The organism is Larkinella bovis, assembly GCF_042655385.1.
GTDB lineage: Bacteria > Bacteroidota > Bacteroidia > Cytophagales > Spirosomataceae > Larkinella > Larkinella bovis.
Genome location: NZ_JBHSMA010000001.1, coordinates 1,441,789 through 1,557,131, shown reverse-complemented (window position 1 = coordinate 1,557,131; position 115,343 = coordinate 1,441,789). Strand labels below are relative to the sequence as shown.

The 115,343-nt window shown below is 52.8% G+C and carries 87 protein-coding genes (2 of these 87 only partly in view); 28 read left to right on the top strand and 59 right to left on the bottom strand.

Annotated elements, in window-relative coordinates:
- From ACFPMF_RS06435 to ACFPMF_RS06385, 11 genes are all read right to left on the bottom strand, one after another.
- Positions 1-733 carry the 5' portion of a glycosyltransferase family protein gene (locus ACFPMF_RS06435; protein ID WP_379842301.1) on the bottom strand. It extends 257 nt beyond the left edge of the window, so only the first 733 of its 990 coding nucleotides appear in the window; its start codon is at positions 731-733; its stop codon lies beyond the left edge, outside the window.
- A complete protein-coding gene (locus ACFPMF_RS06430) occupies positions 730-1,824 on the bottom strand; it encodes an acyltransferase family protein (protein WP_379842298.1) in 1,095 nt (364 codons plus the stop codon). Before ACFPMF_RS06430 ends, ACFPMF_RS06435 begins: the two co-directional genes overlap by 4 nt.
- Before the next feature lies 1 nt (position 1,825).
- Positions 1,826-3,025: a glycosyltransferase gene (locus tag ACFPMF_RS06425; protein WP_379842296.1), complete on the bottom strand. Its 1,200-nt coding sequence runs from the start codon at positions 3,023-3,025 to the stop codon at positions 1,826-1,828.
- On the bottom strand, positions 3,022-3,675 hold the full coding sequence (locus ACFPMF_RS06420; RefSeq protein WP_379842294.1) for an acetyltransferase: 654 nt from the start codon (positions 3,673-3,675) through the stop codon (positions 3,022-3,024). Before ACFPMF_RS06420 ends, ACFPMF_RS06425 begins: the two co-directional genes overlap by 4 nt.
- 104 nt (positions 3,676-3,779) lie before the next feature.
- Positions 3,780-4,487, bottom strand: a complete 708-nt coding sequence (locus ACFPMF_RS06415) for a WbqC family protein (protein WP_379842291.1) — start codon at positions 4,485-4,487, stop codon at positions 3,780-3,782.
- A 9-nt stretch (positions 4,488-4,496) separates the two neighbouring features.
- Positions 4,497-6,524 carry an ArnT family glycosyltransferase gene (locus tag ACFPMF_RS06410; RefSeq protein ID WP_379842289.1) on the bottom strand — a complete coding sequence of 676 codons (2,028 nt, stop codon included), beginning with the start codon at positions 6,522-6,524 and terminating at the stop codon, positions 4,497-4,499.
- Between the two features lie 96 nt (positions 6,525-6,620).
- Positions 6,621-7,691: a DegT/DnrJ/EryC1/StrS family aminotransferase gene (locus ACFPMF_RS06405; RefSeq protein ID WP_379842287.1), complete on the bottom strand. Its 1,071-nt coding sequence runs from the start codon at positions 7,689-7,691 to the stop codon at positions 6,621-6,623.
- Positions 7,684-8,955, bottom strand: a complete 1,272-nt coding sequence (locus ACFPMF_RS06400; RefSeq protein WP_379842285.1) for an ABC transporter ATP-binding protein — start codon at positions 8,953-8,955, stop codon at positions 7,684-7,686. Before ACFPMF_RS06400 ends, ACFPMF_RS06405 begins: the two co-directional genes overlap by 8 nt.
- 96 nt (positions 8,956-9,051) lie before the next feature.
- Positions 9,052-9,891 (bottom strand): ABC transporter permease, encoded by an 840-nt coding sequence (locus ACFPMF_RS06395; RefSeq protein ID WP_379842283.1) that lies wholly within the window; start codon positions 9,889-9,891, stop codon positions 9,052-9,054.
- A gap of 140 nt (positions 9,892-10,031) precedes the next feature.
- Positions 10,032-11,141: a hypothetical protein gene (locus ACFPMF_RS06390; RefSeq protein WP_379842281.1), complete on the bottom strand. Its 1,110-nt coding sequence runs from the start codon at positions 11,139-11,141 to the stop codon at positions 10,032-10,034.
- A 27-nt stretch (positions 11,142-11,168) separates the two neighbouring features.
- Entirely contained in the window at positions 11,169-13,748 is a 2,580-nt protein-coding gene (locus ACFPMF_RS06385; RefSeq protein ID WP_379842279.1) for a polysaccharide biosynthesis/export family protein, read from the bottom strand.
- A 319-nt stretch (positions 13,749-14,067) separates the two neighbouring features.
- Between ACFPMF_RS06385 and ACFPMF_RS06380 the strand changes: the two genes are divergently transcribed.
- Positions 14,068-15,957 (top strand): DNA topoisomerase IV subunit B, encoded by a 1,890-nt coding sequence (locus ACFPMF_RS06380; RefSeq protein ID WP_379842277.1) that lies wholly within the window; start codon positions 14,068-14,070, stop codon positions 15,955-15,957.
- Positions 15,958-16,009: 52 nt separating this feature from the next.
- Here the strand turns inward: ACFPMF_RS06380 and ACFPMF_RS06375 are convergent, their stop codons facing one another.
- The gene (locus ACFPMF_RS06375; protein WP_379842275.1) at positions 16,010-16,741 is read right to left on the bottom strand and encodes a LytR/AlgR family response regulator transcription factor; all 732 of its coding nucleotides are present in this window, start codon (positions 16,739-16,741) and stop codon (positions 16,010-16,012) included.
- A 14-nt stretch (positions 16,742-16,755) separates the two neighbouring features.
- Positions 16,756-17,886, bottom strand: a complete 1,131-nt coding sequence (locus ACFPMF_RS06370; protein ID WP_379842273.1) for a sensor histidine kinase — start codon at positions 17,884-17,886, stop codon at positions 16,756-16,758.
- A 267-nt stretch (positions 17,887-18,153) separates the two neighbouring features.
- Between ACFPMF_RS06370 and ACFPMF_RS06365 the strand changes: the two genes are divergently transcribed.
- Positions 18,154-20,619, top strand: coding sequence for a TonB-dependent receptor (locus ACFPMF_RS06365; RefSeq protein ID WP_379842271.1), 2,466 nt, complete (start codon positions 18,154-18,156; stop codon positions 20,617-20,619).
- Positions 20,620-20,735: 116 nt separating this feature from the next.
- Positions 20,736-21,809, top strand: coding sequence for a prephenate dehydratase (gene pheA, locus ACFPMF_RS06360; RefSeq protein ID WP_379842269.1), 1,074 nt, complete (start codon positions 20,736-20,738; stop codon positions 21,807-21,809).
- A gap of 19 nt (positions 21,810-21,828) precedes the next feature.
- Here pheA and ACFPMF_RS06355 read toward each other — a convergent pair whose 3' ends face one another.
- The 8 genes from ACFPMF_RS06355 to ACFPMF_RS06320 form a co-directional block, all read right to left on the bottom strand.
- Positions 21,829-22,530, bottom strand: a complete 702-nt coding sequence (locus ACFPMF_RS06355; protein WP_379842267.1) for a porin family protein — start codon at positions 22,528-22,530, stop codon at positions 21,829-21,831.
- A 108-nt stretch (positions 22,531-22,638) separates the two neighbouring features.
- Positions 22,639-23,583 carry a bifunctional riboflavin kinase/FAD synthetase gene (locus ACFPMF_RS06350; RefSeq protein WP_379842265.1) on the bottom strand — a complete coding sequence of 315 codons (945 nt, stop codon included), beginning with the start codon at positions 23,581-23,583 and terminating at the stop codon, positions 22,639-22,641.
- The gene (gene truB / locus ACFPMF_RS06345; RefSeq protein ID WP_379842263.1) at positions 23,580-24,269 is read right to left on the bottom strand and encodes a tRNA pseudouridine(55) synthase TruB; all 690 of its coding nucleotides are present in this window, start codon (positions 24,267-24,269) and stop codon (positions 23,580-23,582) included. The genes ACFPMF_RS06350 and truB overlap by 4 nt, the downstream gene beginning before the upstream one ends.
- Positions 24,270-24,383: 114 nt before the next feature.
- A complete protein-coding gene (locus ACFPMF_RS06340; protein ID WP_379842261.1) occupies positions 24,384-25,163 on the bottom strand; it encodes an undecaprenyl-diphosphate phosphatase in 780 nt (259 codons plus the stop codon).
- Entirely contained in the window at positions 25,160-25,363 is a 204-nt protein-coding gene (locus tag ACFPMF_RS06335; RefSeq protein ID WP_379842259.1) for a DUF3098 domain-containing protein, read from the bottom strand. The genes ACFPMF_RS06340 and ACFPMF_RS06335 overlap by 4 nt, the downstream gene beginning before the upstream one ends.
- A gap of 49 nt (positions 25,364-25,412) precedes the next feature.
- Positions 25,413-26,291: a cell division protein FtsX gene (locus ACFPMF_RS06330; protein ID WP_379842257.1), complete on the bottom strand. Its 879-nt coding sequence runs from the start codon at positions 26,289-26,291 to the stop codon at positions 25,413-25,415.
- 338 nt (positions 26,292-26,629) lie between these two features.
- On the bottom strand, positions 26,630-27,013 hold the full coding sequence (locus ACFPMF_RS06325) for a DUF779 domain-containing protein (protein ID WP_379842255.1): 384 nt from the start codon (positions 27,011-27,013) through the stop codon (positions 26,630-26,632).
- 77 nt (positions 27,014-27,090) lie between these two features.
- Positions 27,091-28,629, bottom strand: coding sequence for an aldehyde dehydrogenase family protein (locus ACFPMF_RS06320; RefSeq protein WP_379842253.1), 1,539 nt, complete (start codon positions 28,627-28,629; stop codon positions 27,091-27,093).
- 194 nt (positions 28,630-28,823) lie between these two features.
- Between ACFPMF_RS06320 and ACFPMF_RS06315 the strand changes: the two genes are divergently transcribed.
- Positions 28,824-29,753, top strand: a complete 930-nt coding sequence (locus ACFPMF_RS06315) for an AraC family transcriptional regulator (protein WP_379842251.1) — start codon at positions 28,824-28,826, stop codon at positions 29,751-29,753.
- 6 nt (positions 29,754-29,759) lie between these two features.
- Here ACFPMF_RS06315 and ACFPMF_RS06310 read toward each other — a convergent pair whose 3' ends face one another.
- From ACFPMF_RS06310 to ACFPMF_RS06290, 5 genes are all read right to left on the bottom strand, one after another.
- Positions 29,760-30,194 (bottom strand): DoxX family protein, encoded by a 435-nt coding sequence (locus ACFPMF_RS06310; RefSeq protein ID WP_379842249.1) that lies wholly within the window; start codon positions 30,192-30,194, stop codon positions 29,760-29,762.
- A gap of 81 nt (positions 30,195-30,275) precedes the next feature.
- Positions 30,276-32,423, bottom strand: a complete 2,148-nt coding sequence (locus ACFPMF_RS06305; protein ID WP_379842247.1) for a tetratricopeptide repeat protein — start codon at positions 32,421-32,423, stop codon at positions 30,276-30,278.
- 282 nt (positions 32,424-32,705) lie between these two features.
- Complete coding sequence (locus tag ACFPMF_RS06300; RefSeq protein WP_379842245.1) at positions 32,706-35,399, bottom strand: MGH1-like glycoside hydrolase domain-containing protein; 2,694 nt, start codon at positions 35,397-35,399, stop codon at positions 32,706-32,708.
- Positions 35,400-35,744: 345 nt separating this feature from the next.
- The gene (locus tag ACFPMF_RS06295) at positions 35,745-37,070 is read right to left on the bottom strand and encodes a RagB/SusD family nutrient uptake outer membrane protein (protein WP_379842243.1); all 1,326 of its coding nucleotides are present in this window, start codon (positions 37,068-37,070) and stop codon (positions 35,745-35,747) included.
- 45 nt (positions 37,071-37,115) lie between these two features.
- The gene (locus ACFPMF_RS06290) at positions 37,116-40,277 is read right to left on the bottom strand and encodes a SusC/RagA family TonB-linked outer membrane protein (RefSeq protein ID WP_379842241.1); all 3,162 of its coding nucleotides are present in this window, start codon (positions 40,275-40,277) and stop codon (positions 37,116-37,118) included.
- A 279-nt stretch (positions 40,278-40,556) separates the two neighbouring features.
- Here ACFPMF_RS06290 and ACFPMF_RS06285 point away from each other — a divergent pair, with 279 nt between their 5' ends.
- Positions 40,557-42,002: an APC family permease gene (locus ACFPMF_RS06285; protein WP_379842239.1), complete on the top strand. Its 1,446-nt coding sequence runs from the start codon at positions 40,557-40,559 to the stop codon at positions 42,000-42,002.
- An 84-nt stretch (positions 42,003-42,086) separates the two neighbouring features.
- Here ACFPMF_RS06285 and ACFPMF_RS06280 read toward each other — a convergent pair whose 3' ends face one another.
- Positions 42,087-42,968 (bottom strand): AraC family transcriptional regulator, encoded by an 882-nt coding sequence (locus ACFPMF_RS06280; protein WP_379842237.1) that lies wholly within the window; start codon positions 42,966-42,968, stop codon positions 42,087-42,089.
- Positions 42,969-43,358: 390 nt separating this feature from the next.
- A complete protein-coding gene (locus tag ACFPMF_RS06275) occupies positions 43,359-44,573 on the bottom strand; it encodes a proline dehydrogenase family protein (protein ID WP_379842235.1) in 1,215 nt (404 codons plus the stop codon).
- Positions 44,574-44,725: 152 nt separating this feature from the next.
- Here ACFPMF_RS06275 and pruA point away from each other — a divergent pair, with 152 nt between their 5' ends.
- The 5 genes from pruA (at position 44,726) to ACFPMF_RS06250 (ending at position 54,346) form a co-directional block, all read left to right on the top strand.
- Entirely contained in the window at positions 44,726-46,354 is a 1,629-nt protein-coding gene (gene pruA / locus ACFPMF_RS06270; protein WP_379842233.1) for an L-glutamate gamma-semialdehyde dehydrogenase, read from the top strand.
- Positions 46,355-46,676: 322 nt separating this feature from the next.
- Complete coding sequence (locus ACFPMF_RS06265; protein ID WP_379842231.1) at positions 46,677-49,733, top strand: SusC/RagA family TonB-linked outer membrane protein; 3,057 nt, start codon at positions 46,677-46,679, stop codon at positions 49,731-49,733.
- A gap of 11 nt (positions 49,734-49,744) precedes the next feature.
- Complete coding sequence (locus ACFPMF_RS06260; protein ID WP_379842229.1) at positions 49,745-51,130, top strand: RagB/SusD family nutrient uptake outer membrane protein; 1,386 nt, start codon at positions 49,745-49,747, stop codon at positions 51,128-51,130.
- A gap of 54 nt (positions 51,131-51,184) precedes the next feature.
- Positions 51,185-52,705: a S10 family peptidase gene (locus tag ACFPMF_RS06255; RefSeq protein WP_379842227.1), complete on the top strand. Its 1,521-nt coding sequence runs from the start codon at positions 51,185-51,187 to the stop codon at positions 52,703-52,705.
- Positions 52,706-52,741: 36 nt separating this feature from the next.
- Entirely contained in the window at positions 52,742-54,346 is a 1,605-nt protein-coding gene (locus tag ACFPMF_RS06250) for a S10 family peptidase (protein ID WP_379842225.1), read from the top strand.
- 98 nt (positions 54,347-54,444) lie between these two features.
- On the opposite strand, the gene ACFPMF_RS06245 is transcribed toward ACFPMF_RS06250, so the two are convergent.
- Complete coding sequence (locus ACFPMF_RS06245; protein ID WP_379842223.1) at positions 54,445-55,170, bottom strand: DUF3891 family protein; 726 nt, start codon at positions 55,168-55,170, stop codon at positions 54,445-54,447.
- A gap of 282 nt (positions 55,171-55,452) precedes the next feature.
- Here ACFPMF_RS06245 and ACFPMF_RS06240 point away from each other — a divergent pair, with 282 nt between their 5' ends.
- Positions 55,453-55,896: a response regulator gene (locus ACFPMF_RS06240; protein WP_379842221.1), complete on the top strand. Its 444-nt coding sequence runs from the start codon at positions 55,453-55,455 to the stop codon at positions 55,894-55,896.
- 67 nt (positions 55,897-55,963) lie between these two features.
- On the opposite strand, the gene ACFPMF_RS06235 is transcribed toward ACFPMF_RS06240, so the two are convergent.
- Positions 55,964-59,404, bottom strand: a complete 3,441-nt coding sequence (locus ACFPMF_RS06235; RefSeq protein ID WP_379842219.1) for a methylmalonyl-CoA mutase family protein — start codon at positions 59,402-59,404, stop codon at positions 55,964-55,966.
- Between the two features lie 86 nt (positions 59,405-59,490).
- Between ACFPMF_RS06235 and ACFPMF_RS06230 the strand changes: the two genes are divergently transcribed.
- The gene (locus ACFPMF_RS06230) at positions 59,491-62,736 is read left to right on the top strand and encodes a cyclic nucleotide-binding domain-containing protein (RefSeq protein WP_379842217.1); all 3,246 of its coding nucleotides are present in this window, start codon (positions 59,491-59,493) and stop codon (positions 62,734-62,736) included.
- Here the strand turns inward: ACFPMF_RS06230 and ACFPMF_RS06225 are convergent.
- The 9 genes from ACFPMF_RS06225 to ACFPMF_RS06185 all read right to left on the bottom strand — a co-directional run bounded on the left by ACFPMF_RS06225 (position 62,717) and on the right by ACFPMF_RS06185 (position 70,260).
- Positions 62,717-63,310 (bottom strand): HD domain-containing protein, encoded by a 594-nt coding sequence (locus ACFPMF_RS06225; protein WP_379842215.1) that lies wholly within the window; start codon positions 63,308-63,310, stop codon positions 62,717-62,719. The two genes, ACFPMF_RS06230 and ACFPMF_RS06225, sit on opposite strands and share 20 nt — an antisense overlap.
- A gap of 176 nt (positions 63,311-63,486) precedes the next feature.
- Positions 63,487-63,897, bottom strand: coding sequence for a hypothetical protein (locus tag ACFPMF_RS06220; RefSeq protein ID WP_379842213.1), 411 nt, complete (start codon positions 63,895-63,897; stop codon positions 63,487-63,489).
- A 181-nt stretch (positions 63,898-64,078) separates the two neighbouring features.
- Positions 64,079-64,531: a hypothetical protein gene (locus tag ACFPMF_RS06215; RefSeq protein ID WP_379842211.1), complete on the bottom strand. Its 453-nt coding sequence runs from the start codon at positions 64,529-64,531 to the stop codon at positions 64,079-64,081.
- Between the two features lie 44 nt (positions 64,532-64,575).
- On the bottom strand, positions 64,576-65,136 hold the full coding sequence (locus ACFPMF_RS06210) for an RNA polymerase sigma factor (protein ID WP_379842209.1): 561 nt from the start codon (positions 65,134-65,136) through the stop codon (positions 64,576-64,578).
- Between the two features lie 94 nt (positions 65,137-65,230).
- Positions 65,231-66,187, bottom strand: coding sequence for a transketolase family protein (locus ACFPMF_RS06205; protein ID WP_379842207.1), 957 nt, complete (start codon positions 66,185-66,187; stop codon positions 65,231-65,233).
- A gap of 14 nt (positions 66,188-66,201) precedes the next feature.
- Positions 66,202-67,059, bottom strand: a complete 858-nt coding sequence (locus tag ACFPMF_RS06200; protein ID WP_379842205.1) for a transketolase — start codon at positions 67,057-67,059, stop codon at positions 66,202-66,204.
- Between the two features lie 69 nt (positions 67,060-67,128).
- Positions 67,129-67,578, bottom strand: coding sequence for a thioredoxin-dependent thiol peroxidase (gene bcp / locus ACFPMF_RS06195; RefSeq protein WP_379842203.1), 450 nt, complete (start codon positions 67,576-67,578; stop codon positions 67,129-67,131).
- Positions 67,579-67,644: 66 nt separating this feature from the next.
- On the bottom strand, positions 67,645-69,507 hold the full coding sequence (locus ACFPMF_RS06190) for a M23 family metallopeptidase (RefSeq protein ID WP_379842201.1): 1,863 nt from the start codon (positions 69,505-69,507) through the stop codon (positions 67,645-67,647).
- A gap of 141 nt (positions 69,508-69,648) precedes the next feature.
- Positions 69,649-70,260, bottom strand: coding sequence for a fumarylacetoacetate hydrolase family protein (locus tag ACFPMF_RS06185; RefSeq protein ID WP_379842199.1), 612 nt, complete (start codon positions 70,258-70,260; stop codon positions 69,649-69,651).
- Positions 70,261-70,412: 152 nt separating this feature from the next.
- Between ACFPMF_RS06185 and ACFPMF_RS06180 the strand changes: the two genes are divergently transcribed.
- Complete coding sequence (locus ACFPMF_RS06180) at positions 70,413-71,237, top strand: M48 family metallopeptidase (protein ID WP_379842197.1); 825 nt, start codon at positions 70,413-70,415, stop codon at positions 71,235-71,237.
- Positions 71,238-71,321: 84 nt separating this feature from the next.
- On the opposite strand, the gene sucC is transcribed toward ACFPMF_RS06180, so the two are convergent.
- Entirely contained in the window at positions 71,322-72,545 is a 1,224-nt protein-coding gene (gene sucC / locus ACFPMF_RS06175; protein WP_379842195.1) for an ADP-forming succinate--CoA ligase subunit beta, read from the bottom strand.
- A 274-nt stretch (positions 72,546-72,819) separates the two neighbouring features.
- Between sucC and ACFPMF_RS06170 the strand changes: the two genes are divergently transcribed.
- On the top strand, positions 72,820-73,494 hold the full coding sequence (locus ACFPMF_RS06170) for an ABC transporter ATP-binding protein (RefSeq protein ID WP_379842193.1): 675 nt from the start codon (positions 72,820-72,822) through the stop codon (positions 73,492-73,494).
- Positions 73,495-73,779: 285 nt separating this feature from the next.
- Here ACFPMF_RS06170 and ACFPMF_RS06165 read toward each other — a convergent pair whose 3' ends face one another.
- Positions 73,780-74,478, bottom strand: coding sequence for a hypothetical protein (locus ACFPMF_RS06165; protein ID WP_379842191.1), 699 nt, complete (start codon positions 74,476-74,478; stop codon positions 73,780-73,782).
- A gap of 174 nt (positions 74,479-74,652) precedes the next feature.
- Between ACFPMF_RS06165 and ACFPMF_RS06160 the strand changes: the two genes are divergently transcribed.
- The gene (locus ACFPMF_RS06160; RefSeq protein ID WP_379842189.1) at positions 74,653-75,720 is read left to right on the top strand and encodes a PA0069 family radical SAM protein; all 1,068 of its coding nucleotides are present in this window, start codon (positions 74,653-74,655) and stop codon (positions 75,718-75,720) included.
- Between the two features lie 107 nt (positions 75,721-75,827).
- Here the strand turns inward: ACFPMF_RS06160 and ACFPMF_RS06155 are convergent, their stop codons facing one another.
- A complete protein-coding gene (locus tag ACFPMF_RS06155) occupies positions 75,828-76,700 on the bottom strand; it encodes an AraC family transcriptional regulator (RefSeq protein ID WP_379842187.1) in 873 nt (290 codons plus the stop codon).
- A 323-nt stretch (positions 76,701-77,023) separates the two neighbouring features.
- Here ACFPMF_RS06155 and ACFPMF_RS06150 point away from each other — a divergent pair, with 323 nt between their 5' ends.
- Positions 77,024-78,142, top strand: coding sequence for a Gfo/Idh/MocA family protein (locus ACFPMF_RS06150; protein WP_379842185.1), 1,119 nt, complete (start codon positions 77,024-77,026; stop codon positions 78,140-78,142).
- A 99-nt stretch (positions 78,143-78,241) separates the two neighbouring features.
- Positions 78,242-82,033 carry a PVC-type heme-binding CxxCH protein gene (locus ACFPMF_RS06145; RefSeq protein WP_379842183.1) on the top strand — a complete coding sequence of 1,264 codons (3,792 nt, stop codon included), beginning with the start codon at positions 78,242-78,244 and terminating at the stop codon, positions 82,031-82,033.
- A gap of 81 nt (positions 82,034-82,114) precedes the next feature.
- Here the strand turns inward: ACFPMF_RS06145 and ACFPMF_RS06140 are convergent, their stop codons facing one another.
- The 3 genes from ACFPMF_RS06140 to ACFPMF_RS06130 form a co-directional block, all read right to left on the bottom strand.
- The gene (locus tag ACFPMF_RS06140; protein WP_379842181.1) at positions 82,115-83,410 is read right to left on the bottom strand and encodes a sensor histidine kinase; all 1,296 of its coding nucleotides are present in this window, start codon (positions 83,408-83,410) and stop codon (positions 82,115-82,117) included.
- Between the two features lie 431 nt (positions 83,411-83,841).
- Complete coding sequence (locus ACFPMF_RS06135; RefSeq protein WP_379842179.1) at positions 83,842-84,276, bottom strand: hypothetical protein; 435 nt, start codon at positions 84,274-84,276, stop codon at positions 83,842-83,844.
- Positions 84,277-84,355: 79 nt separating this feature from the next.
- Positions 84,356-84,898 (bottom strand): RNA methyltransferase, encoded by a 543-nt coding sequence (locus ACFPMF_RS06130; protein WP_379842177.1) that lies wholly within the window; start codon positions 84,896-84,898, stop codon positions 84,356-84,358.
- Positions 84,899-85,238: 340 nt separating this feature from the next.
- Between ACFPMF_RS06130 and mutS the strand changes: the two genes are divergently transcribed.
- Complete coding sequence (gene mutS, locus ACFPMF_RS06125; protein WP_379842175.1) at positions 85,239-87,920, top strand: DNA mismatch repair protein MutS; 2,682 nt, start codon at positions 85,239-85,241, stop codon at positions 87,918-87,920.
- Positions 87,921-87,931: 11 nt separating this feature from the next.
- On the opposite strand, the gene ACFPMF_RS06120 is transcribed toward mutS, so the two are convergent.
- Both ACFPMF_RS06120 and ACFPMF_RS06115 read right to left on the bottom strand, forming a co-directional pair.
- Positions 87,932-89,323 (bottom strand): sensor histidine kinase, encoded by a 1,392-nt coding sequence (locus ACFPMF_RS06120; RefSeq protein ID WP_379842174.1) that lies wholly within the window; start codon positions 89,321-89,323, stop codon positions 87,932-87,934.
- A 147-nt stretch (positions 89,324-89,470) separates the two neighbouring features.
- Positions 89,471-90,595, bottom strand: coding sequence for a hypothetical protein (locus ACFPMF_RS06115; protein WP_379842172.1), 1,125 nt, complete (start codon positions 90,593-90,595; stop codon positions 89,471-89,473).
- Between the two features lie 199 nt (positions 90,596-90,794).
- Between ACFPMF_RS06115 and ACFPMF_RS06110 the strand changes: the two genes are divergently transcribed.
- Complete coding sequence (locus tag ACFPMF_RS06110; protein ID WP_379842170.1) at positions 90,795-92,015, top strand: MFS transporter; 1,221 nt, start codon at positions 90,795-90,797, stop codon at positions 92,013-92,015.
- 154 nt (positions 92,016-92,169) lie between these two features.
- Here the strand turns inward: ACFPMF_RS06110 and ACFPMF_RS06105 are convergent, their stop codons facing one another.
- Both ACFPMF_RS06105 and ACFPMF_RS06100 read right to left on the bottom strand, forming a co-directional pair.
- A complete protein-coding gene (locus tag ACFPMF_RS06105) occupies positions 92,170-93,702 on the bottom strand; it encodes a malate:quinone oxidoreductase (protein ID WP_379842168.1) in 1,533 nt (510 codons plus the stop codon).
- Positions 93,703-93,858: 156 nt separating this feature from the next.
- Positions 93,859-95,571: a DUF6909 family protein gene (locus ACFPMF_RS06100; RefSeq protein WP_379842166.1), complete on the bottom strand. Its 1,713-nt coding sequence runs from the start codon at positions 95,569-95,571 to the stop codon at positions 93,859-93,861.
- Between the two features lie 457 nt (positions 95,572-96,028).
- Between ACFPMF_RS06100 and ACFPMF_RS06095 the strand changes: the two genes are divergently transcribed.
- Positions 96,029-98,065, top strand: coding sequence for a M3 family metallopeptidase (locus ACFPMF_RS06095; protein ID WP_379842749.1), 2,037 nt, complete (start codon positions 96,029-96,031; stop codon positions 98,063-98,065).
- Positions 98,066-98,137: 72 nt separating this feature from the next.
- On the opposite strand, the gene ACFPMF_RS06090 is transcribed toward ACFPMF_RS06095, so the two are convergent.
- Positions 98,138-98,419, bottom strand: coding sequence for a hypothetical protein (locus tag ACFPMF_RS06090; RefSeq protein WP_379842164.1), 282 nt, complete (start codon positions 98,417-98,419; stop codon positions 98,138-98,140).
- 273 nt (positions 98,420-98,692) lie between these two features.
- Between ACFPMF_RS06090 and ACFPMF_RS06085 the strand changes: the two genes are divergently transcribed.
- Together ACFPMF_RS06085 and ACFPMF_RS06080 are read left to right on the top strand one after the other, a co-directional pair.
- Complete coding sequence (locus ACFPMF_RS06085) at positions 98,693-101,725, top strand: glycosyltransferase family 117 protein (protein ID WP_379842162.1); 3,033 nt, start codon at positions 98,693-98,695, stop codon at positions 101,723-101,725.
- Between the two features lie 61 nt (positions 101,726-101,786).
- Positions 101,787-102,053, top strand: a complete 267-nt coding sequence (locus ACFPMF_RS06080; RefSeq protein WP_379842160.1) for a hypothetical protein — start codon at positions 101,787-101,789, stop codon at positions 102,051-102,053.
- A 54-nt stretch (positions 102,054-102,107) separates the two neighbouring features.
- Here the strand turns inward: ACFPMF_RS06080 and dnaJ are convergent, their stop codons facing one another.
- Complete coding sequence (dnaJ, locus tag ACFPMF_RS06075) at positions 102,108-103,250, bottom strand: molecular chaperone DnaJ (RefSeq protein ID WP_379842158.1); 1,143 nt, start codon at positions 103,248-103,250, stop codon at positions 102,108-102,110.
- Between the two features lie 89 nt (positions 103,251-103,339).
- Complete coding sequence (locus ACFPMF_RS06070) at positions 103,340-103,936, bottom strand: nucleotide exchange factor GrpE (RefSeq protein ID WP_379842156.1); 597 nt, start codon at positions 103,934-103,936, stop codon at positions 103,340-103,342.
- A 189-nt stretch (positions 103,937-104,125) separates the two neighbouring features.
- On the opposite strand from ACFPMF_RS06070, the gene queG reads away from it, so the two are divergent.
- Genes queG through ACFPMF_RS06055 form a run of 3 tightly spaced genes read left to right on the top strand, consistent with a single transcriptional unit; the run spans position 104,126 to position 106,099 of the window.
- Positions 104,126-105,064 (top strand): tRNA epoxyqueuosine(34) reductase QueG, encoded by a 939-nt coding sequence (queG, locus tag ACFPMF_RS06065; protein ID WP_379842154.1) that lies wholly within the window; start codon positions 104,126-104,128, stop codon positions 105,062-105,064.
- A 60-nt stretch (positions 105,065-105,124) separates the two neighbouring features.
- Positions 105,125-105,793 carry a ferredoxin reductase domain-containing protein gene (locus ACFPMF_RS06060; protein ID WP_379842152.1) on the top strand — a complete coding sequence of 223 codons (669 nt, stop codon included), beginning with the start codon at positions 105,125-105,127 and terminating at the stop codon, positions 105,791-105,793.
- A gap of 48 nt (positions 105,794-105,841) precedes the next feature.
- Positions 105,842-106,099 (top strand): hypothetical protein, encoded by a 258-nt coding sequence (locus ACFPMF_RS06055; RefSeq protein ID WP_379842150.1) that lies wholly within the window; start codon positions 105,842-105,844, stop codon positions 106,097-106,099.
- A gap of 72 nt (positions 106,100-106,171) precedes the next feature.
- On the opposite strand, the gene ACFPMF_RS06050 is transcribed toward ACFPMF_RS06055, so the two are convergent.
- The 4 genes from ACFPMF_RS06050 to ACFPMF_RS06035 form a co-directional block, all read right to left on the bottom strand.
- Positions 106,172-107,068 (bottom strand): sugar phosphate isomerase/epimerase family protein, encoded by an 897-nt coding sequence (locus ACFPMF_RS06050; protein WP_379842148.1) that lies wholly within the window; start codon positions 107,066-107,068, stop codon positions 106,172-106,174.
- A gap of 88 nt (positions 107,069-107,156) precedes the next feature.
- Positions 107,157-107,933 carry an SDR family NAD(P)-dependent oxidoreductase gene (locus tag ACFPMF_RS06045; RefSeq protein WP_379842146.1) on the bottom strand — a complete coding sequence of 259 codons (777 nt, stop codon included), beginning with the start codon at positions 107,931-107,933 and terminating at the stop codon, positions 107,157-107,159.
- 105 nt (positions 107,934-108,038) lie between these two features.
- Complete coding sequence (locus ACFPMF_RS06040) at positions 108,039-109,064, bottom strand: zinc-binding dehydrogenase (RefSeq protein ID WP_379842144.1); 1,026 nt, start codon at positions 109,062-109,064, stop codon at positions 108,039-108,041.
- A 53-nt stretch (positions 109,065-109,117) separates the two neighbouring features.
- Entirely contained in the window at positions 109,118-109,822 is a 705-nt protein-coding gene (locus ACFPMF_RS06035) for an orotidine 5'-phosphate decarboxylase / HUMPS family protein (RefSeq protein WP_379842142.1), read from the bottom strand.
- 11 nt (positions 109,823-109,833) lie between these two features.
- Here ACFPMF_RS06035 and ACFPMF_RS06030 point away from each other — a divergent pair, with 11 nt between their 5' ends.
- The 3 genes from ACFPMF_RS06030 (at position 109,834) to ACFPMF_RS06020 (ending at position 111,923) form a co-directional block, all read left to right on the top strand.
- Positions 109,834-110,067 carry a hypothetical protein gene (locus ACFPMF_RS06030; protein ID WP_379842140.1) on the top strand — a complete coding sequence of 78 codons (234 nt, stop codon included), beginning with the start codon at positions 109,834-109,836 and terminating at the stop codon, positions 110,065-110,067.
- Positions 110,036-110,860, top strand: a complete 825-nt coding sequence (locus ACFPMF_RS06025) for an HpcH/HpaI aldolase family protein (protein WP_379842138.1) — start codon at positions 110,036-110,038, stop codon at positions 110,858-110,860. Before ACFPMF_RS06030 ends, ACFPMF_RS06025 begins: the two co-directional genes overlap by 32 nt.
- Positions 110,861-110,939: 79 nt before the next feature.
- Complete coding sequence (locus tag ACFPMF_RS06020) at positions 110,940-111,923, top strand: Gfo/Idh/MocA family protein (RefSeq protein WP_379842748.1); 984 nt, start codon at positions 110,940-110,942, stop codon at positions 111,921-111,923.
- 71 nt (positions 111,924-111,994) lie between these two features.
- On the opposite strand, the gene ACFPMF_RS06015 is transcribed toward ACFPMF_RS06020, so the two are convergent.
- The 3 genes from ACFPMF_RS06015 to ACFPMF_RS06005 form a co-directional block, all read right to left on the bottom strand.
- Positions 111,995-113,440, bottom strand: coding sequence for an APC family permease (locus ACFPMF_RS06015; RefSeq protein ID WP_379842136.1), 1,446 nt, complete (start codon positions 113,438-113,440; stop codon positions 111,995-111,997).
- A 111-nt stretch (positions 113,441-113,551) separates the two neighbouring features.
- Positions 113,552-115,114, bottom strand: coding sequence for a calcineurin-like phosphoesterase C-terminal domain-containing protein (locus ACFPMF_RS06010; RefSeq protein ID WP_379842134.1), 1,563 nt, complete (start codon positions 115,112-115,114; stop codon positions 113,552-113,554).
- A 39-nt stretch (positions 115,115-115,153) separates the two neighbouring features.
- Positions 115,154-115,343 carry the final stretch of an alpha-glucuronidase family glycosyl hydrolase gene (locus ACFPMF_RS06005; protein ID WP_379842132.1) on the bottom strand. 2,192 nt of this gene lie beyond the right edge of the window, so 190 of the gene's 2,382 nt are visible here — the last part of the coding sequence; the start codon falls outside the window, past its right edge; it ends in the stop codon at positions 115,154-115,156.

The following is a 115,343-nucleotide window of genomic DNA, read 5'->3' as shown; positions in this document are numbered from 1 at the left end:
AGTGGAAAAACCGCAAATCGGCCGTTTCGTTGACTTTCCAGACGCCATTTTGCTCGGAAAAAAAGCGTTCGTGCAGGTTCCAGTAGGCCGCGTTGTAACCCGGATGCTTGTCGATGTAAACCCGATCGTAGTAAATCGGGGCGAAATTGACCCAGTGCTGATCGACGAACAGACCGTTGCACAGGTCGATCCGGCACTCGTTCACCAGCCGTTTTTTCCACCACTGCACAAACCGGTTCGACTCGTCGGTTTTCTGCAAGCCAATAAAGCCGAGGTTGAAGGTGCCGGTATTCAGGTGGTTCAACTCGTTGGGAATCAGCCAGTCGTTGATAGGCTGGCAAATGTGTGGAGTCAACACCAGGTTGTGGGTACCCAGCTTCTGCCGGAGTTCCGTCAGCGGCTGGAATACGATAATATCCGGGTCGAAATAAATGACTTCGGTGGCGTCGGGATAATGGCGGAAAAAATAATCGATGTAAAACGGTTTTACGGCGGTGTTCAGCTCCGTAATGTCGTACCGCTCGCACATGCCCGCAAAGTCCTCAATTTCAATCTGATCGACCTCCAGCATCGGGTAGTCGGGCAGGAGGGGAGCGGGCAGGTTCGCCTGATCCAGTTTATCGACCAGACCGATGATGTAGTGCCAGTCGGGATTGGTTTGCCGCAGCGAATCGCCCAGGGTGCGGGCCTGCGCCAGGTAATTAATTGAACAAATCGTGAAAGCGAGGGTCATGCGGCTGATTTTGAGTACGTAAAAAACCGCTTTAAATGATTGACGGGCTTTTCGATGAAAAACCACGAAAGCGAGGCCACGATCATCAGCAACACGAAACTGCTGACGAAGTGAATCCAGGGAGTATGCAGCGAAACGGGCGAAAACCGGCTTGCTTTGGTCAGGACCCACCCGGTGAGATATCCCGAAACCGCCATGTGATAGAGGTACATCCCGTAACTGATTTTTCCCATGTAAAGCAGCGCCGGATGGGTAAGAATCCGGCCGATGATGCCGCGAAAACCGATCGATGCGTGGACAATCACGTACAGGGACAGCACAGAAATCAGCGTGCGCTGGTAAATCCGGAAAAAACTGGTGTACGGTTGCGTCAGCATGAAGATAAACAGCGCCAGGGCCAGCAGCGTCGCCCACCGCAACTGTTTTTTGAAAACCGGGATGGCATCGGGCTGCTCGACCACGAAGTAACTCCACAGGGCTCCAATGCCGAACGAATCCAGGCAGGTGAGCGTCAGAACGCCTTCCCGGTTGCCATCCAGTGCCCACAAAATCCGGGAAGCGAGTCCCATGATGATCGTGAAAAGGATCATATTCCGCAGTTGTGAGCGCGGAGTCAGTAAAATGACCGTTGGCCAGACAATGTAAAATTGTTCCTCCACCGACAGCGACCATAAGGGCGAGAGCAGGTCGGGCCAGTTGCCGGTTTGGTGAAGCAGAATGTTATACCCGTAGAGATAATAATACGCCGGAAACTGGCGAATGTCCGAGGTATGGGGCAGAACGAAGTAAACAAAGGTGATAAACAGGTAGTAAATCGGGAAAATCCGCAACGCCCGGCGAACAATAAAATTTTTGTAAACCGCCGAATGCGTGGTTTTACCGGCCAGAATCTGGTTGCGGTTCTGGATCAGAATGCGGGTGATCAAAAAACCGCTCAGAACGAAAAACAGCGTGACGCCAATGGAACCGTTCGGCAAAAAATTAATCCATGCATCCTGCGGAAACCAGTGAAAGATCAGGACAAAGGTCACGGCAAAAGCCCGTAAGGCATCCAGTTGGGGCAAATGACCGGCTGGTTTACTCACACTCATATCAGGTTGTTAGGGCGGACAGTTGATTGACTATGGACAGAAACGAATCCATGCTCTGTTCGGACGAATGACGTTCAATGACTTTCCGCCGGAGCGTTTGTCCCATCGTCCGGCGTTGCGTTGGATCCTCGATCAGGGCACCGATCCGGTCGGCCATCGAAACCGTGTCGAGATACGGGACCACAAAACCGCCGTCGTTTTCAACGAGTTCCGGCGCACCTCCGGCCTTCTCAAAACACACGACCGGCGTTTCGCTCAGCGCAGCCTCCAGCACCACCAGCGGGTACGGATCTTCGCGGGAACAAAGTGCAAATATATCAAAACGCGTGGTATAGCGGAAAACCTCGGGCGTCGGCTCGATAAGTAGCACCCGGTCAGCCAGACCGGCTTTTTCCAGATCCAGCGCCAGGTCCTCGTACAGGGGGGTACGCGGCATCCCGACCCAGACGAAATATACCGGCAAATCCGGATACCGGCTGATGACCTGTCGGGCGATGACGTTGAAGAGGTCGTTGCCTTTGCGCCACTCCGCATTGCCACACCCGCCGATAACGAGCGCATTGGCCGGAATCCCGTGCTGGATTAGGACATCGGGCAACTGCCGGGCGTGATTAATTTTTTGCAGCAGGTTCGGAATATCGATGAGCTGAAACGTGCTGATGTGGGCCGGATCAAAACCGTATGTTTCGACGTAATGCCGCGCCACGGCCCGGGAAACCGCAATCATCCGATCGGTATGATCGAGCATAAACCGCAGATGATCCGGCTGGGTGTACATCCGAACCGCCATTTCGAGCTCATGCACGAAGAGAATGACCGGATACGATTTGACCAGGTCATGAATGGCGCGGTAGGTTTTGGAACTGGTAATGGTGTTGACCATCACCAGCCCGATGTTCTGCGCCCGGAGTTCTGCTTCAAAGGCCTGCCGACGACGTTGTTCTTCGCGCCGGTGCAGCCACTGACCGATGCGCAGGAGGTAAAGTACTTTATCGATTCGCCGTCCGTATAACCGCTCGACGGGCTGTGGGAGTTTGGTGACGCCGGTAAGGTGTCGGTATTCGGTTTCCAGCGAACCATCCCCCGCCAGCAGCAGGTGCGTCGGAATATTCCGCTGTTTGAGCATCTGGAGCATCTGCAACAACACCAACTGCGCACCCGCCCGGTTGGCATCGTGGCCGATCAGAAGAATCTTTTTCAATACACTTTGTGGCTTGGAATCGGTTTTTTCTCGGCGGGATTGCCCATGTAGACGCCCCAGGCTTCGGTCGATTTGGTGATGGACGCGGCCATGCCGACCAGCGTGCCTTCGGCGATGGTCAGGTAATCGCGGATGGTGCTGTTGACCCCGAAAAAACAGTAGGACTCGACCACGCAATGCCCCGACAGCACGACGTGTGAGGTGAAAAAGACGTGGTCTCTGATCTGGCCGTGGTGACCGATGTGGTTGCCACTCCACAACACAACATTGTTGCCAATGGTCGTAAAGGGCTGGATTGTGTTGTCCTCCAGAATGAAGCAGTTTTCACCGATCGGGTTGTTAAAAACCGTCGCTCTGGAACTGATGTACGAAATGCATTCATACCCTTTGGCCTTGGCTTCCAGATAGACTTTCTCCCGGTTCTTGTTCATTTTCCGGCCGGTCATGGGCGCGAAAAACCTGAATTCCTGCGGGGGAAAAACCGTCTCCACGTCTTCAAACGCCACCACCGGAAGGCCTTTGAACTCCGTCTCTTTCAGGTAGTCGCGGTTTACGGTAAACGCCACCACCTCGTGTTCCGAATCGTGGGTCAGGTAAAAATGCGCCAGTTCGGCGGTATCCAGTACACCAAAAATGACAACTTTAGCCATGTTGTGAGAGTTAATTGGGAAAGAGCGAAAGAGCGAAAGAGTGAATAATTTTGTCAATTAACTACTTCCTGCGAAGTTATTCACTCTTTCGCTCTTTCACGCTTTCACTCATTGACAATTAATTCGTACGCGTCCAGCATGGTCTGCACGGCGGGCACGTCGTTGAACATCAGCACGTCGGCGATGGAAAGCCAGGGCACAAATTCGTTTTTGAACTGCGGGTATGCCACGCGTTTCGACTGGATAAAAAACAAGTCGATACCTTCCTCCGCAAACCGCTGCCGGTCGTAGAGTTCCTGTCCGCCGATCGGATTGATATAGCGGCTGGCATTTTCCCGCAAACAAATGTCCAGAATCCGGTCCTGCGCCTTTAACTCGTCGTTGCCATATACCGTGGAACTGGGTACCATCTCGGTTTGAATGCCCAGATAAGCATTCAACAGGGATAAACTACCACCGACCAGTTCGGCAATCGTCCGGACCTCCAAGTTTACGATTTTTTCCAGCAAGGGATAAACCGTTGTATAAAAAGGTGCTTTCCGGTAAGCCTGTTCGATTGTTTTCAGCAATTTTGACCGCCATTTCGGGTCGTCGCTTAATTCCACGTCGCGAATGCGTTTGTTCTGGCTGGCATCCTTCAGCGGAATGGTGAACAAATGATCTTTCCCGTTCAGCAGCAGCCGGTTGCGGTTGATCCAGCCCCGGTTGATGTAGGCGACGTCGTCGTACAGAATGAATTTATCGACGGCTTTCATCAGTTGCAGATAACCGATGTAAGGCAGGAAATAAGGCTGCATGATGGCAATGGTCATATCCGTCGCTTACTTCAGTTTACGTAAATAATAATCTTCACCGGGCACAATCAGCCCTTTCATCGTCGTATCGGTTCCGAGTCGGATGTCACCCGGTTGCGGTTGGATGACGTTTTTCGAGAAAAACAGGTAATCGGCTTCCTTCGGAATGGGTTGAACCCCTTTCTCGAACGGATTGATGGCGATCAGCCGCCGGGACAGGTGTTTGCCGTACAGCGGATACTCAAAATCGTCGTTGATGGTGCCCAGCGCCACCGTAGCAGTGTCGGGGACGAGTTCGTCAAACCGTTTGTAGGGGACATAACTGTCGGGCCGGAACATCATCTGAAAATACACCCGTTCCGACTGAAAGGCCGAGGGGCGTCCGTAGGCTGGAAAAGGCAGACACCGTTCGTTCAGAAAAACCGCAAACAGGGCCGATAAGGCTCCCAGACCGATCACCAGACCGACACCGGCTTTTTGAACAATATGCCCCGGTTGGGTCAGGTTGAGCCAGCGTGTGGTAAACAGCAGCGGTAAAAAGAGGGCACCGATCAGGCCGGTTTCGATAAAATACCGCCCTTTGAACGGATCGTAGGGTGCGGAATAGGAGAGCGCCAGGAAATGAAGTCCAAAGGCAACCGCTAGAAAAAAATGAACCCGTGAGCGCGTTACGCCCATGAGGCTCAGGAAGACCAGCGGCAGAATCAGGGCAAAACCGATGATTCCCCAGTACGGGTTGGTGTTGTAAAACTCAAATCGGCGGGCAAACGAAAAGGGCTGAATGGAAAAATCGGTTTCCTCGTCGAGCCGGAGTTTCGTGATTTCTTCCAGTTTAACCAATGGTTTTCGCATGACCTGGTTTAGGTCGAGCCCCCACTGCGTGTTCCGCAACCCGTCGAGGTTGATATGATCGTAGCCATAGCGGATCACATTCCGCGTTCCTTGTTCGAACAGGTTCGATAAAGGGCCCGCCCGCTCGATCGACTGATGCCGGAGAGCCGTCGGGGGACCGATCGGGTGGCCGAACACTTCGATGTTTTTCAGATACCCCGTGGGCAGCATGAACAGGCAAACCCCCACCAGGATGGCGGGCGTCAGGTATTTCAGCCGGTTCAGGAAAACCGGAATAGTCGGCGACCAGAAAACCGTATACACCATCACCACAAAAACCGAGGGCAACAGCAGCGTAAAGGTTACTTTATGCCCGTAGGCGATGCCAAAGGCCATGCCGGTGAGGTAGAGGTACCGAACGTCGCGGGTGTCGTAATAGGCAAACAGGAAGTACAGCAGGGTCCCGAGGTACGCCGTCAGGACAATGTCGGTTTCCGTCGAAATAGCCTGCATCAGAAAATCAGGAAGCAGGGCGTAGCACAGGGCCGCAAAGAAAGCCGCCGTCAGGCTTTTGCTAATGATCCGGCTGATACCAAAAACCGCCACAATCGCCATCCAGTATGACAGGTGGTGAATCAGCTTGAAGGCATTTTCGAACCGGCCAGTGATCAGAAACGAATAAATCTGGATGGTACACACACTTTTCGGGTAGGTGTCCATGTTCCAGTTTGTCCCGCCAAAATGCCGCATCGTCCCCCGCTGAATGTACTGCATCACGCGGTTAAGGTGGCCCGTCATGCTATCCCATTCATTCGGGGGGGTAAACAGAATCAGGATGATGTTGGTGACGGCAATAAGGCCCAGCGTCGCCAGCAGCGTCGTAAACAGAATCCGCAGATAGGGCGTCAACGAGTTAAACCAGTCGCCAAAAGCAAGCCGGCTTTCCCAAATCAGCCGATTGACGGAAAAGGTCCGCCGTTCTACGAGACGTCCGAAGATGATCCGGACAACCGTGGCCGTTCCAAAGACGGCTACCGACCAGGCAAACGGGTTGGCCGTCAGCCGGAAATAGGAAAGAACAAAACCCGTCAGAATAACACTACCGGCAAAGAGGAGAAAAGAGACCAGCAGCCATTCGGGCAGTGACCGTCGACTGATACCGGATGCCGTATTGCCAATGTAGAACACAAACAGGACAAACGTGAGCAGGTAAAAGAAGGACATGGCAGAGGGAAGTAAGCGGTAAGAACGAAGCGTGATGCGTTACAGATTCCGCGTAACCAGGATGCGGCAGCCAACTCATCACGCTACATACTTACCTCATAATTCATTTATGATTTTGCAGGTTTTTTCAATGTTCTCAAATTCCAGATCGGGATACATCGGCAGGCAGAGCACGCGCAGCGCAATATCTTCTGAAATAGGGCAGGGTTGGGTCGATTTCAGAAACGGCAACTGGTTCAGCGACGGGTAAAAATACCGGCGCGGATAAATCTGTTCGGCTTCCAAAGCCGCCTTTGCCGCCAGTAGTTTTGCTTCGGACCGGAAGACAACCGGGTAATAGGCGTAGTTGTACTGGACAGTGGGCCGCAGGCTGGGGCGTTGCAGCTCCGAAAAGTCAAGCAGGGTGTCATACAGGCCGAAACGTTCTTTGCGGGCGGCAATCAGGTCCGAAACCCGCGGAAGGAGACAAAGCCCCATGGCCGCGTGCAGTTCCGAATTTTTGCCGTTTATGCCGTAGTCCAGATAGTCGTCGAACCGGTGCCCGAAACTCCGAAGCTGTTGGATTTTGTCAAGGATAACTGGATCGGTACTCGTTACCAACCCGCCTTCAACCGTATGAAACACCTTCGTGGCATGGAAACTACAGGTACTGACATCGCCATATGCGAAGGCCGACTGGCCGTTGTAGGTTGTGCCGAACGTGTGTGCGCCATCGTAGATCACTTTTAGCCGGTGTTTCTGCGCAATGGCCTCGATTTCTTCCACCCGGCAAACGTTCCCATATACGTGGGTCGCCAGAATCGCTTCCGTATTTTCGGTAATCAGCCGTTCAATTTTGGCCGGATCGATGGTGTAGTCATCGGGCAGGATATCGGCAAAAACCGGGGTACAGTTTTCCCACAGAATAACATTGGTGCTGGCGCAGTACGAAAACGGCGTGGTGATGATCTCTTTGGTCAGCCCCAGTGCCTTGATGGCCATCTGCAAAACGATGGTCCCATTGCCGCAATAGAGCAGGTTGTCAATCCCCAGATATTGTTTCAGGTCCTGCTCCAGTTGCTGGACGAGCGGGCCGTTATTGGTCAGGTGAACGCGTTCCCAGATTCCCTCAAGGTGTTTGACGTATTCTTCAAGGGGAGGAAGGTACGATTTGGTAACGTTAATCATTCAGAATGTTTTCTTCCATCATTTCGGCGTGGAACTTCAGTTGTGGACGGACATAACCGGGCCACTTTCCATACCAGGCGACCCCATCGCGGTAGTCGGCGACGTCAAAGATAAGCCCTTCTTCCAAATTGTAGAGAGGAGTGACCGTATCTTTTACAATCATCATGGAAACATTGTACGTACCGTCGTTCAGGAAATGCCCCGGAACGACGCATTCCCCCGAAATCAGCCCTTTCCCGAAGGATTGGGATTGAGTCCCGACGTTAAAGATCACTTCGCCGGTCATCGAGTTCAGGTGGAGGCTCAGGTTTAAATTGGCCTGATCCATGAGGTTCCAGTACTCGAACCGGATCCGGAAGGGCGTCCGGACATCGATATAAGTCTGGTCGTCGACGAATTCGGGTAAAATCTCGATTTTCTTGACCCGAACCAGGTTGTTACCAGGGGCATCGTCGGGGGTAGCCCACTCGCGGACCATCCGGGTTTTGGAGACTTTGCTGAGGTAAGAGGCAATAACCTGATTGGTTTCCCCCTGTTCGATCAGCTGGCCCCGTTCGAAGTATAAGGTCCGGTTGCAAAGGGCCGAAACCGCCGTCATGTTGTGGCTCACGAACAGAATCGTCCGTCCGTTGGAGGCAACATCCCGCATTTTTCCGAGACATTTTTTCTGGAACTCGGCATCGCCTACGGCCAGCACCTCGTCAATAATCATGATCTCGGGATCGAGGTGGGCGGCAATGGCAAACCCCAGCCGGACATACATCCCGGACGAGTAGCGTTTAACGGGCGTGTCGAGAAACTTTTCAATGCCTCCGAAGGCCACAATTTCGTCGAACTGGCGCTTGATTTCGTCCCGGGTCATGCCGAGAATGGCGCCGTTGAGGAAAATGTTTTCGCGCCCTGTCAGTTCCGGATGAAAACCGGTGCCGACTTCGAGCAGGCTGGCCACGCGGCCCCGGATACTGATCCGGCCGTGGGTCGGTTCCGTAATCCGGCTGAGAATTTTAAGCAGGGTGGACTTGCCAGCCCCGTTATGGCCCACGATCCCGATCCGGTCACCCTGTTCGATGGAGAAACTGACGTCCCGCAAGGCCCAGAAATCTTCGTGTTCGATGCGTTCGTGATCCGAACCTGGCGTACCCTTACCACCAAATAATTTACTCAACTGCTCCGTAACCGCATCCTTAATGCTGGCACTTCCCTTTCCCCGTTTATGGTCGATAATGTATCGTTTACTAATTCCCTCTGCTGTGATGACCGCCATACCTGACTGGTTTGCAAGTTGCTTATTTTCAGTATTTGGGTTTGGGTTTAAATATAACGCTATCCGTAGCGAATATCGGCAACAAATGACGTAATTCTAAATGTCGTCTACAAAGGTATTTTCCCGTTTACGGAAAAAGTAGACCGAAATGCAAAGAAAAAGACCAATAATCAGCACGGAGTTAAGCACGCTGGCCGGATTGAAAAACGCGTTTTCGCCCAGCAGGCTCCATTTAAAACCGTCGATGATGCCCACCATCGGATTGATATAGTACAGGGAATGCCACCATTCCCCGGCGTTTTCTTCCACCAGGCGACTGCTGTACGCAATTGGGCAGGCGTAAAAACCGATCTGAACGATGAACGGAATCAATTGCCCGATGTCCCGGAACCGCACATTCAATACGGCAAAGATAAGACCAAATGCAAAGGACGCCAGCAGTGCCAGCAGGATAAAGAACGGCAGAAACAGGATATGCCAGTCGGGCACAAACCGGTACCAGACCGCCAGCATAACGAACAGTCCGAGCGAAACCAGAAAATCGATAAAGCTGACGAACGATGAACTGAGCGGCATGATCAACCGCGGGAAGTAGACTTTCGTAACCAGATTGGCGTTTGCGGTAATACTGGTGCTGATCTGCGTAAAGGCGTTGGAAAAGAAAGTCCAGATCGTCAGACCGGCCAGAATCATCAGGGGATACGGAATGCCGGGATCGCCTTTCAGTTTCGCCACTTTGCTGAAAACGAAAAACATGATCAGCATCGTGATCAGCGGACGGATCAGGCTCCAGGAGGTTCCCAGAATGGTTTGTTTGTAACGGACCGAAAGGTCCCGCATGGATAAGATGTAGAGCAGTTCCCGGTTTCGCCACAAGTCCTGCCAGTAATTCTTCTGCGACCGGCCTGATTCAATTACCACTTCGTGTGTTTTCACAAACAGTTCCTCAAATGATGGTGAGCAATTTATACTGAAAAATGAATAATGAACAACGAAATCGCCGGATTACAGATGAAAGGGTCTGCCGGTCGTTCGTCGTTCATTATTCACTGGAAATTAATCCTCTTGTTGTTTCATTAACTCTGCATGATACTCTGGTAGGTCTGCCGCAGGAAGATGAAGATCAGCCCCAGCATCAAACCGAGTATCAAACCGGCTTTCATGGCATAGGGTTCGTGGGACTCTTTATAAAGGGGCAGCGAAACCGGTTCTACAATGGTAAAAAGTGGCGCTTCTTTAATCAGACTTAGGTTGAGGTTGTCGACACTTTGCACCGCCGAATAGTACAGTTGTTGCAGGAAGGTCGAGTTGCGGGTCAACTTGGTCTGTTGCAACTGACCTTCGGCCACCACAATTTGCTGGTTTTGGTCAATATAGCGGGCCAGATTGGAATCATTCTGACCTAATACTCTCCCCAGTGAATCCCGGCGGGCTTTCATCAGGTCCCGCATTTCCGTGGTTTTCTGGGTCTGTTTTTCCGTGTAATCCTGCTGCACAATGTCGAGCAGAATGTTGAGCCATCGGGCGGCCAGCAATTCCGCGTGCATCCCGGCCCGTAAGGTCAGGAAGGACGATTTCCGGTCGAGCTGCGCAATGCTGGTTTCCCCCTTAATCCGGTTGAAAACCCCATCCAGCGCCTTGCTTTCCAGGCGGGTAAGACTTTTCGCATCTTTGCCCCGCACAAATCGGAAATTCCGCAGGGTATCATCCTTTTCCCACTCATCATCCCGAATCCCGCTATGACGGATATAGTAATTGATCATCAGATCCCGCCGTCCGGGAGTGGGCACAAGCGTCGTATCGATTTCCTTCATCAGGGCGCGGGTGATGATGGGCTTCGACATTACGTAATAGAGGAAGTTTTCACCCGTAAAAATGTTGGCATCCGGGGCACCGCCCGACAAACCAAACATCCCGGCCAGACTCCCAAGGTCCCCCAAGCCTCCCTGCGCCGAACCCGCCCCCAGGTTGAAGGTTAGGGTGGCCGTGTAGGTCGGTCTTTTGTCCAGGTTCAAATCGACGATAAATCCGATAATACCGCCCAGCAGGGTAATGATTAACAGCATCTTCCAACTCCGGACGACTTGGTCCTTGAAGACGATAAACCGGTTTACCACTTCCTTGGGTGAAATCTGATCGGGGGGAAGTTGGTTTTTATCCGTATTTCTTGAATCGATGGTTTCCATAGTGGCAAATTAACCTTGATTTCGGGACTATTGGGATAATGCTTTGAAAGCCAGAACCGTGGTGATCAATCCCATCACCGAACCAACGATGCCGGTTGTGCTTTGAATAATCTGCAACGGAGTCAGCTCGCCCTTGGTCGACTGCGGAACAATGATCTCGGAACCGGGCTCCACGCGGGGATAAACGTTGAAAAACGCAAAACGACGCGTACGATCGGCCGACCCATTGGCGTACACCACATAGGCGCGTTTGCGGGCTGAGCGGCTCGTGAAACCACCCGCCTGCGAAATGTAATCCTGGAAGGAACTTCCCCGGCGGAATTTCGCCGTGGTGGGCAGCAGCACTTCGCCCCCGACGCGTACGGTCTCGAGTTTCTTAGGAATCCGCAGGATATCACCTTCCTGCAGAATCATGTCTTCCGTCGAGCCGGGGTTGTCCATGATTTTTCGTAAGCTAATACCAATTTGCTGTTCGGCGCCCTGATTGGCCGTTCCGGCTTTAACCACCGCTTTGGGCGCATCATCCGCCAGTTCATTGATGGCCTGTTCGCGCATTTGCTTTTCGGCCTCACTGAGCTGGATGATCCGGACCAGCGTAGCGCCCTCCACATAGGCAAATGGCGAAAGACCGCCCGCCATTTTAACCAGGTCAGAGATTCGCTGGTCTTTGGTAATCAGCGGGTATTGGCCGGGCATCACCACCTCACCATCCACGTGCGCAAACGTCTGCTCCTGGTAGTTGGGCGACCGGCGAACGTGTACCAGATCGTACGGCATTAACATAAACCGGCTGTCGGTTGGTTTTAAACTCAAGTCCCGATCCACGTTAAACCGGTACACTTCCGAAATCTGGGCCGATTTTGAAGAAATATCCACATCTTTCTTCCGGCGAACGACCTCAACCTGCGCAGCGGCCGCCGATTCCTTCAAACCGCCCGCCCGCAGAATCAGGTCTTCCAGCGTCATATTGGCCACGTAGGGCGTGGCCTCAATGGGGGTGATCACTTCTCCAATAATGCCAACTTCGGCAAATTCGGCCATTTCGAACCGCGATGGAATAATTACCTGATCTTCCCGTTTCAGCTCCACGTCCGGTTTGGTGCCATTCAGGATTTCGTTCAGATTCAGGGAAATGTTCTCGATGGCCATGTCATCCCGGGTCCGTACAATCTGAATCCGTCCCGTGAAGGCTTCTCCTTTTAAACCTTCGGCGCTGTTAATCAGTTGCTTCAGCGTTTTGTTCTGATCCAGTGAGAAGATGCCTGGCCGAAAGACGGCTCCCTGAATTCCCACCTGGTTTTCATACCGGACCAGGACATTTTCAACCGAAACCTGGTCGCCATCCAGCAGGACGAAGGACGGAAAGTCGGATTCAACGACATCGATCACCTTCATTTCACGGCTGGTAAACCGCGTCACCTTCAGTCGGGCCCGGTAGGCATTGCTCGAAAAACCGCCGGCCAGTTCCAGCAGACGGCTCATGGTTTCGTTGGGCAATAATTCAAAAATGTTATTCCGGCGAGTCGCTCCATTGATCTCAACGTGGCTTTTGAAGGTCGAAAACCGAATATTGTCGTTGTCCTGCAAACGAACATCGTTCCGCTGAATTCCGGTGATGAGCAGGTCGTAGAGGTCGAGGGTGGCGACAACCCGGTTGCTGCGAATCACCTGAACGTTCCGGAACGAACCGATTTCATTGGGGCCGCCCGCTTCATAAATAACGTTCAACGCGGTTGAGAGCGACGAAACGGTGTAGGTGCCCGGCCGGATGGCTTCCCCGGTGACGGTCACCCGGATGCTGCGGATGTCACCCAGCGTAACCACCATGTAGGTGTTAGCGGGACCGTAGGGACCACTTTTCAGGCCCACGTAGATCTTGGACAACCGATCCAGAATCCGTTTTTTCGCCTGGTCGATGGTCAACCCCGAAATGTGAATCGGGCCCACGCGCGGGATGTAGATAAAACCGTCGGCGTTAACCGTCGAGAGGTAAGAGGCTTCGGAAAAACCGTATATATTAATATTTAACTGATCATTGGGGCCGACGACATAGCCGTTCGGCGTGGCGATGTTCAGGTTCGGCTGAAACAGGCTTTTATTAGCCGGATCGTTAAAGAGTTGATACCCGAACAATTTCCGCCGTTGGGCCGCCAGTTCCCGTTCGCGCAGTAACTCCAGTTCGGTTTTTTGCTGGGCGTCGTCGCTGGTTTCCAGGGCGGCATCATCGGTGGCGTTAACGCCTTTGTTGGCGTTCGCATCCGTTGCGGTTTGCTGCCCTTGCTGCGTTGTTCCCTGTCCCGGGGTTGTCCCGGTTTGTCCACGGCCTTGTTGCGTTGTTCCCTGCTGAGTTGTTCCTGTAGCACCGGGCTGTGTACGGGGTCCCTGTTGCGTTGCTCCGGCACCGGTTTGCTGGCCCCGGGGGGCGTTGCCGGACTGTCCCGGTACCTGTCCGGCGGGGGCCTGTCCCTGGGCAGGACGTGGTACACCGGCGGGGAGTGTTGCTGGCGCGGATGTAGGGGCTGAAGGAGCCTGAATGACCTGAGCCGTTGCCTGTAGGGCTGTGCAGACAACCATTACACCCAGAACGGTTTTGCGGAAAAATTGCATCGAAGAGTAGGCGAAAAATTTTGAGCTAAAACAATGGAAATGTGGAGATTTTTGCATATTTTTAAGAATGTATACAACCGGTTTTCGGTGATCAATCTTATTTGCTTTTGTTTTCTACTTGTAGTAAATCGTGTAATGCCGTAATTTAACGCACTTTGCGCTACAAAGTAAACGAACTTTTCGTACTTTTTAAACATTTTCTTTTTAAAGGTCAGAATTTCATATTTTGCGAACATGAAACGAATTGGTTCGGCTTAGCGTCTCGGCTGAAAAACGGTTTTTTTCGTGTTTTCTGATAGTAATCCAGTATAAAAGTCACATGGCAGACAGTAACCAACAATACACAGAAGATAGCATTCGTTCGCTCGACTGGCGGGAACACATCCGGCTCCGGCCCGGTATGTACATCGGGAAACTGGGCGATGGATCGGCCGCCGATGACGGGATTTACGTTTTGCTCAAAGAGGTGGTGGACAATTGCATCGACGAACACGTGATGGGCAATGGGAAAACCATCGACATCAAGGTGAGCGATCACCGCGTGGAAGTGCGCGACTATGGCCGGGGCATTCCGCTGGGCAAGGTGGTCGATGTGGTTTCCAAGATCAATACCGGCGGCAAATACGACTCGGGCGCGTTTCAGAAATCGGTGGGCCTGAACGGGGTCGGCACCAAAGCCGTCAACGCCTTATCAACGTTTTTCCGGGTGCAGTCGTACCGCGACGGAAAAACAGTCTGGGCCGAATTTGAACGGGGCGTTTTGGCGCGCCAGGGGGAGGATAGCTCCAGCCAGCGCAACGGAACGCTCGTGGTTTTCGAACCCGATAATACGGTTTTCAAGAATTTCCACTACATCCCCCAGTTTCTGGAAAACATGATCTGGAATTATTGTTACCTGAACGCCGGGTTAACCATTAATTTCAACGGTCAGAAGTTTGTTTCCCAGAATGGCCTGCTTGATCTGCTGCGGAACAAAACCGACGAAGAAGCCATCCGGTATCCCATTATTCACCTGAAAGGCCACGACATCGAAATTGCCATGACGCACGGCAATCAGTACGGTGAGGAATATTATTCGTTTGTCAACGGTCAGAATACTACCCAGCATGGCACACACCTGGCGGCTTTGCGGGAAGCGGTGGTTAAAACGGTTCGGGAGTATTATAAGAAAGAATACGAGGCCTCGGATATCCGGGCGTCGATCATTGCGGCCATCAGCATTCGGGTGCAGGAGCCGGTTTTTGAATCCCAGACCAAAACCAAACTGGGGTCTATCAACATGGCGCCGGACGAAAATAGTCCGACGGTGCGTTCGTTTGTGGTTGACTTTGTCAAGAACCAACTCGACGACTTCCTGCACATGCATACCGAGACACAGGAAGCGCTTAAAAAACGGATCGAACAGTCGGAGCGGGAACGGAAAGAATTGGCGGGCATCAAAAAACTGGCGAACGACCGGGCGAAGAAAGCCAATCTCCACAACAAGAAACTGCGCGATTGCCGGAATCACCTGCCCGACCTGAAGGCCGACGACCGCTACAATACGACCCTCTTCATTACAGAAGGGGACTCCGCCAGCGGGTCCATCACCAAGTCGCGGAATGTATCGACCCAGGCGGTTTTTAGCCTGCGTGGAAAACCCCTGAACTGCTTCGGGCTGACCAAAAAAGTGGTCTATGAAAACGAGGAGTTCAACCTGCTGCAACACGCACTGGACATCGAAGACGGGCTGGACAGTTTGCGTTACAACCGCATCGTGATTGCCACCGATGCCGACGTGGACGGGATGCACATCCGCTTGCTGATGATGACGTTCTTCCTGCAGTTCTTCCCGGATCTGGTACGGAACGGCCACCTCTATATTCTGGAAACCCCGTTGTTCCGGGTCAGGAATCCGAAAAACCACAAGGAAACGATCTACTGCTATTCGGAAGAGGAAAAACAGCAGGCCATCGATAAGCTGACCAAAGGTGGCAAAAAAGTGGAGATTACCCGGTTTAAAGGACTGGGCGAAATCTCGCCGGATGAGTTCGGTCTGTTCATCGGCGACAACATGCGGCTGGAACCGGTGATTATGGAAAAAGAAACGTCCATTCCGAAACTGCTCAGCTACTATATGGGTAAAAATACGCCTGATCGCCAGCGGTTTATCATCGAAAACCTCCGAATTGAAAAAGACATGGAGGAGGTCGCACTGGTGTTGGATTAAAAAAATTGTCGTTACACAGAATTAATCAAAGAACTCTGTGTAACGACAATTTTTAACTCTTTTTCCACAGTTTATTACTCAACACCTCATTCAAGACCTGATCGCGGTAATTCCGGCTGATCGGAATGCGGTGCGACTGGATAAAGATCTCGTTGCCTTCGATGCCGTCGATCTTGCTGGTGGCCACCATGTACGATTTATGCACCCGGATAAACGAACGGGGCCCCAGATTCTGCTCCAGACTTTTCATATTCAATAACGTGACATACTTGCCTTTGCTGGTGAAAATGGTCACGTAGTTCTGAAGGCCTTCCACAAACAGAATGTCCGCGAAGTAAAGTTTCTCGTATTTATTCCCGCATTTGATGAAGAAATAATCGCTACCGGTTTCCGGTTTGTGCGAAGAAACCGCCCCCGAATGCGTCAGCAGCCGGTGGTATTCCTGGGCTTTGTTGGCCGATCGGAAAAACCGGTCGAAGGTGATGGGTTTCAGCAGGTAATCCAGCACGTTGAGCTGAAACCCTTCCAGCGCGTACGTCGGATAGGCCGTGGTAATGACCACCATCGGCGGTTTTTGTACGATTTTCAGGAAATCGATGCCGTTCATTTTGGGCATCTGAATGTCGAGAAAAATCAGGTCGGCGGGTTGCTGGTCCAGCAGGGAGAGCAGTTCCAGTGGGTTTTCGCAGCTTCCGATCAGGTGCAGGAAATCCACTTCCCGGACGTAATTGGCCAGGCCTTCCCGCGCCAGGGGCTCATCGTCAATAATTACACAGGTTAACATACGCCAGGTTTCGATTAAGCCAGTTGTAACGTTGGTGTCAACACAAAATCCGAGAGGGTTAATGATAACGAAACGTCAAACCGATTCGGGGAACGTTCGATCACCAAGTCATGCTGGTCGGGATACACCAAATCCAGCCGTCGCTGCACATTTTTCAATCCGATGCCACCGTAATGAATTACCTCCGGGATGCCTTCCGGGGTCGCACTGTTTACCACCCGAAAAGCCAGTTGCGAGCCGTTCAGGTCCAGTTGGATGGTGATCCTGTTCGGCTGGTCGCTGTGCCGGGAAACGTGCTTGAAGGCATTTTCAACGAAAGTCATCAGAATGAACGGCGCAATTCCCAAATGATCGGCGTACACCGGCTCGCGATCGAAGGTTACCTGAACGTTGCTATTCTGGCGGAGCTTTTCCAGTTCGATGAAATTCTCGATATACGCAATTTCCTTTCCCAGCGGAATCTGGGCGTCGTTGCACTCGTACAACTGATACCGCAGCAGTTCCGAGAACTTCGCCAGCGAGGCCGAGGCTACGTCCGGGTTTTTATGAATCAGGAAAAAAATGGAGTTGATCGTGTTGAACAGAAAGTGCGGATTAAATTGATTCTTCAAAAACTTCAGCTCGGTTTCCAGCTTTTCTTTTTCCAGCACTTGCTGCCGCTGGCGGGTCTGAATCCAGTTTTTGGTGAGTTTGATGCTCATGGCCAGCGTCATACTGGCGACGGTCGAAGGCAGGGCGTTGCTCAGAAACCGGAAAAAACAATCGGCCTCCGAACCCCCACCGTAAAGCTCGTCCAGCGACCGCCCGGTCACGTAGCTGCTGACGTAATAGCCGGAAATCGTGCAGAGCGTTGCCACCGTCACCGTCAGCACGAGATACGTGATATACCTTCCAACCCGGTTTTTTTCGAGGTAGCGCGGAAGGAGGTAATAGAGGTTGAAATAAACCGCCAGCGCCTGAAACACCACGTAAAAACTGTATTTGATCGTATATGGGAAGAACGTCAGCGAATTGAACGCCTTGACGGGATTGCCCAGGGTAACGACCCACCAGAGGTAATGGTACAGAAACCAGAACGGCAAATGGTAGATCTTGTACCTGAAGAACCAGTGCTGGCTGGATTGGTCTGGAAATAATGCCGTCATAGGCAACGCAGTGCTAACGATAAATACCTGTATCTAAGGTACATCAATCGTGGCAGTTTACGCAGCTTCTATCCATGAACGACCTGAAATAATTGATCAAGAACGGTTTGGGGTGGATAACCGGTGATAGGCCCGGGAACTCCGCCCGGTTTTTGGCCCGGAACGCTTTTGAGGCATTTCGTCAACTTGCGACGACGCGTGGTCATTTTGCTTTTTCCGACGGTTTTGGTCCGTCTTTCTTTGGGCTAAACTGTTGGAGAAACCGCCATGAAAACCGTTCTGATCACCCTGCTCGTGCTTATACTCAGCCCAATCGCCCGGGGCCAGATCACCGGATACTTCACCACTCTGGCGGGGCAGCCGGTTCCGTTCGCGAATGTCCTGCTGCTGAAAAGTGCGGATAGTTCGCTGGTCAAAGCGACCTTGACATCCGAACAGGGCTTTTTCCGGCTGGAAACCGTCCCGCCGGGAACCTACCGGCTGCGGGTCAGTAGTCTGGGCTACCAGACCTGGATATCGCCGGTTTTTGAACTGTCTGCCAACCAACTCGTCCTGGAAACCGGTGTGCACGTTGTGTCGGAAGAAGCCCGACAGTTGAGCGAGGTGGTGGTCCGGGCCGCAAAACCGCTGTATGAACCAAGTGCGGAGGGCACGACCATCAACCTCGAAAGCAGTGTGTTATCGAAAGGAAGCTCGGTATTGCAGATTCTGGAACGGTCGCCCGGTGTCCAGATTGATTACCAGCATAACAGCATCGGGTTGAACGGGAAAAGCGGTGTGACGGTTTTGCTGAATGGCAAACCGGTGCGGATGCCGGTGGAACAGCTGGTGGCCCTGCTGAACGGCATGAGTGCCGATAACATCGAAAAAATCGAATTGCTGACAACGCCCGGTGCCCGCTTCGACGCCGAAGGCAGCGCGGGCGTGATCAACCTGGTCCTGAAAAAGAATACAAAACCGGGCACGAACGGGTCGTTTTCGGTAACGGGCGGGTACGGCCGGGGTGAAAAGGGAGCCGCCAGCCTGAACCTGTCCCACCGTTTACAAACTATCGACCTGTACGGGACCTATTCGTTCCTGCGCGACCGGACCTACAGCGAAATGACCGTCATCAGTGCGCAGAACATGCCCACGCTGGGCGGAGATTTATCCGTTGATGGGGTAGACACCACCCAGGCGCTGCAGAACAACCATGATCTTAAGTTGGGTATTGATGCGCGGCTGACGTCCAAAACAACCATAGGGGCTACAATGGCCCTGAACAGCAGCGTGCGATCTTCCACCAACTTGAATCAGTTCGGTTTTACAGTTTTGCCCGATTCCACGATGCAGTACCGGGGACGGATTGATGGCGTCAATCGCTGGCGAAACCGGCTCAGTTCGTTTTATATCGAACAAAAAAGGCGGGATGGCGAACAACTCAACGGGGCACTCGACTACCTCTATTTCACCAACCACAGTCCGCTCGATGTGCGGAGCACGTTTCAGAATCAGGACGGCAGTCAGGCCGGACAGAACGATAGCCTGTTTGCACCCCACCAGCGCGGTTTGGCCCGGACCGCCATTCGGGTGGGTGTTGCCAAGTTGGATTATGTCCGGCAAGTGTCGGCCCGGGTAAAACTGGAAGCCGGTTTGAAAGGAACCCTCACGCGCAACCGCAGTTCGGCGGGCATTGAGAGTCGGATTGATGAAAATTGGGTCAGCCGCACCGAAACCGCCAGCAAAATTGTCATGCGCGAGCGCATCGGCGCGGTGTATACGTCCCTGAGCACGCACCTTAACCCGGCCACGAATCTGGTGGTGGGTGTTCGGTATGAGCATTCGCGGACCCTCATGGACGACCCTGACCGGACAAAACCGGTGGTAGACCGAAAGCTTGGGGTGCTATTCCCAAGCCTTTTCCTGACCCGGAAAGTGGGTGATCAGGGGGAGCTTCAGCTTTCGTATACCAAACGGATCAGTCGCCCTTCGTACACAGATCTGGCTTCATTTGTCCGCTACAGCGATCCGTCGGCGGTGTATACGGGGAATCCTTTTCTGAAACCGGCCCTGACGAACAACCTGAAAGTCGGGTACGCAGTTCGGGGGTATGCGGTTTCGCTGCTTTTCAGCCGGGACGATGAACTGATTGCGCGGTATCAGCTGACCGAAAGTCCGGCCCGAAACCTGCTCTTTATTTCGCCCCAGAACCTGACCTGGCAACATAGCGTGACGTTGCAGGTGAATGCTCCCTGGAAAATCCGGAACTGGTGGGAGATGAGCTACAGTTTTACCGGTGGCCCGCGCTGGTTAAGGGCCGACTATACGCCCAAACCGGTTGAAAAAGCCTATTTGTGGCATTCGGCAACGATGAGCCAGGTCGTGAAATTACCCCGCCGGTTTTCAGCGGAAGTGTCGGGCTGGTACAATTCGGTATTCTTCAATGGAACCATACGGGTGGAAGCGATGGGCGCTCTGAACGCCGGAATCAAGAAAGAACTGAAAAATAACGGTGGCACCCTGCAACTGGCGGTGACGGATCTGTTGCAAACGATGCAGATCAATGTCCGGTACGGTACGGTTGCGGAGGAGGCTTTTTCCATTCGCAGTGCGGTGAAAATCAATACCGAATCCCGACTGTCTCCCATCGTCAAACTGAGTTATTCCCGCGCGTTCGGTACTGCCGGGTCGAAAGGTGACAAACGCAAAGAGGCCGGTTCGCAGGATGAACGCGACCGGATTCAGAAAAATTAAGCCAGTAGTCTTATTTTTTGGGTACTTTTGTGCGCCGAAGCTGGTCGGGAATCGATGGACGATAAAACCGTGGTGTTCCCGGCGGCAACCGCCTTTTACCCAAAACTTTTTTGCCAGTGACGCTCGAATCCCTCCGTACGCAAATCGATAGCATCGACGATCAGCTCCTGCAACTGCTGAACCAACGCATGGAAGTGGTCAGGCAGGTGGGCGAATTGAAGAAATCCAGCAAATCGGTCATTTACCGGCCTGAACGCGAAAAACAGATTCTCGACCGGCTGCATCAGGCGAATAAGGGCCTGTTGACGCCCGCAGCCATCGACGCGATTTACCTTGAAATTTTTGCGGTTTCTCGGAATCTGGAGATGCCGGAGCGGGTTGCTTATCTGGGACCGGAAGGAAGTTTTACGCACCAGGCCGCCGAAAGCCGGTTTGGAGCGATGAGCGAATACCTGGCCCTGCCCACCATCCGCTCGGTGTTTGAGAGCATCGAAACCGGCCGGTGCCGGTTTGGCGTGGTCCCGATCGAGAATAATCAGGAGGGTGTGGTCAACGAAACCATCGATTTGCTGAACGAAAAGGACCTGGTCATTGCCGCCGAAGCCCAGATTCCGGTGCATTTTACGTTTGCGACCCAAACCGATGTCTTGAGTGAAATCACGCACATTTACTCGAAAGACATTGCGTTTGGCCAGTGCAGCAAGTTTTTGCGGGAGTATTTCGACGGTTTGCCGGCAGAACTGGTACCCGTTGAATCCACGTCCAAAGCAGCAAAACTGGCGGCTCAACAGCCCCGAGCCGCTGCCATCTGTTCCAATATTGCGTCCAAATTGTTCGGCGTACCGGTTTTGTTTGATAACATCGAGGATACCGACCTCAACCGGACGCGGTTTCTGGTGCTGGCCAAAGACTTCGTAAACCAGAAAAGCGGTCACGATAAAACCACCATCGTGGCCCGGCTGCCGAACACCAACAAACCCGGGGTGCTGGCGCAGTTTCTCCAGGAGTTCGACGCCCGCCATATCAACCTGACGAAAATCGAAAGCCGCCCCCTGCGAGAAGGGGCGACGTTCCGCTATTGGTTTCTGATTGAATTTGAAGGGCACGCCAACGATGCACCCATTCAGGAGATTCTGCAACACCACGGTGCCAACGTAAAATGGCTGGGAAGTTACGTGAAGGTTTCGTAAGTAGCTGATAATAAGGGCACTAAAACCGTATTTCCAGTTGGAGGGAGATATTCCGGTTTTTGTACGAACTGCTGTAAAACGGGAGGAACGATCCGCCGACCGGCCCGATATCCCGCAATCCCAGGTCGTACTGGAGCCGTAAGGCATTTTTTTCGAATTCGAAACCAACACCCGCGCCCAGGCCGTAATCGAACGCTTTCAGCCCTTTGCCACCGAATGTCTTCTCTTCCAGGGTCGTGTTTTCGATCATGTCACCGAAGATGAGGTCGCCAGTTAACCGGGTTTTTCCGCCAATTCCCTGCGCAACATACGGGCCCGCGTTCAGCACCAGCCGGGTTGCTGGCCGGATTTTCAGGCTGTAGCCAAGGTGAACCGGCAGTTGCACATAGTGCTGATGGCTGATCAGAACCGCGTCTCTGCCCGGATTAATCATCTGTTCATCAAACCCGAGCGGAGCCGTACCCGTAATTTTGGCTCCTTTGGTGATAAAGGACAAACCAGACTGAAGAAACCAGTTATCCTGGAAATGGTAGGCCGTCGTAACCCCGATGGCAAAACCGGGTTTCAGTCCGCTTCCGGGAACCGAAGGTTGGCTGATTTGTACCGTAGAAAGGGTTAAGCCACCCCGGATTCCAACCGTAAACAACGGGTTTTGAGCGGCCAGCGAAAATCCGATCAGGGCAAAGGCGAGGGTGAAGAAGGGTCGGGAAAAACGTTTCATTCGTTCTGATTAAAATAGGTTCAACGGTTCGTATGACCCGTTTGCCCCACAAAACCGTTGGAACGAGTGACGTATTTAGTGCTTTCCTGACCTATTCAAAAACCGTCCTTACCTCCCCAGAATCCGTCTGGATTGTTCCACATCCAGGTTCATCTGATCCACCAGGGCCGCCAGCCCGTCAAACTTCAGTTCCGGGCGCAGGTACTCGATGAAGCGGACGGTGAGGTGTTCGCCGTAGATTTCCTGCTTGAAGTCAAGAATAAACACCTCGATGGTTCGGTGGGTGCCGCCGACGGTGGGCCGCGTACCGATGCTCATGGCGCCCCCCAGTTTCTCGCCCTTATAAATCACCTCGGCCGCGTAAATGCCGTTGGCCGGAACCAGTTTGCTCGGGTCATCGACCTGAATATTGGCCGTCGGAAAACCGATGGTCCGGCCCAGTTGCTGGCCTTTGACGATGGTGCCGCTCAGGCTGTAGGGCCGTCCCAGAAATTTCGTGGCGGTTTTCAGGTCACCTTCCAGCAAGGCCGTCCGGATTTTTGACGAACTGACGCCCACATCCGCCACATCCTGGCGCGGAATTTCTTCGATTTCAAAACCGTACTGGTGCGCGTGCTGCTTCAGGTAGTCAAAACTGCCTTCGCGGTTCCGGCCAAAGTGGTGGTCGTATCCAATGACGAGTTTCTTCGTTCCGATTTTTTCGACCAGAATCTGCTGGATAAATTCGGCGGAAGAAAGCTCGGAAAACGAGCGAGTGAAAGGAATCACCACCAGGTGATCGATACCCGCTTCGGCCAGCAACTCGGTTTTTTCTTCCAGCGTCGAAAGCAGTTTCAAGCCCTGGCTATCGTTGGAAACAACCGTGCGGGGGTGCGGCCAGAACGTCAGGACGACGGTTTCGCCTTCCTGCGCCTGCGAATTTCCCCGCCGGGCAATTTCGGTCAGGCGGGTTAATATTTTCTGATGCCCCAGATGAACCCCATCGAACGTTCCACTGGTTACAACGGCATAGGGAATGGGGTGAAAGAAATCAGTTCCGTGGTAAATCTTCATGAGTGTAATGGCTCGACGGGGCGGTTTTTGCGAATAAAACCGTCGACGGTTTCAGCGTCTTCAATGCGAAAACCGCCAATTCGTGTTCGGCGGAGCGCTTTCAGATACGCTCCATTCTGCAAAAGCAGCCCCAAATCGCGCACTAAGCTACGGATGTATGTCCCTTTCGAGCAAACAATCCGGAAATCAATTTCGGGAAACCGGTCGGTGTCCACTTCAAAGGTAGTAACCGTAATGGTCCGGGATTTAATTCCGCCTTCCACTTTATTGGCGGTTTCGCCCCGGCGGGCGCGCTCGTACAGCCGCTCGCCATTGACCCGAACCGCGGAATAAATGGGCGGAATCTGGTCAATCACGCCGGTCAATTGCTCAACCGCTTCCTGAATTTTTTCGGGAGTAATGGAGGAAACATCGTATTCGGCATCGAAACCGGTTTCCAGATCCACGGAAGGCGTGGTTTTGCCGAGCACCAGCGTGCCGGTATATTCTTTTTGCTGCGCCTGGTAGGTATCAATCTGCTTGGTCATTTTACCCGTGCAGAGAATCAGCAAACCGGTGGCTAAGGGGTCGAGCGTTCCGGCATGGCCTATTTTCTTGAATTTACAGGCATACTTAAGCTTCTTGACCACGTCGAACGACGTCCAGGTAAGCGGTTTGTCGATGAGAATCAGTTGACCTTCGTCCATAATTATACCATCCAGGACCGGGACTGCGCCGAATAACGGGTTAACGAAGAGGAACGACCGTTCATTCTCTTCATCCTGTCACCGGTGGAATCCCCGTCCAAGACAGTTCAGACATTAAACAATATCCAGTTTTACGCCGGCGGCCATGAGGCCGAGGAGCAGCAAACCCAGGATAATGCGATAATAACCAAAGATTTTGAAACCGTATTTTGTCAGGAAACCGACGAAGCCGCGGATGGCCAGCAGACCCACGATAAAGGCCACCAGGTTGCCAACCAGCAGGACCTGAATGTCGTCGGACTGGATGGTTTTGTAGGTTTTCAGCAACTTATACCCCGAAGCCGCAGCCATCGTCGGGACGGCCAGGAAGAACGAGAACTCCGCAGCCTGTTTCCGGGTGAGGCCTTGGGCCATCCCACCGATGATGGTAGCCGCCGAGCGCGAAACGCCCGGAATCATGGCAATACACTGGAAAAAACCGATTTTGAGGGCTTCCGGAAAGGTCACGTCGTAATCGCGGGGAATCTGTTTGAAAATCCGGTCGATGTAAATCAGCAGGATACCGCCCAGCAACAGGGTGATCGCTACGACGGTCACGTTTTCGAGCAGGGAGTCGATAAAGTCGTTGAGTAAAAAACCGATAACGGCCGCCGGCAGAAACGCCACAAACAGTTTGAGGTAGAAATCGGTGGTTTGCAAAAACCGGCGCCGGTAGAGCACCAGCACCGAAATGATGCAACCGAACTGGATGTTGACGGTATACAGCTTGGTGAATTCCGACTGACTGATGCCGACCAGGGACGAATAAATAACCATGTGGCCCGTTGACGAAACCGGCAAAAATTCGGTCAGCCCTTCAATGATGGCAAGAATAATGGCGTGAAAAAAACTCATTGATTGGTGGGTCGGCGCAGGATTGCGAAAAATTCAAGAATAAAACCGCCCATCACGATCAACGGCCCGATGGTAAGGCCTAAAGCTCCGAAACCGAATTCTTCGGAATCGAGGCTCATGACGATGAAGCCAAACAAAATAATGACCACGCCAATGATCATCAGGGTGTAATTGGCGCGTCCGAAAGGAAGTTTACTCATGTCTGAACTTTGATTACACTGATTAAAAAAACGCTGATTCGGGTAAAGGTCAATAGAGGTCGTCCAGCGACAGTTGCAGATACCGGTGAACGGCCTGGAAGGTACTGATCAGCCCAATAATGATCCCAAGAATGATGACGGAACCGAGCAGAATACCGGTTTTTTCGGGCTCCTGCAAGGTGGCCAGCCCGTCGATATTCCGCAGGGCTACCTGCAAGAGTATGAACAACAGAGCTGCTGCAACCAGGCCGCTGATCAATCCCTGCAACATCCCCCGACGCAGAAACGGAAGCTGAATAAAGCCGTTGGTGGCGCCGACCAGCTGCATACTCCGGATCAACAGCCGCTGCGAATACAGCGCCAGTCGGATTGTATTATTCATGAGTACGATGATAATCACCAGCATGATTACCGCAAAAACCGACATGATGATGTAGATTTTCGTGATGTTCTTGTTGATCTCATCGACGATATTTTCCTGATAAATGACTTCAAAAACGCCGTTGACGTCCTCCAGATCCGCTTTTACTTCCTGCAGCCGGGCTTCTTCGAAATAATCCTCCTGCAACTTGATCCGGTAGCTGTCGCGGAGCGGATTTTCGTTCAGGAAATTGCTGAAATTTTCCTGGGTGTCAGCCATAAACTCCTTGGCCGCCACATCCTTACTGACAAATGTGACCTGCGGAGACGAACCGTTGTACAGGACGTACGGTTTTTTGATGATTTCCGCGTTGAGCCGGGCAAGTTTATCCGAAGTCAGGTCCTTGTCCAGAAAAACGCGTACTTCGTTATTTTCCCGGATGTACCTTACCAGTTTCTTCGATTGAAGCACCAGCATTCCGCAAAAACCGATTAGAAATAAAGCCGAAGTCAGGCTGAAAAGAATCATCCCGCTCGGATAGGCACCCACTTTCTTTTTTGCAGCCATAAAGAAGCCTGATGGGCCACGATGGCAGCCCGGTCAACGTTGGTTACAAAAATACGGATTTTGCCCGAACGGTTGGTGTGAAAAAAATGAAGAAGGGAAGATTTAGGAAAAATTAAGACTTCAGCCCCGTTCATACCCACAGAGTAACGTCCGCGAATCCAGCGGTTTTTCAGCCACAAACGCGGTAATTACCGGACGAAACGGACCAGCTGATGATCCGGCGGTATAACTGATCCTTCCCGGCTACTTGATAGCCGGGAAGGAATCATTGGGCTAGCTGAGGATGAGTGCGGTCGCCAGTTGGCGTCCAGGCGTTCAATACCGTAAACTGGCTCCCATTACACCTCCACCGGTCCCACATGCACGGGGGGCAGTTGCGCCAGTTCGTCCATGTCAAAAAGCCGGGACTTAATGTAAAACCGGATACCAAGCGGAATTTCGAGCGAAAAGCTGGCTCCCCGTCCCGGCGTTACGTCGACGGTCAGGTGGGTGTGTTTCCAGTATTCAAACTGATCTTCCGACATGAAAAAATCGCAACCGTGAATCTGGCCGAGCCAGACATCGGAGGAGCCGATCAGGAAATCGCCTTTGGCAAAGCACATCGGCGACGATCCGTCACAGCAGCCTCCGCTCTGGTGGAACATCAACTCACCATGCTCCCGGCGCAGTTTGTCGATGATGATTTTGGCCGCTTCCGTAACGTCAACGCGGGAAACGCTCATACGTGAAAGAGTGATAGACTGAAAGAGTGAAAGAGCGAATAAAACCGTCCTGGGCCGCTCTTTCACTCTTTCGCTCTTTAAAAGAATCCTAACTTATTCTTGCTGTAGGAGATCAGCAGGTTTTTCGACTGGCGGTAGTGGTTGAGCATCGACAGGTGATTTTCCCGACCAAAACCCGACTTTTTATAACCGCCGAAGGATGCGTGCGCCGGATAGTGGTGGTAGCAATTGACCCACACCCGACCGGCCTGAATAGCCCGCGGCACCTGATATAACTCGTGCGCATCCCGCGTCCAGACGCCCGCGCCCAGCCCATAGAGCGTGTCGTTAGCCATGTCGATGGCTTCTTCCACCGTTTTATAGGTCGCTACCGATACGACGGGCCCGAAGATTTCTTCCTGAAAAATCCGCATTTTGTTGTTGCCCCGGAAAATCGTCGGTTCGATGTAGTAACCGCTTTCCAGACCGCCATTCAGTCGGGCCGGGCCACCGCCGGTCAATATTTCGGCCCCTTCCTGCTTGCCAATGTCGATGTATGACAGAATTTTCTCAAACTGATCGTTGGATGCCTGCGCTCCCATCATGGTCGTCGTGTCGAGCGGGTGCCCCATTTTGATGGCTTTGGTCCGTTCAACCACGCGTTCCATAAAACCGTCGTAGATACTTTCGTGCACCAGTAAGCGGGAGGGACACGTGCAGATTTCGCCCTGATTGAGCGCAAACATGACGGCTCCTTCGATGCACTTGTCGAAAAACGCATCGTCGGCGTCCATGATCGACGGCAGGAAAATGTTCGGCGATTTGCCGCCCAGTTCCATCGTCACCGGAATCAGGTTTTCCGAGGCATATTGCATGATGAGTCGACCGGTGGTGGTTTCACCCGTAAAGGCTACTTTCGCTACCCGCTTCGACTGCGCCAGCGGTTTTCCGGCTTCGGTCCCAAAGCCGTTGACGACGTTGACAACCCCTGCCGGAATGATGTTTTCGAGCAATTCCATCAGGACCAGAATCGAGGTCGGGGTTTGTTCGGCGGGTTTCAGCACCACGCAGCAGCCGGCCGCCAGGGCCGGAGCGAGTTTCCAGGTGGCCATCAGCAGTGGGAAGTTCCAGGGAATGATCTGCCCCACCACCCCGATCGGTTCCTTGATGATCATCGAAACCGTATCGGCGTCCAGTTCCGACACCGATCCTTCTTCGGCGCGGATGACACCGGCAAAGTAGCGGAAGTGGTCAACCACCAGCGGCAGGTCGGCGGCCATCGTTTCGCGGACGGCTTTCCCGTTTTCAACGGTTTCGACGCGGGCCAGAAACTCGAGATTTTTCTCGATGACGTCGGCAATTTTCAGCAATATATTGCTCCGTTCGGTGGCCGATGTCCGCGACCAGCTCGGGAATGCTTTATGGGCGGCATCCAGGGCCAGGTCAATATCAGCCGCTTTTGACCGGGGAACGCGGGAAATCAAACTATCATCAACGGGCGAGTGATTTTCGAAATAATCGCCACCGACTGGCGGCACCCATTTCCCACCGATAAAATTTTCATACTGACTCTTGAATTGTGGTCGTTCCAATAGAGTAGCCGAGCGGGTGGCTACGGGGGCTTCCAGGGTTTCCATGAATTTAAGAATGGGTTAAACTGATTGTTCGAATTTGAATTGTGACAAATTTTGCCGAAATCGTGCAAGAATATTTTCGCAATCGTCTCAAAAACTTACGGGATTGTCTCTTTCTCATTCTGGTGGATGATACGATTTTGAAACTCGATCTGTAGTACGCTGGCCGGTTTCGGCATTAAATGGGGAACGATCCTATGACAACGGGAAAAAGAATACTGCGAAACGAAATTGCGATGCCATCCTGGGGGGGGAAGCTGGATGCATTGGTAGAAAATAAGCTGACCTTAAGCCATGATGTGGCCGAGCTGAATCTGTATGAAACGTTTCAGCGGGCGCAACTGGTCGAGCTGGAGTTCAGTTCTCCGGTTTTGACCAGTATGCTGACGGGCAAGAAGGTCATGCACATCGACGAGTTAAAACCGTTTGATTACCTGCCCGGCGAATCGCTGGTGTTACCGGCCAATAAACCGATGAAAATCGATTTTCCGGAAGCCTCCCTCGAAACCCCAACGCGCTGCATCGCCCTGACGATTTCGGGTGAATTCATCCAGCAAACCGTCAACCACCTGAACGAAGAGTATCCTCGGACCGAACCGGATGAGGTTTGGGAAGTGGATGTAAATAATTACCATTTCCGCAACGGGCTGGAAATCAGTCTACTGATCGATAAGATAATCCGGCTTTATCGGGAAAACAACGTGATGAAGCCGTTCTTCATTCATAAGTCACTGGAGGAACTGATTGTGCGGCTCATGCAGACTCAGGCCCGTCGCGTACTGATTGATCAGGCCCGAAATTTCATGAATACGCACCGGCTGGCGTTTGTGGTGGAATACATTCGGAATAATCTGACGAAGGCCTTGGCGATCGATGAACTGTCGAATCAGGCCTGTTTGTCCAAATCGCATTTCTTTCGGTTGTTCAAGAATGAACTGGGCATTTCGCCGATCCAGTTTATCCTCCAGGAACGCATCCGACTGGCCAAGCAAATTCTGACCAACCCGGCCAAATCGATCACGGATGCCTGTTACGAATCAGGTTTCAACAGCCTGACGCATTTTAGCAATGCCTTCCGAACCATCGAGCGGATCAGCCCCCGTCAGTACAAACAGCAGCTATCGTAGGCGGTTTTAATGGTCATGCCGGCGCATGTACTCATCGACCGAGAATTTTCCGGAGCCAATCACCACGAACATAATCAGCAGGAACAGAACGATAATCGACAGCCAGAGTTCGGAATTCAGGGTTGAAAAGCCCCGGCTGATGTTGACAAAAAATACCGCTCCCAACAGGATGGGCAGTTGCAGCAGGGCCGCCAACCGGGTCAGACACCCTATGGCGATCAGTAAACCGCCCACCAGGTGGACAAAGGCAACGTAGTGCACCAGAATAACCGGGGTCAGACCAAAATCCCGGTCACCGACCAGCGAATACAGGTGTTCGGTATCCCCGATAAAACTTACACCTTTCAGGAACAGGACAATTCCCAGCATAATGCGAAGTGCGTCAATCCAGGCGGGGTGATGCGCATCACCCCAGTGTTCAACACGTTGTAGCACATTCATGATCTAGCTTTTTGGTATAACCAACCTAAGTTAGGTAAAAAACTTAGATAAAAGCAAGATCAATTTGGGGTATTTTGGGGTCTAAATGATTTTCGGGCATTTGGTGCTTCCCGCCATCCGGGATCGGCGGTTTTTAGGCATTCGTTTGCTGGTAACCTGGACCGGGGGGGTTACCCGGGGCTCTGTTGTTTTTTTCGGGATGATCATCGTTAACAACTCGTCGAGCGGGCGGTAGTCCGGTGGGGTTGGTTTGTCATTCTGAAGGGGGAAATGGTGATCCCCGGGAAATTCGTAGCGTTCGAAGTCGTAATCGTAGAGGTAAATATTGATATAACCGTCTTTGCTGTACTTCGAACTAATTGAATTGGTAGGCATCAGGGCCTGCGCCGACTGAATATCGGGTCGAATAGCGAGCGAATCCTTGAAGTATTCCTTGTAAACTTTATAGCGATTAAACCGGTAAACCAGACTGGCCGAATCGATGGTAATGGCAATATTCAGGTAATGGCGGCCAAAGTCGCCTTTTCCGGTCCGGGCGTATAAAACGCCGAGGTTATTAATAGCGCTGCGGTCGAGATGGCCGAGGTAACTTTTCACCGCTTTGTCGTACTCCTCCGTATTTTTATAGACGTTACCGAGGTTGTTGTAATACGTTTTTTGGGTGGAATCGAGGTCGCGGGAGCGCTCATAGTCCCGAATCGCGCGGTAGTAGTATTGTTTAGCGTTGTGTAAATCTTTCTGTTTCTCGTATTTCAACGCCATATACGAGCGGACAATGCCCCGGTTGTTGTGCAGAAACGCTTTGTGGTGGCCCCGGTTAATTACGCTATCGAGAACGGCTTCGGCCTGTTCAATGCGGTCTTTTTCCAGTAAGGAAATCGACAGTCCATTCAAGGCATTAATACTCTGTGGATTATGCCGTAACGCCCAGTAAAAATTATCGTAGGCTTCATCCATATTCCCCGACTTCAGGTACATATTCCCTTTGTTGGTGAGCATTTTGTCATTCTGGGGAGAAAGACGGATGGCTTTTTCCAGGTAAGAAAGCGTGTAGCGAAAACTGTCCTTTTTGCGGTACACTTCGCTGGCTCCGGCATAGGCCGCCGGATGATCTTTATTCAGGCGCATCGCCACGTTCAGGTGCACGAGCGAAGAGTCCAACTGGTTCAATTCCAGTTGGGTCAGTCCCAGGCTCAGAAAGCAATCCGCGAGGTCTTCGTCTTTCTGGTCAAATAAATCCGGCGCTTTGGAAAAATGCTCCATTGCCTGTTCGTGCAGTCCCTGCCGGTGGCTCACCACGCCCAGCCCCAGGTGAATGTGCGGATCGTCCGGTTCCAGCGCCAGGGCTGCCTCGAACTCGATCCGGGCTGAACGGTAGTCACGAATGCTGCAAAGGGCATTCCCCAGTCCGGTCCGGGCCTGAACCCACTGAGGCCGAAACTGAACGGCCCGCCGATATTCGGCGACGGCTTTGGCATATTCTTTTTGTCCATAAAAGGCATTGGCCAGACCAAACCGGGCCGGGGCCTGATAGGTACGGTCGCCGGAAAGTAGGTAATTCGTGAAGGTTTCGGCGGCTTCGTCGTACTCTTTCAATCCCAAAAGCGCATTTCCGATTCGGACAGGCAGCATCGTGGCCAGGTTGGGCACCTTATCGAGGGATTGGTAGGCACTCAGCGCTTCGCGGTATTTGCCCAGGCCGAGGAGGGCATCGGCTTTCACCAGCCGATACAGGGGTTCGCTGCCCCGCAGTCGCACGGCTTCGGAAGCGGCCCGTCCAGCTTCTTCAAATTGCCCCGCATTTAGGTGAGCAACGGCCCGGTTATAGGCCACTTTGTCGGCTCCTTTGCCACCGGGCGTGTTTTCGAGTAAGGTCAGCCCTACTTTGGTATCACCGCTCATGCAATAGAAAATTCCCTGATTGACCTGGGCGTGCGCAAAAGTAGGAATTCGCTGAAGCAATTGACTGGCTTCTTCGTAGCGTTTAAGCTGACTCAGAATAATCGCCTGATTATAGAGTAACGTATCCGAAGGGCGGCCCGCAGCAGCCCGTTGCAGAAGCTGGAGAGCCCCGGCAAAATTCTTGTTTCGGGCGAGTCGAATGGCGGTATTGTTCAGCCGCGGAACGGAATCATTATCAGCAATATGACCTCCCGGCGAATGCCCTACTACCGGCTGGAAGGATGCAAAAAAAAGAAGTACAAGGAGCTTGCATAGAAATTTTGGCATTCGCTCTGAAGTTAGGACGGGCAGGGTGAAGATACGGTTTTTGCACGGCTCGGCCAAAGAACGTAAGCTTTCGAAGCAAAATTGTGATCGTACGGCTAAATAAAAGTAAAAAAAATACGTTTTAACTATTTTTTCGGAGGGCCGGATTGGGGATTTTTTGCGGACGAATTCGGAAGGCTGACCAGCCCTGGAGTGACGTTTTAGTTAGGCAGGATTGGCAGGAAAAGAGCGACGGGTTAAAAACGAGAAAACCGGGATAACCCGGTTTTCTCTGCGGTTTGGCTAGAGCACCTTCGCCTGTAACGGTTCACATTGCAGACGGTTTTCATACAGAAATTCAATCAGGTCCGCCACAAGGCCCGTCCACCCGGTTTGGTGATTGGCACCCAGGCCACTGCCGTTATCGCCGTGGAAGTATTCGAAAAACAGGTGCAAGTCTTTGAAATACGGATCATCCTGGTATTTCCGGTAGCCGTTATAAGCCGGTATGTTGCCCGTTATGTCGCGCCGGAAAATGTTCACCAGCCGTTCGGCGACCCGCACGGTGGCTTCTTTGATACTCATTACCTGACCGGAATTGGTAGGGTATTCTATCTCAAAATCGTCGCCGTAGTAGTTGTAAAACTTCAGCAGGGAGTCGATCAGCAGGTAATTCACCGGGAACCAGATGGGGCCGCGCCAGTTGGAGTTGCCGCCAAAAAGGCTCGTTTCCGACTCATTTGGAACGTACTTGACCGTGAAAATTTCGCCGTTCAGGTTGAACTCATACGGTTTTTCGCCGTGGTATTTCGACAGCGCCCGGATGCCATAATCAGACAGGAATTCCGTTTCGTCGAACATCCGTTTCAGCAGCATTTTCATCCGGTGACCGCGCAGCAGCGAAAGCAGGTGGGTCGCGCCCTTGCCTGGTTCGTGCCAGCGCGAAATCAGGGAAGCCAGGTCCGGCCGGTTGGTCAGCACCCACTCGACCCGGCGTTTGAAATCCGGCAGTTTTTCCAGCAACGCATCGTCCAGAATCTCAACGGCAAAGAGGGGAATCAGGCCCACCATCGACCGGATTTTCAGCAACATACTGGAGTTATTGGCCGTATGCAAAACATCGTAATAAAACTGATCATCCTCATCCCACAAACTAATGCCCTGACCACCGAGGTTTTTCATGGCGGCCGCAATATGCAGGAAGTGCTCGAAAAATTTGGACGCCATATCCTGATACGTCGGCCGGACCAGCGCGATTTCGCAGGAAATTCGCAGCATATTCAGCGTGTACATCGCCATCCAGCCGGTGCCGTCGGCCTGTTCGATATGGCCGCCCATCGGCAACGGCTGGCTGCGGTCGAAAACCCCGATATTATCGAGTCCGAGGAAACCGCCCCCGAAAATGCTGTTTCCGCTGACGTCTTTGCGGTTGACCCACCAGGTAAAGTTGAGAAGCAGCTTATGAAAGACCCGTTCCAGAAAATCGACGTCACCTTTGCCGTTCATTTCCCGGTCAATCTCGTAGACTTTCCAGGTTGCCCAGGCATGAACCGGCGGGTTCACATCCCCGAAATTCCACTCGTACGCCGGAATCTGACCGTTGGGGTGCATGTAATACTCCCGCAGAATAACCGCGAGTTGTCGTTTGGCAAAATTCGGATCGAGCCGGGCCAGCGTTAGCGTATGAAACGCGAGGTCCCAGGCGGCAAACCAGGGGTATTCCCATTTGTCGGGCATCGACAGGATGTTGGCCGTGTACATATGCCGCCAGCCCGAATTGCGCTGATACGCCCGCCCGTGGAAGGGCGTCGGCATTTTGGGATCGCCCTTCAGCCACTCATTGACGTTATAGTAGTAGAACTGCTTGTTCCACAGCATTCCGGCATAGGCCTGCCGTTGAATATTCCGCAGTTCCGGGTCCGTAACATTCCGCTGCAACTGATCATAAAAGGCGTCGGCCTCCGTGATTCGTTGCTGAAAAATTTCGTCAAAATCATCGAAAGGCTGCGCGTTATGCGTATCCTGACTAAACCGGAGTCGAAGGGTGACCGAGCCCTCCGCCGAAACCGTCCGTTCGTACCGGGCTGCGGCTTTTGAGCCAATCTGGTTGGGGTTGACAAATTTCTTGTCCCCGGTGGTGATGTAATTATTGATTCCGTCCTTGCAAAACAGCGAGTCGTTGGGAATACCGTACAGCCGCTCCGCATTGGTTTCGTTTTCGCAGAAAAGCAATTCGTCGGCACCTTCGCAGTAGAGTTTGTACTTGCCCAGTAGTTTGTGATCCACCGCAATCTGGGTCGTTGAAATCCCGCTCAAAATCGGTTTGTAGGCATACTGTTCGTAGCCCCACGACCAGGTGTTTCGGAACCAGAGTGTAGGCAACAGGGTCAGTTTTGCTTCTTGCTGGTACCGGTTATGGGCCGTTATTTTGATCAGAATGTCATTTTCGTCCTTCTTGGCGTATTCGATGAAAATGTCAAAGTATTGATTGTTATCAAAAATACCGGTTTCAACGATTTCAAATTCCGGCTGCAACCGGTTTCGATTGCGTCCTTCCTCCACCAGTTGGGTATACGGAAAATGCTGCTGCGGGTATTTGTAGAGCATTTTCATGTACGAGTGGGTCGGCGTACTGTCGAGGTAATAATACAACTCCTTGACGTCCTCGCCGTGGTTTCCTTCGGGGCCGGTCAGCCCGAAAAGCCGTTCTTTGATGATGCTGTCTTCGTGGTTCCAGAAAGCCAGGGCGAAACAGACATGGCCTTTGTTGTCAGAAAGGCCACCAATGCCATCTTCCCCCCAGCGATAGGCCCGGGAACGTGACATATCGTGGGTAATGAAGTTCCACGCGTTGCCATGGACACTGTAATCTTCGCGAACGGTGCCCCAAGACCGCTCCGAAAGATACGGTCCCCATTTCTTCCATCCCTTGTTGTCCGAACGGGTGTAAATGCGTTCGCGCTCAATGCCGTTTTCCATCTTAAGGTTGTATTCCATGTGTGAAACTTCGTTACGGTAGTACGTCAAAAACAGCTTACTGAATTAGACGATCTGACCATACTGAAGTCATTGACCGCCTGAATTTAGTGCGCAGTTACAAAATTGGTATCAAAAGGTGGCTATTAATTTCATTGGTTCCGAAATAAAGGCGCATCAAAGAGTGATGCTTTTCCTATCGGCAGGCGCGATGATTGTGAGTTATCAGACAGGAGCAGATTCGTAAGTAATTGCTGTTGTAACATTTTTCGGGCCATAGTTGCCGGCCCGGGGTAAAAGTTTTTTTCCGGTAAAAAAAACGGGCGATAGATTCATCCATCGCCCGTTGACCGGTTTTTTAACGCCTTAGTCCGGATCGGTCACCGGGGTATTGCTATTGTTATCGCGTTCCGTCCGGGGGTAGGGGTAGAAATTACGGTTGCGCTCCCCGGTTACGCTCGGCCCTGACCGCCCGAAACGGCGGCTGTCTTCCAGTCGAAAGCCGCTGAAGGCCAGTTCGATGGCCCGGTTGCGGTAAATTTCCGTCAGCACAGCCTCCACCGTTCGGGGACCTGCATAAGCCGGCAAACCGGCTCCGACGCCCCAGGGATCGGCAGCGGGCGTTTTGGTTAAAACCTTGTTCAGTTCGTCGATGGCCGTGTCGACATTGGTCGGAGAGCCCCCACTGGTAATGGACCGGATCAGGGCTTCGGCCCGAATCAGCAGCATCTCGCCCGGCAGATAAACCGGCCAGGGGGAATTATTGGCCGTGGCAAAGCCAGTTCCCAGATTCAGCGAGGCACTGGGTGTGGTCCGAACGTAAAACGGAATCCGCTTATCGGCCGGATCGGGAACGAGCGCGGCTGGCAGGCCGAGTGTGGCGCTCACCGGTTCGATGACGTTGCGGTTGCTGAAAGCGGTTTCGAAAATCGGATTCCGGGCGTTGTCGTCGAAGGCAAAAAAGGAGCGTTTCGTCAGATCGACTTTTCTGGCGGCTTCCAGGGCTTTGGTGTAGTCGCCCGCAAACAGGCTATACCGCGCAATCAATGCCTGAAGGGTATTCGGAATGTCGATACCGGGCACAATGGCCAGGGTGAATTTCGCCGAAATCGGAGCCGAAGCCAGTTGAGTAACCGCAGTTTCCAGTTGGGTAATGGCGTCTTTCAGTAACTGGGCCCGGGTCACAAAGGGCGCATTTTCGCCCGCTTTGTTAGGAGCCTGCTCAAAAAATTGCGCCAGTGTCCCCAGCGACAACGCTTTGAAAATCGACGCGTAGGCAATCACCCCGCTTTTGGTTCCGGCATCCCCCGCTTTGTCGGCATTGGTCAGAATGATGTCGGCATTGGCGTTGACAATCAGGCAACTGGTCCACAATTGTCGCACTACGGAGTTCTGATTGGTCACGTTCGCCAGCCCGGCTTCCAGGGCCACCTCATCGACGTTTCCGGCGTTGAGCACGCGGAACTCGCGGGTCGATAATCCGCCCCCGGCGACGGCGTTATAAATCGTGCCCAACCGCCCGCTGGTGTACCGCGACTGGAGGCCGTTGGCGAGCGCAATCAAACCATCGGGTGAGTTGATAACCTGCTGCTCACTGGCCGCGCTGGGGTTCAGGTATTGCTCCCGGCAGGCATTCTGGCTGAACAACAGAAGGGTCAGACAGCCAAGTAAGGAATATTTTTTTAACATCATGATCGTAAGAAGTTAAACAAGGAATCGCAGAAGTTTTCGTCCGGGTCAGAACGTGGCCGATAGTTGCACCTGGTACGTTCTCGGAATCGGGACGTTCCCAAAATCCAGGCCGCGCACCAGGTCGGAGTTACCACCGGCATTCGTTTCGGGGTCGAAACCGGGGTAGTTGTCCCACGAATAAAGGTTCCGGCCAATCAGCGAAATACTGAAATTGCTCATGTTTTTGACCAGCTTTGGCAATTGATAACTCAGCGAGATTTCCCGCAACTTGACGAACGAACCGTCGTCGATGCGCCAGGCTTCCGTGTTATAAATCGAATAAATGTAGCCCCGGGGCAGTTCCCCTTTTAACTCCTTCTCGGCATAGTCGCCGATTCCGACTCCCTGACGGGTTCGCTTGTCGGCATTGTATACATCAAAACCCTGAACAGCGTCGAGCAACACGCGCAGTGACGCTTTTTTGTAGGACAGGCTGCTGGCAAACGACCCCGTCCATTTGGGGTTCGGATTCCCAATCACCGCACTGATTGGGGTACCCTTCGGCTGGCCATCCGGTCCGCTATGATCCACCGTATACTCCACTGATCCCGGCTGTTGAATCCCCCGTTCCACCTGGGTAAAATTCTCTTTGGTCAAAAGCAGTGAACCGTCCGGATTGCGGGCGTAGGTGGTTCCGTAAAATACCCCGGCGGGCTGGCCTTTCAGCAGGTAAATGGAGCCGGCGGCTGTGGCCAGGTTAATCACCGGGCTACCGAGTTCCAGCACTTTATTGCGATTCCGGTTGAAGATCACCGTAACATCCCAGTTCCAGTCTTTGGTTTTCAGGGCGGTAGCATCCAGCGAGAGTTCAACGCCCCGGTTTTCCATGCGCCCCACATTATTCACAATATTGGTTCCGCCGTAGGAGGGAGCCAGGACGCGGTTAACAACCAGATCATTGATTTTCTGGTAATAAACCGTGGCGGTCAGGTTCAGCCTGTTGTTGAGGAACGACAGATCGGCTCCGCCTTCCACTTCTTCCATGCGCTCGGGCCGAACGCGCGGGTTGGCCAATACGCTGCCCGGCACAATGGTGTTTTTGCCGAGGAAGGGCGTTGGCGAAAACTGCCAGAACCGACTATACGTTCCGATCCCCGACAGGTTGCCCGATTCGCCGTACGACGCCCGAAGTTTCAGGGCATTCCAGACGTTGTTGAAGGAAACGTTTTTCCAGAAATCAAGGTCTGAAACCACCAGTGAACCGCTCAGTTTAGGATAAATCTGGTTGGTTTCGGAGGGCGAGAATTTGGACGACCGGTCGCGCCGGACGGCTGCGGTCAGGAAAGCCAGGTTGCGGTATCCCAAGGTGACCTGGCCGAAATAACCGCTCAGGTTGTAGCGATCCAAACTATACGTCGCCCGAACCGTCGTGCTGGCGGCTCCGCTGACCGTTTCGATAAACGGAGCCAGGTTCTGACCGTTGGCTACCGTTAAATCGTTCTGGTTGTACTGGTAGTTAAAACCGGCGATGGCGTTCAGCTTGAAATTCTCCGAGAATTGCTTTTCGTACGTAACATTTACATCGGAGTTCAGCAGCAGTACCTGGTTGTTGGCCGTGGCCGCAAAACCGGCCGGATACCGTTCGAGCGGGAGATTCGCTACGGCCTGGTAGGGATAAGGCCGGATGTAGTTCTGGCCCACCTGCGAGTAGCTATCCACGCCCAGAATCCAGTCGATACCCAGTCCTTTCACCGGTGTCAGGTTCAGTTGCACATCACCAATGGTCCGGTTGGTGCTTTGCGTGGAGCGCATGTCTTCGATGGTCGAAAGCGGGTTGACGCGCGAAGGCTCCACGGCCTGGAGGTTTCCGGCGGCATCGCGCTTGTTGATGTCCCAGATGTTGTTCGTAATGGTAATCGAATTGATGGGACTATAAAACACGTTGCCGTTGGGTTTCTCGTTCGAAAAACTATTGGTGTACGCCAACCCGGCGGTCATTTTCGCCCAGCTGGTCAGGCGCTGGTCGAGTCGGGCGCGGAGGTTATAGCGCTGAAAATCCGTGCTTTTGATAATTCCCTGGTTGTATAAATACCCGAATGAAACGTAATACTGGGTATTTTCACGGCCACCCGACACCGAAATCGCGTTGTCGGTGCCGGTTCCCGTCCGGAAAATCTCGTCAAAATAATTGTAACGGGTCACGTCCACGAGGTTCGACGCCAGGTTAACCGTTACGCCATCGCGCGTAACCGGCGTGGTAGTTACCCCCGGATTGGCCGCAATTTGGGCCGCTGTCGGTGGCCCGATCGTATGCAGCCGCAAATCGGCAAAACCGAACTGCTTGGGATACGTCGTGATGTAAACGCCTTTACGTAACTCGTTGATGTTGTAGCTGGTCGTAACCGTCACGCGCGGAGCACCAGTCTGGCCCCGTTTGGTCGTAATCAGAATAACTCCGTTGGCGGCCCGTGAACCGTACTGGGCGGCAGCGGCAGCCCCGTTCAGTACGTTGACGGTTGCGATATCAGCCGGATTGATATCGGCCAGCCGGTTTTGGCTAGGATTCGAAACCCCGATCTGGCTGTCCACCGCCAGCTGCGAGACGTTCGTGCTGGCGTTGCTGACAATCACCCCATCGACCACATAGAGCGGGTCCGAAGACCCCGTCAGGGATTTGATCCCGCGCAACCGGACCGTAATGCCCCCCGCCGGATCACCGGAGTTTTGCGTAATCTGGGCACCCGGAACTTTCCCCTGCAGACTGTTCAACAACCCGCCCGTACCGGTTTGGGCGAGATTTTCGGCCCGAATCGTACTGATTGCGTTCCCCAGTTCGCGCCGGGAAGTTTGGGTGGTCGAACCGGTGGCAACGACTTCGTCGAGGTTCATCACATCTTCCTTCAACGAGGCATTGGTGGTGACGGTCGGCTGACTGCCCAGGGTGATGGCTTGCCGAAACGGTGCGTAACCGATAAAGCTGAAATTGAGGGCGTACGTCCCGGCGGGCAGCGAAACGCCAAAGGAGTAGGTCCCGTTTTCGTCGGAAGCCGAACCCAGCGTGGTGCCGACAATGACCACCGTCACACCGGGCAGGCTTTGGCCGTTGGCGTCTGTGACGCGCCCGGTGAGGGTATAGCGCTGGTTCTGCGCAAAGGCAATGTCTGATAAAAGCAGCATTGCCAGGAAGAGCCCGAACCATCGGGAACGGAGCACATAGATTTTTGGCATACAAGTAGGGGAGAATGAGGTTAGATTTGGACATAAGTTCAACATTCTCCCCAACATTTCACAATGGAGGATCGTCCGATCATGGAATTTGATAATACATCCTTGTAATGATCATACCTCCATTTTGTTTCTTGCCGGAAACCTTCGTTTCTTGATATCCGTTGCCGTGAACGGATTAAAATCGGTTTACGATTGATTAAAACCCGGGCGGTTTTTCGAACGGTGGTCGGTTACTTTTGAGCCTGATAAACCCATTTCTGATTTCAATCCCGACATTTTATGGAGGAAAAGACCTCGTTCAAGCCTTCCCTGCGATTAATCGATGCTACCATGCTGGTGGCCGGGAGCATGATTGGCTCCGGAATTTTTATCGTCAGCGCCGACATCACCCGCAATACCGGCAGTGCGGGCTGGCTGATGTTTGTCTGGGTTATCACCGGTTTTATGACGCTGACAGCCGCCCTGAGTTACGGCGAACTGAGTGCCATGTTTCCCAAGGCCGGGGGGCAGTATGTGTACCTGAAAGAATCCTATAACCCACTGATCAGCTTTTTGTACGGCTGGAGTTTTTTCACGGTAATCCATACGGCAACCATCGCAGCGGTGGGGGTGGCTTTCGCCAAATTCACGGCCTATATTTTTCCATTTTTCAGCGAAGACAACCTCCTGGCAGACCTTGGGTTTTTCCGGATTTCGGCGGCCCAACTGCTTTCCATTCTGGTAATTGTCCTGCTTACCGTCGTTAATACGCGGGGGGTCAACAGCGGAAAAATCATCCAGACCTCGTTTACGCTGGCCAAGCTGCTGAGTCTCCTGGGGTTAATTGTCTTCGGTCTCTTCGCCATTCAATCGGATGTGTGGAGCGCCAACTGGCAGAACGCGTCGATCTGGGATTTACACAAACTGAATTCCGACGGAAGTACGGAATCATACACGACCATGGCGGCCTTCGGGGCCATTGCAGCCGCGATGGTAGGGTCTATTTTCAGTAGCGATTCGTGGCATACGGTGACATTTATCGCCGGTGAAATTAAAAATCCGAAGAAAAACATCGGGCTTAGTCTGGCGCTTGGGACCTTAATCGTAACCGTAATTTACCTGTTGACTAACATCATGTATACCGGTGTGCTGTCGTTGCAGGAAATCGCATCGGCCGACAAAGACCGGGTGGCCGTTACGGCTTCGCACGTTATTTTCGGAAATGCCGGTACGGTAATTATCGCGCTCATGATCATGGTTTCGACCTTCGGCTGCAATAACGGATTGATTATGGCCGGGGCCCGGGTGTATTACTCGATGGCGAAAGACGGTTTGTTTTTCGAGAAAGTGGGGCATTTGAATAAAAACGCTGTTCCGGCGCTGGCCTTGTGGATTCAGTGCGTTCTGGCCAGCATCTGGAGCCTGAGCGGTAAATACGGCGATTTGCTGGACATGATTTCGTTCGTCGTGGTGGTCTTTTACATGCTGACCATTGCCGGTATTTTCATTCTGCGGAAACGGCTCCCGGAAGCTCCCCGGCCCTACAAGGCCGTTGGCTACCCGGTTTTGCCCATTCTGTACATTGTGATGGGGCTGGCCTTCTGCGTGCTGCTGATCATTTATAAACCCCAGTATACCTGGCCGGGCCTGATTATTACCCTGGCTGGAATCCCGGTTTATTTCCTCATCGTAAAATCAAACCGTGGAAAAAAAGAACGCAAAATAACGGCCTCGAGTGTAGAATAGTGTCAGCAATTTATAGTTATAAAAAAGCGCCAAGTGGCGCTTTTTTATAACTATAAATGTGTCTGATAAAGGAGAAAGTAAACGTTAATGATCCTTGCTTTTATACGCACGGATATAATCGCTGGGTGACATGCCGGTAGTCTTCCGGAAAACCCGGTTAAAATTGGTGGCACTGTTAAAACCGGTCGAGTACGCAATGGTGGAAATGCCGTCGTAACTGCTGTTGATAATGCGCTTGCAGGCTTCGTTAATCCGGATTTCGTTCAGGAAGGTGTTGTACGTTTTCCGGGTATGCTTTTTGAAATATTTACAGAATGCGTGGGGCGTAATATTGGCAATATCGGCAATCCGGCTGAGGGTAATATTCTCGGCATAATGATCCAGTGTGTACTGAAAAATTTCATTCATCCGAATGCCTTCCGAATCCGAAACCGGGTAGCTTGCAAAGCCCGTATGCAGGGATTTCCATTCTTTAACCTCTTTGGAAAAATACTGGAACAGGCTGATGACCGACAAAAGGCGCTCCAGACTCGGCTTATTTTTTAGCTTTTTGATGATGCGGCCCACCTGGTTAGCGTGCTTGGCCGGAAGCTGTAGACCGTTCTGAATGGTTTTGAGAAACCGGCTGATGGCCTCCATTTCGGGCAAGTCGAGAAAGGACCTCGGAATCCGGTCCAGATCGAAAAAAACGTGGATGGCGTGGGCGTTGCCGACCTGCGGATTGACAAAGTGCTTCGGATCCGACTTGAAGATATGCGGTTGATTCGCGCCCAGAATATAAACATCGTTGGGCTGAAATGCCTGACTGTAATTGCCAACCATTAACGTTCCGGTCCCCTTGATAATCAGCGTGATCTGTAATTGTTTGTGGCGATGAAAATAATTGTAAAAGTGGGAAAGGATGTCCTCATCTACAATTACAGAATCCTCTTGGGGCACAGGTGGTGTAAAATGTAGAACCTTCATAGTGGTACGATTGGATAGGGTAGTTGTTAAACCATTTAATCTTCAAATAATGCAAATGAAATAGAGGCATGAAACGCTTCGGAATAAAGCGTCAAGCGGGCACTACCAGGCGTAGCGGCTTATTAATAGAGAGGTGCGTTTAAACCAATATTAACCAAATTTTGTATTTATGGCAATATGTGGGATAATATTTGTTGATTATTGGCTAATCCTTATGGAACGTATGGAACGAGAGAGTTTTTTTGAAATACTATATGGTATTTTAATTATGGTTTTTTGTGTTTCTGGAATAAATCTAATTTGAAAAGGGCAGATAGCGGAAAATACGAAAAACCGGTATTTTGCCAATACAGGTCACTTTTTGTAAAAATGGGTTGAGATAGAAACTAACTAGAGCTTCCGGCGCTGCATTTCCTTTCGAATGAGGTATAATTCGCGGCTGGTTTGTCCCGCCACCGAGCTGTTTTCCTGCGCCCGGCGCATCAGGTACGGAATAACATCGTGGATGGGTCCGTAGGGGAGGTATTTACTAACGTGGCAACCGGCTTTGGCGAGGTTAAAGGTAATGTTGTCGCTCATACCGTAGAGTTGCGAAAAGTGAATGTGGGGATGGTCGAGCGGAAGATTCTTGGCTTTCAGCAGGTTGACGGTATACTGAACGCTGTATTCATTATGGCTGGCTACAATTAGCGAAACCGTGTCGAGGTGTTCGAGGCAAAATTCGATGGCGTTATTGAAGTCGGCGTCGCTGGCCGCTTTGTCGGACTGAATCAACACCCGTTCCTGTCTTTCCAGCGCCCGTTTTCGCTCCTTTTCCATATAGGCTCCCCGCACAATCTTTGCACCGAAGATGATCCCGTTCTTAACGGCCAGCGCATAACTTACTTTCAGAAAGTCCAGCCGGTCGTGACGGTACAGCTGAATAGTGTTGAAAACCACGGCTTTTTCTTTATTGAACACCAGCATCGCTTCCATGGTCAGGGCGTCGATCGTATTCTGAATCCAGGATTCTTCGGCATCAATCAATACTCCAATGCCGTACTGAGCGGCTGTTTCGCAGATTTCAAAGGTCCGGCGAACCACCCGATCCCACTCCTGTTTTTCATCCGTCGTTAACGGGCTGGTGTCGATGACGGTGTTCAATTTCGAAACCAGGGCTAGTTCATTCAGTTTTTCGAGCAGGGCAAACCGGGCCAGGGCCGTGATTTTTATCCCAATCAACGGAACGTTGGAATGGCTGGAAGCGAACCGAATCACCTTGATGAATTCGGCTTTTGTCTGGTCAAAATCCGCTTCGGTTTCCTTCCCTTCGGCACCGTAATCCAGGATGACCTCCACGTTGAAGCTGTTCAGCTTGGCGATCAGACCGGTTGTATTTTCCAGGCTTTCTCCACCGACAAACTGCTCAAAAATGGTAGACCGAATCAGGCCGTTGACGGGCAATTTCCATTGAACAGCCAGTTCCGTCAGTTTGGCGCCCAGCTTCACCAGCCAGTTTTGGTTCATCAGGTAGAACAGGGCGTTCGCTTTTCTCAGTTGATGGTCTGATTTATAGGCGAACGCATCGGCAGTATTGTCCAGGGAAATGATGGATTTAATCTTCATACTGAATCAACGGTTTTTCTGCAAATCTAAAGACGGAATCCAGCAGGTGTGGGTTTTGGCAAAATCGGACGAGACTTGGACAATTTCCGACGCAGCCCAAGCCAAAGGGCGCTTTACCTTTGAAATACCGTTGTTTTAACCAGCAAATCATTATGTCAAATGGATTTTTCCGTGTTCCGGAACCCACTAACGAACCTGTTTTTACGTATGCTCCGGGGACGTCCGAACGAGCGGCCCTGAAAACCGCTCTGTCGGTGGCTCGCTCGCAGGAGGTCGATATTCCCATGTACATCGGTCAAACTGAGGTTCGCACGGATAAAAAAGTGCCCATCCGTCCCCCCCACGATCACCAGCACCTGCTTGGATACTATAACGAAGGAGACGCGAGCCATGTTCAGGCGGCCATCGACGCAGCGCTCTCCGCCAAACCGGTTTGGGAGGCTTTGTCGTGGACGGAACGGGCGACTATTTTCCTGAAAGCCGCCGACCTCGTGGCTGGTCCCTATCGGGCCCGAATCAATGCCGCCACGATGGTAGGGCAATCCAAGAATGCGTTTCAGGCTGAAATTGATTCGGCTTGCGAATTCATTGATTTTCTGCGGTTTAATGTGAGTTTTATGGCGCAGATTTACGGCCAGCAACCCAACTCCGGCCCGGGCGTCTGGAACCGGACGGAGTATCGGCCTCTCGAAGGATTCGTGTTTGCCCTGACGCCGTTCAACTTCACGGCCATCGCGGGTAATTTGCCTACGTCAGCGGCCATGATGGGTAATGTGGTTGTCTGGAAACCCTCAGAAAACCAGGTCTATGCGGCTCAGGTGATCATGGAAGTGCTGAAAGAAGCTGGTTTACCCGCGGGCGTGATTAACCTGATCTACGTGGATGGCCCCGTCGCGGGCGATGTTATTTTTAGTCATCCTGATTTCGCCGGGATTCATTTCACCGGTTCAACCCCGGTTTTTCAAACGATCTGGAAAACCATCGGCGAAAACCTGAGCCGGTACAAAAGCTACCCCCGCATCGTCGGCGAAACCGGCGGGAAGGATTTTGTCCTGGTGCATCCAAGTGCGGATATGGATGCGGTTTGCACGGCGTTGATTCGTGGCGCCTTTGAGTATCAGGGACAAAAGTGTTCGGCGGCTTCCCGGGCGTACATCCCGCAATCGGTATGGCCCGCCGTAAAAGACGGTTTGATCAGTGCATTGAAAACAATCAGGACGGGGCCGGTCGAGGACTTTGGAAATTTTGTCAATGCCGTCATTTCGGAAAAATCATTCGACAAACTGGCGAAGTACATTGAACAGGCGAAGGCCGACGGCGTTGAAATCGTCGCCGGGGGAACGTACGACAAATCCCGGGGCTATTTTATTCAGCCTACGGTTTTGCGCGTCGACGACCCGCAGTATGTGACCATGCGTGAAGAACTGTTCGGGCCGGTGTTGAGTGTGTATGTTTATGAAGACGCGGAGTACGAATCGATCATGAAGGTGATTGACGAGAGTTCGATTTATGCGTTAACGGGTTCCATTCTGGCCAGCGATCGGTACGCGATCGAGCAGGCGCTGACCGGTTTACGCAATGCCGCCGGCAATTTCTACATCAACGACAAACCGACAGGGGCCGTGGTCGGCCAGCAACCGTTTGGGGGCGCGCGTGGTTCCGGCACCAACGACAAGGCCGGGTCTTCCCTGAACCTGCTGCGCTGGGTTTCTCCGCGCACCATCAAAGAAACCTTTACTCCGCCCCGGCGCTACGAGTATCCGTTTTTAGCCAGCGAATAAAAACCGCCTTTCAGGTGCTTTTACCGATCAGAATGCCAGCCGGGTTGCGGAAAACCTGGCTGGCATTTTTTGTACTTATTAAATATCGGGTACGTTTATTTCTGAATAAACGTATCAGTATAACTTTTCCAAATTTATCAGTAGGCTTTCTGGTATATATCAGAATAATATTCTATGCATAAGGTTGTCAGTAGATTATAATTCGGCAGCTTAACGAATATTGTCTTTTGCTAAATAGATATTAGCCGAATGAGTTTGGGGGTATTTTGAGAGTCAAAATGTTGCTTTTCTTTGCTAAACAACACCCAAATCGTAATTATGTATGAAGGCTAAACTACTATGGTTTTTGTTTTTATTCTGTCATGGCTGGATGGCCTATGCGCAGGATAGATCCATTTCAGGAACCGTGCTGGCGAAAGAGGATAATTCGCCGTTACCGGGCGTATCGATTGTGATCGAAGGAACCTTAAAAGGAACACAAACCGATGCGGATGGAAAGTTTACGTTGCAGGTGCCTGCGGGTGCAACGTTGGTTGCTTCTTTTGTGGGGTATCAGAAATCCCGAATTCCGGTAACCAATCAGACGGTTTACAGCATCACGCTCGAAACCGAAGCCAAGACGTTGCAGGAACTGGTCGTAGTCGGATACGGTGCGCAAAACCGTAAGACCGTGACCGGGGCAATTTCTACCGTAAGCGCCGACCAGATCAAGAACATTCCGAGTCCTAGCCCGGATCAGGTGTTGCAGGGCCGTAGCCCGGGTGTTCAGGTGAGTGCCGGATCGGGCGAACCGGGCACCAGCGTGATGGTCCGGGTCCGGGGTGCCACCTCCATCAACGCCAGTTCGGAGCCGTTGTACGTCATCGACGGTGTGCCCATTGTTTCTCAAAACCTGGCTCGTTCAACCTTCGGGGCACCAACCAACCCCCTTTCAGATATCAATCCGTCCGATATCGAGTCGATGGAAATTCTGAAAGATGCTTCGGCTACGGCCATCTACGGCGCCCGGGCGGCCAACGGGGTGATTCTGATCACGACCAAGCGCGGAAAATCCGGCAAGCCGAACGTTTCGATTTCGTTCTACGGCGGAACTTCTTCTGCCTGGCGCGACCCGAACAAACTCCGGGTGGATGGACCGACGTTTGAAAAACTGCAAAATGAAGCCGCTGCCAACAACTGGACCGATACCTACGGTTCGCTAACTGCCCTGAACCCGTCGGGGGCGGCTTTCAAGGCACCGTACGCCAACCCGGACGCAGCCATCAATACCAACTGGCTCGAGCCAATCATGCAAAATGGCGGTCTCTACAACATTGATGCGTCGATTTCGGGCGGAAATGACAAGGTGAAGTACCTGGTTTCGGCCAATAATTTCCGGCAGGAGGGTTTGGTCAAACCGACGCTCTTTAACCGGAAGTCGTTCCGGGCCAACATTGACTTTAATGCGTCGGATGTGTTGCGGTTCGGGACCAGCATTCTGTACACGAACAGCCGGCGGAACCGGGTTCAGAATGGGAACAATACCAGTTCGGCACTGGCCAACGCGTTCTTCTACCCGAGTAACATTCCGATTTACAACGCCGACGGTACCTACAACCGGCCGGTTTGGGAAAGCCCCGTGGCCCTGGCCAACGAAACCGATTACCTCATGGAAACGGATCGGATCATTGGTAACTTCTTTGCCGACTGGACCATTGCCAACGGCCTGATTTTCCGGACCAACTGGAGCATCGATAACAACTACATCAACGAAAACCAGTATTCGAACACGAATCTGGTGGCTGGTGCGGGCGACATTGGCGGGACGGCCACGAGCAGTGTGGTCCACGATTTCAACTGGATCAACGAAAACGTATTGACCTATCAGTTCCGCCTGGCCGACAAGCACAATTTTAACCTGCTGGCGGGGACTACGATTCAGAAGAACACCAACAATTTTTCATCGGCAACCGGTAGCGGTTTTCCGAGCAACAGCTTCCGGACGATTGCCGCTGCGGCCGTTAAGAACTCCAATGCCGATCAAACCGCCTGGGCCATTGCGTCGGTGTTTGGCCGGATCAACTACGATTACGACAAAAAGTACCTGTTTACCGGAAACTTCCGTTACGACGGTTCATCCCGGTTTGGTTCGAACAACCGCTGGGGCTTTTTCCCCTCGGCTTCCGTCGGCTGGGTGATGTCGGAAGAGGATTTTATGAAAGGCTTCAAGGCGATTTCCGAACTGAAGTGGCGGATGAGCTACGGTGTTACCGGGAACCAGGGCGGGATCGGCAACTTTGCTTCCCTCGGTTTATGGGGCGGTCAGCGGGGCGGTTTGCGCGGGGGCGGTGGCCCAACACCGGGCTCGGGCGGTTCGGCTGCGTACGTCAACTATCCCGGTTTCAACCCGATCCAGTTGGCGAACCCCGACCTGAAATGGGAAACTACGGCGCAGTTTGACATCGGTTTCGATCTGGCCCTTCTCAACAACAAGCTCCGCTTCACGTTCGACTATTACAACAAGCAGACGAAAGACATGCTGCTCGAAGTGCCCACTCCGCGTTCGACCGGTTACAGCGTTCTGTTGCAGAACTACGGTGCCATGGAGAACAAAGGGATCGAACTGGGCATCACGGCCTCACCCAATGTGGGGAACAAGCTGACGTGGGACATCGCCTTCAACCTGTCGCATAACAAAAACGTGGTGAAGAAACTGGCGGCTCCGATCAGCGCCTTCACCCGCGACTACATCCGGATTGAAGAAGGGTATCCGCTGTTCTCGTTCTTCGTTCACGAACAGAAAGGGGTTGATCCGCAAACCGGTGACATCATCTGGCGGACCGGCGAAGACGGGGTTTTCAACATCAACCGTGACCGGTTTATCATCGGCAAAAGTGCCTGGCCGGATTTTCAGGGCGGTTTGAACAACACCCTCAAGTACGGAAACTTTGACCTGACGGCCTTCTTCCAGTACAGCTATGGCAATTACGTTTTCAACTACAACCGCTACTTCTTCGAACACGGTGGCGAACGGACGACGGGTTACAGCTCGCAGCAACTCGACCGCTGGCAAAAACCGGGTGATGTGACCGACATTCCCCGGATGGCCCGGAAAAACTACGACATCAATTTCCGGCCTTCGCGGCACGTCGAGGATGCCTCGTACCTGCGGCTGAAAAACCTGACGCTGGGCTATAACGTACCGAAGAAAATTGCTGCCAAAATTGGCTCGAACAACATTCGGGTGTATGCATCCGGCCAGAATGTGCTGACGTTCACCAAGTACACCGGTCTTGATCCGGAAGTGTCCGTAAGTCCGTCCGAAACCGTACAGGGGGTCGATCAGGGTGTCATGCCGCAACCCCGTGTCTGGATGGGAGGGATCAATCTAACGTTTTAATGTTCAGTATGATGAAGAAGATACTAACCGCTTTCATGCTCATCGCGACGGTTTCATCCTGCAATATTCTGGAGATCGAACCGCTGTCGCAAATCAGTAGCAACCAGGCTTTTACCGATCTCAATAGCGCGCAGGGCGTCGTGAACGGGATGTACAATAACTTGCAGATCGTTTACCAGTGGCGCGTGCAGGTCATCAGTGATGTGGCCTCCGATATGTCCCAGCAAATCGATACCTGGGATGCGCTCATTGCCGCAGACGAATTCAACTGGGGAGCCGACAATTCCGAAGTCGAGGATTTGTATACGACCCTGTACCGTTGCGTCGATATTGCAAACAACATTATTGCCTACGTGCCAGGGATGGCGGTTTCGCAGGCCGATAAAGACGATATGATGGGACAGGCGTATTTTGTCCGTGGTCTGGCATACTTTGACCTCGCCCGGTTTTGGGGTGGTATTCCCAACGTGTACGGAACAGATGGTGCGGTAATTAAACTGACACCATCGGTCGGGATTTCGCAGGACGATTTCGCAAAGCGGAGTACCCTGCGCCAGACCTACGATCAGGCCGAAAAGGATTTGCTGGAAGCCCTTGCCAAATTGCCTGAAACCCGGGCAACGGCGGTTTTGTCCAAAGCAAAAGCCACTAAACCGGCCGCCCGCGCCCTGCTGGCCCGCTATTACCTCTACAACCAGCAGTGGGCCAACGCCGAGAAATACGCGACGGACGCCATCGCCAACAAACCGCTCAATACGCCTTTCGAAACCATTTTCAAAACGAAAAACAGCGCCGAAACCCTGTTTGAGCTTCAGTATAACGAAAACGACGGGCAGGGAATTCGCCAGTGGTATTTCCCCTCGAGCCAGAACGGTCGGGGTGGAACGGCCCTGCACGATGAAACGTATGCTCAAATGGTTGCTAATCCGGCCGATGTCCGCGGAACGTTGACGGCCCGCAACACGACGGCCAACGTATATTACACGACTAAATGGAGCGCGGCCCAGAATGCCGATAACTTCCAGTTATTGCGGATGGCCGAACAATACCTGATTCGGGCAGAAGCGCGGGCCGAGCAGAATAACCTGACTGGTGCCGCCGACGACCTGAATGCGGTGCGGACCCGGGCGGGCATCGCTAAAACCACCGCGACCACCAAAACCGACCTGCTTTCGGCTATCTTGCAGGAACGTAAACTGGAGTTTGTGGGCGAAGGCCACCGCTGGTTCGATGTGATTCGCCGGGGAGCGGCCCTGACGACGTTTGGCAACGTGCGACGGTCGAAAGGGAGTTTGCCGAGCTATTCCATTAAAGTGGCCGGGCGGCAGGTGTTGCCATTTCCCTCCGCGGAAGTTCGGACCAACACCAACATCCAGCAGAATGAAGTTTATCGTTGAATCCTAGTCTGAAACGCAACCCCAATTTCCGATAAGTTGATTTCAAATTACTTTATGAAGCACTCTATTTCCTTATTCCTGCTGTGCCTTGTTGCCTGCACGGTGGCATTCGCACAAAACCGAACCCTTAAACTGGATGCCGACGTAACGACCAAAGATCAGGTTACGATCAAGGGCAAAGTGGTTCCGTACAACGCCACGGCTGGCAATCAGCCGGTTTGGGACGAAAATGGCCGTCCGATTGCCTCCCTGTTTTACGTCTACTACGAGCGTTCCGACGTCGCCGACCGGTCGACGCGGCCGTTGTTCATTTCGTTCAATGGCGGCCCGGGGGCGGCTTCCTGCTGGATGCACCTGGGCTATACCGGCCCCAAGCGGGTGCTGGTCGATGATGAAGGCTATCCGGTTCAGCCCTACGGATTTAAAGACAATCCGCAGTCCATTCTGGACGTGGCCGATATTGTTTACGTCGAACCCGTCAATACCGGTTTTTCGCGGGCGATCAACGATTCCATTCCGAAGTCGAAATTCTTCGGCGTCAATGCCGATATCAAGTACCTGGCGGAGTGGATTGCCACGTTTGTGGGTCGGAAAAACCGCTGGCCGTCGCCGAAGTACCTGATCGGTGAAAGCTACGGAACCACCCGGGTGTCGGGCCTGGCGCTGGAGTTACAAAATGTGCACTGGATGTATTTGAACGGGGTCATTCTGGTGTCGCCAACGGGCCTGGGTCTGGAACGGGGTGGGCCGGTTGCCGCCGGAAACGTCCTGCCGTATTTTGCCGCTACGGCCTGGTACCACAAAAAGCTGCCCCAGGATTTGCAATCGAAAGACCTGAACGCGGTTTTGCCCGAAGTGGAGCAGTTTACCGTAAACGAACTGATTCCAGCGCTGGCGCGGGGCGGTTTTCTGGATCCGGCCAAGAAAAAGCAACTCGGTGCCAAAGTGGCCCGGTATTCCGGTTTGTCCGAAAAAGTGGTGATGGAGAATAACCTGGCGATTCCGACCTCGTATTTCTGGAAAGAATTGCTGCGGGATAAAGGATATAACGTTGGTCGGCTGGATTCGCGCTACCTCGGCATCGATCGCCAGACGGCGGGTGAACGACCCGATTATGCCGCCGAAAATACGTCCTGGCAGCACACCTTTACGCCCGCCATCAACACGTATTTACGCGAGCACCTCAAGTACAAAACCGACCTGAAATACTACATCGCCGGACAGACTCGTCCCTGGGATCGCGAAGGCGCGAATACGGACCTTACGGGCGAAAACCTGCGGCAGGCCATGGCCCAGAACCCGTACCTGAACGTGATGATTCAGTCCGGTTATTACGATGGAGCCACGGATTATTTCAACGCCAAGTACAACATGTGGCACATCGACCCGAGCGGGAAACTGAAAGATCGGCTGAGCTGGAAAGGCTACCGCAGCGGTCACATGATGTATCTGCGTCAGGAAGATCTGGTGACCTCAAACGAAGACATTCGGCAGTTTATCATCAAAACGACGCCCAAATCGGGTCAGCCCGCTAAATACACGGAAGCGCCTTCCAATGCGGCTAGTGGTAAGTAAGTTCGAAACCCATTACGTTAACCTGCAAAGAAATCCATGAAGCGAATTATAATTGCTATTGTACTCGGAATTACCACGGCTTCGTTCACCCTGGCGCAGCAACAACGGCGGCCCGGTGCCCCCGGGGCGCCAACCAGCCCGGCCGCGGCCGCTCCGGCTCCTTCCCCGGGCCTTGCGAACTACACGCCCAAACCGGGTCCCAACGACCTGAAGCTATTGATGGACTCCACGATCACCTCCAGCAATACCGTGACGATCAAGGGGGTTAAGGTTCCGTATACGGCCACGGTCGGCACACAGCCGGTTTGGGACGAAAACGGCAAACCGATTGCCGGGGTCTTCTTTACCTACTACGAACGCTCGGATGTGAAAGACCGGGCCAGCCGTCCGCTGGTGATTTCGTTCAACGGCGGCCCGGGTACGGCTTCGGTCTGGATGCACCTGGCCTACACCGGCCCGAAGCTGCTGAATATCGACAGCGAAGGCTATCCGGTGCAGCCCTACACGGTTAAGGACAACCCGCAGTCTATTCTGGATGTGGCCGACATCGTGTATATTGACCCGGTGAATACCGGTTATTCGCGCCCGGCCAACAGCAATGTGCCCAAATCGAAATTCTTCGGGGTAAACGCCGACATCAAGTACCTGGCCGACTGGTTGAGTACGTTTGTCAGCCGGAAAAACCGCTGGTCGTCGCCGAAGTACCTGATCGGCGAAAGCTACGGAACGACGCGCGTGTCGGGTCTGGCGCTGGAACTGCAAAATGCCAACTGGATGTACATCAACGGGGTCATTCTGGTATCACCAACGAACCTCGGGATCGAGCGTCGCGGACCGGTTTCTGAGGCCAATATGTTGCCGTATTATGCTGCTACGGCCTGGTACCACAAAGCGCTGAGCGCCGATTTACAGAAGAAAGACCTGGTGGCCATGTTGCCCGAAGTGGAAAAGTTTACCATCGACGAACTGATTCCGACGCTGACGATGGGCGGTTTTGTCGATCCGGCGAAACGGAAGCAGATTGCGGCCAAGTATGCCCAGTATTCCGGTTTGTCCGAGAAAGTGATTCTGGAACATAACCTGAACATTCCGCCGTCCTTTTTCTGGAAGGAACTGCTGCGTACGCGGGGCTATACGGTCGGTCGGCTGGATTCGCGCTATCTGGGTATCGACAGCCAGGATGCGGGCGAACGGCCCGAATACGCGGCTGAGCTGACCTCCTGGCTGCACTCGTTCACCCCGCCGATCAACTATTATTTCCGCCAGGTGCTGGGCTACAAAACCGACCTGAAATACTACATGTTCGGCCCGGTTCAACCCTGGCTGCGGACGGGTGAAAATGCCGACAACACCGGCGAAAACCTGCGGCAGGCCATGGCCCAGAACCCGTACCTGAATCTGCTGGTCCAGTCGGGCTACTACGATGGGGCCTGCGACTACTTCAACGCGCAGTACAACATGTGGCAGATGGACCCCAGTGGGGTTTTGAAAAACCGCATGGAATGGAAAGGCTACCGCAGCGGTCACATGATGTATTTGCGGCAGGAAGACCTGGTTTCGGCCAACGAAGATATCCGGTCCTTCATTAAAAAATCGACCCCGAAACCCGGCCAGCCCGCTAAGTATACGATGGCTCCCTAAACCGGGTGTTAACTTTAAGTACCTGAATACGGCCCTCTGAAGTTGCTGAAAACCGGCGCTTCAGAGGGTTTTTTCGGCTGGCTGAAGGCCTCCCGCGCTTATTTCCGGAACGTCCATTCTTTAACCACTACTTCGGAATCCTGGATCGCCTGGTAAAGCTGTTTGTCAGACTTGAAAATGGTCTGGGTTAATAAAAAAGTTTCTACATGCACCCTGACCGATGCGGTTTCGAAGGGCCACGGGTCGATCAGAAGGGATTCGTCCCCGCGCTGTTGCAGGTAATACGAAATGCGATCGGGTCCCTGGCTAATCTCAAGCCGCCGTTCTTCCGGGGGAATCTGATTTCGGCAGAGAATAAGCGACAGGGCATCACACCACTGTAGAAACCCGTACGCGTAGGCAGCTTCAGCTTTCGTCGCCTTCGCTTCCGTTCGCCAGGTCTGCTGGTTGGCGAGTTGCTCATCTAAAAACTGGTCCAGTTCGGGATCCGACCCGCGCTGGGGCTCGTACAGAAAGGAGGTGTGAAGCGACATGAGTAACGCATTCCACCGGCTTTTTTGCAGGCCAATTTGAATCAGATTCCGGCATTGCTCCACCGAATGGTCCACAAGCTGGAAGGGAAGCGGTGCTCCTGCCTGGGTGAGGTGGTTGCGGGCCTGCCACGGAACCTGTCCGTCATCATGCTCGGTGAGGGCAACGAGGGTTTCGGGCCAATGGACAGGGCGTTTTTTTACCTGCCAGTTCAAGGCCAGTTGCAGGGCCAGTAAGCCGTGAGCCGGTTGATGAATCAATTGCCAGCCGGTATCGGTTTGTGTAATAATCATTCGAATAGAAGTCAGAAAAGCGGATTCGCGGAAGAAAGACGTTTCCTGGAATACGAGTTTATCATACCGGTAACAAAATAAAAGCAGGTAGCGCCCGGATCGGGCTCGAATAACGAGCGTGTGGTCGACTGGCCCAAAACCTCATTATTGATCCCCGAAAATACCCCTTTCGGGTGGATTGGGGTTCAAGGAAAGGCGGGGACCGGATGCGTTTTGAGAAGGCTGACCTGCGGTCACCATCCTGGGCCTGTGTCCAGCCGGAATCGATCAATAAAACAGGAGATGAGAGAGTCGTTGCTGATTTACGTGGTGGATGATGACGCCGATTATCGGTTTTTAGTGCAGCAGGTATTCAGGCGGTTTTTGCCCCAATATTCCCTGCGACTGTTTGTGGACGGCCTGGCGTTGATTCACCATATGGAGTCCTCCAGTACCGATTCTGATGGGGCTCACCAAACGAAGGAAAACCCGGACCAGCCCGGTTTGATCGTGCTGGATGTAGACATGCCCAGGCTGAACGGTTTCCGGACGCTGGAGCGATTGAAACGGAATGCGAGCTGGAATCCTATCCCCGTGGTGCTGATGAGCAACCGAACAGAGCCCGGTTTTGAAACAGCCGCCCGTGCATTAGGGGCCGGTTCGTATCTTTCCAAGCCGATGGGAGTGGACCAGCTCCAGACCATGATGACACAGGTATGCCACCATTGGCTGAATGGTGGCGGTTGAGCAACCGGTTGGCGAGTCGTCTCCGCAACGAAACCGGACGGCAGACTCCGGTTCGTAGAAATCCGGTTTACATATTTCGCCGGTATTGCCCGCCGACCTCATACAAAGCGCGTGACAATTGACCCAGCGAACAGACTTTGGTCGCTTCCATAAGCGCTTCGAAAATATTTCCGTTGGATAAAGCCACCGTTTGCACCTGTTTAAGAGCAACAGCCGCAGCTTCCCGGTTTCGTTCCTGGAACGCTTTCCGGGATTCGATGGCGAACCGTTTTTCGTCCTCCGTCGAACGGATGACTTCTCCGGGCGTAATCGTAGGAGAGCCCTTGGGGTCCAGAAACGTGTTGACGCCGACGATCGGGAGTTTGCCGCTATGTTTCTGCATTTCATAAACCATCGATTCGTCCTGAATCTTGCTCCGCTGATACATCCGTTCCATCGCGCCCAAGACCCCGCCCCGTTCGTTGAGGCTGCGAAACTCATTCAAAACCGCCTTCTCGACCCGATCGGTCAGTTCTTCGATAATGAACGCGCCCTGTAATGGATTCTCATTTTTCGTAAGCCCAAACTCCTTGTTGATGATCAACTGGATCGCCATGGCACGCCGTACGCTTTCTTCGGTGGGGGTCGTAATGGCTTCGTCGTAGGCGTTGGTATGCAGGGAGTTGCAGTTGTCCGACAACGCCGTCAGCGCCTGGAGCGTGGTTCGGATGTCGTTGAAGGCAATCTCCTGGGCGTGTAAACTCCGGCCCGAGGTCTGGATGTGGTACTTTAGCTTCTGCGAACGCTCGTTGGCTTTGTATTTATACTTCATGGCTTTGGCCCAGATCCGGCGCGCCACCCGGCCCAGGACCGAGTATTCGGGGTCCATGCCGTTCGAGAAAAAAAACGACAGGTTAGGCGCAAAGTCGTCGATGTGCATCCCCCGTGCCAGGTAATATTCCACAAATGTAAAACCGTTCGAGAGGGTAAAGGCCAGCTGGGAAATCGGATTGGCACCGGCTTCCGCGATATGATAACCGGAAATCGAAACCGAATAAAAGTTGCGAACCTGCTGGTCGGTAAAATACTGCTGGATATCGCCCATCATCCGCAGGGCAAATTCCGTCGAAAAAATGCAGGTGTTCTGCGCCTGATCCTCTTTCAGAATATCCGCCTGAACCGTTCCGCGCACCTGCCGGAGTGTATCTGCTTTGATCTTTTCGTACACATCTTTGGGCAAAACCTGGTCGCCGGTTGTCCCGAGCAGCAGCAGGCCCAGCCCCCCGTTCCCCTCGGGCAGGGGGCCGTTGTAGGAGGGGGCTGCGGGGTCGCCGGGACGTTCAGGCTTCAGACCTTGTTGCCTGAGCCATTTCTCGCATTGCTGGTCGATGGCGGTGTTCAGGAAAAAACCGAGCAACATCGGGGCCGGGCCGTTGATGGTCATCGAGACCGAGGTGGTCGGATCGCAGAGATCAAAACCGCTATACAGTTTTTTGGCATCGTCCAGGGTGCAGATGTTGACACCCGAGTTGCCAATTTTGCCGTAAATATCCGGGCGGTAATCGGGGTCTTCGCCGTAGAGCGTCACCGAATCGAAGGCGGTGGAAAGCCGTTTGGCGGGTAAGCCCTTGGAAACGTAGTGAAACCGCCGGTTGGTGCGTTCCGGCCCGCCTTCCCCCGCAAACATGCGTGTTGGGTCTTCGCCTTCGCGTTTGAGCGGAAAGACACCCGCTGCGTACGGAAACTCGCCGGGGACGTTTTCGGTCAGTAACCAATGCAGAATGTCGCCCCAGTCTTCGTACGTCGGCAAACTGATTTTCGGAATGCGCAACCCCGACAGCGATGTGGAGAATAAATTCTGATGGATGGTTTTGTTCCGGACCTGGTACTGGTACGTATCGGCTTGGTACTGCTGTTTTAAGGTTGCCCAGTTTTTGAGAAGCTGCCGGCATTCGTGGTGAAGCCGGTTTTCAAAATCGGCATACAGGCTTTTGAGGGCTTCCGTGACGGCGGTTTCGGCTTCCGGGACAGTTCCGAGAACACCGTCGATCTGGTACAGTTTACGGGCTATGGCAACCTGCTCCCTGATAAAACGATCGTATTGCTCGCTGGATTCAACGATTTCGGCCAGGTACCGAACGCGATCGGGCGGAATGATGGCTGATGGGGCTGATACCGGCGGATGGGTGATGGTATGATCCAGAAAACGAACCCCGGTTTTCTGGTCGATTTCCTGAAATAAGCGGGAAAACAGCGCATTCATGCCGGTGTCGTTGAACTGCGAAGCGATGGTCCCGAAAATGGGCAGCTCATCATCGGCGGTTTCCCAAATGGCCGGATGAGTAGAGCTGTGGTTGCGACGGTATTGTTTTCGAACATCCCGCAATGCATCCAGGGACCCGCGTTTATCAAATTTATTGATGGCGATCAGGTCGGCAAAATCGAGCATGTCGATTTTCTCCAACTGCGTGGCCGCCCCGTAATCAGCAGTCATGACGTACAGACTCACGTTCGAGTGTTCGGTAATTTCGGTATCCGATTGCCCGATCCCCGAAGTTTCGACAATGATCAGGTCAAATTGCGCGAGTTTGCAAACGGCAATGGCGTCCTGGACGTGTTTGCTCAGCGCCAGATTAACCTGCCGGGTCGCCAGCGAGCGCATGTAAACCCGTCCGGCCGCCAGATCGGGGTGGATGGCGTTCATCCGAATCCGATCACCAAGCAAGGCCCCGCCGGTTTTCCTTTTCGAGGGATCGACCGAAAGGATGGCAACCGTTTTGTCGGGGATATGCACCAAAAACCGGCGCACGAGTTCATCCACCAGCGACGATTTGCCGGCCCCGCCGGTGCCGGTAATCCCCACCACCGGTACGGTTTTCAGGGGTCCGGCCATTTCGCGGTTCGGGGTCGCCGGATGGCTTCGTTGCGATCCCGAAGGCAATGGAGTCGGATTTGACATCCCGAACAGCGAAGCAAACCGTTCGGGATCGTTTTCGGCCAGTGAAATAAGTTGTCCGATCTGCCTACTGTCTTTCACACCCGGCCATTGCTTCGGGGAGCCGTTGATAGCCAGTGGTTTGAGCATCTGGTCGCACTGCGCCAGCAGGTCGTTGATCATGCCCTGCAGGCCCATGATCCGGCCGTCGTCCGGAGCGTAAATGCGCGCGACCCCGTATCGATGTAACTCCTCGATTTCGTTGGGCAGGATGGTGCCACCGCCACCACCAAAGACCTTGATATGAGCGGATTGTCGTTCCTTAAGTAAATCAATCATGTACTTGAAAAACTCCAGGTGCCCACCCTGGTAGGAGGTGATCGCAATACCCTGAACATCTTCCTGAATGGCGCAATCCACGATCTCCGCCACCGATCGGTTGTGCCCCAGGTGAATGACTTCCGCCCCGGATGCCTGCATGATCCGGCGCATGATGTTGATGGCAGCATCGTGGCCGTCGAAGAGCGACGCGGCCGTAACGATGCGGATGGGGTGCTGGGGTTGGTACGGTTTTACGGTTTGTTGCGATACCATGATCAAATTGCAAATTGTTGCGTAAAAGTAGGCAGAATGGCGGAAAACCCGTATTATTGATTGTTATTACCAAGTGTGAAACCGGCATGTCGCCAGCGCAAAAGTTCTACCGATCGATTGGTGTTCGGCACCATGAAGTTCGAACGGTCTGGTTATTTTTTCTACATAATTTCTTTCTCGGTATTGGGACGATTCTGGTCTATGTGTCGGCCAACGTCATTCTACTCGAAAACCATCCCGAAACCAGCTTGCCCATTGCCTACGTTGTGGCTGCGGTGGCCATGATGGGTGTGGGGAAACTGTACGCCCATTACGAACACCACCTGGCGTTGCGAACGCTCGCCGTACGGGTGTTGTGGGCGGTTATTATCCTGACGTTTATTCTTGATATTCTGGTGATTGCGGGGCATTCGGTGTGGGCCGCCATCGCCATTATGGTCGGTTTTCGGATGATTTACCTCCTGACCAACCTTGAGTTCTGGGGTGTTTCGGCGGTGGTATTCGATGTGCGGCAGAGCAAGCGGTTATTCAGCGTCATCAGTTCGGGGGATATGCCCGCCAAGGCCATGGGGGCCATTCTGGCGGCTTTGGTGCACGCTCACATGGACATGTTTTTTCTGCTGCTGGTGGCTTTCGGCTCGTTTCTGGCGGCCATTTACATGCTGCGGCTGACGTACCGCTCCCACGATATTCACACGCCACACAGTGCCGCACGGGTCCGCCAGCCGGCGCAGTCGCGCATCGTGAAGGAATTATTTGGCAACAGCAGCCTCATTACCTGGATGTGTCTGAGTCTGGTGGCGGTGGCGATGGTGGCCGTTAGTGTCGAATACGCTTTTTTCATTAACGTTAAATACAAAATTCACGCGACGACCTCGTTGCTGCAGTACGTCAGTAAAGTGCTGGCGCTGACGTACCTGGTTGCCATGGTGGTGAAAGTGATCCTGTCGCGGCCGGTTTTGGATCGGCTGGGCATTCAGCGTTCCCTGCAATTATTGCCGATTACGGCGCTGATCGGCGTACTCGGTTTTGCGCTGGTCTGGTTTTCAGACGTTGGTGAACCAACCTGGCTGTTATACTATTGTGCCCTGTACCTGACCTTCGAGGTAATTCGCCGGTCGTTGTTCGATCCGGTTTTTCTGGTCCTCTTCCAGCCGTTGTCGACCCATCAGCGGCTTCATGGTCATACCCTGGTGAAGGGTTTTTACGAACCGCTCGGGATGGCGCTGGCCGGTATTCTGATCTATGCCGTTCATGCGTTTCCGGCCATCAATGAATGGGTGTTGTTTGTCTGGACGGGCGTTGCCACGGTGGTGGCCTTCTGGTTTCTTCACCGGACGTACCAGAACTACCTGAATGAATTGAAATCTGCCCTGAGCCGTCGGTTTCTGGAAACGAGCGAACTGGCGGCTCCCGACGAGGTGTTGCAACTGGTGTGGAATAACCTGCAAAGCACCCGGATAGAGGAAGTAATCAATGCGATCGACTGGTTGCGGATGCATCAGCCCGGGAAACTGAGTGAGGCTGCGGAGCATCTCTTAAAACACCCGGATCCGCAGGTCAGGCGGTTTGCGCTGGAGACGTTCATCAGCCTGCAAATGCCGGTTCAGGCGGGGGCTTTACTCGCGTTGGCGACGCGGGATCCGCAGGATTCCATTCGGACCTTGGCCAGCCAGTTGTATGGGAATTTGCCGCAGGCCGACGCTAAAGCGGTAGCGGATTTGCTTCGTCATTCCGACTTGACGATTCGGAAAGGCAGTATTCTGGGTAGTTTTAAAAAACAGCCCTTTAACCACTGGGCGACCGAGAGTCTGGACGAATTAGCGCAATCGCCCGCGATTGAAAACCGGCTGGCGGTTCTGGAGATCATTCAGGCGCTGCAACTCGAATCGTACCACGGTTTAGTCAACACTTCGCTGAGAAGCAGGGATACGGAGGTCGTAAAAGCGGCCATTCGATCGGCCGGGGCCTTGAACAATTCGTCACTGAATCGGCAGTTGGTGGCTCTGTTGCCGGATAAAATCTACGGACGAACGGCGGCTACCAGCCTCATCGGCATGCAACAGGCCGCTTTGCCCGGGTTGGAAGAAGCCCTGCAAGCGGCCCCGGATGTGGCCTTATTGCGCCGGATTGCCGCGGTTTGCGCCCGAATCGATCTGCCGGAAAGCCACCGGTTATTGACTGCACTCATCCGGCAACCCAACCTCTCGGTACGGATGGTGGCGTTAAAAGCACTGAGTCATTTGACCATCAGGACCACGGAATCCGACGTATACCATTCTATTTTACGGGAGGAATTGGAACTGGCGCAGCGGTTGCTGCATGGAAGTTTGCACAAGAACGACAATGAATTGCTCGCAACGCTGGATTACGAAATCGTGTTGCTGCTGCAACGGATTTTCCTGGTCTTGATGCAATTGTACGACCGTGACGTCATTGCCAGTGTACGGACGGGGATCGATCACGCATCCCGGGAGCGCAGGGCCAATGCGCTGGAAATGCTCGATAATTTGATTCCCCGGGTGGTTTACCAATGTTTGCAGGCGCTGGTTGATGATATACCCGTTACCGAAAAAGTCCGCCTGATTGATGCCCAATTAGGGCCCTTTCATGCCCAGGAGCCGCTGCTGACGTACATTTTACACCATGGCGAATCCCATTTTTCGGCCTGGACCATCAGCCTTGCCCTGCGTCGGTGGACGCCCCGGTCGCTGGCCAACACGCGCCTTCTGGCAGCGTATTCCCAAAGTCCGGTTCAACTATTGCATGAAAGCGCCGGGGCCGCTCTGCAACTCGTTCAGGCGCAACATTCCGAATGGTACCAGCGAATTCTGGTCGATCATCCCACCCTTTCTCAGCAGGTTATGAAAACCGACGAATCGCATATTTCTGATTTTGAACGCATTATTGTTCTGAAAAACACCCGTCTCTTTGCCGATACCCCCGAAAACATTTTGAGCACAATTGCGCCCATTATGAAGGAGGTGACGTTTCAGGAAGGACAGACGATCTTTCAAAAGGGGGAAATCGGGAACTGCATGTTCGTGATTTATTCGGGGAATGTCGATATCTACGACCGGCAGGAGCGTCTGGCGCAGTTTGGCCCCGGGGATGTGTTCGGCGAGCTGGCGTTGCTGGATGCCGAACCGCGTTCGGCCTCGGCCGTGGTGGCTACCGATGTGCTCCTGTTCCGCATCGATCACGAAGATTTTTACGACCTGATGGAAGAACGCGAAGAAGTGTTACGGAATATGATGCGGATTCTGTGCCAGCGCATCCGGTTTCAAAATGACAAGATTCAGTCGATGTCCGTCAGGACGGGTAATGGCTGACGACTTCTTTCAGCGTATCCAGCTGATGCTGCTTATTGGATTGGCGCAGGGCTTGGGCGGTTTTTGTCCAGTAACGATGACTTTCCAGGAATTTGACTTGAATCCGGTTCCAGGCGGTTAGGTCCCGGACAAAATACCGGTCTTTCAATTCTTCGTAAAGCGAATGGGCGATGGGGCCAAAATCATCCCGGCCCAGGTAATCCAGATCGGCATCACACAGAATCTCTTCCAGCTGGTTTTGAGGATTTTGCGGAATTTTGGTCGCCATGATCATTCCGCAAATCGTTTCAATTTGTTCAGGGGTATACTCCAGGCTCGGTAACATCTCGCGGGCAAACCGGCATCCTTCGGCTTCGTGGCCCTGGTACGTCGTTATAAAACCGCAGTCGTGATACAATGCCGCCGTGCGGAGCAGCGTCAGCGATTCTTCATCGGTTATATTTTCCGCCTGCGCCAGTCGTGAAGCCGCTTCGATAACGTCGAGCGTATGGTGAAGCCCGTGATAAAACAGGGTGGGAGAGAGAGCACGCTTTAGTTTGTCAAGTATGAGGGCTTCGGCCTGGGCTATCTTCATAGCGGTTTCGTTGTCTGGCATCAACGGCTAAAGTAAATGAAATCAGAGCGAAACGAAAAACTTTGTTTCCTGATTTTTATACGGAAGCCGGCCCGGACGGAAGGGGCCGCAAAACAAAACCCGACCAAGCTGGTCGGGCGTGTCGGAACGTGTAGTATAGCAAAGTTGTAGGCTGGTTAATTCCCGCGCAGCTGGTCCATCAGCATTTTGTTGAACATCCGTTCGGTATTGTGCAATTCCTGAAGTTGCTGGGCCGAAATAACTTTTAAAAATTTAGCGTTATAATCCTTTTCCAGATCGACCAGTTTCTGCTTGAGCACAACGGATTCGTTCAATTCACTAATGGCCGAATTACCACCCGGTTTGTTGGATTGGCGCAATTGCCGGGTAATATCCCGCCGTTTATCGCTGTATTCGTTGTAAATGGGCCAGAACAAAGGCGCTTGCTCCGGCGTCAGATTCAACCGATTGGTAATCAGACCAATCTTCGCACTTTCTATTTTCTGACGATCCTGACTCTGGGCTGACGCCGGCAGGGCCAGCAGCAAGCCAATAAACAGAACCATTAAGCGGGTGAACGATTTCATATCAATAATTAAGAGTAAATACTCGGTCATAGTCCAGTAGAACGGGTTTAGAGTACGAGGCCGGCCCCAAAACCGGGTGGTTTATCGTTTAAGCAATTAATCGTATTTCCAACGTCAACCATTTTCCGGTAAATCGGATCGACGGGATGGGGTGGTCTCCCACTCTAAACAGCCAGACTCCTCAGATGGTTACGGTTCCGGCAGCATCTTCCTCAATCATTTGCTGAATGGCTTCCGGCGACACGTGTAGTTCATGAATCAGGGTCGAATCGTTGGGCATATCGTGCGTTTTGATGATATCGGAATAATCTTCCAGATAGATGTCCTGATCCTGCAAATAGTCCAGCACCGAGGCTGAACTGATGTTGCTCAGCAGTTCCGGTTCCAGCGAATCCTGTTTTTTAGGGTACGTGAACCAGATTAAAGCCGCCACTAATCCCGCTCCGGCCAGCGTCGACACCGAGCGTTGCCACGACCAGCTGATGGTAAAGCGGTGGTTCGTCCGGCGGGTGGCTTCGGCCTGAATCCGGGTCGGAAGCGTGTCAAAATAGCCGTCCGGCGTTGTAAAGGGTAATTGCCTTAACGCATGTTGCCGGTCCAGTTCGTCAAGTCGTATTGGTTTTTTCGGTTCCATTGTCTTATGAGCACAACGGTTTGACAAGCAAGCCTGTATCAGGTTTAATTCCCATTCAGATATTCTTCAATTTTTTTAACAGCCAGGTGATACGACGCCTTCAGTGCCCCAACCGATGTTCCCGTAATTTCGGAAATTTCCTCATATTTCATATCATCGAAATACTTCATATTGAAGACAAGGCGTTGTTTCTCAGGTAACTTAAGCAAGGCTTTCTGTAACGTCAACTGAATTTCGTCGCCCGATGGGTCCGCCCCCGAGGTAACAAAATCGGAATTACTCTCTAGTTTTTCCAGCAATTCGCCTTCCACGTCTCCAATGGGAAGGAAAAACCGCCGGCGCTTTTTATTCAGAAAATTCAAACACTCGTTGGTCGCAATCCGGTAAATCCAGGTATACAATTGCGAATCGCCCCGAAAATTCTCCAGCGAATTCCAGACCTTGATGAACGTTTCCTGCGTCAGATCGTCCGCATCGTCGTGGTCGATAACCATTTTCCGGATATGCCAATAAATTTTCTGCTGATATTGGCGTATCAGCAGGTTAAAGGCATAGTTCCGGCTTTGCGGATCGCGGTATTTTTGCAGGAGTTCCTCGTCAGTCATTTTTTGCGTTTAAAGTTTAAGGTTTAAAGTTTAACATTTAAGGTTATAGCCAGAATCCAGTTTCCGTTAAACCTTAAACGTTAAACCTCAAACATTAAACGATACGGGCTTTGGCCCGCAGGGCAGCTTCGACAATTTTTTCGGCAGTCAGGCCGTATTTTTTCATCAACTGGTCGGGCGTACCGCTCTCACCAAAGCTGTCGTGGACACCGATCATTTCGAGTGGAGCGGGGAAATTCCGGGCCAGCACCTGAGCCACGCTATCGCCCAAACCACCGTTCAGTTGGTGTTCTTCGGCCGAAACCGCACAGCGGGTTTTGCGCACCGATGCGAGGATAGCCTCTTCATCCAACGGTTTTATCGTGTGAATGTTGATAATATCGGCATCAATGCCCTGTTCGGCCAGGATTTCACCGGCTTTGATGGCCTCCCAAACCAGGTGACCCGTTGCGAAAATAGACACATCCGGCCCTTCGTTCAGCACGAGTGCTTTACCGATTTCAAATTTTTGATCCGCCGGGGTAAAAATCGGCACCACCGGACGGCCAAACCGCAGGTAAACCGGTCCTTCGTAATTGGCGATGGCGATGGTAGCTGCTTTGGTCTGGTTGAAATCGCAGGGGTTGATAACGGTCATGTTCGGCAGCATTTTCATCATGCCGAGATCTTCCAGAATCTGGTGCGTAGCGCCATCTTCGCCCAGCGTCAACCCGGCGTGTGACGCGCAGATTTTGACGTTTTTGTTCGAATAACAAACCGACTGCCGGATCTGGTCGTAGACGCGGCCGGTGGCGAAGTTGGCAAACGAGGTCGCAAACGGAATTTTGCCGCCGATGGTCAGGCCGGCCGACACGCCGATCATGTTGGCTTCCGAAATCCCGCACTGCACGTAGCGTTCGGGAAACTCCTTGATAAAGCCTTCCAGTTTGAGCGAACCGGCCAGGTCGGCGGTTAGGGCCACGACGTTGGGGTTGGTGCGGCCCAGTTCAAGAATGCCCGCGCCAAAGCCGGAGCGAGTGTCTTTCTTTTCGGTATAGGTGTATTTTTTCATGGTACGTTCAAGGATCAGTAATCTTCCATTCCTGCCGTGATCGGCAGTTGATTCAGGGCCACGGCCAGTTGTTCGTCGTTCGGAGCCAAGCCATGCCATTTGTGACTTCCCATCATGTAATCGACGCCGAAACCCATCTCGGTTTTCATCAGAATGAGGGTCGGTACGTCGGGATCGGTTTTCGATTCGTGGAGCGTCTTGATGATGTCGCTCATGTCGTTGCCCTGCATCTCGGTCACGTTCCAGCCAAACGCCCGGTATTTGGCGCCGAGGTCGCGGTTGTTCATCACCAGATTGGTCGGCCCGTCGATCTGCTGGCCGTTGAAGTCGATGATGGCCGTCAGGTTGCCGAGCTTGTGGTGGGGCGCAAACGAAGCCGCTTCCCAGATCTGGCCTTCCTGCTGTTCCCCGTCGCCCATCAGCACGTAAACGTGTTTGTCGTCGCCGTTCAGGCGTTTGGCAAAAGCCGCCCCGCAGGCTACCGACAGCCCTTGTCCGAGGGAGCCCGACGCAATCCGGATACCGGGCAGGTGTTCGGCCGTAGCCGGGTGGCCCTGCAAACGGCTGTCAATCTTCCGGAATGTAGCCAGCTCCGAAACCGGGAAATACCCCGAGCGTGCCAGAACACTGTAAAAAACCGGCGAAATGTGCCCGTTCGACAGGAAGAAAACGTCCTCATCGCGGGCGTCCATATCGAAAATGGCCTTCCCTTCTTCGTCGCGTTTCAGACGCATCACGTCGAAATAGAGCGCAACCAGAAGGTCCGTACAGCCCAGCGAACCACCGGGGTGGCCGGAATTAACGGCATGAACCATTCGGACAATATCGCGCCGAACCTGCGTGGCAATGTGTTGTAATTGTTGGATTTCCATGTGTTTAAAGAAAAGAGTTGCGACAAGAGGGAGAGACCGGTTTTTCGGGCCAGTCGTTCCGCTCCAGGTCTATTTCAGAATCTGTTCAGCGTGTTTTTCGGTGTCAATTTTGGTAATGATCTCGGTGATTTTCCCCTGTTCATCAAGTAAGAACGTGGTGCGGACGATGCCCATGTAAGCTTTGCCGAACATCGATTTTTCCCGCCAGACCTCATACGCTTCCACGATTTGATGGTCGGTGTCGGCCAGCAACGGAAAGGGCAGGTTATACTTTTTGATGAACTTCTGGTGCGATTTTTCATCATCGACACTCACGCCCAATACTTCGTAGCCGGCTTTTTGCAGATGCTCGTAGTTATCGCGCAGGCTACAGGCTTCGGCGGTGCAGCCGGGCGTATCGTCTTTCGGGTAAAAATACAGAACCACCTTTTTCCCCCGGAAGTCCGATAACCGGACCGGGTTGCCATTCTGGTCGCGGGTTGCAAAGTCGGGAGCCGCGTCGCCGATGTGGAGAGCCATAGTGTTGGAGTTTAATCGCTTCGGGGAGGCAAATAAAGGCAAAAATTACCGATTGCCCACCCGGGCTTATTTTTCGTTGTTTGAAATATCCGCCGAATCCACGACAACGGGTCGGGGCGCCGGGGGAAGCGTGGCCGTAACCGTCGTCAGATTCCCCGCCCGGTCTTTGACCTCTAACACCACACTACCCTCAAACGGTTTCGTGGAATCCAGTTTATCCGACCAGATTAGGGCCCGCTTGTAATCGTATTGCATCAGAACCCACTCCCCGTTGACCATTGCCCGCACCGTGTCAAGCCCGGACAGGTCGTCTTTGACCGTTGCCACCAGCGCTTCGTGGTCTTTCCGCAAAAATTTAACCGTCGGCGGATTGGCATCCGTCAGCAATTGAAACGTGCCCAACTGGCGGGTCCGGAACAGAAAATGGTCATTTTTCCAAAAACCGCCCACATAATAGCGCCGGTTGCCGTTGATCAGGTACATCTGTGTCCGGGCCGTATTTTCCACCGGCTCGGCCGGTACGAAATCGACCTCAATGTTATCGTTTAACGGAATGGTGCCCTGGTTGATCGACAGGCGGTTCCCCGAATGCGAAACCGCCAGATGCAGCGTGTCGTACAGGCTTTCCGCTTGAAATCCGATGGTAACCGCCGAATCCTGATACGTCATGGACTGACCGGGCAAAATACGTTTCCTGAAATTCAGTGGCAGGACGGTTTTGCCAATTTGCACCGAATCCGGTAAATTTTGCTGTAAATCAACAATATAATACGCTTCATTGGCGTAAACGTAAGTCGCCGGTATTTCTTCCGTGCCTCCGTCCAGATACAACCGGGCGTCGGGCGCTTTCGTGGTCGGAAAGTTACGGGCTCTGATGATCAGTGTATTTTCCTGCACTGAACTGAAAAGAGCGGTCGGCAATTTGCTCGGTTTCAGGGGATTGGCGATCGCATTTTCCGTGTCCGGCAAAACCGTAAACCGCAGCGAGGTCGTGTGCTGAAAACTGTCATAAAGCGTGATCGTGACAACGTGCGGTTTTCCGTCGAACAGGGGCAGTTTCCCTTTCGTTTTACCGTACCGATACAGATTCAACGTATTACCGTCGGCAATGTAGCACCGGTGAAACCGCTGGCCCGTCAGTTGCTCAATGCCGTAATTCATGTGCAGATTGATCAGGCGCGTTTCTTCGTTGGGGAAGTGGTTCATGGTATAGGCGAACACTTCCTGGTCGTCCAGCTGGATTTCAATGCAGGTCAGCCCATTTTTGAACGGCGACCCGCTCGTCCGGTCGTGCGCCAGCACCTCAAGTCCGATAAAACCGGAGGCCGAAACCGGCTGATTCAGTACATAATCACCGTTGGGCTTCCGAACCGGAGAAAGGGCCAGGCGGCCAGCCTGTCCGTTCACGCGCGACGCGGGCGTTAGGGGTTGCAGGGCAATGCGCTCGAAGAACGGAGGGACGTTATCTTCCAGTTCCTGAAAGCCGAACAGCATCGGATTGATCAGGTTGTTTTTCTCATCCCGAATTTCAAAATGTAAATGCGGGCCCCCCGAGCCGCCCGTATTGCCGGATAGCGCAATGATTTCCCCTTTTTTGATCGGAAACTGATTGGGCTGCGGGCGCAGATCGATTTCAAAGGTTTGCTTTTTGTACTGTTCGGCCCGTAGATACTGGCCCAGGGTATCGTTCAGGTTTTTTAAATGGCCATACACCGTTGTTAACCCGTTCGGATGTCTGATAAAAATAACATTGCCGTAACCGCCCGTAAAAACCGCAATTCGGGACACGTAGCCGTCGGCGGCTGCGTAAACATCCAGCCCCTCGCGCTGTGCCGTTCGGATATCGATCCCCGCGTGAAAATGATTCGGTCGCAAATCCCCCAAACCGCCTGATAATGAGTTGGCTTCGCCGGGCATGATCGGGAACATAAAATAACCGGGTTGAACGGCTTTCAGTATTTCTTTACGGGGTGTTTGCGCACTACCTGCCGTGATACAAAGCAGGGAAAGACTGACTATAATTAGCGTACGTCGCACCATTTCTACCATAATCCTCCGCCAGAACCGTTGTTATTTTACCTCAAACTCTAACATTTTCCGGTCTTCAATATAAGCGGTCAATTTGTCACCAATCCGCACGGGGCCGACCCCTTTGGGCGTTCCGGTAAATAATACATCGCCCTGCAACAACAGAAAATAGTTGGATACGAAGGAAATCAGGTAATCGACCGGAAACAGCATCAGGGACGTATTGCCCGCTTGCCGGGTTTCTCCGTTAACATCGAGCCGGAAATTGAGATTGCGAAGATCCGGAAAGTCGGTTTTAGGAACGAAGGACGACATCGGAGCCGAACCATTGAAACCTTTCGCTAGATCCCAGGGTAAGCCTTTGGCTTTCAGTTTCGATTGGAGATCGCGCGCCGTGAAGTCAATCCCGATCCCAATTTCTTCGTAGTACCGGTGGGCGAACTTCGGGTCGATATTTTTACCCGTCCGGCTGATGCGCACCAGGATCTCAACTTCGAAATGAACATCGGTCGAAAAATCGGGGTAGAAAAAAGGGTCGCCGGGTCGCAGAATGGCCGTTTCGGGTTTGGTGAAAATAACCGGATCGTCGGGTTGTTCGTTGTTGAGCTCCTTGATATGTTCGGCGTAATTCCGTCCGACGGCGATGATTTTCATGCGATTTAAACTTTGGCTGCTGCCGCAAATCTAAACAGGAAAGATGGCCCAACCGCACGCTTATTAAAAATTTTGAACAAAGTTGGGATCCAAACAGTCTCTTGTAGATAGTTTTGACGTCTAAAATATCTAAACACTATCAGATTCTAACCATGAAAAGAGCGATAATGGCCATGTTGATGATTGGCCTCGTCATTGCCTGTCAGAAGGTCCCGCTTACGGGTCGGAACCAGCTGGTGCTCATTCCGAATTCACAGATGCTGCCGTTGAGTTTTACGAATTACAAAGAAGTACTCGACACCAGTAGAGTCGTTCGTTCCGGGAACGAGGAAGATATGATTAAGCGGGTTGGGGTTCGAATTCAGAAAGCCGTTGAGTCGTATATGGCCGCTAATAATCTGAGTGAGCGGCTGAACGGTTTTCAATGGGAATTTAACCTGATTCAAAGTCCGGAGGTGAATGCCTGGTGTATGCCGGGTGGAAAAGTGGCTTTCTATACCGGGATTCTGAAGTATACGCAGAATGAAGCGGGAGTGGCCACGGTCATGGGGCATGAAGTTTCGCACGCCATTGCCGAACACGGGAACGAACGGATGAGCGAAGGACTGCTGGCCAACGGCCTGATGCAAGGGGGGCAGCTCGTGCTGGGTTCGTTGTCACAAAACCAGCGTAGCCAGACCAACGCCTTGCTCCTGCAAGCGGTAGGGGCTGGCTTACCGATTGCGTATCAGGTAGGTCGGGCGCTTCCGCACAGCCGGTCGCAGGAATCGGAGGCTGATAAATTAGGCCTGATTTTTATGGCGATGGCGGGCTACAACCCGCAGGAGGCTGTTAATTTCTGGGGGCGGATGGCCAAAGCCGGTTCGGGGCAAAAACCGCCGGAGTTTCTGTCAACGCACCCCTCGGATGAGCGTCGGATTCGGGATCTGCAGAAACAAATGCCGGATGCGATGAAGTATTACCAGAAAGGCAGGTAACCGGTTTTCCATCAAAAAAGGGTTGTCAGGCAGACGTGCTTCACGTGCCAGACAACCCTTTCTCCTTTTTATGCGTCTGTTTAATTACGCACCAATTCCCTCCAATACCTGCTTTACTTTTGCCGCAGCATCTTTCAGCTGGACGGCAGAATAGACTTTCAGGCCGGATTCATCAATGATACGGGCACCTTCTTCAGCGTTGGTTCCCTGCAAACGAACAATAATCGGGACTTTGATATCGCCGATCGCTTTGTAGGCTTCTACGACCCCCGTAGCAACCCGGTCGCCCCGAACGATACCGCCGAAGATGTTGATCAGGATCGCTTTCACGTTGGGGTCCTTCAGAATAATCCGGAAACCGGCTTCGACGGTTTTGGCATTGGCGCCACCGCCTACGTCCAGGAAGTTAGCAGGCTCTCCGCCCGACAGTTTGATGATATCCATCGTCGCCATTGCCAGACCGGCTCCGTTCACCATACAACCCACGTTTCCGTCCAGTTTGACGTAGTTCAGGTCATTCGCTGTTGCTTCCACTTCCAGCGGATCTTCTTCCGTAATATCGCGCAGGTTTTTCAGGTCCGGGTGACGATACAGCGCATTGTCATCCAGGTTCACCTTCGCGTCCACGGCCAGAATCTTGTTGTCCGACGTTTTCAAAACCGGGTTGATTTCGAACATCGACGAATCGGTTTCAACGTAAGCTTTGTAGAGCGAACCGATGAATTTGACCATTTCTTTGAAGGCTTCGCCTTCCAGACCAAGGGCAAACGCGATGTTACGAACCTGGAACGGTTGCAGACCAATGGCGGGATCCACCCATTCCTTGACAATTTTTTCGGGCGAGTGTTCCGCTACTTCTTCGATGTCCATCCCCCCTTCGGTGCTGGCCATGATGACGTTGCAGGCTTTGGCGCGGTCGAGCAGAATGCCCACGTAATATTCTTTCGGCTCAGAAGCGCCGGGATAGTACACATCCTGGGCCACGAGCACTTTGTTTACCTTCTTCCCTTCGGGACCGGTCTGGTGAGTGACCAGTACATTGCCAATGATATTCTTGGAGATTTCCCGAACATCATCCACCGATTTCGCCAATTGAACCCCGCGCTGCTCGGACCCCTGGATTTTACCTTTTCCACGGCCGCCCGCATGAATCTGCGATTTAATGACGACAAACTTGGAATTGGTTTGCGCCATGATCTGTTTGGCGGCTTCAACGGCTTTTTCGGGCGATTCGGCTACGATGCCTTCCTGAACCCGGACGCCGTAGTGTTTTAATATCTCTTTACCCTGGTACTCGTGAATGTTCATACGAAGCGAAACAAGGAATGGTGAAAAAAAGATTATTTTCGCGGTAAAGATAGTTTAACGAAATTTAGCGTAACAACTTCTTTCATTTTTAATCTTCAGCAAATCGTTTGATTGGCTTCAAAACCAGCATTTAGCCCGTTTGGTAGCTTGTTGAAGGACACTAAGTTATACATAAGCCAATCAATCCGCCTGAGTTCCGGTTTTTGAATGCGTATTTTAGCCGAACGGTAAACTTCCTGCCGGAAATCAGGCATTTGATCCTAAATAGTCTCGTATGGAACCGCTTTTAAAAGCTGTTAATCTGATCCGTTCGCACGGTGATCTGCCCGTTTTAAAGGGAATTAATCTGGAAATTCACGCTGGCGAAATTGTCTCGATTGTGGGCGCATCCGGGGCCGGGAAAAGTACCCTGCTGCATATCCTGGGTACGCTCGATCGACCGGATTCGGGAGAGGTAACGCTGGCCGGGAAACCTATTTTCGGTCTGACGGAAAAAGAATTAGCCCGGTTTCGGAACGAGCGAATCGGGTTTGTCTTTCAGTTTCACAATCTGCTGGCGGAGTTTTCGGCCCTCGAAAATGTCTGTCTGCCCGGTTTTATTGCGGGGCATGACGAAAAACAAGTGCGCGCCCGGGCCGAAGAACTGTTAAATATACTAGGTATAAGTGACCGGAAGCACCATTTACCGTCTCAATTATCAGGAGGGGAGCAGCAACGAACCGCCGTGGCCCGGGCGCTGATCAATTCACCCGCCATCGTTTTCGCGGACGAACCCAGCGGAAACCTGGACTCGCACAACGCGGAGGAGTTACACCAGCTATTTTTCCGGTTACGGAACGAATTGGGTCAAACCTTTGTAATCGTTACCCATAACGATTTGCTGGCAACCATGGCAGACCGGAGGTTAACGATTCGGGATGGCTTGATAGGAAGGAATGAAGCTAAGTAAATGTACTTAGGGTGTTGGCGGGCTGTTTGTTTTGTGTTTTTGTGTAACCTGTTGATAGTAAGTTAGTAATGGTTAATAAAATGCTCATGTAAAATTTTTTTAACCTTTTTGAAATTATATCATCACTAATATTATATATTTGCATCGAAAAGAAAAGTTTTTCATAACGTTGAGTAAATCAGAAAGCCATGAGGGAAATCCCGCATGGCTTTTTTGTTTCTGGTAAGTAAATCCCCTTATTAGCCCTTTTTCTACTTCGGAAAATTTCACCTAAAAGGCCCCGGATTACCGTTTAAAGGCCCGGAGCTGTTGTAAAATTGCAAAGGTAAGCTCGTATTCGGTGGCTTGCAGAATGCCCATGTCATCGAACTGGCAGAATTCCCGGAACTTATCCAGTTCATCACCTTTAAGATCCGTAGCCCGGCCTGCCACCAGGTCGAACCGGTACACAGCCAGCTTGTGCCGACGATCTTCCTGCATCAAAACCAGGACTTTTCGGTCGGCTTTGGCGCGTTTGCTGAACGCTTCGTACAGCAGCGTAATCACCGACCCCGAAGCCGCCCGGTCCAGCACCTGCTCCGCCGACACACCCCGCTTTGCTTCCGGTTCGCTCAGCAATTGTTCGAGTTCGCGCTTGAGTTCAGCTTCCTGTTTGCCCCGAACCGTCACTTCATTCAGCGTGATGACATTATCCGCCAGTTCGCGTTTCATCCGCATCACCGGTTCCTGGGTCGTACCGTCCCACAGGAAAGCCCGGCGGCCGTGGGTTGGACTGGTCACCACAACCGAATCCCCCGGTTTTACCTGCAAATAGTAATTACCGAGCTGGTTGGTGCGCCCGACCGCCAGGGAGCGTTTGTTGATAACGCTGGCATTGCCGACACCCTTGCCGGTTTCCTGATCCAGGACTTTACCAAGGATGTATTTGGGTGGCTGGGCCCAGGCAGCACAGGAGATAAAAAGAAAGACAAACAGAAATCTCATAATCCGTGGCAAGTTCGCTATAAACGAATAGGTTGGCAACGAACGGCGGTTTTTTAAGAAAAATTAACAGCCGATTCGCCCCTAATTAAGTCTGGTAAACAAAAGAAATTGTGTTTGAGTTGTATGTTATATATTTTACTTATATTATTGTCTGACACTTCTGAAACACACGCTATGGAGGATGACTATGTTCGGGGGCGCGGAGCCCAGTTGAATACCCGGAATCGGTTTCAAAAACTGCACATAGAACTTGACCCCGGACCGAATGTTCCCGATGAGGATTTTCCGGAGCCGACCGTCCAAACCCGGTTTTTTAAAGAACTGCCCAAAAAGATTGTTAGTCGCCCCCACAGTCCGGACATTGGGTTCGTTGCTTCCGTCAATCCGTATATGGGATGTGAACACGGCTGTATTTATTGTTACGCCCGCAATTCGCACGAATACTGGGGTTATTCCGCCGGTCTGGATTTCGAGAGCAAGATTCTCGTGAAAATGAATGCGCCGGAATTATTGGAAAAGGAATTTTTGTCGAAAAAATACCAGCCGGAAGTCATTCATTTGTCGGGCAACACGGATTGTTACCAACCCGCCGAACGACGTTTCAGGCTAACCCGCCGGATTCTGGAACTATGCCTGCTTTACCGAAATCCGGTTAGTATTATTACCAAAAACGCCCTGGTGCTGCGCGACAAAGATTTATTGCAACAACTGGCCGCGCAGCATCTGGTGGTGGTCCTGGTAACCCTTACCACGCTGGACGAGCCGCTGCGGCAGGTCATGGAGCCTCGCACGGTGACGGGCCGGCGTCGGTTGCAGGTCATGAAGGAACTGGCGAGCGCCGGGATTCCGGTGGGGGTAATGACGGCACCGATCATTCCCGGCCTGAATGCGAAGGAAATTCCGAAGCTGGTGGAGGAAGCGGCCAACAATGGGGCGGTCTGGGCCGGTTATACCCTCGTTCGACTTAATGGGGCGATTGGCCCGTTGTTTGAAGACTGGCTTCGGAAAAATTTCGCCGATCGGGCCGACAAGGTACTGAACCAGATTCGCGACTGCCACGGCGGACAACTAAGCGATTCCCGCTTCGGCACCCGCATGTCGGGTGAAGGAAAGATGGCGGAGCAGATCCGGCAACTTCATCGTATTGCCGTTCGAAAGTATTTACCGACTGAAGGTTTTCCACCTCTGGATACCAGCCGGTTTTTACGGAAAGGCCAGTTGAGTCTTTTTGATGATCCGTAAAACCGGGTTGGTCCATTTCCCTCATGGGTAGAAAGCGATGGCTTCATTCCGTTGATTTGGTGGCCGGTTTTTGCGGTACAATGGCATAAGGCTCCCCATACAACCGCTTATACGGCCCGCACGGTCCGGACGTATTCCGACGGGGTCTGACCCGTAATGCCTTTGAACTGCCGGTTAAAGTTGGAAAGGGTCCGGTAACCGCTTTCGTAGCTGACCTGGGTTACGGTTAACTTTCCTTCCATCAGTAACTTACACGAGTGGCCAATCCGGATTTCTGACACGAATTCGGAGAAGGTTTTGTTGGCGCGGGCCTTAAAATACCGACAAAAAGCGGGGGGCGTCATACCCGCCAGATCGGCGACGGTATCCAGACTGATGTCGTCGTGGAAATGGCCCAGCACGTAATTGTGCACCTGCTGCATCCGGTCCTTTTCCGATGGTTTAACGGTATTGGTGTAGCCAAGGCTGGTAATAAACCGGTAATCGGAAGCATGGGAAAGCTCGTCGAGCAGCTGCAAAAAGGTAAGGACGCGGTTGAAGTTGACGGGATGGGTCACCAGGTGTTGCAGGGCTTCCTGCACCCGCAACCGGGTGGGGCCCGTCCATTCGAGGCCGCGCCGGGCGTGCTCGAGTAATTGCTGGATCAGGTTCATTTCCGGCTTATCGAAAAAATGATCACCCAGAAAATCTTCCGAAAAATACACGACAATGCCCCGGGTCGTTAGGCCCGAATCCCGCTGGAAAAAGGCGTGATCGCTCCGCCAGAGGTGGGGCAGATTAGGCCCCAAAAATACCAGATCGCCTTCCGAAAACGGTTTAATGGAATCGCCGATAAAGCGGGTTCCGGTTCCCTCCTCTACCAGAAATAACTGAAAGTGGGGGTGGAAATGCCAGTTCTGGTCGAAGTGAGGTTCAACAAGCTCTTTTATGATAAAGGAAGAAGCGACGGGTTCCAGGTCTTTTCGGAGGGCATTGCGCATGATTGTGCTCTCTTTTGCTGTTGTTTGCAAATTTATCAAACTTTTTTGGTTAAAATAAAACCGGTATTTGGCAATAAAAGCCGTGAAGAATCCTAATTTGTTCCCTACTTTTGTAGTAATTGATTGAGAATAAATAGGAATAAGCCGGAATGGAACGATTGAGTAGGGCGTGTTCTTGGTCGCAACAAAAACCGCATCGGCCACTATAAACGGCAAAACGATTACCTTTTATACTTTTTAAACCCCGGGACCGAATTCAATGCAGGGTTTCGGTCGCATCTAAATCCCAACGAAAGACGGATGGAACGATCCGTCCTATGCGTATGAAAATCAATATTGCCATCGTAGGGCTTGGCTTTGGTGCCGAGTTTATCCCCATTTATCAACGTCACCCGCATACGAACATGTATGCCATCTGCCAGCGTAACACCGACAAACTCAACGAAATTGGTGACGCTTTCGGCATTGAAAAACGGTATAGTAACATCGACGACCTGCTGGCCGATCCCGCCGTCGATGCCGTTCACATCAATTCGCCCATTCACAACCACGCCGAACAATCGCTGAAAGCCTTGCGGGCGGGGAAACACGTTGCCTGTACGGTTCCAATGGCGACAACGGTGGAAGAGTGCCTGGAAATTGTGAAAGCCTGCCAGGAAAGCGGGAAGAAATACATGATGATGGAGACGGTGGTGTATAGCCGGGAGTTTCTGTTTGTCAAGGAGTTGTATGAAAAAGGTGAACTCGGAAAAGTTCAGTTTCTGAAAGCGAGCCACCAGCAGGATATGGATGGCTGGCCCGGTTACTGGCCCGGTTTGCCGCCGATGCACTACGCGACGCACTGCGTAGGCCCGGTTTCGGCCCTGCTGAAACTGGAAGCCGAATATGTGTCGTGCTTCGGTTCGGGCACCATCCGTGAAGAACTGATTGCGCATTACAATTCACCGTTTGCCATTGAGTCGGCGCATATCAAGTTCAAAGACAGTGATTTGTCGGCGTATGTGTATCGGTCCCTGTTCGACACGGCCCGTCAATATCGGGAAAGTTTTGAGGTATACGGATCGAAAAAATCGTTCGAATGGCCGCTGATCGAAGGCGAAGATCCGGTGATTCATACGGCGAAAAAGCCCGAACACGAAATTCCGGAAAAGGTAAAAGTGCCGGATTATGCCCATTATCTACCCGCTGAAATTCAGCAGTTTACCACGCAGGGTGTTTACGATCTGGCCGAAAATACGCACCTGTCGTTCACGCAGGGAAGCGGTCACGGTGGTTCGCACCCGCACATGGTGCACGAATTCGTGTCGGCCATTGTCGAAGACCGCGATCCATTCCCGAACGCAGCCCAATCGGCCAACTGGACGAGCGTTGGTATTCTGGCTCACGATTCGGCCATGGAAGGCGGCAAGTTGAAAAACCTGCCGGATTTCAAGAGTTTGTAATTTCGGAAAAACACCGGCGAAACGCGTCCTTCCATCTGATGTTCTCCCTGCGGTTGTCCGGTGTTTTTCTTCAATACCAACGTGTTAAACCAACCCATTATGAAAAAGTATACCCTATTCCTAATCCTGAGCCTGCTGGTCCTGATGACCGATTGTGCCCGCCAGCAGTCGGGTAGTAGTTCAGGCAGTGTGGGAGGACGAGCGAGTACTTCGGCCAACACCGAGGGCCCGCGCCGGACGGAAATTCTGTTTCTGGGGGATCACGGTCACCACCGACCGGCCGAGCGTGTCCCCGAAATAATGGCAGCGCTGGGAAGCAAAGGAATCAACTTCACGTATACCGACCGGCTGGAGGACCTCAATGCCGAGAACCTGGCGAAATACGACGGATTATTGATTTATGCGAACTGGGACAGCCTTCCGGCCCCGCAGGAAAAAGCCCTGATCGATTTCGTGGCCGGCGGCAAGGGATTGATTCCTGTGCACTGTGCTTCGTACTGTTTCCGGAATTCGTCGGAGTATGTCAAAATGGTGGGCGGACAGTTCTGGCGCCACCGGATGGACACCATCCAGACGCTGACCGTGCAGCCTGGCCACCCGGCCATTATGGGGCTGAAACCGTTCAAGGCGTACGACGAAACATATATCCACGACAAACTCCAGCCCGATAACAACGTGCTGGCGGTACGCGACATCAAAGCCGATCAGGAGAAGGATATGGTAGCGGCCAACCGGCCGGGTCAGAAAACCGAACCCTATACCTGGACCCGAAACTACGGCAAAGGCCGCGTTTTCTATACGGCTTACGGTCACGACCAGCGCACCTGGACCGTACCCGGTTTTCAGGCCTTGCTGGAACAGGGTATTTTGTGGGCCGTTGGCGACAAAGTCAAAGCCTTGCACGATGGATTGAAACCGCAGGCCTTCCAATACGTCGAAGCCAATCTGCCAAACTACGAAAAACGCTCCGGACCACAACTCCGGCAGTTGGCCCTGTCACCCGAAGAATCGATGAAGCACATACAGGTGCCGGTCGATTTCACCCTTGAATTATTTGCGCACGAGCCCAATGTCATGCACCCGATCGCCATGGCCTGGGATGAGCGCGGACGGCTCTTTGTCCTGATTACCCAGGATTATCCCAATGAGCGGAAAGACAGCGGTGGGAAAGACTACATTGTGATCTGTGAAGACACGAATAGAGATGGTAAGGCCGATAAATTTACCCGGTTTGCCGACGGACTGAGTATTCCGACGGGGCTGACCTTTTACAATGGTGGAGTCATTGTTTCCCAGGCACCTCATATGTTGTTCCTGAAAGACACCGACGGTGACGACAAGGCCGATGAGAAAAAGATTCTGTTCACCGGTTTTGGCACGGGTGATACCCATGCCGGCCCCTCCAACCTGCACGTTGGTTTTGACAACTGGATCTGGGGCTGCGTCGGTTATTCCGGTTTTGTGGGTAAAGTCGGGGCCGACAGCCTGAAGTTCGGCCAGGGCTTTTTCCGGTTCAAACCGGACGGTTCAAAACTGGAATATGTTACCAGCACATCGAATAACACCTGGGGATTCGCGTTCAACGAAACCGGGGATGTTTTTGGGTCGACGGCTAACAACTCGCACGGCTGGTATCTGGCAATTCCCCACCGGTATTTTCCGGGTGGAAGTGGGAGCGGAAGCCGCAGCACCGATACGCATAAAGACATGAAGCCAATCACCGAAAAGGTTCGGCAGGTCGACGTGTTTGGTGGTTTCACGGCGGCAGCCGGGCATAATTTTTACACCGCGCGGGCCTTTCCGAAAGCTTACTGGAACAAGGTTGCCTTCGTGTCGGAACCGACAGGGCATATTGTTCACCAGAATATTATGGTGAAAAATGGTACGGACTTCGAAGATACGGAAGGGCTGGGCTTTAACCTGCTGGCGGGCGCCGACGAATGGGTCGCTCCGGTTTTTGCCGAAGTAGGTCCCGACGGGGCGGTATGGGTCGTCGACTGGTACAGCTTTATCATTCAGCACAACCCGACACCGAAGGGTGCCCAAAACGGACCGGGAAATGCCTACGAAACCGATTTGCGGGACTATACGCACGGACGGATTTACCGCATCGGTTACAAAAAAGCACCCGTGTACACCCCTTTATCGTTGAGCAAGGATCGTCCGCAGGAACTGGTGGCGGCTTTAAAGAATAACAACATGTTCTGGCGGCAAACCGCCCAGCGCTTGCTGGTGGAACGGGGGCAGAAAGATGTAGTGCCGCAATTGATTGAACTGGTGAAAGACCAGTCGCTGGACGAAATCGGAATCAATCCGGCCGCCATTCACGCGCTCTGGACGCTACAGGGTTTAGGTGTGCTGGATGGTTCGGATGCCCGTGTGTTGCAAACGGCGACCGCGGCCCTGAAGCACGCGTGTGCCGGGGTGCGGAAAACCGCCGTTCAGGTGTTGCCCCGGAACGAAGCTTCGGTCAATGCGTTGCTACAGGCGAATTCACTGAATGATCAGGAACCGTTGGTGGTGCTGAACACGCTGCTGGCGTTGTCGGAAATGCCGGGCTCTCCGGCGGCCGAAACCGCCATTCTGACCCGTTTGAGCAACGCGAAAGAACTGAATGACCGGTGGTTGCCCGATGCCTTTGCCTGCGCCTTAACCAGCCATGACGGCAAGTTGTTGCAGGGTTTTCTCAAACAATTGGCTCAGAACAGCAGAACCGCCCCGAAAGAGCCGGAATCGATGAGTGGTCACCACGACCATGGCGCGATGGCTGCTCAAACCACGACGCAAGCTGCATCTGCTTCGGGAAATCAGCCGGATTTGGTCGTGACCAAAATTCGCACGGAACCGACTTCGCCGTTTGTGCGCGAACCCGCCCGGATTTTTGTGGAAGTAACCAACAAGGGGGGCGCGTCCATTCCGGAAGGAACGCCCATTCCGCTCAATATCCGGATTGAAGGCCAGGGCCGGAAACTGGAGTACGTGAGCCAGAAACATACGTCCGGTATCAAACCGGGCGAGACCGTCACGATTCAGGAAGGCAACAATGGTCCCTGGAATACGAATTTCGGGGTTTCCTTCGAGAAAGCTGGTGACTATTCGATTGTGGCTACCGTTGATGATAAAAATGTGCTGGCTGAAGGCGATGAGCGGAATAACGTTCTGGTGCATAAATTAACGTACCGGCCTCCGCAAAACATGAACGCGTTTGTGCTGGAGCGGGCCATTCGGAATTATACCGCAGCCGCTCCCACCGAATCGATCATTGCGTTGTTACGAACTTCACAAGAGCTTGATCCGGCGGGCCGCACGGCTATCGTTAAAGGGATTTCTGAGGGGTGGGGATTCCGCCGGAAAGCGACGCTGAACGACGCTGACAAAGCGTTTGTCGCCAGTCTGGTCAATACAATCCCTTCTGAAAGTCGCGACCGCATGAGCCGGGTTTTACAGGCCTGGGGTGTGTCGGCGGAGCCAGCCGTTGACCCGAATGTGGAAACCGTTCGCATTAAACCCATCAAGGAAGCACTGCAGTTCGACAAGAAGGAATTTACCGTGACGGCCGGAAAACCGGTAGAGATCATTTTTGAGAATATCGATGCTATGCAACATAATATTGTCGTCGGAAAACCGAAATCGCTGGAAATTATCGGCGCAGCGGCCGACAAAATGATTACCGCGAAAGACGGCGCCGAAAAGAATTATGTTCCGACGATTCCGCAAGTGGTCGCGGCCTCTCCGCTCGTTAATCCGGAGCAGACGTATCGTCTGAAATTCACGGCTCCGGCCCAACCGGGCGATTATCCTTTCGTTTGTACCTTCCCGGGCCACTGGCGGATCATGAACGGGATCATGCGGGTAAAACCGGCTGCAACTACGGAAAAAGCGGCCAAGTAAGCCCTGGTACTTCGTCATAAAAAAGCAGAATGGCTTGCCTTACCGCAAGCCATTCTGCTTTCTGGTTGTAACGCTTTTCTTTTATAGCTCGTCGCTATTCAAAACCGATTTGCGGTTTTGGCTGAACGGATGAACAATGGGCTGGGGAATTCGAATGCTGAACGTACTTCCCTGCCCGAGCGCACTGGTCAGGGCAATTTTCCAGCGATGTGCTTTTACGATTTTCTGAACGTAACTCAGTCCTAAGCCAAACCCTTTGACACTGTGATGGTTAGCGCCAGGGGCCCGGTAATAGGCATTGAAAATATGCGGTTGATGTTCCGGCGCTATTCCGATGCCGTTATCCTGCACCATGAGCACGAACTGACTATTTTCGTTGCGAGTCATCAGCCGAATAACCGGGTTGACCGGGGAATATTTCAGGGCGTTATCCACTAGGTTTCCCAAAACATTGCCTACGTGCAACCGGTCGGCCTGAATGACTGAATAATGAGCATCCAGTTCCAGATGCAGATAATCACCGTGACGCTCGGCCAGTTGATAGAGCAATTCGTGCATGTCGATGGGAACGGGCTGGAGATTGAACGCTCCCTTCTTTTCCGCTCGGGCTACGGTCAAAACCGTTTCAACCTGCTGTTGCAGACGCAAGGTTTCTTCCTGAACCATCCGAACGTATTTGAGCATCCGCTCGGGCTGCTCCATAATCTTGGGGGAAGAAAGAACGTCTGCTGCTATCTTGATTGAGCTAATGGGCGTCTGTAATTCGTGGGTCATGTTATTGATAAACTCCCGCTGATCTTCCGTCCGGGTTTTCTGCGTCAGCATCCGGTAAAACAGATAGACAAAGAAGCTGGTAATCAGCAAAACAATCATGGAGCCCAGAATCCAGGTATCCAGTTGCTGGGTCAGGTAATGAACCTGATTGGGAAATCGAACCACGAAATAGTAGGGCGAAGCAACTGACGGAACACCTGACGGGGTTGACAGCGAGGATTCGTTTTCGTGCCTGGTCGAGTTGGCGTAAACAAGCTGACCCGCCTGATCATCATAAACGCCGTACTCAAAATGCGTCAGTATCTGATGAATCTGCAATTCGGCAGACAGGAAAAACTCCAGTTTTCTCGGATTGATCGGAGCATTGAGCGTGACCAGATAATACGCCGGGGATAAGGTGACAACCTGAACGTCAACCGGAACACCGGCTGCGGGCTGGGCTACACGCCGGGCTACCTGACCGAGCGCTTTGGTTGCGTTTTGCAAAAATTGCCGTTCGCGCACTTCATAAGCCTTCCGAACCCAGTATACCTGAGTGGCCACGATGCCAACGATCGAGAGGACAGATAGCACAATCAGAATACGGGTAGTCAGTCGCGACATAGATACGCCAGAGAAAAGGGCTTGATAGACTATACTCCGTTTAGACGAATGAATTTTTTAAAAGTCAGCTTTCTTTATAAGAATCTTTTTATGAATAGTCAGCAAAAGGGTACTCTATGGAAGCTTTCCATCGCTGGAAGGCAGGAGGGTAACCGAACGGGAAATTAGAAAATATTTCTATTTATCAGACAGGTGTTGCGATATTGATATTTTGCTAATTACTTGAATAATAAGTTGTAATTCAAGCTATGTTAGTAATAAAAAACAAATTGTCGGTAGAAAAATACTTAGTGATTACTAATTAACAGACAGAAAAAAATGCTAAGTGGCAGATTAGTAGGTGCTTACCGGTTTTTGGGTTGAAAACAAAAAAGCGCAGAGCCGGAACCCTGCGCATAAAAAGTTTACGAATTTAGTCAACCCCCTCTACATCAAGCTTCCGAGGGAGTTGTTTCCGGAGCAGGTGCTTTTCGGGGGGCTCGCGGGGCTTGGGTGGCAGCCGGTTTGGGCGTGGCTTTGGGTTTCGCGGGTGCTTTCGGGGCCGGAGTTGCGGCTTTGACCTCTGCGGCTTCTTTTTCGGGCGTAACGGGGCCGGGCTCAACGGTTTTGTCAGCTTTGGCCGTCACTTTCTTCGCTTTTTTGGTAACCTTCTTGGCTTTTTCGTCGGCTTTTTTCTTGGCTTTTGCCGCCTGCTTTTTCTTCTTGTCGTCTTCTTTCTTGAAAAGTTTGCTAATTCGGTCGGCCAGTTTACTCGCTGACTTCTCGATCGCTTTCTTTACTTTTTTGGATTGTTCTCCGGCTTCGGATAATTTAGTTTCGATCGAGGTGGCAATTTCGGCTGCCAGCGACTTCTTTTTAGTCTTCATGAAGGGTGCTCTTTAAATGGAACTGTGGTATGAAAAAAATCTACAAACAACTACGAAAGATATGGTAAAAACAAAAGGGTTACGTTAAGTTTTTGTTAACCTTTGTCAGGTAATCCCAGCAAACGATTCCGGCGCTGACGGCGATATTGAGCGAATGTTTGGTGCCGTACTGTGGGATTTCCAGTACCAGATCGGCTTTTTCAACGACATCGTTGTGCACTCCAGCAACTTCATTGCCAAACACAAACGCAACTTTTTTGTTGGGTAACGGGCTAAATTCCTGTAACTCGACGCTTCCTTCCGCCTGCTCGATGGCGGCAATGAGCCACCCGGCGGTTTTCAGGCGCTCGGTCAGTTCAATGACGTCCGAAACATATTCCCAGTCCACCGACTCCGTGGCACCCAGTGCCGTTTTCGTGATATCGCGGTGGGGCGGGGTGCCGGTAATGCCGCACAAGTAGATTTTTTCGGCCCGGAACGCATCCGCCGTACGAAACACGGACCCGACGTTGTTGAGGCTCCGGACGTTATCCAGAATCAGGCAATACGGTTTTTTTTCGGCTTCTTTGTACGCTTCGACCGACAGACGATTGAGTTCGTCAAGACTTATTTTTCTCGGCATTTGACTAGGTTCAATGGAAATGAAAAAGTGATTGAAGACTGTTTCCGGGCCCTGGCGATGGCCAGCCGTTCCTCCGGAACGCCGTAGGGTTTCGAGCGGTCGGATGGCCGCTAGTGTGAAACACCACGTTCCCGTAAACCACCGGCATACGGCAGGTTAGCAGGAAGGCAAAATACGGAAGAAAACGGCCGACGGGCATGGCCGGATGGATTGTTCGGCAAAGTATAAACAGTTTTCAGGAAGCCCAAACAAATGGGGACTTATCGACAATAACCCGGTTTTTTCTGGTCGCCCTCTCCCTAAATTTCGTATTTTTGTTTAAATTAAGCAGACGCAATTTGTGAAAAATACCACCTTGAGTAAACCCATTAAGAAAACCGCCGAGACTCCTTTAAACCGGCAATACAATCAGATTAAAGCCAAATACCCCGGAGCGATTCTGCTTTTTCGCGTGGGAGATTTTTACGAAACCTTCGGCGAAGACGCCGTGAAAGCGAGCCGGATTCTGGGCATTACCCTGACGAAACGCAATAATGGTGGTGCCAACGAGGACCTGGCCGGTTTTCCGCACCATTCTCTGGATACCTACCTGCCGAAACTGGTTCGGGCGGGCGAACGCGTGGCGATTTGCGACCAGCTGGAAGACCCGGCGATGGCCAAAGGTATCGTGAAGCGGGGCGTTACTGAACTGGTTACACCGGGGGTTTCGTTCAACGATAACGTGCTGGATACCCGGCGCAATAATTACCTGGCTGCGGTGCATTTCGCGAAAGGAACGGGGGCGGAAGCCCAGTTTGGGGTGGCCTTTCTGGATATCTCGACGGGCGAGTTCCTGACGTCGCAGGGAAATACCGCCTATATTGATAAGTTGCTGCAAAGCTTCAATCCGTCGGAGGTTCTGTTCTGCAAGAAATACCGGAAAGATTTCGTGGAATTGTTCGGCGACAAATTTCATACCTACACGCTGGAAGACTGGGCCTTTACCTACGACTTTTCGTATCCTTTATTGACCCAGCATTTCCAGACCTCGTCGCTGAAAGGATTTGGGGTAGAAGGCCTGGCCGACGGCATCGTGGCCGCGGGCGTGGTGCTCCATTATCTGAACGAAACGGAGCATAAGGATGTCGGTCACATTGCCCGGCTGACCCGGCTGGAAGAAGATAAATACGTCTGGCTCGACCGGTTTACGATCCGCAACCTCGAACTGGTGTCGGCGCAGCAGGAAGGCGGCATTCCGCTGATTCAGATTCTGGATCAGACGCTAACGCCAATGGGCGCGCGCTTGCTGCGTAAATGGTTGTTGTTGCCGCTGAAAGACAAGCCGCTGATCGAAGAACGACTTAATACCGTAGAACTGCTCAAAGACAGTCAGTCGGACGACGGCCAGCTGAGCCTGCGGGAGGCTCTTGGCCAGCATCTGAAGCAGATTGGGGATCTGGAACGGCTGATTTCCAAAGTGGCCGTCCGGCGGATTTCCCCGCGTGAAATGGTGCAGTTGAAACGCTCCCTGGCGCATATTCTGCCCATCAAGGAATTATTGATTACGGCCCTCGCGCAGCAGCCCGTCAGCTCGTCGATCAAAAAGTACGCCGATCAGCTCAATCCGTGCACTTTTCTGGTCGACCGGATTGAAGCCGAACTGAAGGAGGAAGCGCCGGTGGTGAGCAACCAGGGCGGGATGATCCAGAGCGGGGTTAATGCCGATCTGGACGCGCTGCATGCCATTGCATTTTCGGGCAAGGATTTTCTGGTGCAACTGCAAAACCGGGAAATCCAGCGGACGGGCATTAGCTCGCTGAAAGTGGCGTATAACAAGGTCTTTGGCTATTACCTGGAAGTGTCGAACGCCCACAAGTCCCGCGTGCCGGAGGACTGGATTCGTAAACAGACGCTGGTGAACGCCGAGCGCTACATAACCCCCGAACTCAAGGAATACGAGGACAAGATCCTGAATGCCGAAGACCAGATTTTCATGATCGAACAGCGGATGTTCAACGATCTGGTGCTGGCGGCCGGCGAATACGTCAACCACATTCAGCAGAACGCCCGCGTGATTTCGGTGCTGGATGTGCTGGCGTCGTTTGCTAAAGTTGCCGAGAAAAACCGCTACGTCAAACCGACCATCACCAACACCCGGGTGCTGCAATTCAAGGACGGACGGCACCCGGTGATTGAACAGCAACTCCCACCCGGCGAACCGTATGTGCCGAATGATTTGTACCTGGACGACGAAACGCAGCAGATCATCATCATTACCGGCCCGAATATGGCCGGGAAATCCGCCCTGCTGCGGCAAACCGCTCTCATCGTGCTGATGGCGCAAACCGGATGTTTTGTGCCCGCGTCGGAGGCCGAAATCGGTATCGTCGACAAGATCTTTACCCGGGTTGGAGCGTCCGACAACCTTTCACGGGGCGAATCGACGTTCATGGTGGAAATGACCGAAACCGCCAGCATTCTGAACAATCTCAGCGAACGAAGCCTGGTGATCATGGACGAAATCGGGCGGGGAACCAGTACTTACGATGGGGTTTCCATTGCCTGGTCGATTGCCGAATACCTGCACAACCACCCGCAATATCGGGCCAAGACGCTGTTTGCGACGCACTACCACGAGCTGAACGAACTGGCGACGGATCTGCCACGCATCAAAAACTTCAACGTGGCCGTCAAGGAAATGGGCAATAAAGTCATTTTCCTGCGGAAGCTCAAAGAGGGCGGGAGCGAACATAGCTTTGGGATTCACGTTGCGCAGATGGCCGGCATGCCGGCGAAAATTGTCAGCCGGGCCGGTGAAATTCTGAGGGAACTCGAAAGCCAGCGCGAAGGGGCGGGGGATACCAAACGCGAAACCCTGCGGGAAATGCCCAAAGCCAACGACATTACTCTCAAAATCTTCGATGCGGGTGATCCGAAAGCCGAAGCTGTGAAGGAGAAGCTCCGGAAAATGGACATCAACACCCTGACGCCCATCGAAGCACTGCTGAAACTGAATGAGCTGCTGAAAATGATTGAAGACTAATCGCCCGGCCCTTAGGTGATGGGCAGGCTAATGATAAACTCGGTTCCTTCACCCGGCTGACTCTGAACACTCAGCGTACCCCGGTGGCCTTTCGTGATGATGTCGTAGGAGAGCGATAACCCGAGACCGGTGCCCTCTCCGGTGGGTTTGGTGGTGAAAAACGGCTGGAAGAGCTTCGGCTGAATGGCGTTGTCGATTCCCGTGCCATTGTCCCCAATCCGCATTTCGATGCGCCCGTCTTGCTGTCGGGTGCTGATCGTTACGGTCGGGTGGTAGGAACCGCCGGAGCGTTGTTTTTTTACGAAAACGGCATAAAAAGCATTGTCCAGCAGGTTGAGCAACACCCGCCCGATTTCCTGCGGTACCACCGGTACTTTCGCCAGAACCGGATCGGTTTGCCGGACCAGTTCGACCTGGAACGCTTTGTTTTTAGCCCGAAAACCGTTGTACGCCAATTTGCTATATTCGTCAGCGAGGGCATTCAGGTCCGTAAGCTCCCGTTCGCCATTGTAGGAGCGGGAGTGTTCCAGCATTCCTTTCACGATGGCCGAAGCCCGCTGGCCGTGGTGCGTAATTTTTCGAAGGTTGTCGTCCAGAAAACCGAGTAATTCCGGTAAAACCGGGCCCGCCTGTTCAAGCTGGGTTACTTCTTCGCGCATTTCCTGAATCAATTCGGTGGACACATCGGCGAAGTTGGTGACAAAATTCAGCGGATTCTGGATTTCGTGCGCAATACCGGCCGTCAGGCTGCCAAGGGAAGCCAGTTTTTCCGATTGAATCAGCTGGTCCTGCGTTGCTTTCAGTTGGGCAAGGGCGTGTTCCAGTGCTTCCTTTTGTTGCTGGATGATGGCCGTTCGTTCCACCACCAGCCGTTCCAGTTCGGCTTTCTGGGCTTCATTGGCTTTCAGGATTCGCTCATTCTCCAGCCGGGCGAGCCGCTCACTTTCGATGGTTTTCCGCTGGCGATACGCCATAACGACAAAGGCAACCAGCCAGAGGGCTGAAAAACCGAAGCCAACGGAAATATACGCCCACAAACTGGCTAACTGCTCCCCATAATCGAACGTGAACAGAAAAACTATTGCCAGAATGAACAGGGTGATCGGAAGCATCGCGACCAGCAGGATCAGCGAAGGACGGTAGTGGCGCGACAGGATCAGTGTCAGAATAACCGCCAGAATCACGCTGATGAAATACCAGTCGTCGGCCCGGTACTCGTTGGTGGCAATGAGCAGGTCGAGCAGAATGAAACCAAAAGCGGATAGCCAAAACCGGCGTAGCCAAATATCCCAGCGTGGCAGCCGAACCGTCGTATTGATAAACCGGCGGAGCAGGCTAATAATGCCTTGCCCCATCAGGGCACTCACCAGTACCGGGATAAGTAGATCGGTAACAAACTTCATAGCATTCCGCTTCAAACGATCGAAACCGCCGTTCGTGGGCCCGTGGAGCCGGTAACCGGTTTCAACAGCTTGAAAAATAGGAAAGTTTGGGACCAGTTGCAACCCGGGAAGGGTTTAGCCGCCGACGAACGGTGCCAGCCGTTGCGCTTACTGAACGTGCCGGGAGGTCATCTGGTGTTTGTCCAGCATCTTCTTCAGTTCCTCCGACCAGCCCGCGTAGCGCTCGCCGTCTTTGGTATCGTACCCATTTTTAATCAAACCATCGGCTTCCACTAAGGCCTGATCGGGCCGGTCGAGGAAATAATTCAGGACCATCAGGTTGTAAAAGGCCGAATACCGCATTTTCTGGTTCCGCTTGTCGCTGCCGGGATACTTGTTTTTCAGTTCCTGAAAATAATCCAGCACGGGTTGCAGATCGCGGGCCAGCTGGTCGATGGGCTGGGTCGCCACCATCCGCTTCGACAACTCCTTCACGGCCTTGATGGCTTCCTGTTGGATCGGGTATTCGGGGTGGCTTTTGGAATCGAGAATCCACAAAAACTCCCGCGTCTGGGTCGGAACATACCCGTACCAGCGGTTGGCATCCTCGTTGACACGAACGAGAGCGTCGTTGACGTACTTGGTAATCAGGTCCGTGCGGATCGTTTGCTGGTTCTGGTCGATGTAGCGCCGGGCGTCGGCCAGGTTCTTGTACTCGATGGTGGTATACGATAATTCAGTTGGGAAATAACCGCTGGTTGTGACGCTTTTGGTTGGGTCGGCCTGCGAAGCACCCTGCAAAAACCGGTTGCTTTGCAGATTCCTGGCTTTCTCTTTTTCTTTCCGGCTCAGGGATTTTTCGTCGGTACGCGTGCCGAGAATTTTGTAGTTGCCACTAAAACTGTAGCGGACCGTGATGGAATAATAGTCGGTTTTGCTGGTAACCTTGCCGTCCTTGTCCTTTTTTTCTTCGGTGCGGATTTTGGTGTCGCTTTTCTCAAACCGAACGTTGCCAAATTCGATTTGAATCCCGACGGCCGGATTGTTCTCGACGCGTTCGAATCCCGACAGGCCGATCTTTTCGTAAACCGCGGCATCCGGGTAAGCCGACGCCACCGAGGGGGAGCTGATGACCCGAACCCCGAAGGTGCGCTGGTTGGCCGGAGTATATTCTTTCGGAAGAATTAAATAACCGGCGTCGAAATAAAACCGGTCGAGATCGACCTTTTGGGCCCGAACGGCGGTGCTGGTCGAAAACAATGTGATGGTTAAGAGGGCGTAAATCAGTTTCATGCCACAAAAATAAGGAATGTGGGGACAGACCAAATCGAACTTTTTACCAAATGGAAAACCGGGTGCCTGAAACGCCGAAATCCGGGATTTAATTGAAACTTCCCGGTCGACGGTTTGACGCTTGGTGCATTTCTTTTAACTTCAAAGCCGCAAAAGCCTTCCGCGCTGCTCAACCTATATCAACTTCTACGCAAACCCAATGAAGCTTAAAACCCGTATTCAACTTTCCCTCATGATGTTCCTGCTGTACTCCGTCTGGGGGGCCTGGTATGGACAGATGAGTAAGTACCTCTTTTCCCAATTGAATGCCACCGGTGACCAGGTCGGGAACGCCTACACGGCTTTCTCGCTGGCGATGCTGGTAGCCCCATTTTTCGTCGGACTGATTGCCGACCGGTATTTTGCCGCCCAGAAAGTGCTGGGGGTGCTGAACCTGGCCGGAGCCGCCATTCTGTTTTTTCTGGTGCAGGAGAAAAATCCCGACGCGTTTTTCTGGCAGATTCTGGCCTACTGCCTGACCTTTGCCCCGTCGATGTCGCTGACGACCTCGATTGCGATGCAGCACATGGCCAACCCCGAAAAAGAGTTTCCCGGCATTCGGGTCCTGGGAACGGTGGCCTGGATTGTCATCACCAACATTGTCGGTTTTCTGAATATCGGCGGGGAATCGACCATTTTTGAGATTGCAATGTACATTGCGCTGTTTTTCGGTTTGTTTTCCTTCACGTTGCCGGACACGCCCCCGAAAGCCAGCGCCAATGCCACGGTTGGGCAAATTTTGGGGGTCGATGCGTTTAAGTTACTGAAAGACCGTTCGTTTGCGATTTTCTTTGTTTCCTCGGTCCTGATCTGTATTCCGCTGTCGTTCTACTACGCCATGGCCAACCCGTCGCTGACGGATTCGGGCATGACCAACGTGGAGAACAAAATGTCGCTGGGCCAGGCTTCCGAATTCTTTTTCATGCTGATGATTCCGCTGGCCTTCAAACGGCTGGGCGTGAAGTACATGCTGGTGGTTGGGCTGGTGGCCTGGATCATCCGGTTTTTGCTGTTTGGGTACGGCGACGGCGGTTCGGGCGAGTGGATGCTGTACATTGCCATCGTGCTGCACGGCGTCTGTTACGACTTCTTCTTTGTAACCGGGCAAATTTACACCGACAACAAAGCCGGGGAGCGCATCAAGTCATCGGCGCAGGGACTGATCACGCTGGCAACCTACGGAATCGGAATGGGCATCGGTTCCAAACTGGCGGGTATTGTGGCGGATATGTACACCGTAAACGGCAAGGTAAACTGGACCTCCGTCTGGATGGTTCCGGCCGGAATTGCCGCCGTGGTGCTGGTACTGTTTGTACTATTTTTCAACGATCGCAAGAAAACCGTACCGGCGGAAGACGAGCTGGTTACGGGGCCGCTATAGTCCGGTTTTCGGGAAAACACAAAAGGATGCCCGACCAAGGCATCCTTTTGTGTTTTATAGACAGTTGCTTCCTATCAGCGGTTTTGATGTGCCCAGGGTTGGCGGTCCGAAAGGCCTGCCGGCTACTGCAAGGTAACTCTTCAGAAACAGGGCGTTAATCGGTTAAATCAGTCGTATAAACGGCCATGTCCAGACCGAGTGCCTCACTGGTCATCGCCCGGATTTCCTGCGTTAATTGCGGGTTTTGGGCCAGTGACTGGCCGTACGACGGAATCATCTGCTTCAGCTTGGCCTGCCATTCCGGTGACGCCATCTGTTCTTTAAAACACCGGTTCAGCAAATCGAGCATGATCGAAACCGCCGTAGAAGCGCCCGGCGACGCGCCCAGCAGGGCCGCAATGCTGCCGTCGGCGGCACTAACCACTTCGGTGCCGAATTCCAGAACGCCCCCTTCTTCGTCGTCTTTCTTGATCACCTGAACGCGTTGTCCGGCAATTTCAAGCTCCCAGTCTTCCATGCGGGCGTTGGGGAAATAGTCGCGCAGGGCCGCCAGCCGGTCTTCCGGCGATTGCATCACCTGCTCGATGAGGTATTTGGTCAGCGGAATATTGTGCAAACCGGCCATCAGCATGGGGGCCAGGTTGGTCATCTGAATGGATTTCGGTAAATCCATATACGAACCGTGTTTCAGGAACTTGGTCGAAAAACCGGCGTAAGGGCCGAAGAGCAATTCTTTCTGATCACCGATCATGCGAGTGTCGAGGTGCGGCACCGACATGGGCGGAGCGCCGACCGAGGCCTTACCATAAACCTTAGCCGCATGCCGTTCGACAACTTCGCGGTTCGTGCATTTGAGCCATTGCCCACTGACCGGAAAACCGCCGTACCCCCGGCTTTCGGGAATGTCCGATTTTTCGAGCAGCCGCAGCGAACCGCCCCCGGCCCCGATGAACAAAAACCGGGAATGGATATCCCGGACCTGGCCGGTGGTCACGTTTTCAACCCGCACTTTCCAGCCGCCCAGGCTCTTCGATCGCCAGAGGTCCCGCACGTCGTGGGCAAAATGGATTTTGACACCCTTCATGCTGTAAAGGCGGTAGAACATCGCCCGGGTCAGCGCCCCGAAGTTGACATCGGTCCCGATATCCATTCGGGTAGCGGCCACTTTTTCCCCTTCTTTCCGGCCTTCCATGACCAGCGGAATCCACTTTTTCAGCTGGGTCTCATCTTCGGAATACAACATTCCGTGAAAGAGATGATTCTGCTGGAGTGCTTCATAACGTTTTCGAAGGTATTCCACGTTAGCGTCGCCCCACACAAAACTCATGTGCGGAATGGTTCGGATAAAATCAGGGGCATCCTGCAGAAAGCCTTCCTGAATCAGATGGGCCCAGAATTGTTTGGAGATTTCGAACGATTCGGCAATTTTGATGGCCTTTTTCGTATCGATCGTTCCGTCAGGGAGTTCCGGTGTGTAGTTGAGTTCACAAAAGGCCGAGTGACCCGTTCCGGCATTATTCCAGGCATCGGAACTCTCGGCGGCTGCATCGTCGAGCCGCTCAAAAATTTCGATGGTCAGATCAGGTTGCAGCTCTTTCAGCAGAACACCGAGGGTGGCGCTCATGATACCAGCCCCGATCAGAACGACGTCGGGGGTACTGGATACGACTTTATTGCGCGTTGGCATGGGAAGACGATGGCAATGGATTGATTTCTTGGAAAAGTTACAAATTTAACAAAGTCTTGTTCCAAAAAGTTAGCGTAGTGTCCAAAGTCTTCGATTAATCAAACTTGTTCGCGGATTTGTGGAAAGAATAGGTCTGTAGCGGGGTTGGTAAGCCGTCTACTCGGATGGTTTCAAAATCTTTTCCAAACATTTCATCGTAATCAGATACGTCGGTTTCACGCCCAGTGTGCCCAGGCTGCCCGACGCCAGCGTGGCACCCGTGATCAGCGGGTTGTCGGAAGCATAGTAGGCATACCGGATTTTGATGTCGGGCCGGACGCTGCCCCGGATTTTGGCGTGCGACTGGATGGCTTTCTGGTAATGGGCGCCTTCCATTTCCAGCCCAATCGCTTTCCAGGACGAATTTTTGAAGTAGGACAGAATGTCTTTGTTCTGGAGTGAGGTGCCCAAAACCGTGATCATGGCCCCTTCGAAGACGCCGATGCCGAAGCCTTCAAAATCGGAGGTTGAAAAGTCGTTGTCGAGGGGGTAGTTGTCGGCAGTGCCTTCAAAAATATGCGCGGTCGGAATCATCAGATCGCCTTTATCGCCGGTCAGAATCCCGGCTTTGCCCATGATCGAAATGGAAGCGACTTTCAGCTCGCAGGGTTCGGCCTCGTGCGAATCATACGGTTTTAGCAATTCGTCCAGCGTTTCGAACGCCTGTTCGCCAAATGCGTAGTCCATCACCAGCAACAGCGGTTTTTCGGACTGGATAAAAACCGGGTCGTGCGCAATTTCGGCCGGAATGCCATTCGGGTCGATCTGGGCCGTGTCGATCAATTGCACGAGCAGGTTGGTACCGCCCGGGTCTTCCAGTTCGTGCAGTCCGTGGGTGTGGGCGTAGTCATCCACCTGCCGACGCAATTCCTGCTGGGCGGGCTGGCTGAGTTTATACGCCAGATCGAACAGGTTGTCCCAAGATGTCGTTTCCGCCAGGGATGCTGTCGCGTAGAGGCAGTTTACCACGCTATGCGGATTGGCGCTGATGATATGGACCGGGCGTTCCGACCAGCCATTTTCAACGATATATTGCTTAATGCGCGTGGCCCAGCGCTCCCCGTAGAGGTGCTGCCCGACGCGTTCGCGGAGCATGGGCGTAAAGTTGATTTCGCGGTCGACGTTCTTTTCCTGAATCTCCCGAACCGAGGTGCGGCCCAATCCGTATACAATCTGGAACAAACCGCTGTTGGTGCCGGCGGTTTCTTCGAACCGGTAATAGGCCTGCTGGGTTTCTTCAAAGGTCCGGCCCAGGATCGAACTGAGGTACATCAGTGCCAGTTCGCGTTCGTCTTCCTTGACACTGCCGCCCGACTGGATGATGGCTTCCAGTTTTTCCCACTCGCGGAGTTTGTTGCCGCGTTCCAGAAAAACGTTCTGCCGGATTTTGTCAGCCTCCATGAACATGAACGTCAGGTGCGTCAGGATGTCGTAGATTTCACTGCGGCCGTTCGTGACCTCGATCACCATCTGTTCTGCATCGACCCGGTAACAATTCCGACGGCGTTTGGCCGGGACCAAAACCGGAAACCGCGAATGTTCGAAGCCTTCGCGCGACACGAGGGTGATTACCCGGCAGGCTTCGATGCCTTTCGGTAAGCGGTCCATGACGTAGACCAGACCATCGAGTTCCACCCGTTGCGGGTCGTTGACCGAACCGTAAATCTCCGGCCGGAGCGTGAGCAAAGCCTGCCGGATTTCTTCACCGGACACGCCGGACGGTTTATAAAAACCCCGGTTAAACAGATGGCGCATCGTGATGTAAAGCCGTTCGATGGCCAGGCGGGATTCCTGAGCGCGGGTGAGTGGGGGAGAAAAATCAGTATGCATCGGAAAATGGTATCGATCCGCAAGATACACGATCCTGACCGACTCACCCGCGTCGGCGGCTTATTTTCGCCCACCACCGATACCAACCCCCAGTTTTATACCGGGGGAAGCAGGCTTGCTGGCGATGGCCTGACCAAAAAGATCGGATTTGGCGGTAGGGACAGTGTATTTAACCCCAGATTAAATTCTTAACCAGCGAAGAATGCTTGCTGTGGCGTTTCCAATCGCGCATACAAGCTGCAGTTTCGCCAGGCTATAACGTGTTGATTGCCACTAGACTGACATTGTTTCCGTTCATCCGAAGCCGGTTTTCTTTTTTTATCGTAATTTTGTAAACTGCGAGAAATCCTATGAGCAGTTTACTATGTTTACACTTCGAAAAATGACCCGTTCGGCGGTACTGCTGGCGGCTTTAAGCCCCGCACTACTGGCCCAACCCTCCCCTGAAAAAGCAAAAATGAGTGAGAATCCGCTGTTGCAACCGTTCAAGACACCGCACGGGACGGTGCCGTTTGACCAGGTAAAAAACGAGTATTACCTCCCCGCCCTGAAAGAAGCCATGACGATGGGCCGGAAGGAGATTGACGCCATTGTGAACAATCCGGCGGCACCGACGTTCGAAAATACCATTGTCGCACTCGAACGCGCCGGCGAAATGGTCAGCCGCGTTTCGTCGGTGATGTTCAACCTGAACAGTGCCGAAACCAGCCCCGACTTGCAGAAAATCGTGCGGGAAGCCTCGCCTTTGCTGACCGAATACGGCAACGATATTACGCTGAACGAGAAGCTTTTCAAGCGCGTCAAAACCGTCTATGACCAGCGGAATCAATTGAAGCTGGACGGGGAAGACCGGATGCTGCTCGAGAAATCCTACAAGAGTTTTGCCCGTAATGGCGCTAATCTGAAAGAGGCCGACAAGGAAAAATTCCGGGCGATCAACAAAGAACTGTCGCAGGCTTCGTTGCAGTTTGGCGAGAATGTGCTGAACGAAACGAACGAATACGTCCTGGAAATCACGGACGAAAAAGACCTGGCCGGGTTACCGGAATTTGCCCGGGAAGCGGCCAGGGCCACGGCGAAACAAAAAGGCAAAACCGGCTGGGTGTTTACGCTGCAAGCGCCGAGTTATCAGCCGTTTATGACCTATGCCGATAGCCGGGAGCTGCGGAAAAAGTTATTCGTTGCGTATAATTCGCGCGGTTTTCACAGCGACAAAAACGATAACCAGCAACTGATCGGGAAAATGGTACAGTTGCGGTACGACCGCGCGAACCTGCTGGGCTATAAAACCCATGCCGATTTTATTCTGGAAGAAAGCATGGCTGGTTCGCCGGAAAAAGTAAAGCAGTTTTTGAGCGAGCTGGCGGGCTATGCCAAACCGGTAGCGCAAAAACAACTGGCCGAACTGACGCGCTACGCGAAAGAGAACGGTTTTAAAGATGAACGGCTGGAACGCTGGGATTTCGGCTATTATTCCGAAAAACTGAAAAAGGAAAAATACGCGCTGGACGACGAAATCCTGAAACCGTATTTCAAACTGGAGAACGTCATTGAAGGAGTTTTTACGGTAGCGAATAAACTCTACGGCCTGACGTTCAAGGAACGGAAAGACATTCCGGTTTATAATCCGGAAGTAAAAACCTACGAGGTGTTCGATCAGGACGGTACGTTTCTGGCGGTTTTCTACGGCGATTATTTCCCCCGGGCGGGCAAACGCAGTGGTGCCTGGATGAACGATATTCAGGGCCAGAAAATCGAGAAAGGCGTGAATGTTCGGCCCCACGTGGTCAACGTCTGCAACTTCACCCGCCCCACCGAAACCAAACCGTCGCTGCTGACATTCAACGAGGTGACGACGCTTTTCCACGAGTTTGGACACGGGTTGCACGGTATGCTGGCGAACGGCAAGTACGAAAGTCTGTCGGGCACGAGCGTGTACCGTGATTTTGTGGAACTGCCTTCGCAGGTAATGGAAAACTGGTGTTACGACCCCGAAGCGCTGAAACTTTTTGCCAAACATTACCAAACTGGGGAAGTGATTCCGAACGATATGATCGAGAAAATCCGCGCCAGCCAGAATTTCATGGCGGGCATGTCGAACCTGACGCAACTGCGCTACGGGCTGGTGGATATGTACTGGCACGGCAATGCCCCCCACGGAGAAACCGTCGAGCAGGTGGAATCCAAGGTGGACTCGCTGGTGAATCTGTTTCCGAAAGTGCCCGGAACGGCGTTTAGTCCGGCCTTCTCGCACATCTTTGCGGGCGGGTATTCGGCCGGTTATTACAGCTATAAATGGTCGGAGGTACTGGATGCCGACGCGTTCGAGTTCTTCAAGGAAAAAGGGTTGTCGAGCCGGGAAGTGGCCGGTAAATTCCGGAAAAACGTGCTGGAAAAAGGGGGGACGGAAAAACCGATGGAGTTGTACAAGAAATTCCGCGGCCGCGAACCGTCTCCGCAGGCCATGCTGCGCCGGAGCGGTTTGACGCTCTGATAAAAGGCTAAAGTGAACGAAGCCCTGTATGATCGACACGCATCGTACAGGGCTTTTTTATAGGATGATTGCTTATTTTTCAATTCGTTTCGAGGCTGCGATGAGCAGCATCATTAGCCCAAAACCCAGCAGCGGGAAAGCCGGTAACCGGGCCGTCAGCGAGTTCATCGATAGCGGATCGCGGGTTTTGAAATAAATGGCCAGGGCCACCAGGGTTCCGCTCAGGGCCAATACCAGCAAACCATGACCTGCGTATACGTTGGGCCACAAAAACGTACCGGCTACCGCATCATAAATGCCATACAGAACAGCCATGCAATCGATGGCGACACCGATTCTGAAAAGCGATTTCATAGGGATTCGGGATTGTTGAGTTATCATGTTGCTGGAAGGGCTGGCGACAATTCCGGGGGTGGAATTGCGGCATGAAGTACCGGATTTGGCCCCGGGTTTGCCAGTTCGAGTCAATAACTGGCGGGTTTCGGTTCGTAAGTTGCAGGAATCAGCAATAAGTGGCAGACGCTACGGAAGCGACTTTAACAAACTTTAACGAGTCCCAAAGGCGGCAAACGGGGTTTATTTTCGTATTTTTGGAGAAATATACTTCGGCTACTGCCTGTTACCCCAATGCAAACCATCAAAGGAACAGATTCTAAAGTGACTTCCGAGACATCTTCGCCATCCAACACACTCTCCTATAACCGGCTGAATACGATCATCGGCTGGCTGCTTTTTGGCGTGGCCCTGATTACGTACACCATGACCGTCGAGCGGACGGCCAGCTTTTGGGACTGTGGCGAATTTATTGCCTGTGCGTATAAACTCCAGGTTCCGCACCCGCCGGGCGCCCCGTTTTTTCTCCTGACCGGCCGGCTTTTCTCGTTGCTGGCGTTCGGTGATGTAACCCAGGTTGCCTATTGGGTTAACATGATGTCGGTGCTCAGCAGTGCATTTTCCATCCTGTTTTTGTTCTGGACGATCACGATGCTGGGCCGCAAGCTGCTGGATAAGCAATTTAAAGACCTGACCCAGACCGAAACCTGGGCCGTTCTCGGGGCCGGTGCCGTCGGAGCGCTGGTATACACCTTTTCGGATACGTTCTGGTTTTCAGCCGTCGAAGCCGAGGTCTACGGGATGTCATCGTTCTTTACGGCCATCGTCGTTTGGGCAGCTTTCCGTTGGGAACTGATTGAAGATGAGGCCGCGGCCAATCGCTGGCTGATTTTCATTGCCTACCTGACCGGTTTATCGATTGGCGTTCACTTGCTGAACCTGGTAACGTTACCGTCACTGGCCTTGATCTATTATTTCAAGAAGAACCATAAGCCAACGATCGGGGGCGGTTTTATCGCGTTCTGTGTCGGGATGGCCATTCTGGGCATTATCAATGCCGGTATCATTCCCGGTTTGCCGACGACGGCTTTTGCGGTTGAACGGTTTTTCGTCAACACCTTCGGACTGCCGTACACCACCGGTATTTATGTCTTTTCGGCCCTCTTTATTGGCGTACTCGTCTACGGAATTATCTGGTCGTCGCGTCAGAACCGCCCGGTTTTGAACACCGCGCTGCTGAGTCTGGCTTTTGTCCTGATCGGATATGCTTCCTACATTCAGGTGCTGATCCGGTCGGACTATAACCCGCCGATCAATGAAAACAACCCGAGCGATGTCGTCAATTTCGTGTCGTACCTGAAACGGGAGCAATATGGCAGCCGCTCGCTGAGTTACGGACCCCTGTTCTTCTCCCGGCCCATCGATCAGAAAAAGGGTGCCCCTCAATATGCGAAAAAGGATGGGAAATACGTGATTTTCGATTACATGCCGGAATATATTTACGACAGCGACAAACAGATGCTGTTTCCCCGGATTTACAGTAATCAGAACAACCACCCCCAGTTGTATTCACAGATGCTGAACATTCCGCTGGATCAGCAGGGGCAACCCACCCGGAAAGTGACCTTAGGGGACAACCTGCAGTTTTTCTTCCAGTATCAGCTGGGGCATATGTACTGGCGGTATCTGATGTGGAACTTTGCGGGCCGGGCGGGCGATCAGGAAGGGTCGGGCTATTTGCTGCCCTGGTCGAGCGACAATGGCGTGCCCGATCTGATCAAGGATAACAAAGCCCGGGATAATTTCTACATGCTGCCGTTCCTGCTCGGGCTGTTCGGCATTGTGATTCAGTATTTCCGCCGGCCGAAGGACCTGCTGATCGTCGGGTTGCTGTTTTTCTTTACCGGGATTGCCCTGCAAATTTTCCTGAACTCACCGCCAACCGAACCGCGCGAACGGGATTATATCTACGTCGGGTCCTTCTATTTCTTTGCGATCTGGATCGGGCTGGGCGTGCTGGCGTTGATTGACGGTCTGGCGGCTTATCTGAAAAGTGATAAAATGCGCATCGGTCTGGTGGTGGGTCTGTGCCTGCTCGTACCGGCGATGATGGGTTTCAAGAGCTGGGATAATCATGACCGTTCGAACCGCTACCATTCCGTTGATTTTGCCAAAAACCTGCTCAATTCCTGCGCGCCGAATGCGATTCTGTTTGTCGGTGGCGATAATGACACCTTCCCCTTGTGGTACGCCCAGGAAGTCGAAGGCTTCCGGACCGATGTGCGGGTTTGTAACCTGAGTCTGCTGGGAACCGAGTGGTATATCCAGCAAATGAAACGCAAAACATACCAGTCGGATGCGCTGCCGATTTCGCTCGAATTTGCCCAGTTTAACAAGGGGAAAAACGACGTGATTCCGTTCTATGAAGTCCCGGCGGTGAAGAATGGCATCAACCTGAAGGAGTATATCGGTCTGGTGAAGCAGGATAATCCGGCCATCCAGGTGCCGCTGACAACCGGCGAAAAAACCAATATTCTGCCGTCACAGACTTTCTTCCTGCCCATCGACAAGGCCGAGGTACAAAAGCAGGGCTTTGTAACTCCGAATTTCATGCCGCTGGTGAAAGATACGCTGGTCTGGAATTACGGCAAACAGGACATCTACAAACCGGATCTGGTAATGCTTGACATCATTGCGACCAACAACTGGAAACGGCCAATCTATTTCTCGACCACGCTGGGTCAGTCCAACTACCTGAATCTGAAGGATCATATGCAGCTCGAAGGGTATGCCTACCGCCTGATGCCTTTCCAGGCTCCGGGGGCGTCCGACGGTTTTGTCAATTCGGAGATTATGTATGATGTCATGATGAAGAAAACCTTCTGGCGCGAAATGAACAACCCGAACTCGTACTACGATGATACGTACCGGGGCTCGCCCGTGATTTCGGCCCGGATAGCGTTCCTGCGTTTGGCCGATCAGTTGATGCGCGAAGGGAAGAATGCGCAGGCGAAGGAGGTAATTCAGCGGTCGTTGAATGTGATTCCGGATAAGGCAATTCCGTATGACCAGATTTCGACCAATTACATCCGGATTCTGCTCGAAGTGGGCGATTTGAAAACCGCCCAGCAAATAGCCGATGTGGTGGCCGGACGCGCCGACCAGAACCTGACCTACATCAAGAAAACCGGTGGGGGCCCCAACGAAGCGAACTTTGACCTGTATAATTTGCAGACCATCGTGAACGCGTTCCGCGAAACGAAGCAGGAGGATCTGGCGAAGAAATACGACGCCATCTTCCAGAAACATTTGAATACATTAGGATGATCAAGTCTCCCCGGCGGTTTTCGGAAAACCGCCGGGGATTGCTCTTTTAAGCCTTTTTTGTATGGTAACGTTGTTGTATTGTTTGGTAGTAACCTTCAGTATACCGGCAGATACCATCCGCTCGCCGAAGGGGGCACCGAAGTTTCCGAAGCCGCAGAGTACCATGCCGAATGCCAAACCGTCTTTCCGGTCGGATATGCCGGTGCATAAACCGGATGAAGGGGTGAACGTGCCGATGCCTAATTCAGCGGCTAACTTCCGGACGTTTCAGATTCCGCCGGTCAAGCCGGTGCCCGGTGATTCGACCAAACGCAGGAATACCGACTAAAACAGAAAACCCGGTCATTTGGCCGGGCTTTCTGTTTTATAGATAGTTTTTTATTCAGTGGAAAAAATCCTTCATTTTATCGAAGAATCCCTTTTCATTCTTGCCCGGTTTGGGTTGAAAATTCGGTGAGTTCCGTAGGCGTTCCAGGATGTTGCGCTCGTCGGAGCTGAGGTTTTTGGGCGTCCAGATGTTGATGTGAATCAACTGATCGCCCCGGCCGTAGCCATTCAGTTCTTTGATGCCCTTGCCTTTCAGGCGCAGAATTTTGCCGCCCTGGGTTCCCGGTTCCAGCGTAATCCGTGCGCGTCCGTCGATGGTTGGCACTTCTACGGAAGTACCGAGGGTCGCGTCGACAAAATTGACGTGCAGATCGTAGACCACATTATTGCCGTCGCGTTTCAGGTTTTCGTCTTCCTCTTCTTCGACCACGATCAGCAAATCGCCGGCCACCCCTCCGCGCGGAGGGACGTTGCCTTTGCCAGTGACCGAAAGCTGAATTCCTTCGGCAACACCCGCCGGAATCTTGATCGGAATCACGTCTTCCTGCAACAAACGGCCTTCACCAAAACAGGTATCGCACCGTTCGGTAACCATTTTGCCTTCGCCGTTACAGGTGGGGCAGGTGCTGGTTGAAACCATCTGGCCGAGCATCGTATTGACCACCTTCCGAACCTGGCCGGAACCGTTACAGCTGTTACAGGTAGTTACGGCCGTGCCGTTTCGGGAACCGTTGCCGCCACAGGTCGTACAGGCGACGTGCCGTTTCACCTTGATTTTTTTCTCGACGCCGTTGGCGATTTCCTGCAAATTCAGCTTCAGTTTGATCCGCAGGTCCGAACCGCGCCGAACGCGCCGTCCCTGCTGCTGACCGCCCCGTCCGAAGAAACTGCCGAACGGACTGTCGTCGCCGAAAATATCGCCGAATTGGGAAAAAATATCCTCCATCGACTGGGCACCACCACCCGCGCCGTTCATGCCCGCATGTCCGAACTGATCGTAGCGCGCTTTTTTCTGGGGGTCGCTCAGCACATCGTAGGCTTCGGCGGCTTCCTTGAATTTGTCCTCGGCGGTGGGGTCGTCCGGGTTTTTATCGGGGTGGTACTTGATCGCCATCTTCCGGTAGGCTTTTTTTACGTCTTCCGGCGAAGCGTTTTTCTCAATCCCTAATACTTCATAATAATCTCGTTTCGTAGCCATGTATCAATATCGTTGAAAACGAGCAAACTGAACAGGCTGCCCGGCACGGTGCGGCAGCCCATTCAGCTCGCTCATCGGATCGTTTTCAGTTAGGCACCCAGAATGACTTTTGCAAACCGGATCACTTTATCGTTCAGGAAATAGCCTTTCTCCGTTTCGTCGATTACTTTTCCTTTCAGGTCATCGCTGGGTGCCGGGAACTGCGTAATGGCTTCGTGCAGATCCGGATTGAAAACCTGACCAACGGACGTCATCGGTTTAACCCCTTTGGTTTCGAGTACTTTCGAGAATTTATTAAAGATAAGCTGAACGCCTTCTTTCAGGGCATCGACATCCGAGGTCGTTTCGGCGGATTTCAACGCCCGTTCGAAGTCGTCGATCACCGGCAGGAGTGCCACCAGCAGCCCTTCGTTCGCCGTCGAGATTAAGTCAATCTTTTCTTTGGCCGTCCGCCGACGGAAGTTTTCAAAATCGGCGTATAACCGGAGGTATTTATCTTTTAAATCAGTCAGTTCTCCACTTACTTTATCGAATTCGGAAAGGACGCCCTGGTCCTCCGTCGAAGCGGTTTCTTCCGCCGAATTGTCAGTGGACTCCTCGTTCTCCGTTAGGGATTCGTTGACGGTGTTGTCAGGTTGTTGTACAGTTTCTTGGTCTTCGGTATTCAAAGATTCTTTATTTTCCATACGCTTGGTTGTATTTCGTCGCCACCACATAGTGCCTTAAAAGTTGCAAATTAGTTGCCAATTTTCAGAATACTGACAAGATGGCATTTTTATTCAAAAAACCGGGTGGTTATCTTTAAGGATGAAACGCTGAACCTGTCAGGTTGAGTTCGGACTTTTCGGTAAAATGTGTCCTGTACACGCGGTGAAATGCTTGAAATAATTCAAAAACGGACCCAACTCATCAAAGCCAGCGCTACTGAACTGGGCTTCGATTTCTGCGGGGTTTCCAACGCGGAGTTTCTGGAGGAAGAAGCCCCCCGTCTCGAAGCTTGGCTTTCCCAAAACCGCCACGGACAGATGGGGTACATGGCCAATCACTTCGACAAGCGCCTGGACCCCCGGCTGCTGGTGGAAGGGGCGAAGTCGGTGGTAACGGTTTTGCTGAATTATTACCCCGAAAAAACCGTCGCGCAGGACGAAGACGGGTACAAAATTTCCAAATACGCTTACGGAACGGACTACCATTTTGTGATCAAAGACAAGCTCAAAACGCTGCTGGCGTATGTCCAGGACGAAATCGGGGAGGTGAATGGACGGGTTTTTGTCGATTCGGCTCCGGTGATGGACAAGGTCTGGGCCAAACGCAGCGGTTTGGGCTGGGTGGGCAAACATTCCAACGTGATTACGCGGGAAATGGGCAGTTTTGTGTTTATCGGGGAGATGATTCTGGACCTGGAACTGGAGGCCGACGGCCCCATGGCCGATTATTGCGGCACCTGTACCCGTTGCGTCGATGCCTGCCCGACGGATGCCATTACGGAACCGTATGTGGTGGATGGCAGCAAGTGCATTTCGTACTTCACCATTGAGCTAAAAGACGCCATTCCCGAGGAGGTAAAAGGCAAATTTGAAAACTGGATTTTCGGTTGCGACATCTGCCAGGACGTGTGTCCGTGGAACCGGTTTGCGCGGCCGCACCGGACCCCGGCTTTTGATCCTCATCCCGAACTGGCCGGTTTTAGCAAGCAGGATTGGGAAGAGATTACGCAGGATGTTTTTCAGGAGATTTTTCGCCGATCGGCCGTTAAACGCACGAAGCTGGAGGGCTTGAGACGCAATATTTCATTTGTTAAAACAAGTGAGTAAGCGTACGATCAGCAAAGAGGGTTGGCGGTTTTTTGTTCTGATTGACTAAATCAAATCATCATGGCATACACGGTAAAAGTTCAGTCAATTTTTCCAGTAACGCACAATGTCCATTGTATCCGGCTGGAAAAACCGGAAAACTTCACGTTCGTGCCCGGTCAGGCGACGGAGGTTTCGGTCAATAAACCGGGTTGGGAAGACGAAAAACGACCGTTTACGTTTACGGGACTCTCTTCGGATCCGTACCTTGAATTTACGATCAAGTCGTATCATGACCATGATGGGGTTACCAAACAGATCGGCTTGCTGCAGGTAGAGGATGAACTGATTATCGATGAACCCTGGGGAACGATCGAATACAAAGGCGAAGGTTATTTCATTGCCGGAGGGGCGGGTATCACGCCTTTTATGGCCATTCTCCGGCAGCTTCATAAAGACGGGCGACTGGGTAACAATACCTTATTTTTCTCGAACAAAACGGCCGCCGATATTATTTACGAACAGGAACTGAAAGCCCATCTGGGCGACAAGGCGGTTTTTGTGCTCACCCAGCCTGTCGAAGGGAGTGGACTTCCCAAAAACTACCTTGATGAAAGTTTTCTAAAACGTCATGTCGAACGCTTTGATCGTCATTTCTACGTCTGCGGCCCCGATCCGATGATTCAGCAGATTAATGATATTCTGGTCCGGAATGGCGCGGATCCGCAGGCCGTGGTCTTTGAGCAATAGAATCTTTTCCGGTAGCACGAAACCGGAAAGGGTGTAAATCTAACCGAATTGGGAGAGCCAGAAATCGATACAATTTCGTTTACGCTGGTTTACCAGGGGGATGAAATTCCGGTTCAAACCTACCGCAACCAGTATATTTCGTTGATGAGCCTGATTTCGGATACGCTCCAGATTCCGGATTTTGGGTTGTGCTGCGGGATGGGAAGCTGCGGAACCTGCGTGGTGGAAATCGGCGGGATGCGGGGGCTGGCCTGTGAAATATCGGTTGATGCGAGCCTAGCTAATACCCGGATTCTGATTCCCTAATGTCCATCCAGGCGAAAAGCTGGAGAAATTGGCTTCGGGTAGGAATGGTATCCCGACCCGAAGCCACTCCGTTTATTGCTGTCCTTCCGGCCAGTATTGGGCCATTTTACGCCGGAGAAACGCAACACTGCGTTCCAGTTGCGCCATTCCTTCCACGCCGTCTTCAATGCTGATCCAACCGTCGAAACCGACGCCTTTCAGGATGGTGAAAATGGCATCGTAGTCGTTCAGACCTTTGCCGATTTCGCCGTGGCTGAGTCGCTTGGCGTAGCCCAGAGCACCGCCTTCTTCCCGGCGCAAATCCTCGATCGTGCCCGATAGCAAAAACCGGTCGCTGGCGTGCATGGTGACAACCCGGTTTGCTACGCGCTTCAGCAAGTCCAGCGGTTCTTCGCCCGCCAGGAATGTATTGCTCGGATCGTAATTGACGCCAAAATTTGGATCGTGGATTTGATCAACCAATTGGCAGAAAACATCCATCTTCTGCGCAAATTCGGGGTATTCCCAAAAATCGTCCTTGTAATGATTTTCGATGATGAGCGTAATGCCGTGGTCGCGGGCGTAGGGTAAACAGGCTTCGATCGACTCGGCGGCTAGGCTAACACCCTGATCGATCGTGAGTTCGGGTCGTCGCTGGCCGGAAAGCACCCGGCAGTAAGAACCGCCCAGCGCGTAAGTCATGTCGATCCAGCGTTTCTGTTTGGCAATTTCGTTGGCGCGAAAGGCGGGATCGGGATGCGTGAAATCCGGCGAACAGCACATCATCGGAATCACTTTGCCGTGACTCTCGACTTGCTGACGAAACCGGGACCAGTTGGACTCGTCGGCCATTTCGAGAAAACCCGCGTACCATTCCAGCCCGTCGATGTCGAGCTTTACGGCGAGTTCAATCCATTCGGAAACCGTCATGCTACCGTCTTTGCAGAGGGCTTGCATAAAGGCTTTGGGAAAAGCAGCTAATTGGGGCATGAAACAGATTTTAGGTTTATGGGCTTACGGTATACGGTTTTCAGTAAAATGAATGCGTCAGCGACCGAAAATCGTATACCGAAAATCGTCAATTTTTGGGGGGATTCCGGCCGATGAGCGGGTATTGCTCCAGATCGACAATCTGACCGCTGACGGGGCCGCTTTCGTCGGCCAGCCAGTAAATAGCTGCGGCTGCAATTTCGGCGGGCCACAAAATACGACCGGCCGGGGCAAAAACCGGAGAAATGTCCTTGTACCAGTCGGCCGCCAGCCCCTGTTCGTGTTTCCGCCGGGCTTCATTTTCGGTCAGCACCCAGCCGGGATTGATCTGGTTGACCCGCACACCCGCTTCGCGGGCAAGCGTATCGCCCAGATTGCGGGTGAGCGTCATGAGGGCCCCTTTCGAAACACTGTAGGCCAGCAAATCCGGTTCGCCACTCCAGCCGTTCACCGAACCGATGTTCAGCACGCACCCCCGGTTTTGTTGCAGCTGGGGCAGGGCCGCTTTGATCAGGGCGAAAGGAGCGAGAGTGTTCACCTCCAGCATCCGGCGGAAAAAGGCTAAATCCGTGGTCTTTAGATTGGACGATGCCACAATGGCCGCATTGTTGACCACCGCATCGAGCCGGCCGAACGTCTGTACGGCGAGCGCAACCAGCCGTTCGGCAACGCCTTCGGTTGCCAGGTCTTCGATGTGCAAAACGGCATTGTCAGGACCCAGTTCCTGCACCAGTTCCTGACCCAATTCCGGCTCAAGCCCGTGGATAACCACCCGGGCACCCTCCGCAACGCAGCGTTTGGCAATGCCTTTCCCGATGCCGGTGCAACTCCCGGTAATAATGATAACTTTCTGGTCTAGGCGCATGATTCAAAAAGAGAGAAAAGACAAGAGACAATAGACCGGGAGGAAGACAACAGGGAGCAGCAAGGTCTGTCCTCTTTTGTCTATTCTCTTTCTTCTCTCAAAAAACTATACCGGTTTCAAAACGCTTTTGATTACCTCGCCATGGTGCATTTTTTCGAACGCTTCGTGCCATTCCGTAACGGGCCATACGCCCCCGATAATGGGTTTTACGTCGAGCTGACCGCTGGCTAACAGGGCCAGGACGCGCTCCCAGATCGGCCAGTTGTGGCTGAAGCTTCCCTGTAACGTCACGTTTTTCTGAACCAGTGCATCGAGCGAAAAGCCTAGCGGTTGCGGTCCCCAGCCCACCTTGGTGATGTGGCCGTTGGGACGAACCAGCTGCAGGGCAATCTTCAGCGTAATGCTGGCTCCTGCCGCGTCGATGATGCAGTCAGCCCCCAAACCATCGCGTTTTTTGGCCCATTCGGTGGCATCCCCGATGATGGCCTCGCAGCCGTACTGCTGGGCGATGGCCAAGCGGTGCCGGTCGGCTTCCAGCCCGACCACGGCCACTTCGGCTCCGCAAAGCCGCGCCATGGCGGCACACAGAATACCGATCGTTCCGGGACCGAGCACAATCACCCGGTCACCCGGTTTGAGCCGCGAATTTTCCACCACGGCATTGAAGGCGACACAACACGGTTCGGTGAGGCAGGCCTGCTCAAACGCCAGCACCTCCGGGACCTGGTGCAGACACCGCGCCGGAACGCTCACAAACCGGGTCATGGCCCCATTAACGCCGTATCCAAATCCTTTGCGGGTTGGGTCGAGGTTATACAATCCCTGGCGTGTCATGGGGCTATTCGGGTCGATCACGGCGGCTGTTTCGCTCACCACGCGGTCGCCTTCCTTCCAGCCGACCACCCGCTTTCCGACTTCAACAATGTGGCCCCCAAACTCGTGACCCAGCACAACGGGGTAATTCACAGGCCAGCTATGATCGGCCGTCCACTGGTGGAGATCGCTGCCGCAGACGCCCACATTGGCCACTTCCAGCAACACATCTTCGTCGCCAATCGACGGTTTGGGGATTTCACGAATTTCCACCGAGCCTTTCTCGGGAGCAAAATTGACAACAGCAGCAGACTTCATGGGTTTGGGTAATGAATTAAGATGGGCGGTAAAACCGCATCGCAGGATAAAGGTTATTTTCCAACGGCTACATCGCCGTACGCGTGAATTTTTTCGCAGATCAGTCGCAGCGAACTTTCCAGATCACCGTCGGCGGTTTTGAACGCATCGGCGTCGATGGTCAGCGGAGCACCCAGTACCACCAGCGGAGCGCCGAATTCGGGGCAGCGGATCGCCTGTTCCAGCGAGAGGCCCCCCACCGCCTGAACGGGGATGTTAACCGCCTGAACGACTTCGCGCAATTGGTCCAGCGGACTGGGCATCCGGTGGCCCTGGGCGGCAATCCCCCGGCGTTCGTCGTAGCCGATATGGTGAATGACATAATCGCACCCCAGGTCTTCGAGCCATTTGGCCCCTTCAACCATGTCCGGGCAAACCATGTTGTCGCCCATGACTTTCGCGCCAAAATCGCGCCCGGCTTTCACCACGCACTTAATCGTTTCGGCATGGGCCCGGGCCATGACCACCACGTGCGTAGCACCGGCTTTCGCCATCATTTCGGCTTCGAGATACCCACCGTCCATGGTTTTGAGGTCGGCTACGATGGGCACCCCCGGGAACGCTTCGCGCAGTTTCCGGACACCGTGTAAACCTTCGGCCAGAATCAGGGGCGTTCCGGCTTCGAGCCAGTCGACACCCGCGCGCATGGCTAACGCGGCCGTTTCGAGGGCTTCATCAATATTGGTCAGATCAAGGGAAATTTGAACGATGGGCTTCATTACCTGGGAAAATGGATAAATGGACGGTTGGGGTTGTGTTTGGTTTTATTGCCGTAAGCGGTTTTTCTCTACTGGACTACTCATTTTTTGGTAAAAAGGGCCATTATTTTGTAAATAATTCCTTTTCAAATAGTCGGAATTGGAGAACAGGCAGTATGTTGAAGGGGAGCAATGCAAGACGTTTTACCGGCTCACCTGCTAAATTTGAAAAAGATGGCGAAAGCACCGACCTCAACGTTGCTTGAGAAGTTGAAAAGCGGACGGAATGTATACGGTACCTGCATTACCTCTACGGCACCGATGTGGCCGGTGACCCTGCAGCGGGCCGGTCTTGACTTTGTTTTTCTGGATACCGAACACATTCCGCTCGACCGGGCCGAACTGGCCCGTTTGTGCCAGATCTTCCGCGCTTACCAGATCACCCCAATTGTCCGCATTCCCAAACCCGACCCGTTTCTGGCCTGTCAGGTGATTGACGGTGGGGCCATTGGCGTCATTGCGCCGTACCTGGAATCCGTTGAGGAAATCATGGACCTGGTGGGAGCCACGAAGTACCGGCCGTTGAAAGGAGAGCGTTTGGCGCGGTACGTGAGCGGCAAAGAACCCATGCCGGATGATTTGCGGCAGTACATTCAAACCTACAATACCGGCAATATCTGCATTGCCAACATTGAAAGTGTGCCGGCCCTGGAGCGCCTGGACAAGATGCTGTCGGTGCCCGGACTCGATGCGGTTTTTATCGGTCCGCACGATTTATCGGTGAGTTTAGGGCTTCCCGAGCAATACGATCATCCGGAGTTTAAAGCGGCCGTTCGGACAATTATTCATACCACGCGTGCCAAAGGTCTTTCGATCGGTATCCATTTTTCCCAGTCGCCCGACCGGCAGATTCAGTGGGTAAAAGAGGGTGTCAATATCATTGTCCATAGCTTCGATGTGGCCCTGTTTGGGCAGCGACTACGCCATGATATCGGTAGCATCAAAAAAGCCGTTGGCGACGAGGCTCCTACCAGTGATGATTCCTCGCTCGTGATTTAAGTCCGAACCGAGGCCGGCTACCTGACTAAAAAGGCACTGTATAAGTAAAAACCGGTCTTTTGGGGCTTATTGACACATGATGGATCAAATTAAATGGGGGATTATCGGTTGCGGAAATGTAACCGAAGTCAAAAGTGGGCCAGCTTTTAATAAAGTGCCCAATTCAACATTGGTAGCGGTGATGCGCCGGGATGGCGAACTGGCGGCTGATTACGCGCTGCGGCATGGTGTTCCGAAATGGTACGACGATGCGGATGCATTGATTAACGATCCGGACGTCAATGCCATTTATATTGCCACCCCGCCGGGGTCTCACGTGGATTACGCGATTCGGGCCTTGCGGCTGGGCAAACCGGTGTACGTGGAAAAACCGATGGCCCGGAATGCCGCCGAGTGCGAAGCGATGAATCAGGTTAGCCGCGAAACCGGTGTGCCATTGTTTGTGGCCTATTACCGGCGTTGTCTGGATTACTTCCTGAAAGTGAAAGAGTTGATTGATCAGCGCGTCATTGGCGATATCCGGTTTGTGGATATTCATCTCCATTGGCAGCCGTACGTCGAAGAGGTGGGCGAAAATCCGCAGCCGCGCTGGCGGGTTTTCCCGGAGATTTCCGGTGGTGGGCACTTTCACGATCTGGCGGCCCATCAATTCGATTTTCTGGAATATGCCCTGGGACCGATCAAAACCGCCAGCGGAATTGCCCGCAACCAGGCCGGGTTGTACGAGCCGGAGGATGTGGTGGTGGCCAATTTCGAGTTTGAGTCCGGCGTACTCGGGCTGGGAAGCTGGTGTTATACCGTCAACAAGGAGCAACGCATCGACGAAGCCTACCTGATTGGATCAAAGGGGAAAATCACATTCTCGTTTTTCGAGAAGTTTGATATTAAAGTCGAAACCGCAGCGGGAACGGAAGTTTACCACATTCCGTATCCGCAACACGTTCAGCAGCAGCTCATCGAGACGATTGTCAACGAATTGCGGGGCGAAGGAAAGTGCCCCAGTACCGGCGAAACCGGAGCGCGTGCCAGCCGGATCATGGACTGGATTACGGGACGGGGTTAAACGAGTTATTTCGCGGAGTTGAGCGGAGTTTTCAGTGGCTCCGCTCAACTCCGCGAAATAATTACCCTTCGCTATTCCGTTTTCCGCCCTTTCGACAAATAGTACAGCGGCAGGCCGATCAGCACGATGATCAGGCCCGGCCAGGTGAAATTCGGTTTGTAGACGATCAGCAGACCGCAGAAGCTCAATCCCATCAGAATATACAGCGCAGGCAGGAACGGATACCCGAAGGCCTTGTACGGTCGTTCCAGATCTGGGCGTTTGGCGCGGAGGATGAAAATTCCGGCAATCGTCAGGACGTAGAAAATCACGACCACGAAGGAAATCATGTCGAGTAAATCACCGTATCGACCGCTCAGGCAGAGCACCGATGCCATGATCGCCTGAATCCAGAGCGCAAATTCAGGCACCGCGTGGCGGTTCAGGTCCGCCGTCCGTTTGAAGAACAACCCATCTTTCGCCATCGTGTAATACACCCGCGCGCCCGCCAGAATCAATCCGTTATTGCAACCGAAGGTCGAAACCATGATCATGAACGCAATGAGCCCGGTACCGATCGGACCAAAAATTGCCTGAGCCGCTGCCACAGCCACCCGGTCTTTTTCGGCCGTGGCAATCTCGGTCATCGGCAGTACAGAAACGTACATGACATTGGCCATGATGTAAATCACCGTGACAATCATGGTGCCCAGAAACAGACTCAACCCGATGTTTCGCTTCGGATTGACAATTTCGCCCGCAATGAAGGTAACACTGTTCCAGGCATCGCTCGAGAAAATGGAACCTACCATCGCAGCAGCAATCGCGCCCAGAGCGGCAGCCATCGTGTACGATTCAAACGAACCATCGGGGAGCAGTTTTTGCAGACTCCAGGCATTGGTCCAGTTGGCATCCCAGACGTCCGCTTTCGCCATGAACAAACCGGCCACAATCAGCCCAAAGAGACTCAATAGCTTGGCGGTTGTGATCACCGTTTGCAGCAGTTTTCCGCCCTTAACCCCTTTGGTGTTGATGTAAGTCAGAAAGATGATGAGGACGATGGAAAGCAATTGAGCGGGTGACAGCTTGAACGAACCGGCGCTGAACAGCACCAGATCTTCGCTGACCTGTGGAATGAAATACGCGGTGAATTTAGAAAACGCCACACCCACGGCGGCAATGGTGCCGGTTTGGATAACGGCAAAAAGGCTCCAGCCGTACAAAAACGCAATGAGTGGGTTGTAGGCTTCTTTCAGGTACACATACTGTCCGCCAGCCTTGGGATACATTCCGCTTAACTCGCCGTAACTCAAAGCCGCCGTCAGGGTCATAATACCGGTTATAAGCCAGACCATCAGCAGCCAGCCGGACGAACCGACGTTGCGGATGATGTCGGCACTGACGATGAAAATACCGGAACCGATCATACTGCCCACTACGAGCAGGGTTGCATCCACCAATTTGACTTCTCGTTTCATACTGCCCGAGTCGGTCATCTCTTTCTGGCTGGTTGCGTATTCAGCGGAGCTTTTGTCCATTTTCAGTAAAAGTTTCGGAAGGAATCGTTAGGAGTAAAGGTGAACGTTCACGAATTGACAGAAAGCCCCAAAATACGCAAAAAAGTCAGCATTCAAACATCGAATACCGATTCATCGCACCCGAAAAATCCGGCTGGCGGAGTAGGTCTGCCCAAATTGATCGGTGGTCCGAATGCTTAACCGATGGGTTCCTTTGGGGATATTTTTCGGCATACTGCCCCGCCAGATGTGATGCGAGGTTTCGGGTTCGTCCATTTTCCACCCAAATACCTTCTCCAGTTTCGTTCCGTCGACCGTCGCGTCGAGGAAGGGGCCCAGCTGGGCCATGGCCGCCACGGCGGGGTCACCCGACGGTTTCAGGCTCAGCGGTATCCAGCCGGTCTGCCCCGGCACCTGCATTTCCACCGTCGAACGCGCCGAACCGGCAAAGACATTGACAACCACCTGGGTGGTATCCCAGTTCGCCGGTGATTGCTCTTCCGGCAGGTAAATATTCATCTGGTAATCAGCCGGTCGGCGGGCGGCTTTAAACTGGATTTTGTATTGATTTCCGTTGAAGGTCAGGATGGAATAACCGTTTGGCGCTCCGTCGTTCATGGTGGCATGCGGAATACCCGTTTCATCTTTCAGGCCTACCCACCAGCTGCCGCAAACGGTTGCATTGATGAAATGATGGTGTGGTTTCGGTCCGTTCCAGCCCCATTTTGAATCCGCAAAAACGTGGGCCATGGTGTGCGTATGACCCGAAACCGAGAAGGTATGGGGGCGCTTTTCCAGCAGTTGAAACAGTTCGTTCCGGTTACCGCTCCTGACCAGTGGGGCGTGCATGACCAGCACCACCAGTTTGTTTTCCGGTACATGCTTCAGGTAGTTGCGGACAAAATCAATCTGAGTGTCCGTAAACTGTGATTTGTATTTACCGTCTGGGGTAAAGTAAATGTTTTTCAGTACGATAAAAGCAACCTGGCCGTATTCGAAGGCGTAGGTGCTCGGTCCGTAAAACCGTTCGAAGGTTTCGTCGCTGAATTGATCGTCGGTGGCGCCCCGGTTGAAGTCGTGGTTACCGAAGGTGTTGTACCAGGGAATACCGATCTGGGCCACCCCGGCGTTGATTTCCCCAAACAGGTTCGGGTCGTCGGCCACAATGTCGCCCAGTGTAATACCGAATTTCGCCGACGTTCCAATACATTCTTCTACCACATCGTGCATGACGTAATTGACTTCCGTCAGTCCCCGGGCCTGCGGGTCACCGAAGAGCAACACCGAGAACTGTTTGTCCTCGGCCTGCGGGCGGAGTGGGAAATCGATGGAGCGTGGCAGCGGTCCGGTGGGGGCAACCCCCTCGGTTTGCGTCGTGGGCGAGCCCTTGGGTTTGTGCAGGTAGTAATGCCGGGGAAGCTGTTCGGCACTGACCGGCACCTGGTAACCCGCCGGTTTGATCACGAAGAAACCGGTATCGCCGTTAACGGGCAGCGTCCATTTTCCCGCTTTGTCGGTGGTTGTCACCTCGCGCCCGTTCGAAACGCAGATGTTGGCCAGCCCTGGTTCGTTTTTGTCGCGGACTTGGTTATTATTCAGGTCGTTGTAAACCGTTCCCGAAGCCGTGTTCTGGGCGTACGAGAAACCGGACAGAATAAAAGACGAAAAAAGATAGAATGAGGCAAATTTCTTCATGCCAATACAGTTAGTGGGTAAATGCCGTTGGGGTACGGCTTATTTCCGAATCAGCCAGATTTCGGTGACCTGCGAACCACGTTCGCCTTCCCCGCACGTCCAGATGAACGTGACCTTTCCATCGGCGGTAACGGCCCGGGGAACCTCAAACTCGTAAATAGGTTCCTCGCCGGTTTGAATGAAATCGTGAATGACAGAACCGTCGTCGGTCATGAGCTTCATCCGGGAC

Bases quoted from the DNA above. Each gene is read 5' to 3' on its own strand.
- ACFPMF_RS06430 (WP_379842298.1), bottom strand. From the start codon at position 1,824: ATGAGTGTGAGTAAACCAGCCGGTCATTTGCCCCAACTGGATGCCTTA.
- ACFPMF_RS06420 (WP_379842294.1), bottom strand. From the start codon at position 3,675: ATGGCTAAAGTTGTCATTTTTGGTGTACTGGATACCGCCGAACTGGCG.
- ACFPMF_RS06415 (WP_379842291.1), bottom strand. From the start codon at position 4,487: ATGACCATTGCCATCATGCAGCCTTATTTCCTGCCTTACATCGGTTAT.
- ACFPMF_RS06410 (WP_379842289.1), bottom strand. From the start codon at position 6,524: ATGTCCTTCTTTTACCTGCTCACGTTTGTCCTGTTTGTGTTCTACATT.
- ACFPMF_RS06405 (WP_379842287.1), bottom strand. From the start codon at position 7,691: ATGATTAACGTTACCAAATCGTACCTTCCTCCCCTTGAAGAATACGTC.
- ACFPMF_RS06400 (WP_379842285.1), bottom strand. From the start codon at position 8,955: ATGGCGGTCATCACAGCAGAGGGAATTAGTAAACGATACATTATCGAC.
- ACFPMF_RS06390 (WP_379842281.1), bottom strand. From the start codon at position 11,141: ATGGAAACCATCGATTCAAGAAATACGGATAAAAACCAACTTCCCCCC.
- ACFPMF_RS06385 (WP_379842279.1), bottom strand. From the start codon at position 13,748: ATGCAATTTTTCCGCAAAACCGTTCTGGGTGTAATGGTTGTCTGCACA.
- ACFPMF_RS06380 (WP_379842277.1), top strand. From the start codon at position 14,068: ATGGCAGACAGTAACCAACAATACACAGAAGATAGCATTCGTTCGCTC.
- ACFPMF_RS06375 (WP_379842275.1), bottom strand. From the start codon at position 16,741: ATGTTAACCTGTGTAATTATTGACGATGAGCCCCTGGCGCGGGAAGGC.
- ACFPMF_RS06370 (WP_379842273.1), bottom strand. From the start codon at position 17,886: ATGACGGCATTATTTCCAGACCAATCCAGCCAGCACTGGTTCTTCAGG.
- ACFPMF_RS06365 (WP_379842271.1), top strand. From the start codon at position 18,154: ATGAAAACCGTTCTGATCACCCTGCTCGTGCTTATACTCAGCCCAATC.
- ACFPMF_RS06355 (WP_379842267.1), bottom strand. From the start codon at position 22,530: ATGAAACGTTTTTCCCGACCCTTCTTCACCCTCGCCTTTGCCCTGATC.
- ACFPMF_RS06350 (WP_379842265.1), bottom strand. From the start codon at position 23,583: ATGAAGATTTACCACGGAACTGATTTCTTTCACCCCATTCCCTATGCC.
- truB (WP_379842263.1), bottom strand. From the start codon at position 24,269: ATGGACGAAGGTCAACTGATTCTCATCGACAAACCGCTTACCTGGACG.
- ACFPMF_RS06340 (WP_379842261.1), bottom strand. From the start codon at position 25,163: ATGAGTTTTTTTCACGCCATTATTCTTGCCATCATTGAAGGGCTGACC.
- ACFPMF_RS06335 (WP_379842259.1), bottom strand. From the start codon at position 25,363: ATGAGTAAACTTCCTTTCGGACGCGCCAATTACACCCTGATGATCATT.
- ACFPMF_RS06330 (WP_379842257.1), bottom strand. From the start codon at position 26,291: ATGGCTGCAAAAAAGAAAGTGGGTGCCTATCCGAGCGGGATGATTCTT.
- ACFPMF_RS06325 (WP_379842255.1), bottom strand. From the start codon at position 27,013: ATGAGCGTTTCCCGCGTTGACGTTACGGAAGCGGCCAAAATCATCATC.
- ACFPMF_RS06320 (WP_379842253.1), bottom strand. From the start codon at position 28,629: ATGGAAACCCTGGAAGCCCCCGTAGCCACCCGCTCGGCTACTCTATTG.
- ACFPMF_RS06315 (WP_379842251.1), top strand. From the start codon at position 28,824: ATGACAACGGGAAAAAGAATACTGCGAAACGAAATTGCGATGCCATCC.
- ACFPMF_RS06310 (WP_379842249.1), bottom strand. From the start codon at position 30,194: ATGAATGTGCTACAACGTGTTGAACACTGGGGTGATGCGCATCACCCC.
- ACFPMF_RS06305 (WP_379842247.1), bottom strand. From the start codon at position 32,423: ATGCCAAAATTTCTATGCAAGCTCCTTGTACTTCTTTTTTTTGCATCC.
- ACFPMF_RS06300 (WP_379842245.1), bottom strand. From the start codon at position 35,399: ATGGAATACAACCTTAAGATGGAAAACGGCATTGAGCGCGAACGCATT.
- ACFPMF_RS06295 (WP_379842243.1), bottom strand. From the start codon at position 37,070: ATGATGTTAAAAAAATATTCCTTACTTGGCTGTCTGACCCTTCTGTTG.
- ACFPMF_RS06290 (WP_379842241.1), bottom strand. From the start codon at position 40,277: ATGCCAAAAATCTATGTGCTCCGTTCCCGATGGTTCGGGCTCTTCCTG.
- ACFPMF_RS06285 (WP_379842239.1), top strand. From the start codon at position 40,557: ATGGAGGAAAAGACCTCGTTCAAGCCTTCCCTGCGATTAATCGATGCT.
- ACFPMF_RS06280 (WP_379842237.1), bottom strand. From the start codon at position 42,968: ATGAAGGTTCTACATTTTACACCACCTGTGCCCCAAGAGGATTCTGTA.
- ACFPMF_RS06275 (WP_379842235.1), bottom strand. From the start codon at position 44,573: ATGAAGATTAAATCCATCATTTCCCTGGACAATACTGCCGATGCGTTC.
- pruA (WP_379842233.1), top strand. From the start codon at position 44,726: ATGTCAAATGGATTTTTCCGTGTTCCGGAACCCACTAACGAACCTGTT.
- ACFPMF_RS06265 (WP_379842231.1), top strand. From the start codon at position 46,677: ATGAAGGCTAAACTACTATGGTTTTTGTTTTTATTCTGTCATGGCTGG.
- ACFPMF_RS06260 (WP_379842229.1), top strand. From the start codon at position 49,745: ATGAAGAAGATACTAACCGCTTTCATGCTCATCGCGACGGTTTCATCC.
- ACFPMF_RS06255 (WP_379842227.1), top strand. From the start codon at position 51,185: ATGAAGCACTCTATTTCCTTATTCCTGCTGTGCCTTGTTGCCTGCACG.
- ACFPMF_RS06250 (WP_379842225.1), top strand. From the start codon at position 52,742: ATGAAGCGAATTATAATTGCTATTGTACTCGGAATTACCACGGCTTCG.
- ACFPMF_RS06245 (WP_379842223.1), bottom strand. From the start codon at position 55,170: ATGATTATTACACAAACCGATACCGGCTGGCAATTGATTCATCAACCG.
- ACFPMF_RS06240 (WP_379842221.1), top strand. From the start codon at position 55,453: ATGAGAGAGTCGTTGCTGATTTACGTGGTGGATGATGACGCCGATTAT.
- ACFPMF_RS06235 (WP_379842219.1), bottom strand. From the start codon at position 59,404: ATGGTATCGCAACAAACCGTAAAACCGTACCAACCCCAGCACCCCATC.
- ACFPMF_RS06230 (WP_379842217.1), top strand. From the start codon at position 59,491: ATGTCGCCAGCGCAAAAGTTCTACCGATCGATTGGTGTTCGGCACCAT.
- ACFPMF_RS06225 (WP_379842215.1), bottom strand. From the start codon at position 63,310: ATGAAGATAGCCCAGGCCGAAGCCCTCATACTTGACAAACTAAAGCGT.
- ACFPMF_RS06220 (WP_379842213.1), bottom strand. From the start codon at position 63,897: ATGAAATCGTTCACCCGCTTAATGGTTCTGTTTATTGGCTTGCTGCTG.
- ACFPMF_RS06215 (WP_379842211.1), bottom strand. From the start codon at position 64,531: ATGGAACCGAAAAAACCAATACGACTTGACGAACTGGACCGGCAACAT.
- ACFPMF_RS06210 (WP_379842209.1), bottom strand. From the start codon at position 65,136: ATGACTGACGAGGAACTCCTGCAAAAATACCGCGATCCGCAAAGCCGG.
- ACFPMF_RS06205 (WP_379842207.1), bottom strand. From the start codon at position 66,187: ATGAAAAAATACACCTATACCGAAAAGAAAGACACTCGCTCCGGCTTT.
- ACFPMF_RS06200 (WP_379842205.1), bottom strand. From the start codon at position 67,059: ATGGAAATCCAACAATTACAACACATTGCCACGCAGGTTCGGCGCGAT.
- bcp (WP_379842203.1), bottom strand. From the start codon at position 67,578: ATGGCTCTCCACATCGGCGACGCGGCTCCCGACTTTGCAACCCGCGAC.
- ACFPMF_RS06190 (WP_379842201.1), bottom strand. From the start codon at position 69,507: ATGTTCCCGATCATGCCCGGCGAAGCCAACTCATTATCAGGCGGTTTG.
- ACFPMF_RS06185 (WP_379842199.1), bottom strand. From the start codon at position 70,260: ATGAAAATCATCGCCGTCGGACGGAATTACGCCGAACATATCAAGGAG.
- ACFPMF_RS06180 (WP_379842197.1), top strand. From the start codon at position 70,413: ATGAAAAGAGCGATAATGGCCATGTTGATGATTGGCCTCGTCATTGCC.
- sucC (WP_379842195.1), bottom strand. From the start codon at position 72,545: ATGAACATTCACGAGTACCAGGGTAAAGAGATATTAAAACACTACGGC.
- ACFPMF_RS06170 (WP_379842193.1), top strand. From the start codon at position 72,820: ATGGAACCGCTTTTAAAAGCTGTTAATCTGATCCGTTCGCACGGTGAT.
- ACFPMF_RS06165 (WP_379842191.1), bottom strand. From the start codon at position 74,478: ATGAGATTTCTGTTTGTCTTTCTTTTTATCTCCTGTGCTGCCTGGGCC.
- ACFPMF_RS06160 (WP_379842189.1), top strand. From the start codon at position 74,653: ATGGAGGATGACTATGTTCGGGGGCGCGGAGCCCAGTTGAATACCCGG.
- ACFPMF_RS06155 (WP_379842187.1), bottom strand. From the start codon at position 76,700: ATGCGCAATGCCCTCCGAAAAGACCTGGAACCCGTCGCTTCTTCCTTT.
- ACFPMF_RS06150 (WP_379842185.1), top strand. From the start codon at position 77,024: ATGAAAATCAATATTGCCATCGTAGGGCTTGGCTTTGGTGCCGAGTTT.
- ACFPMF_RS06145 (WP_379842183.1), top strand. From the start codon at position 78,242: ATGAAAAAGTATACCCTATTCCTAATCCTGAGCCTGCTGGTCCTGATG.
- ACFPMF_RS06140 (WP_379842181.1), bottom strand. From the start codon at position 83,410: ATGTCGCGACTGACTACCCGTATTCTGATTGTGCTATCTGTCCTCTCG.
- ACFPMF_RS06135 (WP_379842179.1), bottom strand. From the start codon at position 84,276: ATGAAGACTAAAAAGAAGTCGCTGGCAGCCGAAATTGCCACCTCGATC.
- ACFPMF_RS06130 (WP_379842177.1), bottom strand. From the start codon at position 84,898: ATGCCGAGAAAAATAAGTCTTGACGAACTCAATCGTCTGTCGGTCGAA.
- ACFPMF_RS06120 (WP_379842174.1), bottom strand. From the start codon at position 89,323: ATGAAGTTTGTTACCGATCTACTTATCCCGGTACTGGTGAGTGCCCTG.
- ACFPMF_RS06115 (WP_379842172.1), bottom strand. From the start codon at position 90,595: ATGAAACTGATTTACGCCCTCTTAACCATCACATTGTTTTCGACCAGC.
- ACFPMF_RS06110 (WP_379842170.1), top strand. From the start codon at position 90,795: ATGAAGCTTAAAACCCGTATTCAACTTTCCCTCATGATGTTCCTGCTG.
- ACFPMF_RS06105 (WP_379842168.1), bottom strand. From the start codon at position 93,702: ATGCCAACGCGCAATAAAGTCGTATCCAGTACCCCCGACGTCGTTCTG.
- ACFPMF_RS06100 (WP_379842166.1), bottom strand. From the start codon at position 95,571: ATGCATACTGATTTTTCTCCCCCACTCACCCGCGCTCAGGAATCCCGC.
- ACFPMF_RS06095 (WP_379842749.1), top strand. From the start codon at position 96,029: ATGAGTGAGAATCCGCTGTTGCAACCGTTCAAGACACCGCACGGGACG.
- ACFPMF_RS06090 (WP_379842164.1), bottom strand. From the start codon at position 98,419: ATGAAATCGCTTTTCAGAATCGGTGTCGCCATCGATTGCATGGCTGTT.
- ACFPMF_RS06085 (WP_379842162.1), top strand. From the start codon at position 98,693: ATGCAAACCATCAAAGGAACAGATTCTAAAGTGACTTCCGAGACATCT.
- ACFPMF_RS06080 (WP_379842160.1), top strand. From the start codon at position 101,787: ATGGTAACGTTGTTGTATTGTTTGGTAGTAACCTTCAGTATACCGGCA.
- dnaJ (WP_379842158.1), bottom strand. From the start codon at position 103,250: ATGGCTACGAAACGAGATTATTATGAAGTATTAGGGATTGAGAAAAAC.
- ACFPMF_RS06070 (WP_379842156.1), bottom strand. From the start codon at position 103,936: ATGGAAAATAAAGAATCTTTGAATACCGAAGACCAAGAAACTGTACAA.
- queG (WP_379842154.1), top strand. From the start codon at position 104,126: ATGCTTGAAATAATTCAAAAACGGACCCAACTCATCAAAGCCAGCGCT.
- ACFPMF_RS06060 (WP_379842152.1), top strand. From the start codon at position 105,125: ATGGCATACACGGTAAAAGTTCAGTCAATTTTTCCAGTAACGCACAAT.
- ACFPMF_RS06050 (WP_379842148.1), bottom strand. From the start codon at position 107,068: ATGCCCCAATTAGCTGCTTTTCCCAAAGCCTTTATGCAAGCCCTCTGC.
- ACFPMF_RS06045 (WP_379842146.1), bottom strand. From the start codon at position 107,933: ATGCGCCTAGACCAGAAAGTTATCATTATTACCGGGAGTTGCACCGGC.
- ACFPMF_RS06040 (WP_379842144.1), bottom strand. From the start codon at position 109,064: ATGAAGTCTGCTGCTGTTGTCAATTTTGCTCCCGAGAAAGGCTCGGTG.
- ACFPMF_RS06035 (WP_379842142.1), bottom strand. From the start codon at position 109,822: ATGAAGCCCATCGTTCAAATTTCCCTTGATCTGACCAATATTGATGAA.
- ACFPMF_RS06030 (WP_379842140.1), top strand. From the start codon at position 109,834: ATGGATAAATGGACGGTTGGGGTTGTGTTTGGTTTTATTGCCGTAAGC.
- ACFPMF_RS06025 (WP_379842138.1), top strand. From the start codon at position 110,036: ATGGCGAAAGCACCGACCTCAACGTTGCTTGAGAAGTTGAAAAGCGGA.
- ACFPMF_RS06020 (WP_379842748.1), top strand. From the start codon at position 110,940: ATGGATCAAATTAAATGGGGGATTATCGGTTGCGGAAATGTAACCGAA.
- ACFPMF_RS06015 (WP_379842136.1), bottom strand. From the start codon at position 113,440: ATGGACAAAAGCTCCGCTGAATACGCAACCAGCCAGAAAGAGATGACC.
- ACFPMF_RS06010 (WP_379842134.1), bottom strand. From the start codon at position 115,114: ATGAAGAAATTTGCCTCATTCTATCTTTTTTCGTCTTTTATTCTGTCC.